The 115,343-nt window shown below is 50.8% G+C and carries 93 protein-coding genes (1 of these 93 cut by a window edge); 65 read left to right on the top strand and 28 right to left on the bottom strand.

All coding sequences use genetic code 11. The features are described 5' to 3' along the window. From KJS65_RS18080 to KJS65_RS18070, 3 genes are all read right to left on the bottom strand, one after another. Positions 1 to 411, bottom strand: the beginning of a protein-coding gene (locus tag KJS65_RS18080; protein ID WP_213651256.1) for a hypothetical protein. Its footprint begins 459 nt before the window's first position; the window shows 411 of its 870 coding nt (coding positions 1–411); it begins with the start codon at positions 409 to 411; its stop codon lies off the left edge, out of view. Between the two features lie 119 nt (positions 412 to 530). Continuing rightward, a complete protein-coding gene (locus KJS65_RS18075; protein WP_168929011.1) occupies positions 531 to 2,336 on the bottom strand; it encodes a cache domain-containing sensor histidine kinase in 1,806 nt (601 codons plus the stop codon). Beyond that, positions 2,333 to 3,979, bottom strand: a complete 1,647-nt coding sequence (locus KJS65_RS18070; RefSeq protein ID WP_213651255.1) for a response regulator — start codon at positions 3,977 to 3,979, stop codon at positions 2,333 to 2,335. The genes KJS65_RS18075 and KJS65_RS18070 overlap by 4 nt, the downstream gene beginning before the upstream one ends. A 312-nt stretch (positions 3,980 to 4,291) precedes the next feature. On the opposite strand from KJS65_RS18070, the gene KJS65_RS18065 reads away from it, so the two are divergent. From KJS65_RS18065 to KJS65_RS18010, 12 genes are all read left to right on the top strand, one after another. Next, on the top strand, positions 4,292 to 5,689 hold the full coding sequence (locus KJS65_RS18065; RefSeq protein WP_213651254.1) for an ABC transporter substrate-binding protein: 1,398 nt from the start codon (positions 4,292 to 4,294) through the stop codon (positions 5,687 to 5,689). 91 nt (positions 5,690 to 5,780) lie between these two features. Beyond that, positions 5,781 to 6,677, top strand: coding sequence for a carbohydrate ABC transporter permease (locus KJS65_RS18060; RefSeq protein ID WP_136607759.1), 897 nt, complete (start codon positions 5,781 to 5,783; stop codon positions 6,675 to 6,677). A 12-nt stretch (positions 6,678 to 6,689) separates the two neighbouring features. Then, entirely contained in the window at positions 6,690 to 7,571 is an 882-nt protein-coding gene (locus KJS65_RS18055) for a carbohydrate ABC transporter permease (protein ID WP_244864615.1), read from the top strand. Between the two features lie 70 nt (positions 7,572 to 7,641). Beyond that, positions 7,642 to 8,565: a dihydrodipicolinate synthase family protein gene (locus KJS65_RS18050; protein ID WP_213651253.1), complete on the top strand. Its 924-nt coding sequence runs from the start codon at positions 7,642 to 7,644 to the stop codon at positions 8,563 to 8,565. A gap of 24 nt (positions 8,566 to 8,589) precedes the next feature. Then, a complete protein-coding gene (locus KJS65_RS18045) occupies positions 8,590 to 9,270 on the top strand; it encodes an N-acetylmannosamine-6-phosphate 2-epimerase (RefSeq protein WP_213651252.1) in 681 nt (226 codons plus the stop codon). 11 nt (positions 9,271 to 9,281) lie between these two features. Continuing rightward, on the top strand, positions 9,282 to 10,286 hold the full coding sequence (locus tag KJS65_RS18040) for an ROK family protein (RefSeq protein ID WP_213651251.1): 1,005 nt from the start codon (positions 9,282 to 9,284) through the stop codon (positions 10,284 to 10,286). Further along, the gene (locus tag KJS65_RS18035; protein ID WP_213651250.1) at positions 10,283 to 10,849 is read left to right on the top strand and encodes a NanQ anomerase/TabA/YiaL family protein; all 567 of its coding nucleotides are present in this window, start codon (positions 10,283 to 10,285) and stop codon (positions 10,847 to 10,849) included. The genes KJS65_RS18040 and KJS65_RS18035 overlap by 4 nt, the downstream gene beginning before the upstream one ends. Continuing rightward, positions 10,782 to 11,744 carry an acetylxylan esterase gene (locus tag KJS65_RS18030; RefSeq protein WP_213651383.1) on the top strand — a complete coding sequence of 321 codons (963 nt, stop codon included), beginning with the start codon at positions 10,782 to 10,784 and terminating at the stop codon, positions 11,742 to 11,744. The genes KJS65_RS18035 and KJS65_RS18030 overlap by 68 nt, the downstream gene beginning before the upstream one ends. A gap of 51 nt (positions 11,745 to 11,795) precedes the next feature. Continuing rightward, complete coding sequence (locus KJS65_RS18025; protein WP_136607765.1) at positions 11,796 to 12,173, top strand: CidA/LrgA family protein; 378 nt, start codon at positions 11,796 to 11,798, stop codon at positions 12,171 to 12,173. Continuing rightward, positions 12,157 to 12,840 (top strand): LrgB family protein, encoded by a 684-nt coding sequence (locus KJS65_RS18020; RefSeq protein ID WP_213651249.1) that lies wholly within the window; start codon positions 12,157 to 12,159, stop codon positions 12,838 to 12,840. The genes KJS65_RS18025 and KJS65_RS18020 overlap by 17 nt, the downstream gene beginning before the upstream one ends. A 229-nt stretch (positions 12,841 to 13,069) precedes the next feature. Next, the gene (locus KJS65_RS18015; RefSeq protein WP_213651248.1) at positions 13,070 to 14,392 is read left to right on the top strand and encodes an MFS transporter; all 1,323 of its coding nucleotides are present in this window, start codon (positions 13,070 to 13,072) and stop codon (positions 14,390 to 14,392) included. Continuing rightward, positions 14,364 to 15,275 carry a polysaccharide deacetylase family protein gene (locus KJS65_RS18010; RefSeq protein WP_213651247.1) on the top strand — a complete coding sequence of 304 codons (912 nt, stop codon included), beginning with the start codon at positions 14,364 to 14,366 and terminating at the stop codon, positions 15,273 to 15,275. The genes KJS65_RS18015 and KJS65_RS18010 overlap by 29 nt, the downstream gene beginning before the upstream one ends. A gap of 93 nt (positions 15,276 to 15,368) precedes the next feature. On the opposite strand, the gene KJS65_RS18005 is transcribed toward KJS65_RS18010, so the two are convergent. Together KJS65_RS18005 and KJS65_RS18000 are read right to left on the bottom strand one after the other, a co-directional pair. Continuing rightward, positions 15,369 to 16,760: a sensor histidine kinase gene (locus KJS65_RS18005; protein WP_244864614.1), complete on the bottom strand. Its 1,392-nt coding sequence runs from the start codon at positions 16,758 to 16,760 to the stop codon at positions 15,369 to 15,371. Further along, entirely contained in the window at positions 16,720 to 17,454 is a 735-nt protein-coding gene (locus tag KJS65_RS18000; RefSeq protein WP_213651246.1) for a response regulator transcription factor, read from the bottom strand. The genes KJS65_RS18005 and KJS65_RS18000 overlap by 41 nt, the downstream gene beginning before the upstream one ends. A 63-nt stretch (positions 17,455 to 17,517) precedes the next feature. On the opposite strand from KJS65_RS18000, the gene KJS65_RS17995 reads away from it, so the two are divergent. Both KJS65_RS17995 and KJS65_RS17990 read left to right on the top strand, forming a co-directional pair. After that, complete coding sequence (locus KJS65_RS17995; protein WP_213651245.1) at positions 17,518 to 17,811, top strand: hypothetical protein; 294 nt, start codon at positions 17,518 to 17,520, stop codon at positions 17,809 to 17,811. A gap of 96 nt (positions 17,812 to 17,907) precedes the next feature. Beyond that, the gene (locus KJS65_RS17990) at positions 17,908 to 18,708 is read left to right on the top strand and encodes a hypothetical protein (protein WP_213651244.1); all 801 of its coding nucleotides are present in this window, start codon (positions 17,908 to 17,910) and stop codon (positions 18,706 to 18,708) included. A gap of 131 nt (positions 18,709 to 18,839) precedes the next feature. On the opposite strand, the gene KJS65_RS17985 is transcribed toward KJS65_RS17990, so the two are convergent. Together KJS65_RS17985 and KJS65_RS17980 are read right to left on the bottom strand one after the other, a co-directional pair. Beyond that, positions 18,840 to 19,130 (bottom strand): transporter, encoded by a 291-nt coding sequence (locus tag KJS65_RS17985; protein ID WP_136607772.1) that lies wholly within the window; start codon positions 19,128 to 19,130, stop codon positions 18,840 to 18,842. A gap of 52 nt (positions 19,131 to 19,182) precedes the next feature. After that, complete coding sequence (locus KJS65_RS17980) at positions 19,183 to 19,500, bottom strand: hypothetical protein (protein WP_136607773.1); 318 nt, start codon at positions 19,498 to 19,500, stop codon at positions 19,183 to 19,185. Positions 19,501 to 19,699: 199 nt separating this feature from the next. On the opposite strand from KJS65_RS17980, the gene KJS65_RS17975 reads away from it, so the two are divergent. The 4 genes from KJS65_RS17975 to KJS65_RS17960 all read left to right on the top strand — a co-directional run bounded on the left by KJS65_RS17975 (position 19,700) and on the right by KJS65_RS17960 (position 28,257). Next, positions 19,700 to 20,809 carry a threonine aldolase family protein gene (locus KJS65_RS17975; protein ID WP_213651243.1) on the top strand — a complete coding sequence of 370 codons (1,110 nt, stop codon included), beginning with the start codon at positions 19,700 to 19,702 and terminating at the stop codon, positions 20,807 to 20,809. Next, the gene (locus KJS65_RS17970) at positions 20,802 to 21,437 is read left to right on the top strand and encodes a peptide-methionine (S)-S-oxide reductase MsrA (RefSeq protein WP_213651242.1); all 636 of its coding nucleotides are present in this window, start codon (positions 20,802 to 20,804) and stop codon (positions 21,435 to 21,437) included. Before KJS65_RS17975 ends, KJS65_RS17970 begins: the two co-directional genes overlap by 8 nt. A gap of 508 nt (positions 21,438 to 21,945) precedes the next feature. Beyond that, positions 21,946 to 23,697, top strand: a complete 1,752-nt coding sequence (locus KJS65_RS17965; RefSeq protein ID WP_213651241.1) for a fibronectin type III domain-containing protein — start codon at positions 21,946 to 21,948, stop codon at positions 23,695 to 23,697. A gap of 411 nt (positions 23,698 to 24,108) precedes the next feature. Next, positions 24,109 to 28,257 carry a glycosyl hydrolase family 18 protein gene (locus KJS65_RS17960; protein ID WP_213651240.1) on the top strand — a complete coding sequence of 1,383 codons (4,149 nt, stop codon included), beginning with the start codon at positions 24,109 to 24,111 and terminating at the stop codon, positions 28,255 to 28,257. A 91-nt stretch (positions 28,258 to 28,348) separates the two neighbouring features. Here KJS65_RS17960 and KJS65_RS17955 read toward each other — a convergent pair whose 3' ends face one another. Next, a complete protein-coding gene (locus tag KJS65_RS17955) occupies positions 28,349 to 28,648 on the bottom strand; it encodes an MGMT family protein (protein ID WP_136607777.1) in 300 nt (99 codons plus the stop codon). A gap of 242 nt (positions 28,649 to 28,890) precedes the next feature. Here KJS65_RS17955 and KJS65_RS17950 point away from each other — a divergent pair, with 242 nt between their 5' ends. The 3 genes from KJS65_RS17950 (at position 28,891) to KJS65_RS30100 (ending at position 31,299) form a co-directional block, all read left to right on the top strand. Continuing rightward, complete coding sequence (locus KJS65_RS17950; protein WP_213651239.1) at positions 28,891 to 30,483, top strand: ATP-binding protein; 1,593 nt, start codon at positions 28,891 to 28,893, stop codon at positions 30,481 to 30,483. A 128-nt stretch (positions 30,484 to 30,611) separates the two neighbouring features. Next, on the top strand, positions 30,612 to 31,055 hold the full coding sequence (locus tag KJS65_RS17945; protein WP_213651238.1) for a hypothetical protein: 444 nt from the start codon (positions 30,612 to 30,614) through the stop codon (positions 31,053 to 31,055). Positions 31,056 to 31,176: 121 nt separating this feature from the next. Then, positions 31,177 to 31,299 (top strand): hypothetical protein, encoded by a 123-nt coding sequence (locus tag KJS65_RS30100; RefSeq protein WP_280531335.1) that lies wholly within the window; start codon positions 31,177 to 31,179, stop codon positions 31,297 to 31,299. A 195-nt stretch (positions 31,300 to 31,494) separates the two neighbouring features. Here KJS65_RS30100 and KJS65_RS17940 read toward each other — a convergent pair whose 3' ends face one another. Next, a complete protein-coding gene (locus KJS65_RS17940; RefSeq protein WP_213651237.1) occupies positions 31,495 to 32,304 on the bottom strand; it encodes an AraC family transcriptional regulator in 810 nt (269 codons plus the stop codon). Between the two features lie 193 nt (positions 32,305 to 32,497). On the opposite strand from KJS65_RS17940, the gene KJS65_RS17935 reads away from it, so the two are divergent. From KJS65_RS17935 to KJS65_RS17925, 3 genes are all read left to right on the top strand, one after another. Next, positions 32,498 to 32,947: an SRPBCC domain-containing protein gene (locus tag KJS65_RS17935; RefSeq protein WP_213651236.1), complete on the top strand. Its 450-nt coding sequence runs from the start codon at positions 32,498 to 32,500 to the stop codon at positions 32,945 to 32,947. A gap of 244 nt (positions 32,948 to 33,191) precedes the next feature. Further along, entirely contained in the window at positions 33,192 to 33,620 is a 429-nt protein-coding gene (locus tag KJS65_RS17930) for a hypothetical protein (protein WP_213651235.1), read from the top strand. Next, a complete protein-coding gene (locus KJS65_RS17925) occupies positions 33,617 to 33,949 on the top strand; it encodes a hypothetical protein (protein ID WP_213651234.1) in 333 nt (110 codons plus the stop codon). The genes KJS65_RS17930 and KJS65_RS17925 overlap by 4 nt, the downstream gene beginning before the upstream one ends. A 45-nt stretch (positions 33,950 to 33,994) precedes the next feature. On the opposite strand, the gene KJS65_RS17920 is transcribed toward KJS65_RS17925, so the two are convergent. Further along, positions 33,995 to 34,828: an AraC family transcriptional regulator gene (locus KJS65_RS17920; protein WP_213651233.1), complete on the bottom strand. Its 834-nt coding sequence runs from the start codon at positions 34,826 to 34,828 to the stop codon at positions 33,995 to 33,997. 196 nt (positions 34,829 to 35,024) lie between these two features. Between KJS65_RS17920 and melA the strand changes: the two genes are divergently transcribed. Continuing rightward, complete coding sequence (gene melA / locus KJS65_RS17915; RefSeq protein ID WP_213651232.1) at positions 35,025 to 36,323, top strand: alpha-glucosidase/alpha-galactosidase; 1,299 nt, start codon at positions 35,025 to 35,027, stop codon at positions 36,321 to 36,323. A gap of 127 nt (positions 36,324 to 36,450) precedes the next feature. Here the strand turns inward: melA and KJS65_RS17910 are convergent, their stop codons facing one another. After that, complete coding sequence (locus KJS65_RS17910) at positions 36,451 to 37,941, bottom strand: response regulator transcription factor (protein ID WP_213651231.1); 1,491 nt, start codon at positions 37,939 to 37,941, stop codon at positions 36,451 to 36,453. After that, positions 37,922 to 39,688: a cache domain-containing sensor histidine kinase gene (locus KJS65_RS17905; RefSeq protein WP_213651230.1), complete on the bottom strand. Its 1,767-nt coding sequence runs from the start codon at positions 39,686 to 39,688 to the stop codon at positions 37,922 to 37,924. The genes KJS65_RS17910 and KJS65_RS17905 overlap by 20 nt, the downstream gene beginning before the upstream one ends. A 206-nt stretch (positions 39,689 to 39,894) precedes the next feature. Here KJS65_RS17905 and KJS65_RS17900 point away from each other — a divergent pair, with 206 nt between their 5' ends. The 20 genes from KJS65_RS17900 to KJS65_RS17805 all read left to right on the top strand — a co-directional run bounded on the left by KJS65_RS17900 (position 39,895) and on the right by KJS65_RS17805 (position 72,106). Next, on the top strand, positions 39,895 to 41,196 hold the full coding sequence (locus KJS65_RS17900) for an ABC transporter substrate-binding protein (protein ID WP_213651229.1): 1,302 nt from the start codon (positions 39,895 to 39,897) through the stop codon (positions 41,194 to 41,196). A gap of 67 nt (positions 41,197 to 41,263) precedes the next feature. Beyond that, positions 41,264 to 42,190, top strand: coding sequence for a carbohydrate ABC transporter permease (locus KJS65_RS17895; RefSeq protein ID WP_374706195.1), 927 nt, complete (start codon positions 41,264 to 41,266; stop codon positions 42,188 to 42,190). Further along, positions 42,187 to 43,008: a carbohydrate ABC transporter permease gene (locus tag KJS65_RS17890; protein WP_213651228.1), complete on the top strand. Its 822-nt coding sequence runs from the start codon at positions 42,187 to 42,189 to the stop codon at positions 43,006 to 43,008. The genes KJS65_RS17895 and KJS65_RS17890 overlap by 4 nt, the downstream gene beginning before the upstream one ends. Positions 43,009 to 43,203: 195 nt before the next feature. Further along, positions 43,204 to 44,493, top strand: a complete 1,290-nt coding sequence (locus KJS65_RS17885) for a cupin domain-containing protein (protein ID WP_213651227.1) — start codon at positions 43,204 to 43,206, stop codon at positions 44,491 to 44,493. A 40-nt stretch (positions 44,494 to 44,533) separates the two neighbouring features. Continuing rightward, positions 44,534 to 47,008 carry a glycoside hydrolase family 95 protein gene (locus KJS65_RS17880; protein WP_244864613.1) on the top strand — a complete coding sequence of 825 codons (2,475 nt, stop codon included), beginning with the start codon at positions 44,534 to 44,536 and terminating at the stop codon, positions 47,006 to 47,008. Between the two features lie 260 nt (positions 47,009 to 47,268). Further along, positions 47,269 to 48,192 (top strand): ABC transporter permease, encoded by a 924-nt coding sequence (locus KJS65_RS17875; protein ID WP_244864638.1) that lies wholly within the window; start codon positions 47,269 to 47,271, stop codon positions 48,190 to 48,192. Between the two features lie 18 nt (positions 48,193 to 48,210). After that, on the top strand, positions 48,211 to 49,074 hold the full coding sequence (locus KJS65_RS17870) for a carbohydrate ABC transporter permease (RefSeq protein WP_136607791.1): 864 nt from the start codon (positions 48,211 to 48,213) through the stop codon (positions 49,072 to 49,074). Positions 49,075 to 49,218: 144 nt separating this feature from the next. After that, on the top strand, positions 49,219 to 50,799 hold the full coding sequence (locus KJS65_RS17865; RefSeq protein WP_213651226.1) for an extracellular solute-binding protein: 1,581 nt from the start codon (positions 49,219 to 49,221) through the stop codon (positions 50,797 to 50,799). A 74-nt stretch (positions 50,800 to 50,873) separates the two neighbouring features. Further along, complete coding sequence (locus KJS65_RS17860) at positions 50,874 to 51,896, top strand: response regulator transcription factor (RefSeq protein ID WP_213651225.1); 1,023 nt, start codon at positions 50,874 to 50,876, stop codon at positions 51,894 to 51,896. A gap of 8 nt (positions 51,897 to 51,904) precedes the next feature. Then, a complete protein-coding gene (locus KJS65_RS17855; RefSeq protein WP_213651224.1) occupies positions 51,905 to 53,803 on the top strand; it encodes a cache domain-containing sensor histidine kinase in 1,899 nt (632 codons plus the stop codon). Between the two features lie 233 nt (positions 53,804 to 54,036). Next, the gene (locus KJS65_RS17850; protein ID WP_213651223.1) at positions 54,037 to 55,599 is read left to right on the top strand and encodes an extracellular solute-binding protein; all 1,563 of its coding nucleotides are present in this window, start codon (positions 54,037 to 54,039) and stop codon (positions 55,597 to 55,599) included. A 45-nt stretch (positions 55,600 to 55,644) separates the two neighbouring features. Beyond that, positions 55,645 to 58,059 (top strand): glycosyl hydrolase family 95 catalytic domain-containing protein, encoded by a 2,415-nt coding sequence (locus KJS65_RS17845; RefSeq protein WP_213651222.1) that lies wholly within the window; start codon positions 55,645 to 55,647, stop codon positions 58,057 to 58,059. A 60-nt stretch (positions 58,060 to 58,119) separates the two neighbouring features. After that, a complete protein-coding gene (locus KJS65_RS17840; protein WP_213651221.1) occupies positions 58,120 to 59,316 on the top strand; it encodes a glucuronate isomerase in 1,197 nt (398 codons plus the stop codon). Beyond that, the gene (locus tag KJS65_RS17835) at positions 59,316 to 60,368 is read left to right on the top strand and encodes a glycoside hydrolase family protein (RefSeq protein WP_213651220.1); all 1,053 of its coding nucleotides are present in this window, start codon (positions 59,316 to 59,318) and stop codon (positions 60,366 to 60,368) included. The genes KJS65_RS17840 and KJS65_RS17835 overlap by 1 nt, the downstream gene beginning before the upstream one ends. A 4-nt stretch (positions 60,369 to 60,372) precedes the next feature. After that, the gene (locus KJS65_RS17830) at positions 60,373 to 62,505 is read left to right on the top strand and encodes a glycoside hydrolase family 31 protein (protein ID WP_213651219.1); all 2,133 of its coding nucleotides are present in this window, start codon (positions 60,373 to 60,375) and stop codon (positions 62,503 to 62,505) included. 31 nt (positions 62,506 to 62,536) lie between these two features. Then, on the top strand, positions 62,537 to 63,715 hold the full coding sequence (locus KJS65_RS17825; protein WP_213651218.1) for a glycoside hydrolase family 88 protein: 1,179 nt from the start codon (positions 62,537 to 62,539) through the stop codon (positions 63,713 to 63,715). Between the two features lie 55 nt (positions 63,716 to 63,770). Next, positions 63,771 to 65,609 carry an alpha-L-fucosidase gene (locus KJS65_RS17820; protein WP_213651217.1) on the top strand — a complete coding sequence of 613 codons (1,839 nt, stop codon included), beginning with the start codon at positions 63,771 to 63,773 and terminating at the stop codon, positions 65,607 to 65,609. Between the two features lie 207 nt (positions 65,610 to 65,816). Then, positions 65,817 to 66,053: a DUF6953 family protein gene (locus KJS65_RS17815; RefSeq protein ID WP_213651379.1), complete on the top strand. Its 237-nt coding sequence runs from the start codon at positions 65,817 to 65,819 to the stop codon at positions 66,051 to 66,053. Positions 66,054 to 66,677: 624 nt separating this feature from the next. Then, complete coding sequence (locus KJS65_RS17810; RefSeq protein ID WP_213651216.1) at positions 66,678 to 70,475, top strand: discoidin domain-containing protein; 3,798 nt, start codon at positions 66,678 to 66,680, stop codon at positions 70,473 to 70,475. A gap of 401 nt (positions 70,476 to 70,876) precedes the next feature. Beyond that, positions 70,877 to 72,106 (top strand): family 8 glycosyl hydrolase, encoded by a 1,230-nt coding sequence (locus tag KJS65_RS17805; RefSeq protein WP_213651215.1) that lies wholly within the window; start codon positions 70,877 to 70,879, stop codon positions 72,104 to 72,106. A 166-nt stretch (positions 72,107 to 72,272) separates the two neighbouring features. Here KJS65_RS17805 and mraY read toward each other — a convergent pair whose 3' ends face one another. From mraY to KJS65_RS17785, 4 genes are all read right to left on the bottom strand, one after another. Then, complete coding sequence (mraY, locus tag KJS65_RS17800) at positions 72,273 to 73,223, bottom strand: phospho-N-acetylmuramoyl-pentapeptide-transferase (RefSeq protein ID WP_213651214.1); 951 nt, start codon at positions 73,221 to 73,223, stop codon at positions 72,273 to 72,275. A gap of 169 nt (positions 73,224 to 73,392) precedes the next feature. Beyond that, positions 73,393 to 73,962, bottom strand: coding sequence for a DUF4825 domain-containing protein (locus KJS65_RS17795; RefSeq protein ID WP_213651213.1), 570 nt, complete (start codon positions 73,960 to 73,962; stop codon positions 73,393 to 73,395). Further along, positions 73,952 to 74,635 carry a permease prefix domain 1-containing protein gene (locus KJS65_RS17790; RefSeq protein WP_213651212.1) on the bottom strand — a complete coding sequence of 228 codons (684 nt, stop codon included), beginning with the start codon at positions 74,633 to 74,635 and terminating at the stop codon, positions 73,952 to 73,954. The genes KJS65_RS17795 and KJS65_RS17790 overlap by 11 nt, the downstream gene beginning before the upstream one ends. After that, positions 74,632 to 74,982: a PadR family transcriptional regulator gene (locus KJS65_RS17785; protein WP_213651211.1), complete on the bottom strand. Its 351-nt coding sequence runs from the start codon at positions 74,980 to 74,982 to the stop codon at positions 74,632 to 74,634. Before KJS65_RS17785 ends, KJS65_RS17790 begins: the two co-directional genes overlap by 4 nt. A 174-nt stretch (positions 74,983 to 75,156) precedes the next feature. On the opposite strand from KJS65_RS17785, the gene KJS65_RS17780 reads away from it, so the two are divergent. From KJS65_RS17780 to KJS65_RS17750, 7 genes are all read left to right on the top strand, one after another. Further along, positions 75,157 to 75,825, top strand: a complete 669-nt coding sequence (locus tag KJS65_RS17780; protein ID WP_213651210.1) for a response regulator transcription factor — start codon at positions 75,157 to 75,159, stop codon at positions 75,823 to 75,825. A gap of 2 nt (positions 75,826 to 75,827) precedes the next feature. Continuing rightward, the gene (locus tag KJS65_RS17775; RefSeq protein WP_213651209.1) at positions 75,828 to 77,261 is read left to right on the top strand and encodes a HAMP domain-containing sensor histidine kinase; all 1,434 of its coding nucleotides are present in this window, start codon (positions 75,828 to 75,830) and stop codon (positions 77,259 to 77,261) included. 43 nt (positions 77,262 to 77,304) lie between these two features. Beyond that, complete coding sequence (locus KJS65_RS17770) at positions 77,305 to 78,090, top strand: DUF3919 family protein (RefSeq protein ID WP_213651208.1); 786 nt, start codon at positions 77,305 to 77,307, stop codon at positions 78,088 to 78,090. 25 nt (positions 78,091 to 78,115) lie between these two features. Beyond that, positions 78,116 to 79,153, top strand: a complete 1,038-nt coding sequence (locus KJS65_RS17765; RefSeq protein ID WP_213651207.1) for an ABC transporter substrate-binding protein — start codon at positions 78,116 to 78,118, stop codon at positions 79,151 to 79,153. Positions 79,154 to 79,244: 91 nt separating this feature from the next. Then, complete coding sequence (locus tag KJS65_RS17760; protein WP_213651206.1) at positions 79,245 to 80,900, top strand: ABC transporter permease; 1,656 nt, start codon at positions 79,245 to 79,247, stop codon at positions 80,898 to 80,900. Between the two features lie 42 nt (positions 80,901 to 80,942). After that, on the top strand, positions 80,943 to 82,022 hold the full coding sequence (locus tag KJS65_RS17755; protein WP_213651205.1) for an ABC transporter ATP-binding protein: 1,080 nt from the start codon (positions 80,943 to 80,945) through the stop codon (positions 82,020 to 82,022). 123 nt (positions 82,023 to 82,145) lie between these two features. Beyond that, on the top strand, positions 82,146 to 83,168 hold the full coding sequence (locus KJS65_RS17750; protein ID WP_213651204.1) for an extracellular solute-binding protein: 1,023 nt from the start codon (positions 82,146 to 82,148) through the stop codon (positions 83,166 to 83,168). Between the two features lie 52 nt (positions 83,169 to 83,220). Here the strand turns inward: KJS65_RS17750 and KJS65_RS17745 are convergent, their stop codons facing one another. From KJS65_RS17745 to KJS65_RS17740, 3 genes are read right to left on the bottom strand one after another with little or no spacing between them, the layout of a single operon-like run. Next, positions 83,221 to 85,011: an ABC transporter ATP-binding protein gene (locus KJS65_RS17745; protein ID WP_213651203.1), complete on the bottom strand. Its 1,791-nt coding sequence runs from the start codon at positions 85,009 to 85,011 to the stop codon at positions 83,221 to 83,223. After that, complete coding sequence (locus KJS65_RS29880; RefSeq protein WP_244864637.1) at positions 85,008 to 85,643, bottom strand: ATP-binding cassette domain-containing protein; 636 nt, start codon at positions 85,641 to 85,643, stop codon at positions 85,008 to 85,010. Before KJS65_RS29880 ends, KJS65_RS17745 begins: the two co-directional genes overlap by 4 nt. Next, entirely contained in the window at positions 85,535 to 86,752 is a 1,218-nt protein-coding gene (locus KJS65_RS17740; protein ID WP_244864612.1) for an ABC transporter transmembrane domain-containing protein, read from the bottom strand. The genes KJS65_RS29880 and KJS65_RS17740 overlap by 109 nt, the downstream gene beginning before the upstream one ends. 361 nt (positions 86,753 to 87,113) lie before the next feature. On the opposite strand from KJS65_RS17740, the gene KJS65_RS17735 reads away from it, so the two are divergent. Together KJS65_RS17735 and KJS65_RS17730 are read left to right on the top strand one after the other, a co-directional pair. Next, positions 87,114 to 87,791, top strand: a complete 678-nt coding sequence (locus tag KJS65_RS17735; RefSeq protein ID WP_213651202.1) for a response regulator transcription factor — start codon at positions 87,114 to 87,116, stop codon at positions 87,789 to 87,791. After that, on the top strand, positions 87,788 to 88,921 hold the full coding sequence (locus tag KJS65_RS17730) for a sensor histidine kinase (protein ID WP_213651201.1): 1,134 nt from the start codon (positions 87,788 to 87,790) through the stop codon (positions 88,919 to 88,921). Before KJS65_RS17735 ends, KJS65_RS17730 begins: the two co-directional genes overlap by 4 nt. Here the strand turns inward: KJS65_RS17730 and KJS65_RS17725 are convergent. The 3 genes from KJS65_RS17725 to KJS65_RS17715 form a co-directional block, all read right to left on the bottom strand. Next, positions 88,827 to 91,436, bottom strand: a complete 2,610-nt coding sequence (locus tag KJS65_RS17725) for a winged helix-turn-helix domain-containing protein (protein ID WP_213651200.1) — start codon at positions 91,434 to 91,436, stop codon at positions 88,827 to 88,829. The genes KJS65_RS17730 and KJS65_RS17725 overlap by 95 nt on opposite strands. A 194-nt stretch (positions 91,437 to 91,630) precedes the next feature. Beyond that, positions 91,631 to 92,293 (bottom strand): DUF2642 domain-containing protein, encoded by a 663-nt coding sequence (locus KJS65_RS17720; RefSeq protein ID WP_213651199.1) that lies wholly within the window; start codon positions 92,291 to 92,293, stop codon positions 91,631 to 91,633. Positions 92,294 to 92,567: 274 nt separating this feature from the next. Further along, entirely contained in the window at positions 92,568 to 93,293 is a 726-nt protein-coding gene (locus tag KJS65_RS17715) for a hypothetical protein (protein ID WP_213651198.1), read from the bottom strand. Between the two features lie 290 nt (positions 93,294 to 93,583). Here KJS65_RS17715 and KJS65_RS17710 point away from each other — a divergent pair, with 290 nt between their 5' ends. Next, entirely contained in the window at positions 93,584 to 94,639 is a 1,056-nt protein-coding gene (locus KJS65_RS17710) for a CotH kinase family protein (RefSeq protein WP_213651197.1), read from the top strand. Positions 94,640 to 94,718: 79 nt separating this feature from the next. Here KJS65_RS17710 and KJS65_RS17705 read toward each other — a convergent pair whose 3' ends face one another. The 4 genes from KJS65_RS17705 to KJS65_RS17690 form a co-directional block, all read right to left on the bottom strand. After that, positions 94,719 to 96,662, bottom strand: a complete 1,944-nt coding sequence (locus tag KJS65_RS17705) for an ABC transporter permease (protein WP_213651196.1) — start codon at positions 96,660 to 96,662, stop codon at positions 94,719 to 94,721. Further along, on the bottom strand, positions 96,637 to 97,407 hold the full coding sequence (locus KJS65_RS17700) for an ABC transporter ATP-binding protein (RefSeq protein ID WP_213651195.1): 771 nt from the start codon (positions 97,405 to 97,407) through the stop codon (positions 96,637 to 96,639). The genes KJS65_RS17705 and KJS65_RS17700 overlap by 26 nt, the downstream gene beginning before the upstream one ends. Before the next feature lie 135 nt (positions 97,408 to 97,542). Next, positions 97,543 to 98,526 carry a sensor histidine kinase gene (locus KJS65_RS17695; RefSeq protein WP_213651194.1) on the bottom strand — a complete coding sequence of 328 codons (984 nt, stop codon included), beginning with the start codon at positions 98,524 to 98,526 and terminating at the stop codon, positions 97,543 to 97,545. After that, a complete protein-coding gene (locus KJS65_RS17690) occupies positions 98,523 to 99,227 on the bottom strand; it encodes a response regulator transcription factor (RefSeq protein WP_213651193.1) in 705 nt (234 codons plus the stop codon). Before KJS65_RS17690 ends, KJS65_RS17695 begins: the two co-directional genes overlap by 4 nt. 274 nt (positions 99,228 to 99,501) lie before the next feature. On the opposite strand from KJS65_RS17690, the gene KJS65_RS17685 reads away from it, so the two are divergent. After that, positions 99,502 to 100,956, top strand: a complete 1,455-nt coding sequence (locus KJS65_RS17685; protein WP_280531334.1) for a catalase — start codon at positions 99,502 to 99,504, stop codon at positions 100,954 to 100,956. A 110-nt stretch (positions 100,957 to 101,066) separates the two neighbouring features. On the opposite strand, the gene KJS65_RS17680 is transcribed toward KJS65_RS17685, so the two are convergent. Beyond that, positions 101,067 to 102,176, bottom strand: coding sequence for a tetratricopeptide repeat-containing glycosyltransferase family 2 protein (locus tag KJS65_RS17680; RefSeq protein ID WP_213651191.1), 1,110 nt, complete (start codon positions 102,174 to 102,176; stop codon positions 101,067 to 101,069). A gap of 261 nt (positions 102,177 to 102,437) precedes the next feature. On the opposite strand from KJS65_RS17680, the gene KJS65_RS17675 reads away from it, so the two are divergent. The 6 genes from KJS65_RS17675 to KJS65_RS17650 all read left to right on the top strand — a co-directional run bounded on the left by KJS65_RS17675 (position 102,438) and on the right by KJS65_RS17650 (position 111,105). Continuing rightward, on the top strand, positions 102,438 to 104,708 hold the full coding sequence (locus KJS65_RS17675) for an exosporium glycoprotein BclB-related protein (protein ID WP_213651190.1): 2,271 nt from the start codon (positions 102,438 to 102,440) through the stop codon (positions 104,706 to 104,708). 257 nt (positions 104,709 to 104,965) lie between these two features. Then, the gene (locus KJS65_RS17670) at positions 104,966 to 105,664 is read left to right on the top strand and encodes a class I SAM-dependent methyltransferase (protein WP_213651189.1); all 699 of its coding nucleotides are present in this window, start codon (positions 104,966 to 104,968) and stop codon (positions 105,662 to 105,664) included. Positions 105,665 to 105,705: 41 nt separating this feature from the next. Beyond that, a complete protein-coding gene (locus KJS65_RS17665) occupies positions 105,706 to 106,560 on the top strand; it encodes a glycosyltransferase family 2 protein (protein WP_213651188.1) in 855 nt (284 codons plus the stop codon). A gap of 188 nt (positions 106,561 to 106,748) precedes the next feature. Then, positions 106,749 to 106,973 carry a hypothetical protein gene (locus KJS65_RS17660; protein ID WP_136607830.1) on the top strand — a complete coding sequence of 75 codons (225 nt, stop codon included), beginning with the start codon at positions 106,749 to 106,751 and terminating at the stop codon, positions 106,971 to 106,973. Positions 106,974 to 107,171: 198 nt separating this feature from the next. Further along, on the top strand, positions 107,172 to 110,540 hold the full coding sequence (locus KJS65_RS17655; protein WP_213651187.1) for a copper amine oxidase N-terminal domain-containing protein: 3,369 nt from the start codon (positions 107,172 to 107,174) through the stop codon (positions 110,538 to 110,540). Between the two features lie 151 nt (positions 110,541 to 110,691). Continuing rightward, positions 110,692 to 111,105, top strand: a complete 414-nt coding sequence (locus tag KJS65_RS17650) for a YugN family protein (RefSeq protein WP_213651186.1) — start codon at positions 110,692 to 110,694, stop codon at positions 111,103 to 111,105. A 68-nt stretch (positions 111,106 to 111,173) separates the two neighbouring features. Here the strand turns inward: KJS65_RS17650 and KJS65_RS17645 are convergent, their stop codons facing one another. Continuing rightward, on the bottom strand, positions 111,174 to 111,728 hold the full coding sequence (locus KJS65_RS17645) for a GNAT family N-acetyltransferase (protein WP_213651185.1): 555 nt from the start codon (positions 111,726 to 111,728) through the stop codon (positions 111,174 to 111,176). A gap of 216 nt (positions 111,729 to 111,944) precedes the next feature. Between KJS65_RS17645 and KJS65_RS17640 the strand changes: the two genes are divergently transcribed. From KJS65_RS17640 to KJS65_RS17630, 3 genes are all read left to right on the top strand, one after another. Further along, a complete protein-coding gene (locus KJS65_RS17640) occupies positions 111,945 to 112,415 on the top strand; it encodes a pyridoxamine 5'-phosphate oxidase family protein (protein WP_213651184.1) in 471 nt (156 codons plus the stop codon). Positions 112,416 to 112,527: 112 nt separating this feature from the next. Then, a complete protein-coding gene (locus KJS65_RS17635; protein WP_244864636.1) occupies positions 112,528 to 113,733 on the top strand; it encodes a multidrug effflux MFS transporter in 1,206 nt (401 codons plus the stop codon). Positions 113,734 to 113,893: 160 nt separating this feature from the next. Then, the gene (locus tag KJS65_RS17630; protein WP_213651182.1) at positions 113,894 to 115,279 is read left to right on the top strand and encodes an FAD-dependent oxidoreductase; all 1,386 of its coding nucleotides are present in this window, start codon (positions 113,894 to 113,896) and stop codon (positions 115,277 to 115,279) included. The last annotated feature ends 64 nt before the right edge of the window (positions 115,280 to 115,343 follow it).

The raw sequence follows: 115,343 nt of genomic DNA, 5'->3' as shown, positions 1-115,343 counted from the left end.
TTGGAAACCGGCGCCATGCTTACCCCCAACTTCAATGCCGGTGTTCATTTTCATTCCCGGATGGTTCTCTACTTGAACATTCTCCACATGGGTATGTTCAACCATTTGCTCCGGCTTAGGTTCAAGCTTTACCTGAAACCCTTTGGGAGTAGGCTCTACCCGGCTTGGATCCAGCGGCGGATATGGTGCGGTATACGAGATGCCGGGATAGGGAGATGGGTATGCTGGATATGCCGGATAAGGAGAATATCCCGGATAGGCTCCGGTGTAAGGATAAGCTCTGCCTGGCATAGGCCAGTAGTAGAAGGATGGCGGAAACGGACTGCGGAATGTATAAGCATACGGATCATACGCTAAAGTAAGCGGATGGTTATGCTGGAAGCCGGGCCCGAAGGGATAGTTTATCGTCATGTCAAATGAACCTCCAGATCAATTGTGATGATAATAGCCTATTCACCGGAACGTGAAATGACACATATTATTATGCTTTGCTTCAATTGATCATGGAGGAGGATCAAACCAAGAATACGTTATGGACTACTCTGTACCGCCGGCAGCCGGATTGTGATCGTCGTACCGATGCCGAGGTGACTGTCGATGGTCATACCGTAATGCGTGCCAAAATAGAGGTGAATGCGTTCCTGCACGTTAACCAGACCGATATGGTTATCATCACCTGATTCGGACTGCTCGGCCAGACGCCGCTGCAGTGCCACAAGCTGATCCGCACTCATGCCGGCGCCGTTGTCGCGAACGGTAATCAGAAGCTGATTCTCATTTTGCACCGCGCACACCTCCAGCAGTCCGGGGCCGACTCTTCTTTCCAGGCCGTGAATAATGGCATTTTCGATCAGCGGCTGCAAAGAGAAGTGTACGACCTGCAAAGATTCCGTATGCGGTTCGAGCTGCTCAGAATATTGGATCTTATCCCCGAAACGCATCTGCTGCACCTTGATATACAGCCGGATATGCTGGAGTTCCTGTTCCAGGGAGACGATATCCTTGCTCATTTTGGTATGGATGCGGAACAACTGCCCCAGCGTGCCGATCATTTCCCCGATTTCACGCTGGTCGTTCAGGATTGCCTTCATTTGCACCGATTCCAGGGCATTGGCGAGAAAATGCGGATTAATCTGGCTCTTCAGCGCTCCCAGCCTTGCAATCTTCTGCTGCACCTTGGCTTTGGAGGAGCGTTCGATATAATCCTGCAGCTCTTGGGTCATTTTGCGCAGACCCTGATACAGCACGCCAAATTCATCCTGCCGTTTGCTTCCCAAGTCCACGTCGAAATTACCCATACCGACCCGTTCCACCTGACGTTTCAGGAATATAATCGGCCTCGTTACGCGTGCCCGCATGATGAGGAGGAAAATGATGGCCATACCGATTGAGCCGACCGCAAGGAAGAGAATGATCCGGCCGAGCATTGCGGAATCCTTGGTCATTTCCTTCTCATTCGTATATTGAATGACCTTCCAGCCGGAATAAGGGGAGGTGACGAAGTTGAAGTAGGAATCATGACCCTCAAAATAGCTGTAAAAGCTGCCTGTCTGCTGACCCAGCACCTGCTCGAACTTTTGGCTGTCAATTTGCATCGGCTTCGAAAAATCCGGGTTTTTTGATGCGTAAATAATGGCTCCGGAAGGGTCCGTAATGGCAAAATTCCGCTTGGTATTCTCGGACAGGCTCAGAATTTCGCGCAGGGAATCCAGACGGATATCCACCAGCATAACGCCAAGCGGCTGCTTGCCGCCGGTTTTGTTAATGACCCTTGCGATCGAGATCACCTTTTCTTTCGTATCGATCTTGTGGAAGGGGGTATGCGTGCCGAAGATGACAATGCCACCCTTTTTTGCGAGCGTTTTGAGGTACCAGTCCTCCTGCTCGAAATTTTCGTAATGAAGGTCCGCACGGTTGAAATTGGCCGAGTAAAAAAGCTGATGACCGGCGTAAATTTGCACGCTGTCGACGTTTTTGATGGTCATTTCGAGCGTGCTGATAAAATGCTGGATGATGTACTGGGAGGAGAGCTTCTGGTCATCGTCCGGGTTGTTGATCCATTTTTCCAGCGCGTTCTGCAGCTGTCCGTCCATATGCGCATAAAGTGTTCCCTTTTCAATACTCTGCAGATACTGGTCGATATTGAAGGATAAATTGTTCAGGATGAGGTCGGAGCTGCTGGTGTATTCCGATTTGACCGTTTGCAAGGAGGCGGAATAAATAATGGCCGAGATGATCAGAAGCGGGATGGTGACCGTCAGGATCATCAGCACGAAAATTTGGGTGTTGAGATGCCTCATATGAAAAATTCTGCGCAGCCACAATGAGCTTTTCAATCCATCATCCCCATTTGCTTCCGGTAATCGGAGGGTGTCATATCCGTTAATTTGCGAAAGGTTTTAACAAAATGCTTATAGCTGGCATAGCCGCACATCTGGGCCACATCCGTCATCGGAACCTTGGACTGCAGGAGGCAGCGCTTGGAAAATGCAATACGTATTTCTGTCACAAAGGCCATATAATTTTTATTCAGCTTGGTCTTGAACAGGCGGCTGAGATAGGATGGATTGTAGAAAAAGCGGTCCGCAACCATCTGCAGGGTAATCTCCTGATCGATATGCTGAAGAATATAGGCCTCAATCTGCTCAAATATGGCGATATCGGCACCACCCTTTGCGGCTTGCCCGGCATCCGCACGCAGCTGCAGCATCCAGCCGGCAAGCCACTCAAACAAGGCCGGCATGGAGTCAAAATCATCCACAAACCGTAAATAAAGCAGCCTCTGATGATACATCTCCTCGATATTGATGCCATGCTTGCCTGCGTACCGTATGCCCGTCGCAATCACTTCCTGGATGAAACCGAGACTTTGCTCCATAGAGATCTGACCGGTTTTGGCTTGCAGATCATGCGCCAGCCGGTCCATAAGTTGTTTCAGCAGCTCCATTTCGCCCTGCTCCAGGCAGGAAATCAGCTGCATTTTGTCCTTGTCCCCTAGATGAATGTTGCTTGTCTTTAAAGGTTCAGCTGATGCAGACCGAAGCTCATACACATGCCGGCCCTCCTGGGCAAACCGCATAAACAACGCCTGGTTGGCTTGCTGCATCAGGGCAGAAAGGACTTTGAGATCAGAAGCTGCCTGCCCCTGCGCCAAGAATAGCCGGATACGCTGCTTTGCCGATGCGCTCCGGAGGAAAGCTTCTGCGTCCCTGTGCAGCGCAGGGCTCAGAAGGAGTGGGGTATTTTCCTCATCCATTATTGTAAACGCATACATTTTATTGAGGGACATGTAGCTGAATAGGACCTGACGTTCCATGGAAGGTAGGATATTCTGCAGCATGGATACAAGCAGCTGTTCGGCATTTTGCCGCCACCAGGATTTGGACTGCGGTGAAGGCACAGAGTCTGGCACATAGGAGAGCACAAAGGGCTGCATGCGCAGATTTGCCTCGTCCATTCCGCACAAGGCAGCCAGCTGTCTCGGGTCCGCCGGAGCTTCTCCATCCTCAAGCAGCTGTTTGACGAAATGACTCCGCTTCAGCTGGATATTTTCGGCCAGATTATGCTGCATGGCGGCAGCCAGCCGCTCTTGCTCGCGTTTCGTTTCCAACTGACGGACACAATCCTGAATGGTCTTAAGGCTCTCCTCATATTGCAGCGGCTTTAACAGGTATGCGGACACATTACCGAGGCGGATGGCCTCCTGGGCATATTCGAATTCATTGTAGCCGGTCCAGATGACAAAAAGCGTCTCGGGCAGCCTATGGCGCAGGGAGCCGATCATTTCCAGCCCGTCCATAAGCGGCATCCGGATGTCTGTAATGATAAGGTCGGGCTTTTCCTTCAGTGCGGTTTCCACGCCCTCAGCCCCGTTCTCGGCTTCCACGATGTCATGAAAGCCAAGCTCCTTCCAGTCCAGATACTTTTGAAGTCCCATGCGAATTAACGGCTCGTCCTCAACAATCATCAATTTATACATCGCCTTAGCCCCCGGTAATTCGTTGTTATAGTTATATTTTTCTGTTGCAAATATATCATCGCGGTTGGTCGACAATCTCGTATAAGGATTCTATAGAATCCTTGAGGTTATTTACGATTGTATAGGAAGCGAATCGAAGATAAAAAACAATATATGGAAAATGGGAACCCGAGTGAAGGAGTTTGTCATAAGGGTCAATTTTGAGGGATGAAAGTAAAAATTAGGGTATTCAAGAAAATAGACGAGTGCCCCTATAATTACACTTGTAAGCGCTATACCAAAACAATTTCAAACCATTCAGGGGGGTAAGAAATGAGAACAGTAAAAAAAGGGCTGATGACGCTCCTAGGCATTACATTGATCGGTACCCAGCTCGTTGCTTGCGGATCGACAAGTGATTCGGCGAAAACAACCGAGCCGGCAGGCAATGACAAGAAAGAAACAACCGCAGAAACACCGAAGGATACGGCCAAGCCCGTAGAAATCACGTGGTGGAACTTCCCGAGCTTTCAGGCGCTTGACGGGGAAGTCGGCAAGTATGAGAAGCAGATTATCGAGGCCTTCAACAAGAAATACCCTGAGATTAAGGTCAATCTGGAGATGATCACGTTCGAAGCCGGACCGGAAAAGCTGAATGTTGCCATTGCTTCGAATACCGCTCCGGATGTTATCTATGACGCGCCAGGCCGGATCCTCGACTGGGCCAAGAAGGACCTGCTCGCTCCGCTGGATGACATGGTGACGGATGAAGTCAGAAAAGACGTTCCGGAAGCGCTCTGGAAGCAGTCCATGGTCGGCGACAAAACGTATATGTATCCAATTAATACCGCTCCATTCATGATGGGCGTCAACAAAACCGTATTCGAAAAAATCGGCGCGCTTGATCTGCTGCCGCTGGACCGTCCAGACCGTACCTGGACGTTTGATGAATATAAAAAAGCACTGCAGGCTGTGAAAGAAAAAGCTCCTGATATCATTCCTTCCGGATTTTTTGCGAAAAGCCAGGCCGGAGACCAAGGCACGCGTGCTTATATCGCCAACCTGGGCAACGCAAGCTTCCTGAACGACGATTATTCCAAAATCGCGATCAACACGGACAAAGCCGGAGCGGCTTTGGACTGGATCAGACAAGGCGTGAAGGATAAGCTGGTTGTTTCGGGCTCCGAATCCCTCACCGGCGGTGACGTCAACGACTTGTTCCTGCAAGGCAAGCTGGCGATTACGCTGAACTACTCACCGGTTCTCAGAGCACAAAACAAAACGCTGAAAAAAGCAGAATTTGAAGATGTTCTGGTGCCGTTCCCTACCATTGACGGCGCGAAGCCGAAGCTGGAGCCTTACCTTGGCGGCATGGCCATTTTCAACAATGGGGATGATGCCAAAATTGCCGCTTCCAAGAAGCTGATCGACTTTATTGCCAATGATCCGGAATGGGGCAAGAAGGATCTGATCCAAACCGGCGGTTTGTCTGCACGCAGCTCTATTACTGGTCTATACGACGACCCGGAGTACACGTACGCTGAACAAGCCCGTGATTTCTACTCCAATCCGCCAACCATCGTAGACGGTTATGCCGAAGTACGTACGTTCTGGTTCCCAGAACTGCAGAGAGTGCTGCTTGGCAAGGCTACAGGCAAGGAAGCACTGGATGAATTCGCGAAAAAGGCGGATGAAGCCATCACCAAAGCCAAGGCTGAAGCAGGTAAATAAACCATATTGTCGCCCGAAAAAGCTTGGAGTAGCGCGCCTGATGGTGCGCTACTCCTTTCAACAAAGAGATGGGAAAGTAGGGGAGAGAGCCATGGAAACAAGGGTACGAAAAATAAATCCTAATGTTTTGCGTGACTGGTTCATGAGTTATTTGTTTTTGCTCCCGGCATTCGGATTCTTCCTCGTGTTCGTTGCATATCCGATGCTGAGAGGGATTTACATCAGCTTTTTTAACTACAGTCTGCGGAAATTTGAGTACGTGGGCCTTAGCAACTACATTGATCTGTTCCACAACGAAATTTTTATCAAATCGCTATGGAATACATCACTGCTCGTGATCATCACGGTTCCGGTCGTGATTGTGTTTTCCATTTTTGTCGCGATGAGTATTTACCGTAAAAAAGAATTCGCAAGATCGTTCTTCAGAGGTGTATTCTACCTGCCGGCCGTTTCCTCCGTGGTCAGTATCACGGTTGTATGGGGCTGGATCTACCACCCGAACTACGGCGTGCTTAATTACCTGACCGGACTGTTCGGAGCAGAACCGATCTCCTGGCTGGGAAATGAAAAGACGGCTCTGCTGTCGATCATCGCGGTGCTCATTACCACATCCGTGGGGCAGCCGATCATCCTCTATGTCGCTTCACTGGGCAATATTCCAACCTCTTATATCGAAGCGGCCCAAATCGACCGGGCTTCGTCCTGGCAAATATTCCGGAAAATCATTTGGCCGATGCTGATGCCGACCAATCTCTATATTATCGTCATAACGACGATTAACACATTTCAGTGCTTTGCGATTATCCAGCTGCTCACATCCGGAGGTCCTTACTACAGCACTTCGACTGTCATGTACGGCGTATACGAGCAGGCATTCAAGCTAGGCAACTTCGGTATGGCTTCCGCCATGGGCGTCATTCTGGCCGTTATCATCGGCATTATTTCCACCATTCAGTTCAAATACTTTGGCAGCGATGTTGAGTACTAGGAGGGGCATGCGATGAGTTCATCAATACAGGCCGGAATGAAGGCGGGAATCCCCCGTACCAAAGCATCCGGCAAAAAACAATGGAGCATCGGCGGTATCATATCCAATGTGATTCTGACCCTGTCCACGCTATTTTTCATCTTTCCGTTTTACTGGATTATTACGGGCGCGTTCAAAAAGCAGACGACAGCGACCGCTATTCCACCGGAATGGTTTCCGCTTCATCCTACGTTTCAAAATTGGTCTGATCTCTTTAAAAATGCAGTCTGGCGTTGGACGTTTAACAGCTTTTTTATATCGTTCTGCGAGATGGCCGCAGTTTGTCTGGTGGCAGCCCTGGCGGGCTATGTTCTGGCGAAGAAGTCCTTCCCGGGCCGGAAAATCATCTTTACTCTCTTTGTGGCTGCGATGGCGCTGCCCAAACAGGTTATCCTTGTTCCGCTGTTTACGATGCTGGCTGATTTCGGCTGGGTCAATACATACCGGGGTCTGATCGTACCGGCCATTGGTTGGCCGTTTGGCGTATTTCTGATGAAGCAGTTTTCCCAGACGATTCCAACGGAGGTTATCGAGGCTTCCAAAATCGATGGCTGCTCGGAGGTCCGCATGTTCTCGACCATTATCCTGCCGCTGCTGACACCGGCGCTCGGAGCACTGGCCATTTTCACCTTTATCGGTTCCTGGAATGACTACTTCAGCCAGCTGATTATGACGCGTTCGACCTCCATGATGACGCTGCCGATGGGCATTGCGACCCTGCAGGGCGAGTACACCACAAACTACGGCGTAATGATGGCCGGCGCTGCGCTTGCATCTGTTCCGATGATCGCGATCTTCCTCGCATTCCAAAAGGCATTTACACAGGGGATTACGATGGGTGCGGTCAAGGGCTAGGCCTTCATTGCAGGCCTCATATCGATTGGATGATAAAAGAAACAATGAAAATGAAGGGATGGGAAGAGAGATGTCTGATATCGAAAAATTCAAGGGAATCATTGTCGCATTCTATGCCTGCTATAACGAAGAGGGGGACGTAGACCCTGTAAGAGTACGCAAGCTTGCCCGCCACTACGCGGATAAGGGCGTCAGAGGCCTGTATGTCGGTGGAAGCAGCGGAGAAGGCATGCTGCAAACGGCAGCCGAACGCAAGGTTGTCCTGGAGGCTGTGATGGAGGAAGTCGGAAGCGAGCTGACGATCATCGCCCACATCGGTGCGGCATCAACCCGTGAAAGCGTGGAGCTGGCCAGGCATGCCGAAGCGGTAGGAGCAGACGCCATATCTGCAGTTCCAGCCATTTACTATCGTCTGTCACCCGCAAGCGTCGAACGGCATTGGCAGGAGATGATCGACAGCACATCGCTGCCTTTTATCATCTATCATATCCCGCAAACAACCGGATTCAATCTTTCCACGGATCTATTGGCGAAAATGGCTGCGCAGGATAAAGTTATCGGCGTGAAAATATCCTCGGAAAGCACATATGAGCTGCAGCAGTTCAAAGCCGTTGGCGGCCCGGATTTTCTGGTGCTGAACGGTCCTGACGAGCAGTATCTGGCAGGCCGCAGTATCGGCGCTGATGGTGGTATCGGCGGCACGTACGGCGTGATGCCGGAGCTGTTTCTGAAGGTGGAGAGCTGTTACCGGGAAGGCAAAGTGGAGGAAGCTCGTGAGTGGCAGTTTAGAATCAATGAGATCATTAAGAACCTGCTCAGCTTTCCATCCCTGTACGGCGCCTGCAAAGCCGTATTGAAGCTTCAGGGTGTAGAATGCGGTGAGCCAAGGCTGCCGCTGCTTCCGGTGCCTCCGGCAGACAAGGGACGTATTGTACTGCTGCAAAAGCAAATCCATGAGTATACAGAAGAAGCCATGTCTTCAGTTAAAGCCTGATTGGGTAAGAGGGGGAGCTGCTATATGAATTGTATATTTAAAAACCGGGGTTTGATCGTGTCCTGCCAGGCACTGGAGAATGAGCCGCTGCATGGCGGAGATACGATGGTAAAAATGGCTTTGGCTGCGCAGCAATCCGGCGCCGTTGGCATTCGCGCGAACGGAGCCCCCGATATTTGGGGCATCAAGCAGGCCGTGGAACTGCCGGTAATCGGCATCATTAAAAGGATGATGCCGGGCTCGGATGTATTCATTACGCCTACGTTGACAGAAGTGAAGCAAATCATTGAAGCAGGCGCGGATATCGTTGCACTGGATGTGACAGACCGTGAAAACCGCCTCGAAATGGTCAAGGAACTGATTGATGCGGCACATGAAGCTGGAGTGGCTGTCATGGCTGATGTATCGACATTTGAAGAAGGCATGGCTGCGGAGAAGCTTGGGGTAGATTACGTCGGCACCACGCTGTCGGGATATACATCGCATAGCGCCCAAATCGCCGGACCTGATATCCGTCTCCTGTCACAGCTCGCCAAGTCACTGACCCAAGCGGTATTGATTGCCGAAGGTAAAATCTCCACACCGGCAGACGCGGCTTTGGCATTGGCGGTCGGCGCAGAATACGTCGTAGTCGGCAGCGCCATCACCAGGCCGCAGCTGATCACCGAGCAGTACGTGCATGCCATGTCCGTGGTTTTGGGATAGGCGGGCGCAAAATGGGGATGACACGACTTGTTTATGCACCCGATTCTACGTATGCCATAGGTATTGATCTTGGCGGCACGAAAATCAATGCAGGCATCGTTGACGAGAGGGGGCAAGTGCTTAGCGCTTGCTCTCTGCCTACATTGCCGGGTCAAGGAAGTATTCCGGACCGGATCATGGAGATACTTGGCAAGATATTCCAGAATGAAGGGGGCCCAGACCTCTTCCGCATACGCGGTATTGGCGTGGCCAGCGCTGGCCAGATCAACTGGGAGCAGGGTTCGGTGCATTTTTCTACGGAGCTGATTCCCGGCTATACGGGCACACCGCTCCGGCGGATTCTGGAGGAGCGTTTCCAGATGCCTGTGTTCGTGGACAATGATGTGAACGTCCTGACGCTGACGGAGAAAAGACTCGGTGCCGCCCAAGGTCTCCGTCATTTTCTATGTCTGGCTCTGGGAACAGGCGTTGGCGGAGGGATTATGGTGGACGGGCAAATTGTGCGCGGCAGCTGGGGAGGAGCTGGAGAAATCGGACATATGTCGGTGGATTTCGACGGACTGCCCTGTATCTGCGGCGGTGTGGGCTGCTTGGAGCAGTATGCTTCCGGCACCGGAATCGGCGCGCGCATGCGGAAGGAGCTTGAGAACATGGGTCAAAATGCAGCCGGCGTAGACGCCCGGGAAGTCATGGCCCTCTGGCAGGCGGGTGACCCCGCGGCAAGTAAGATCATGGATGAGACCTTCCGCGCGCTGGGCTCGGCGCTGGCTTCGCTCATCCACATGTTTAACCCGGAGATGATCGTGCTTGGCGGGGGTGTGGCTGAGAGCGGAGAGGCCTTCATAGATCGGGTGCGGGAAGAAACGATGAGGCGCGCAATGCCTTCTTTTACCGGTAGTCTCCGGATTGTCTCAGCTTACCGTGGTAATTACAGCGGCATGATCGGGGCAGGGCTTCAGCTATGGGAGTATCCGCTGCGTATGCCAGCCTCGGGCAGAGAGGGGAAGGCTTTATGATGCTCGGCAAAATGGATCAATGGGAACAAGACCGGCAGCATATTCACCCATTGCTCCGGCAAGTGATTGATGTGCTGGATCAAACGGATTTTGATTCATTGGAGGAAGGCAGATATGAACTGAATGGCTCCGATATCTATCTGACCCTTTCGGGGCTGGAGTCTCTCGATCCTATCGGATCAAGGGCAGAGAAGCATGAGTTGTTCATTGATATCCACTATCTGGTGGGGGGGAGCGAATGCATAGGCTGGAAAGCTCATTCCGATGAGGATGTCGCCCGTGAAATCCGTCCTGGACAGGACATCAGTTTGTATGAAAGTACAGGTGCAGAGCAGCTTCTGGAGCTTGAGCCGGGTATGTATGCTGTGTTCTTTCCCACAGATGTTCACCGGCCCGGATTAAGGGGCAAACATGGTATAATGGGCGAGCCGATAAAAAAAGTAGTTGTCAAAGTCAACTCGAGTTTGTTTAAATCAGAAGAAAAAGGTGATGACGATGCCGCTAGTCGATATGCCCCTATCAGAGCTGAAAACGTACCAAGGAATCAATCCAAGACCCCATGATTTTGATGCTTATTGGGAAAAGGCGCTTGAGGAGATGCATGCCGTAGATCCCCAGGTAGAGATGATCCCTGCTGAATTCCAGCTTCCGTTCGCGGAATGCTTCCATTTGTATTTCACGGGTGTAAGCGGTGCCAGAGTGCATGCGAAGTACATCAGGCCCAAAGGAATTGCAGAGCCGCATCCGGCTGTGCTTCAGTTCCATGGCTACACCGGGAATAGCGGCGACTGGATGGACAAGATGGTGTATCCGTCGCTTGGGTTTTCCGTCGCTTCCCTGGATGTACGGGGACAGGGAGGCTTATCTGAAGATACCGGCGGGGTACGCGGAAATACGCATCGCGGCCATATAATCCGCGGTCTGGAGAATGAGGACCCGCATCGCCTGCTGTTCCGGGACGTATTCCTGGATACTGCGCAACTAGCCTCTATTGTCATGAATCTGCCGGAAGTGGATGCAGAACGTGTAGGTGCAACAGGCTGGTCGCAGGGTGGTGCACTGACGATCGCATGTGCAGCTTTGGAGCCACGGATCAAGAAGGCGGCGCCGGTCTATCCGTTCCTGAGCGATTACCGCAGAACATGGGAAATGGATCTCTTCAAGCATGCTTATGAAGAGCTCAGCACGTACTTCCGCTATTTTGATCCGCAGCATCAGCGCGAGGAAGAGATTTTCACGAAGCTAGGATATATCGATATCCAGAACCTAGCACCACGCATCAAGGCCGACGTGCTTGTCGGGGTTGGCCTGATGGATGTCGTGTGTCCGCCGTCCACGCAGTTTGCGGCCATCAACAAGATCACCGCTCCGGTGCAGCTCGAGGTTTTCCCTGATTTCGGCCATGAAGGCCTGCCGGGACTCCATGATAAAATCATACAATTCCTGAAGGATCTATAAGAATCTATAAGACTAAACAAGACATCGAGCCGTTCACAAGGAGGGATTAAGATGATTGGATTTGCTATACTTGCCTTTTTTCAGCTGGCTGGTTGGCTCATTCAGCGTCTAACGGGCTTGCCGCTCCCCGCCAATGTGATCGGCTTGCTTTTATTTATTGTGGCTTTGTTTTTGAAGTGGGTGCCGCTCCATAAGGTGGAGGAAACGGCGTCGTTCTTGCTCAAATATATGAGTCTTTTTTTTGTGCCGGTGATCGTAGGCAGCCTTGCTTTCTTTCCTTATCTCCGCGAGCATTGGGCCGTAATCACGGGCAGTGGAGTTGTGAGCCTGCTTTTGCCTTTGCTTGTAACCGGCTGGATGGTGCAAAACCGCCTGCAAGCCCGAAAGGCCCGGCAGCAGAAGGAGGATGCTCATGTCCATCGCGGCTGATCCCTTATTCGGCATTGCTGTTACCGTCATTGTGTACGCACTGTTTTTATGGCTGCAATCCCGCCGTTCTTGGGTTCAGCCGCTGCTCATGACCAGCGCCATGATTATGATCATGCTTGTGGTGCTCAGGATTCCGGTATCCGATTACCAGAAGGGCGGCTCCTGGCTGAGCTTCCTGCTCGGTCCGGCGACGATCGCGCTAGGCGTGCCCATCTATAAAAATGCCGAGCGAATCCGCCGCAGCTGGCGTCCAATCCTGGGCGGCATTACCATTGGGGCTTTAAGCGGCCTGCTGAGCTCAGGGCTGATCGTGCTGTGGATGGGCGGAACGAGTGACATGGCCTGGACGCTTATGCCCAAGTCTGCGACAACGCCGATCTCGATGGAGGTATCGCGGCTTTATGGCGGCTATCCGGAGCTGACGGCGGTACTCACCGTCTTGACGGGTCTTGCGGGCAGCATTATGGGTCCGCCGCTGCTGCGGCTATGCGGCATCCGGGATGAGACGGCCATCGGCGTTGCCATCGGTACGACCTCTCATGGCATCGGCACGGCCCGCGTGCTCAAGGACTCGGAGTGGATGGGCGCTGTCAGCGGCTTTAGCATGGGGCTGACCGGCATCTGGGTGTCGGTGCTGGCCCTTCCGCTGCATTTACTGGGGTTTTGAGGAAAGTGGTAGATTACGAGAATAAGAAAGGGGCGGGGCCTACGGGCCACGTCCCTTTTTGTTAAAATCTTTTATATGTATTCTTAGAGAGATTTATAGTCACTTCTGTTCCGGTTACATGTTTTTCTAGTATATAAGTATTTCTATGACGGCTCCCACTTAAAGGTAAAATAACCCATGCGTTGAATATAATAGAACAAATGATATTCACGGTATGGGAGGAATGCGCATGCAGCGCAAATGGGTCAATTCACCGTACACCTTCGCTCTCGGTATGTTTGCCATGATGGTTCCGAGCCAGGCATTCAGCACGTTTTACAGCTTCTTTTACGTGGAAAAGTTGGGGCTTGGCATCGGGCTGGCAACACTGGCCCGCACGATCTTTCTTATCTGGGATGCCGTTAATAATCCGCTGTTTGGCCACTGGTCTGACCGCACCAATACCCGGCTCGGTCGGAGGAGACCGTGGATTTTCGGTGCTATGCCGCTGTTCATGCTGACATTTATTATGGTGTTCTCGCCTCCCGGAGGGTTATCACAGAACGGACTATTCGCCTGGTTTCTGACGGCTTTGATTTTGTTTGAGGCGGTATCTACGGTATTGTGGGTTAACTATGGAGCCTTGTTTCCTGAGCTGTATCAGGGTGATCGTCTCCGAGCCAAGGCATCGGCTATCCAGCAAAGCTATCAGGTGGTGGCGCTGCTAATCGGATCGGCGCTTACGCCGATTATTTTCAAGGCACTGAATTTCTCCAACATGTCCATCATTTACGCATTTGTTTTCGGGATTGCCATGCTCATCTGCATGCTTGGAGTTCGTGAGCGCAAGGAGCACAGCGTGGGAGAGCCATTAAAGCTGGGCGCCGCATTCAAGGAAACGCTGAAGAATAAAAAATTCTGGCTGTTTAATATCTCGAACTCATTCGCTCAGACGGTGAATGGGCTCGTCAGCTCCATAATCCCTTTTTATGCGAAGTATGTGCTGAAAATTGGCGAAGCGCAGGTCACGATTCTTATGGCGGCTGTGTTCGTATCGGTCATTCCGCTCGTTTTTGTCTGGTACTGGATCTGCCGCCGGATGGACGGGGTGAAGGTATGGCGGTTGTCGCTGGCTGTCTATGCGGTATCCGTTCTTCCGCTCTGGTTCGGCTTTAACCTGGTCAGCGGGGTGGCAGCCGGAATCGCTGTCGGTTTCGGACTTGCGGGCTTCCTGGTGACACCGGCGATGGTCAGCGGCAGAATCATTGATGAAGATGCAGAGAAAACGGGCCTGCGCAGAGAGGGTATATATACGGCCGTGGCCGGATTCATTACCCGTTCCAGCGGACTGATCTCGGCTCTCGCATTTCTGATTGTGGGTTTAATCTTTGGCTATGAAAGCGGTGAGAAGCCGGGAGCGAATCCCGAAATGACGTTCCGGGTGTTGATCAGTGTCGTGCCGTTCTGTCTGCTTCTCGTATCCATTGTGATTTCGCTGCTTACCCGATTTGAATTTACGACGCACCGTAGGGGGGACTTAACGCATGGGGAAGAAACTCATCATCAACTGTGACGATTTCGGACAAAGCCCTGCCTTGAACCAGGCGATCATGGCTCTTTTGGAAGAGGGAAAGGTATCTTCAGCCACAATTATGGCGGTTGCCCCCGGCTTTGAGGAGGCGGCAGCATGGACGGCCCGCCGGAAGCAGCCCAACATTGGGCTGCATCTGACGATGACCAGCGAATTTGAAGCGCTTCGTTGGCGCAGCCTGACGGGTGATCCGTCGCTGCATGACGACAGCGGCTATCAATACCGTACCGTGAGGGAATTTGAACAGAGTGCAGAGACGAAGGCTGCGATGAGAGAGATCGATGCCCAGTATGAGCGGGCACGGAAGGCAGGCATCGCCATTAGCCATGTCGACAATCATATGGGAAGCCTGTACGGGATGGAAACCGGACGGAGCCTGCTTCCACAGACGCTTTGGAAGGTATCGCGCTGGAAGCTGCCGATGCGCTTTTTCCGGCATATCTACAAGGAAGACCCGCTGCTGGGTTCACTGAGCGATATCGAGCGTCCGGTTGCCCGTGTGGTAGCCTTGGCGGATGCGCTTGGCGTGCCGATTCCCGATTATCTGCTGTCCCATCCCTTCGGCATAGAGGAAGGGGAGACTTATGACAGCTTTAAGCAGTCGATGATCGCCAAGCTGTACCATCTGCCGGACGGTGTCTGCGAGACTTACATCCATCCCGGTGTCGAGGATCCGTGGATGGAGGAGAACATTCCGAATTACGCCAAGCGGGTATGGGAATTCCGGCTCCCTTTTGACGAAGATTTCAGCTATGCTCTTCGCGATGCCGGTGTTGAATTGACGAACTACCGGTATGTACAGGAGCATTTAAAGCAGCCGCGTCTGCGTTCGGTGCTGCGACTTGTACAGGAGCTGCTGAAATAGGGGCTTACAGAATAAACAAAAAAAAGACCCTTCGAGGGTCTTTTTTTATCGGGAATTACTATACAGATTGTTTCTTCGGGAGGGGCAGTGCTGCTAAGTCCCCGGCACCGCAGGAAAATCCAGCGAAATCACCGCTCCACCTCCGCGTTTGTTGCCAGCCTGAATTAAGCCGCCGCTGCGCTCGACAATGGCGCGGGATATGGCGAGTCCGAGGCCGGATTCGCCGTCTTTTCCTTTGACAAAACGGTGGAAGAGATACGGGAGCAGAGTCTCTGATATGCCCGGCCCGTCATCACTTATCCGAATGACTATATGCTTGTTCTGGATCTCCGCATGGATATAAATATGATGCTTGGCGTAACGTACCGCATTGGAGACGACGTTCAGCAGCGCCTGCAGCAGCTTGTCGCGATCCGCGCGCAGCTTCACCAGCTCGATGTCCTCGTACATCGTATGCAGCGTGATTCCTTTTTTAACGAGAAGGGGATTCATGCGTTCCACCGTTTCCGTCAGCAGATCCTGGAGGCAAATTTCCTCGGCCTTGAACACATCCTCTTCACTGTCCAGCTTGGCGAGCAGCGTCATTTCGGTGACAAGCTTTTTGAGGCGTGCGCTTTCGCTCATGATGACATCTAGCCCCTTGCGGACGTTTTCCCCTTCAAAGACACCGTCGCGAATGCCTTCCGCATAACCGGAGATGGACATCAGCGGCGTTTTTAATTCATGCGATGCGTTTTGGAAAAATTGTTTTTGCACATGATTGAAGCGGTTCAACTCGCCGGCCATGTCAAATAGCGATTTGGCCACCGAGCCGATCTCGCCGCCGGCCTTCACGAAACTAACGTCAGCGAAGCGGCGTTCCTTCACTTTGTTCAGCTCATCCCGCAGCTGGATTAAAGGCTCAATGAACTTTTTTGTAATAAACAGGCTGAGGATAAGCATGACGAGCCCCGCTGTGCTGAAAATAATAAGCAGCCGTTTCAGCAGCGCCTGTTCAATAGTTTTGATTTTGCTTAAGGGCGTGTACAATGTTAATTTTCCCTGAGGCGTCACATTGTCGACTGTAATAAAGTCCTTGGCGGTGCCGTTCTGGATGCTTTGGAAAGTGGCCGTTTGCAGTTTAGCCATTTTGCCCGTGTCAACAGACGGGGACGATTCTATAGAATAAGGCGTTGACGGAGATACCGAGAGAATGCTGCCTGTTGAATCGGTCAGAATGGCGTTCACACTGAGATTCGAAGGTGTAATGGGTACTGCCAAAGCATAATCTTTGACCGCTACACTGTTCATCGCCGTGTATCCCTGCTGCATAGTGGCCGTCATTTCCGCGCTCATGGCTTTCAGGTCGTTTCTCTGCGCGCCGATTAGGTGATCGAGCAGCACGTAGTGAATGATGATCCCGGTAACGGAAAGCACCAATACCAGAGCAATGCCAAAGGCCAAATTAATCTGATGAACGAGCTTCATCGCTTCTGCCACCTCCATTATTTCTCATCCTGTAACCATGTCCCCACACCGCTTCAAGCGGCAGATGCCCGATTTTTTTGCGCATCCGCTTAATCAAGTGGTCCACCGCACGGTCACTGCCAAAATAATCATCTCCCCAGACATAGGTGAGCAGTTCGTCTCTCGTAAAAGCGCGGTTAGGATTTTCGGCAAAAACCTGCAGCATCGTGAACTCCTTACTGGTGAGATCCACTTCTTCGCCCTGCCAGAACACGCGGCGTTCCTCCGGCAGCAGCTGCAGCCGGCCGATCTCGATTGACACAGGCGATGCTGCGACTGCATGTCCTTCCGTGCCGTTCATTTTATACCAGCGCTGAAGCTGTCTTTTAATGCGGGCCACAAGCTCGCGCGGGCTGAACGGCTTCACCAGATAGTCGTCGCTCCCGAGTTCCAGCCCAAGGATTTTATCCACCTCATTGTCTCTGGCAGAAATCATGATGATCGGTACTTCCGCCTCGCTCCGGATTCGCCGGCAAAGTTCGTATCCATCCATGCCGGGCAGCATAATATCCAGCACCCACATGTCGGGGGGACTGTTCCTCCACAGTTCCCAGGCTTCTTCTGCGCTGCCAAGTCCAACCGTGCGGTAATTTTCTTTTTGCAAAAAGGCTTCCACCAGATTGCGTATATTCAAATCATCGTCCACGACGGCAATGAGATAATTGTTATTCATTGATATATCCTCCAAGCGGAATTTCTCTTATAAGTATACCAATGGGAAGGCGGCGGAGGGAAAATGCCATCGTTTTTCCACAAATCCACCAATAGCCTGCCACATCCGCTCACTACACTGGAACTTGCAAGCACCCTTGTACATGAAGAATGCCGGCAGGGTGATCGGTCCGCCGACGCAAAGGAGTGGAAGAAGATGGCCAAGGAAACAACATGTTCAGATAAGAAGCCGCATACCGTCCTCAAGAAAGTCTTCCGGATCACAGGGTTGATGGTACTGTGCTGGTGTGTTTTATTCGCCTGCTCCGAGGCCGCTGTTCTGGCATATGACGCGATTGTGAAACGGTTAGTCGAGTAGGTCTTTGCCATCCATTTTCCACAAATTGACCCATGTTATGCCACATCTAATTCGTACACTGGGACTTGCTAGACCAATCCAAAGGAGTGTTGAACCATGAACGTACAAAACATACTTAAAAGAACCGCTTTATCCGCATTGATGTTTTCCGCTGTTGCAGCTCCGGCTGTAACTAACGCGGACAGCAGCTCGAAGGCCGAGACATCTGCTGTAAATACACTGGCAGCGATCGTCGTCCCCGCCAAGGATAGCAATAACGTGCAGGGAATTATGATCACGAAGATTTCCGATCCGCTGGCTCTTGCCCAAAAGTATGCGCCGGAAACGGCGGAGGATTGGAAGAAGACGCTGGAACAATTCAGAAAAACCTTCGCTTCGGAAATGACAAAGGATATCGTTGTCAGTAAAGCGGAAAGCCTGAAGGATGCCTCTGGAGAACAAACAGGCCAACTGTCCTTCTCTACCGCAGCTGTGAAGACCATTCCAGCAGAAAAGCTTACCTTTAATGCGGAAAAGATAAAGGATATCACTGGAGAAAAAACAGGCGAATATGCAGTGGCTGTTCCTACCACAGGAGAGAAAACGACTCCTGCCGAGAAGCTGACCATTAGCATGGCTACGGTAAAGGATATTGCGGGAGTGAAGACAGACCGCTATGAGATGGCTATTCCGGCAGCAAGTCTGACGGATTCGAAAAATAAGACAGAACAGGCTTCGATCGCTGTATCCATCTCCTCCACGGAGGCAAAAGAAGCTGATACACCATTCGCAAAAGCTTGGGCTGCTTTGTCTGATGCCGAAGAATCCAACAATGCAGACGCCATTAAGAAAGCACTGGCTGAGCTGCTGGAGCAGTACAAGCAGCAAATCGCTGAGAAGGAAGCAGCTGCCAAGTAAGCTTCCCGCCTTTTAGACTAGATAGAAACGTATGCCGTAACGAGACATGATCAAGGAGATCGTAAAAGCCCCTGCCGCTGTTTAAACAGCGGAGCAGGGGCTTTTGTGTACGTATTTCAGAATCGCCTTGGCTAGAAGCATGTAAACGACTGGATTTGTCTTAAATCTACTCCGGAATACATCCAGAAGAAGCCGTTCCACCTGAATCCTGCGACGGAAGTCCGTCCAACAAAGACCGGATAGAACCAGAAGCCGCTGCCGCCAACCAGCCAAACGTAGGTATTGCGGAACAAGCAGCCGGAAATCGCTCCGGGATCAACAGCGAATGTAGAGGCGGCAGGCATCGGGGGTGTGAATTGCGGTGGTGGGGAAGCGGGTGCCTGCTGCTGTCCTTGTGGACCAAAAGGGGGCATAAAAGCCATTTTATAACACTCCTTATTCATGGCATATGAAAATGTTCAGTCATTTAATGGATTAGGCCAGCAGGGTAATGACAAGCAATTCATACAGAACCAAAGGCAATATGACATTGTTGAAAAACGGGGGACGACCAAAGCTGCGCTGTCCGTTCTGCTGCGGCATTTGCATTTGGATGTAAAGAATTCCTTTGTTGCAGTTAACGATCGTTCCTTCAAAAACATCGCCATCCAACGTTTCAACTCGGACATGCTGATTGACATGTTTCTTGCACATATGGCTGAAATGGTCGCGGACTGATGTAAGGGTATGGTGCATAGTCGGCTCAGCTTGATACAAGGTTTGCTGTTGATAGCCAGGATATTGCAGACTCATATTTAAGACCTCCGTTTAGGGTTATAGCATGATCCATCGTATGCGGCTGCCTATATGGAGGTGCCTATATGAGTGCCTGCAGCTTTAACATAATCAAGGTTTGCGTACAGGCAAGGAGCTGACATAAATATGATTTTTCTTCATGATGCGAATTTAGTATGCTAGAGGTGTAGAGTTTACCAAAGGGGGACAAGCGGTCATGAGCGGCAAAACATTAATTGAGGCATTTGAGCAGACGGCTTACCCGCTGGGAGGCAATGGTCCGCGGGATATTCAGGTTCTGAAGGAGGCTTTTGAAGCGGTTCAGGGAAGCCTGAGCAGCGATATGTACGGAAACGGCAAGGTCATTGAAGATTTTCAGAACAAAATGGCATCGGTTTTGGGCAAAGAATCGGCGGTATTCTTTCCAAGCGGTACGATGGCGCAGCAGATTGCGCTAAGAATCTGGTGCGACGAGAAGGGATTGAAGCGTGTCGCCTATCACCCGCTATGTCATCTGGAGATTCACGAGCAGGACGGCATGAAGGAGCTTCATCACATCGAGCCGATTTTGCTGGCGGACAAAGACCGGCTGATCAGCCTTACGGATGTGCAGCAGCTTGGCAAGGAAATTTCCTGCCTGCTTCTGGAGCTTCCACAACGAGAGATCGGCGGCCAACTGCCGGAGTTTGAGGAACTTGAATCGATTTCCGCCTATTGCCGGGAAAAAGGGATCAAGCTGCATTTGGACGGAGCCAGATTATTCGAGATCACGCCGTATTACGGGAAATCCGCTGCGGAAATATGCGCGTTGTTTGACAGCGTGTATGTATCCTTTTACAAGGGGATCGGTGGGATCGCAGGAGCTATTCTGGCCGGAGCCGCCGATTTTACGGAGCAGTCGAAGGTATGGAAAAGACGCCACGGCGGCGATCTGATCAGCTTGTATCCGTATATTATCAGCTCGGAATATTACTTCGACCAGCGGATCGGCAAAATGGCGCAGTATTATGAGGATGCAAAGGAACTTGCGGCTTTCTATAATGAGTGCGCGGGTATTTTCACCAGACCCGAGGTACCGGTGTCGAATATGTTCCATGTTTACTTCGAGCTTCCGGAAGAGAAAATGGTTCCGATTCTCACCTCTGTGTTCGAAACGACCGGAGTCGGATTAACGGCTTGGCTGCGCAATACCGATGAAGGCACTTGCCTTTTCGAGATCAGCATCGGTGACCGCTACGCGAACGTGCCGAAGGACAAAGTCCGGGAAGCGTTCCGCTTGCTGGGGGAGAAGATGGAGGAAGCTGCTAAATCATACGACAATGAATAAAATTCAGATGCAGACGGCAGTACTCGGAATGGGCTGTTTTTGGAGTCCGGAGGCACTATTTGGCTCTATGCCTGGGGTCATCCGCACGCGAACGGGGTATGCGGGAGGGACTCTCGCCGAACCGACCTATCGTCATATGGGCGATCATACAGAAACGGTGGAGCTTGATTTTGACCCTGAGCTTCTGTCATACGGGGAGATTTTGCGTGTATTCTGGGATAATCATAGCCCGCTAAATATCAATGACTATAAAGGGCGGCAGTACCAATCCATGCTGCTTTACCGCAGCCCGGAGCAGAAGAATGCTATTGACCGGGTACTGGAAGAACGGCGTGAATCCGGCCAGGGTGAACCGGCGACGGAAATCCATCCTTTTACCGTATTTTATCCCGCAGAAGAGAAGCACCAAAAGTATTATCTTAAGCGCCATCCGGATGCGGTGGAAAAGCTGCCTTCATGGTACTCCTCCATCCCGGACATGGACGGGTCTACTCTGGGGGCGCGGCTCAACGGACTTGCGAAGGGATTTACCAATAGGTCGTCGATTATAGAGGAAGTGGAAGACTGGCAATTGCCAGAGTCTGAGCGGAAGCGCATCATTGAATTGTTAAAAGTGATTCGCTGGTAATGTCCATGCTTCCACGAACATATCCGACTTTTTGAAAAGCAGTGCCAATATAGAAAAAAAGGCCCCGATTCCTAAACAGGAAGGGGCTTCTTTTTTTGTTTTTTCAAAATCGTTGATTTTTATTATTAAAATTGCAACTATCGGTCTATATCCCGACAAATAACATTTAATTACAATTAGTATAAGTTATGGTTATTCATGACATGAGCAGATGGAAAGTTAATATTAAACCTCCCATGAAGTAAGGAAGGACAAGCTGGTTACGCATAAACTGCAAGCGTTTTCAAAGTTTGAATTCTCCCGGAGTGTAACTGTATCGTTACGCGATCTGTCCTTGCAAATGAGACTATTGTTTCTTCTTATGCCATTGCATAGTTGCCATATGATGCACCGCGGGCGTTGACATGACCAAGGCGTGAAACAGCGCGAAGGGGGTGGATGCAGAAGCAAAGCGGAAGGCATGAAAAGCTGGATTGAATCATGATTTCATTTATGAGGAGGAGATTTCATGAGAAAAGCTTCATTATCAAAAGGCAGATCATTTACCCGTTTTCTGCCACTGGTCATTATAATGGCTTTGTTCATCGGGCTGCTGCCGTCGATAGCATCTGCTGCGGACCGCGGAGCCTGGGCTCCGAATGTCGCATACGCGGCGAATGACACCGTGACCTATGGAGGCAGCACTTATAAGGTGGTTCAGCCACATACCTCTTTGACCGGCTGGGAACCGCCAAATGTACCCGCGCTGTGGCAGCTCGTTCCTGGAGGCGGAGGCGACCAGCAGGCTCCATCAGCTCCGGCTAACCTGAGATCGACCGCTGTTACTTCTTCCACTATTTCACTGGCCTGGAATGCTTCAACGGATAATGTTGGTGTGACGGGCTATGACGTATACCAGGGCAGCTCGCTTGTAGGCAGCGTGTCTGGAAATACGCTGGCATTTATCCATACCAGCTTAACGGCGGATACGACTTACTCCTATACCGTAAAGGCTAAAGATGCAGCTGGCAATGTATCTGCAGCGAGCGGCGTCCTCAGCGTAAAAACCAGCGCGAGCGGCGGCGGAACGGATACACAGGCACCAACGATGCCAACGAATCTGGCTGTAACCAGCGTTACGACCTCGAGCGTTTCCCTCTCGTGGGCAGCCTCCACTGATAATGTTGGTGTAACTGGCTATAATGTCTACCAAGGGACAACGCAGGTCATGACCGTTACGGGAACAACAGCTACGGTTACGGGACTTGCAGCGGGAACGGCTTATACCTTCAAGGTAGCTGCCAAGGATGCTGCCGGCAACATGTCTCCTCAAAGCGCTTCTGTTACAGGCACAACCCAAAGTACAGGCGGCGGGGGAGGCCAGCTTCCGAAGCATGTTCTTACCGGTTATTGGCATAACTTCATCAATGGCTCCTCCAATCTGAAACTAAGTGATGTACCAAGTCAATATGATTTCATCGTACTGGCTTTTGCCGACATGGATCCTGCCAAGCCGGGGGGCGTAACGTTTAACGTGGATTCCTCACTCTCGAGTGCGCTTGGCGGCTATACGAACGCTAATCTGATCAGCGATATTCAGGCCAAGCATGCTCAAGGCAAGAAGGTCATCATTTCCGTAGGCGGTGAAAAAGGCAATGTCAACCTAGGCAGTGCTTCACCAAACGTAGCGAACTTCGTGGACAGTATGTACAGCATCATCACGACATATGGTCTCGATGGTATTGATATCGATCTGGAGAACGGAATGAATGTGGCTAACCTCACCAATGCCGTCAAGCAGCTGCAGCAGCGAGTGGGCTCCGGCTTTATTCTGACTATGGCTCCGCAAACCATCGATATGCAGAGTTCAAGCACATCCTATATGCAGCTATATAATAACCTCAAGGATATTACGACGGTTATTAACGTTCAGTACTATAATTCCGGCTGCATGCTGGGACGTGACGGCAAATGTTACTCCCAGGGAACAGTCGATTTCTTGACTGCGCTGTCCGACCTGTCACTGCAGTGGGTTGCACCTTCACAGCTGGGCATCGGCGTGCCTGCAGTATCCGGCGCAGCTGGGGGTGGCTATGTATCTCCATCCGTCGTCAATAATGCCCTTAGCTGTCTCGCGAATGGAACGAGCTGCGGCAGCTACAAGCCTGTTGCCAAATACCCGGATATCCGCGGTGCCATGACATGGTCGATTAACTGGGATAAGACCAGCAATTACAGCTTTGCTAATACCGTCAAACCATTCCTCGTAAGCCTGCCTTAAAGACAATAACCCGCAGCCTTCGGACTTTTTGTCTGAGGGCTTTTTCATGTTTTCTTCGAAAAGATACAAATCAATGAAATAAGATACTTATCCTGAAAGCGATTTTCGTGAGCGGAAAGGGATGCTATGCTGATATTGCTGGACCGACAGATGGTTGACCCCTTTCATTCCCCTTGGTTATTACTCTTCCTTGTTTTTATATACACAAAATGGCTTGCCCTGCAGGAGCTTATCTTCAAATTCATATTCGTCCTTCCTGATCAGTCAGAATCACAAAGGTCATTAAGTCTGGTCCTTCAAGGCCGGGTTTAATAGCAATGCATACGCCAATAAGCATCAGAAAATTGGAGGTGTACAGTCGTTTCCTGTAGGTTGGCGCATTGCATCAAATCTGATAGATTGGGGTGTGTTATGAAAGCGCTTCATAAAAAGATGAAATGGAAGTGGTTTATTTACTTCGTTTGCGCAGCCATCATAGCATCTTCATATGCTTTTGCCGGACAGGTTTCAGCTCGTTCCTCCGATATTCGGGGACACTGGGCGGAGCAGCTTCTCACGGGCTGGCAGGATCAAGGGCTTCTTAAGGGATATCCTGACGGCTCGATGAAGCCGGATCAGGCACTGACCAGGGCTGAGCTGATGGCACTGATCAACAGGTACTTTCATTTTACTGCCGAAAAGGCGGTAACATTCCCGGATCTGAAGACCGGACAATGGCAATATGCAGAAGCTGCAAGGGCCCTGCAGGCAGGTTATATTGCAGGTGATCAGGATGGTATGATCCATCCTGATCAGATTGTCTCCAGAGAAGAGGCCGCTGTGATGCTGGCCAAGGTTCTGAAAGCAGGAGCGGTTAATGATTCTGAACTGCTTAAGCCGTTCAAGGATTCCGCTAATGTCTCGGCTTGGAGCCGGCAAGCTCTTGCCTATTTGATACAGCAGGGCAAGCTTGGCGGTTACGAGGATAGCACACTCCGTCCGAAGTCTCCTCTTACGCGGGCTGAGGGCGCGGCATTGATCAGCCGCCTGCCGGTAACACCGGCGGGAGTTTCCTACGATAAGGCGGGCACCTATGGACCGGCCTCAGGTACAGAAACGATCAGCGGAAACGTTGTTGTTTCTGCTTCGGGGATTATCCTTCAAAATCTGGTGATCCAAGGGAACCTTATTCTGGAGAAGGGAATTAGCTCCGGAAAAGTGATTTTGAAAAATGTAAAGGTGGAAGGAATGCTCACCGTTAGATCTTCGGGAGTAGAGCTCGAAATCAGCGGCAGCTCACTCGGTTCTGTCGTGTTCGATGGCCAGGGCAATACCCTGCAGCTTAGCAGCGATGCAAGCATATCTAACCTGGTACTGAATACGCTGACAAAGGTCTTGGGAAGCGGTAAAATCCAAAAAGCTACCATCAATGAAGGAGCAAAAGGCTCCTCATTCCAGACGGCTCCGCTTAGCGTGGATGGACCTCAGGCCGGTTCGGTCACACCAGGCACTCCTGGCAGCAGTGCAGGATCGGGCAGCAGCTCCGGTGGAAGCAGCTCGGGTGGCGGTTCGGGCTCCGGCGGAGGCAATGATAGCACCGTGCCGCAGGCTCCCATCGTAACGGGCGTGGCAAACGGCGCGACATATCACTCAGGCGTGCTTCCGAATTGGAGCGATGCCGCGGGAACGACCAGCAGTGCGACACTGAATGGAGCCGCTTATGTAAAGGGCACAGGCATTATTGAGGCTGGTAAGTACACACTGATTGTCACGGCCGTCCACAAGACGAGCGGCAAGAAGGCGAGCACAACCGTCAACTTTACGATGGACCCACAGAAGAAGTTGATCGGCTATGTAGCGGGCTGGAGCAATTGGTCGGACGCTCGCCCGGTGGATGCTTCCAAGCTGACCCATATCAACTATGCGTTCACCCACATCAAGGACAACAAGATCATTCCGATCGCAGGTCAGAATGATGATGATAACTACGCGTATCTCAGCAGCTTGAAATCCCAAAACCCGAATTTGAAAATATTGAACTCGGTCGGCGGCTGGGCTGCAGACGGATTTTCGGACGCGGCGTTCACGGAAGAATCACGCCTCGTGTTTGCGGACAGCATCATCGATTATGTGAAGAAATACAATCTGGATGGGATTGACCTGGATTGGGAGTACCCTACCCAGCCGGCAGGCGAAACAAAAGCAAGACCTGAAGACAAAGAAAACTTTACCTTGGTGCTGAAGCTGATCCGCGAGAAGCTGAATACGCTAGGCCTGGAAAACAACAAATACTATGAGCTGACGATCGCGGCCGGAGCCGGATGGAGCTATCTGGATGGCGTGGAGATCGACAAAATTACCCCGCTGCTCGATAACATCAACGTGATGACCTATGACTTTGCAGGCGGCTGGGTAACGAATACGGCGCATCATACCCATCTGTACGGAAAGAACATCAGCACCGATTTATGCGTGCAGGTATTGCTGCAAAGCAAGGTTCCCGCACATAAAATCGTCATCGGTGCGGCCTTCTATAGCCATAAATGGACGGATGTGGAGGCTGGTGAGGGGACAGCTGTTGGAAGGAAAGCGACGGGAAGCGGCGACACGCCAACCTATACGGACATTTTGGCGAACTACAACGCAGATAGCTCATTTGTCCGTACTTGGGATGAGGATGCGAAGGCGCCTTACCTCTTCGACGGCAGCACGTTCATTTCCTATGACGATCCGGAATCCTTGGCAGCAAAGGCCAAATACGTATTGGATAAGAAGCTGGGCGGGGCCATGTTCTGGGAGTACAGCCAGGATGCATCGGGAAGCCTGCTTACCGCTCTGGCAGACGGACTCAAGGGCCTGCCTTATAACGAGGAACTGGACGCTGTTCCGGCCTTGCCTCAGATTTCGGTGCAGGAAGACGAGGAATACGAAATTGGCTTTATACCGGATTGGAGTGATGTCCCGGGAACGGCCAGCACGGCCCAGCTAAACGGCAGGCCATATGTGAAGGGAAAGGCGATTAAGGGACCGGGAAAATATGTGCTTACTTTAACTACGGTTCATGGCAAGAGCTTGAAAACGGCAACGACCCATATTCCGTTTGGCATTAAAGGACCGAAAACCATCGCCTACGTTCCGGGCTGGGTCGATTGGTCGGATGCCAAACCGATTGACGCATCCAAGCTGACCCATATCAATTATGCGTTTACCCATGTCAAAGACAACAAAATCATTCCAATGGACCAGAATGATGATGCCAACTATGCCTACCTGCAAAACCTCAGATCGCAAAATCCGCACCTGAAAATTTTGAACTCGGTTGGCGGCTGGGGAGCGGACGGCTTCTCCGATGCCGCATTTACGGAGGAAAGCCGCGAGGTATTCACGAACAGCATCATCGATTACGTGAAAAAGCATGATTTGGACGGCATCGACTTGGATTGGGAGTATCCTTCCCAAAGCGCAGACGGCGTCATGAAGGCGAGACCGGAGGACAAACAGAACTTCTCGCTTCTGCTGAAGCTGATGCGGGAAAAGCTGAATCAGCTGGGCGCCGAACAGCATCGCTATTACGAGCTGACGATTGCCGCCGGCGCGACGCAGACGTATTTGAACGGGGTCGAAATCGAAGAAGTAATCAAATACGTCGACAACATCAATTTAATGACCTACGATTTCGCCGGAGGATGGAGCGCGAAGACGGAGCATCATACGAACCTGTACGGCGGAAGCATCAGCGTCGATTCCTCGGTGCAGCTGTATTTGAATCATCACGTTCCTGCCGATCAAATCGTGATCGGAGCGGCCTTCTATGGCCATAAATGGACGGATGTAAAAGCCTCCAACCCGGATGGGCTTGGACAGGAGGCGAAAGGCACTCCGGAAACGCCGACCTATAATGACATCATTGCGCAATACGGACCGGAGCAAGGCTTTACCCGGTATTGGGATGATACCGCCAAAGCCCCATACCTGTTCGGTGGCAGTGTCTTTATTTCCTATGACGACGAGCAGTCCGTAGCGGAAAAGGCGAAGTACGTGCTGGATCAGAGGCTGGGGGGCGCCATGTTCTGGGAATACAGCCAGGACGCGTCGGGCGATCTGCTTGCGGCTATGGCGAACGGGTTGAAGGGAATCGCTTTTATGGCTCCCAAGCATGAAGAGTCGCAAGCCATACCGGCTGCGCCGGTAATCAGCGGCGTAAAGGACGGGGAAGAGTACGCTCCAGGCCTTGTATTGGACTGGGAAGATACAGCTGATACGATAAGCAGTGCTCAATTAAATGGAGCGGAATACATGAAGGGAACGCCGATCACGGCGCCGGGCGAATACACATTGGCTGTCACTGCGGTTCATGCCAAGAGCAAAAAATCTGCCACCACAACGATTCATTTTACGATCAAGGAAGCCGGGCAAACGGTGAATTCGCCGGAGCCTACCAATGATCCGGCGAATTCACCGAATGAAGAGTCTCCACCTCAAGAGGAGAACGTTCCACCTGCAGAAACCGCACCAGGGGAAGGAGCGCCTGAAGGAGCAGATCCATATGGGGATGCTCCGCGAGAAACAGAATCAAACTGATGGCGTAAAGTAAAGAAGACGTGCAGATACGATATGTATCTGCACGTCTATTCTGTTTCTATGCAGGACTCCTGGCCAATGTCCTGCCGAACTACATTCCATATACCGACAGGTCGATCCGGCCGTCGCGGATGAATTCCACACCCTCGTCCTCCAGGAGGGATTGCTGCATAAAACGTGACTCATCGTCCGTGAGGGCAATTTCTCCTTTGGCATTCACCACCCGGTGCCAGGGCAGCTGGTATTTGCCGCTCATGGAATGAAGGATTCTGACGACCTGTCTTGCGGCGCGCGGGCTTCCGGCGGCGGCAGCAATGCCGCCGTAGGTCATGACTTTTCCGGCAGGAATGGCCTTGATTTGTTCAATGACTAACATGGTAAATGGCTGCATTGCTTCTCCTTTATACCAGGGCACTAGGGCCCTGCAAAGTCTCTGTTTTTTGTTATCGACAGTGTATCATAGAAATGCTTTCTGAGCGTTATTTTATCCCGGCAAAACGTTATAGTGAAGGATTGGCAATAGGGTGGTATTATAAGGGGGACTCCATAAACTTTAACCGCTTGTATTTTTGGAAACTTTTATAATAAATATCTATGAATGATTAAGTATAGTAGAAAAACGAGGTATTTAGCATGGGAGGACCATTATCTAAAATAGATACTGCAGATGCCATTGCGGTGTCCAAACAGTATTGCAGGCAGATGGGGATTAAACCGGACGAGCTTCCCGCGTTTACACGGCGGTACAGTCATGCGGAGCTGGCGGCGAAGTTGGTGAAATACCAGGAGTATACTGAAGTCATCCACTTTTTTATCAGCAAATTTCTATCCTCCATTTCGGGCAGTCCGATTATGATTGCCATTACCGATGACCGGGGGTATATGTTGGAGTTCGCGGGCGATCCGACCATCATCGAGACAGTCAGGCATTTAGGAATCGAGGAAGGCATTCAGTTCAATAAAGATGCGGGTACGAATTCCATTGACCTGTGCCTGTCACATCAACGGCCTTTCCAGCTTATAGGAGAGGATCATTACCATGTTATTCATCACGGCCTTGCCTGCTATACGGCTGGATTTCACAACGATAAAGGCACCGTGCTGGGGACTATCTCGCTGATGACGGATATCCATTTTGCCCATCCCCATTTGCTTGCCTTGCTGTGTACAATGGCCGATTCCGTGGAACGGGAACTGCTCCTGCGTAGACAAAACACCCAGCTGCAGATTCTGAACCAGTTCCTGCTGGATACGAATTTTTACGGGGTCGTGATTACAGACGGCACAGGCAGTATTCTGGAGATGAACGAACGGTGCCGCTCCATGCTGCAGCTTGGTAATCCGGATGTATTTAAGGATAAATCTGTGTTTGATATCGGCTTGATCAGCAGCTATTTTCATCGGGTCATGAAACGGTTTGAGGATTGCACCGGCGTGGAGCTGAGCGTCAATTTACAAGACGGGGAACATCATTATATGCTCGATGTGCTGCCGGTCTATGATAACGCGCATTCCATTGTCCGTGTGGTAGGAAGCCTTCGTGACATAACCGAGATGAAGATAACGGAGGAAATCCTGCGCAATACCGAGAAGCTGGTTTTCGCCGGGCAGATTGCAGTCGGTATTGCTCATGAAATCCGTAATCCGCTTACAACCGTTAAAGGAATGCTGCAATTATCAGGCAAAAATACATGTCTAAGGCATTATGATTTGATTATGTCGGAGCTGGATCGGATGAACCTGATTGTCAGCGAATTTTTGATCCTGGGCAAGCCGCAGGCTGTTCATTTCCGGCAAGAGCGCTGTATGCCAGTTATGCAAGAAGTGCTGCATTTGTTTGAAATCCAGGCAGCATTGAACAGCATTACGCTGAGCTGCACGACTGACGCGGATCATCTTATCCGCTGTGACCGGAATCAGATAAAACAGGTATTCATGAATATTTTGAAAAATGCTGTGGAGGCTTTGCCTTTTGGCGGTTCCGTCCATATTTTGCTCGATACCGAGGGGACTTACCAGCGCATCCGAATTTCTGATAACGGAGTGGGAATGACCGACGAGGTGCTGCAGCGGATCGGAGAGCCATTCCATACAACCAAAGCCGAAGGCAACGGCCTTGGCATGATGATAGTGAAAAGAATCATTGAAGCTCACAAAGGACGGCTGCTCATCACAAGCAAAATGAACGAAGGCACAACGGTGGACATTTACCTGCCCATCAGATAAGCCCGATCTGTGAATAGAATTTCAAAAAAAGGGGCAATCCAAAAGGTCCAATGAACCTTCGGTAGCCCCTTTTTCTTTTGAAAATCTGGGTTACACACAACTTTGACTGTCAAAAAAGGAGGCATTTCATGAGGAAAAGTAGTATCTATATTATAGCTGCTGTAATTATCATCGTTATTGTTGGGTTAGTAATATTTAATTCTTATAGTAAGAACACTACATTTAATGATGTTGTACTTGAAAAGATAAATACTGATCAAATTAGCTCCCTGGAGATATTAAAGAGTTCAAACGATGAGAAGAAAACAATAACAGATAAAAGTGAAATTAATAAGATAATGAACTCATTATCAGTAATAAAATTGAGAGAAGGATCGTACTCAATTGATTCAACAGAGCCATATTATATTACCATAAAAACCAATAATCTAAGAAGATTCGGAATGACACTTTACGATAAAAACTATCTGAAAATTTTCGATTATGATCCAGAGATTCCAAAGAACTCGACTAAGTCTTATAAAATATCTAATGAGTTTGATCCAGCCATTATTCGGAGTTTATTTATGTAGGAATTTATATGATTATGGCTTGGGGTTTCGCTCGTGTTATTGCTATCGCTGCCTCTTTTTTGGACATTCATATTAGCTGGATTGATTTCCGTTAGCTCCATGAGCCGGAAGGGGATAAGTTATGCTGAAACGAAACAGCAAGCTCGACGTTCCTCTAAGCTGTTTTGCTTTTATTGCGGGTATGCTCTGTTTTCTGTTCGTCTTTGTAATTCCGCTTCAGATTCCGCCGGAGCGCTTTCCATAAAGTGATTTTGTGCTCGTGCTGCTGACGGTGGCCTCATTTTCTATTGCGCTCTCGGGTTTGATCAGAAGGCCGGAAAAGACATGGATGCTGCGAGTCGCGCTGGTATTATCCCTGTCGCGGCCCCTTTTTTGGCTTTTGGTGGTAATGTGGCTGCTAGGAGTGGCTTTTGGGTTTTTATCTTGACTGCATAGCCGCTCAGCTCTCCTGGACCCACCTCCGGTATTCTTCCGGCGTGCTGCCGACCACAGCTTTAAAGTCTTTAATAAAATGGGGCTGATCGTGGTAGCCGAGCTCCATGGATAGACGGGCCAAATCAACCGGCAGGCGGCAGTCCATCGTCTCAGCTGCATTTTGCAGACGATATAGTCGAATCACCCATTTTGGACTGATGCCAACATATTGGTCGAACAGACGCTGAAGCTTTCGGATATGGATGTCAAAATGCTCGCACACCCGATCAACCTTCGAAATTTCGCGTTCACTGGCAATGTAATCAATAATCCGATTTACAGACAGGACCTGTTCATCCCGTGGCGGCAGCCTGGACTCTAAAAGCTTGTCCATGGCGGCGACCATATCCTCTTCGGCTGGCATCGAGAGTATAGCTTCCTCAAGTCCCGGACCGTCGAGATCAAGTATGCTTTGCACTTCCAGCGGATGATCCAGCAATGTGGAGATGGGTTGATTCAGGAATGGATAGAAGCCGCCGGGCTTGAATTTCACGCCAAACACGATTCCCTTTCCATGGATCGGATAAGAGAACTTCCGGGTGGAGGGGCCGAAAATAAAAGTTTTATGCGGCTCGACAACCAGATTGACGCAAGGATTGGGAACAACATGTTGAAGATAGGGCTCTTCATCGGTACAATCCCAGCTGACAATCCAATAGTGCTTAACGAAGAAGCTTAACGCTTCCGAGGCGGCATGACGGGACAGCTTGAATTTCTTCTCACCGCCCTGCAGGTTCATGACGCCCATGTTGGGTCGTGGTAATCCGGCAGGCATGTATCTCAACCCCTTTTACACTTTTTAATAGCTCCATTGAAAGTTTTTTTATGGAACGGGTGTTCCTGTCGTGTTTTTACAATACATATATTATCACCGAAGGTATCATTAGTTTAGCATAAAATTCCAAGGCATAAGACAAGCGCGAAAAGTAAAAATCCAACAATAATACACAAAGGGAGCGTGCAAAACCATGAGCTTGAAATATGAGTTTTATATCGGTGCTGAACCACAGAAGGTATGGGAACTGCTGGTAGCACCGGAAGGTACGAAGAAGACCTTTTTCAATTGCGTGCTTCAATCGAGCTTTAAGGCAGGGGAGCCTTTTGCCTATGTAGGACCGGGAAATGATGGGGATGAAACGGTGCATGTATACGGTGACATCCTGGCGTATGAGCCACGCAAAGTGCTGAGCTACCTCGAGCACCCGGGGCCATCCTACCACACCAATCATCAGGAGTTGACTTCGCGGGTTACGTTTACGCTGGATACGGTTGGAAAATGTACGAAACTAACACTCGTGAATGATGAGTGGTCGGACAACCATCCTTCATTTCAAAATGCCGAGGGGCATTGGTGGATGATCCTGAGCAACATCAAGACGGTGGCGGAAACAGGAAATACGCTGGATTTCGGCTGGTAAAAATCAATTTCTGAAGCTTCGACAAGAGTGGCTGCGTCTGCAGCCGCTCTTTTTGCCATGCATTTCTTTTTTTTGCGATGTATTTCTTTTCGGCGTGAACATCAAATAATTCGCAAGTTGCAGCGAATCCATGCATAAAATAGCAGAACTAAGAATCCTGCTGAATTGCCATCATATTTTCACTTTTTGAATTCACCATTCCACTTGGCATTACATATTAGAAAGTATATGGGGGAATCGAATTATGCATTGGACTGATTTCCTGGTGATCATCGCGTCAGGTTCGTTCGGCGGCCTCCTGTCTAGTTTGTATATCCATGACGGATCTCTTATACTGCCTAAAATTATTGAATTGGAACTAAGTGACGGATCCAGAAGGAAAAACTATCATATCGGTTTTCTTTCGGATATCATTCTCGGGGCTGGCGCGGGACTCATTTCGGTACTACCAATTGGACTAGAGTTCCCAAAATATATTTATGTAGCGATTATCGCAGGCTTTGGAGGCGGCAGCTTCATAGCCAAACAAGCCAAGCTCACTGCGGAAGAGAAAGTATCGTCGCAGGATAAGCTGCCGACAATCATTGCCTCCAGCGTACCAGACTCGGATGATCCCGAAGAGGTGACATTTGAACTCGCAATTTCAGACCGTAAAGGAGAGAAGCAGACATGACCCTTGGAAAGATTACGCTAACGAATGACGAAATCAATGAATATAACAGGCTGAAGCAAATGATCAGAGAAGCAAGAACAAGACTGGAAATATCGTTGTACACGAAACGGGCGGAGGAAATCCTGGATAAAGGCCGTCTGCGTTATGTTAACAAATTGGAGAGTAGCAATAAGCCGCAAATCAAAGGTATACAGGAAAAGAGCAAACCAAAGGAAAAGAAACTGAAGCTGTCAGCCTATGCGGTGGCAAGCCATAGTCACACGCTCCCGCAGCATACCAAACGTTCCCCGATCGTCACCAAATTAGCGAAATCAAATTCGGGCCGGTAACGTCGTCGATACACATTTTCTGTTTTGAAAAAAGGCCGGGCTTGTCTAAATCTGTGTTTCTCTATACTTTCGTGGAGACGAGCCAATCACTTTTTTGAACATTTTGGAGAACAGAAACGGATCATTATATCCTACCGAACGGGAGATATCACTGACAGAAAGCTCGGGATTTCTCAGCAAATCTGTAGCACGGTTCATCCGGTATTCCAGCAGAAAGGTTTGCAGCGAAACCCCGAATTTGTCCTTGAACAGGCCGGACAGGTAGGTGCGGTCGAGGCCGACCGAACGGGCAATATCGAGCACGGTAACCTTTTGGCTGTAGCTGCTTTCCATATATTCAATAGCCTTGCGGATGTAGCCTTCCCGGGAGTACTGCGGCTTGTGGCCGGTTTCCGGTTCGGGAGAACAGCGGATCAGATCGGCAAGAATGCGGTACAGGATGCTCTGGCTGAGCACGTCGCTGCCGCGGTCGTGGCTGGCTGACTTCAGTTCTTCATAAAAGCTGTCGAAGCTGCTTGCGGGCAGTCCTGTGAACACCGGCCGTTCGGCGCTAATCTGTGCCCGCTGCAGCAGCGACTTTGCATTGAGGCCTTTAAAGCCGATCCAAGAATACGTCCAAGGGTCGGATTCATCGGCACTGTAATGGACAAGCGTATCCGGAAGAATGACAAAACCCTGTCCCGCCTCCAGCTCATACACCGTCTCACTTGTGTGGAATACGCCCCGGCCGCTGTGGATGTAGTGCAAAATATACGCATCACGAAGACCCGGCCCCCAGGTATGCCTCGGCAGACATTCCTCCAAACCGAAAAACAGCAAATTCAGATCCATCTGACCCTGCATAGCGGGAGTGCTGTAGTTGACATTGATACGAACCATGGAAATGGCATCTCCTTTGTTCTCAGCAAGCTTTACTACATATTATAACAGGCAAAATGGCATATTTCCCGTCTGAAAGCGGATACGTAAATGGGATTATGACATGTAATGCTGGGTTTGCTCCATGTTCGCCTCGCGGCATGAGGGGTATAGTTAGAATCAAATTCAAGCCAATCCGAAAGGAAGGTTATCATTCATGTCCAAAATTACGTTTATCGGTGCGGGAAGCACTGTGTTTGTTAAAAATGTGCTTGGTGATGTGATGTCGACACCAGCTTTGCAGGGCTTTGAGCTTGCCTTGTTCGATATTGATCCGGAGCGTCTGCAGGATTCCGAGCGGCTTCTGAGCAGCATTAAGAACACACTGGGCAGCACATGTGTCATTAAGGCTTATAGCGACCGTAAGGAAGCTTTAAGAGGTGCCAAGTACGTCATCAATGCCATTCAGGTGGGCGGCTATGATCCATGTACTATTACTGATTTTGAGATTCCGAAAAAATACGGCCTGCGCCAAACGATTGCCGACACGCTCGGAATCGGCGGCATTTTCCGGAACCTGCGGACGATTCCGGTGATGCTCGATTTTGCCAGAGACATGCAGGAGGTATGCCCTGATGCGCAGTTCCTCAACTACACCAATCCGATGGCAGTTCTCACCAATGTGATGAACACTGTGGGCGGCATCAAGACCGTCGGTCTCTGCCACAGCGTGCAGCACTGCGTATCCGAACTGTTCAAGGCGCTGGACATGGATCAAACAGGCGTGGAATCGAAAATCGCCGGTATCAACCATATGGCTTGGCTGCTTGAGGTGAAGAAGGACGGGGTGGATCTCTATCCGGAAATCAAGCGCCGTGCTGTCGAGAAGCAGAAGGAGAAGCATCACGATATGGTTCGCTTCGAGCTGATGCTCCGCTTTGGCTATTATGTAACGGAATCGTCCGAGCATAACGCTGAATATCATCCTTATTTTATTAAGAAAAACTATCCTGAGCTGATCGAAAAATACAATATTCCGCTTGATGAATATCCGCGCCGCTGCGTTAACCAGATTAACGGTTGGAAGGAAATGCGCGAAAAGATTTTTGCCAGCGAGAATATCGAACATGCGCGTTCTAAGGAATATGCATCTTATATCATGGAAGCCATGGAAACGAATGTACCGTTCAAAATCGGCGGCAACGTCATGAACACCGGTCTTATCACGAACCTGCCGAAGGAAGCCTGCGTTGAGGTTCCGTGTCTCGTGGACCGCTCGGGTATCTCCCCGACCTTTGTGGGTGATCTGCCGCCGCAGCTGGCCGCGCTCAACCGCACGAATATCAATACACAGCTGCTTACCATTGAAGCGGCTATAACAGGCAAAAAAGAGCATATCTACCATGCCGCCATGCTCGATCCGCATACAGCTGCAGAGCTGTCGCTGGATGACATCGTGGCGCTGTGCGATGATCTGATCGAAGCTCACGGCAGCTGGTTGCCGGAGTTTAAATAAAGGTTGTCTGCTGGGTTACGCTGCTGTAGCCTACCAGGTCATTGAAGTTAATTAGCCCCTGCCTTCGCATTCTGAAGAAGGCAGGGGCTTTTCATGCTGCATAAAAATAAGGCCATCACACATGGGTTTATCGCTGATGTTTTTTACTGAATTCGGAAGGGTAGCAGCCCACGTTTTCCTTGAACAGATTCGTGAAATGGCGCGTGCTATAGTAACCGACATGCTCCGCGGCTTCATTGACCTTCATTCCGGGTCTGGACAGCAGCTCCTGCGCTTTCAGCATCCGCAGGCGGGTAACGTATTGAATGAAGGTCACACCCATTTTTTTATGAAAGTGGGTGCTCAGATGGTTGGGGGATACCTGAAATCGTTCCGCGATCCCCGCAACGGTAATATCACCGCAGAAATTCACTTCCAAGTAGCGGATGACCGCATCCAGCCAATCCTGCCTGCCCGGTTCTTCGGCGGATTTTCTCTTCAGGAGGAAGGAGCCTGCAGCTTGCGGCAGCTGCTCCAGCCAGCCGGTATCCGGATGCAGTTCAATGGTCGAATCCGGCCCAAGGATACAGCGGAGATAGGCGACAAGCCGCTCTTCCATATTTGGAGGGAGAAAAGGCTCGCTTGAATACCGGGTCTGAAGCTTTTCACAGCTGCTGATGAACGTAACATAGTCCCCATCCTGGTAAGCCTGTGCCAGGCTGGCTGCGATCTTACCGGTTTTGGTGTAATTGGGATCGGCCCCAAGCAGCTCCAGGTCGCTCAGGCTTAAGAGAACGGAGCTGTCTGCGACACTACGCAGGAAGGATAACGATCTCAGCAAGGCTACCTCGTCCCGCAGTGGAGCCAGCGCGGCATGTTCCTTCGTTTGCATCCAAGTCAGGAGACGGAAGGCGGTGGATTGCTGCCGGGTACATTCCATGATTCGTTCCGGCAGGCGAAGAAGGCTGCGGCGCTCCTTTTCCGTGGATGTTTTGCCGATGAAGATATGCCCCTTCTTCCCAAGAGTAACCAGAGCGAGCATCAGTTCTTTCGAGCAATGTTCGTTGATTAGCTCACGCAGGATTTGCGGCACAGAGGCTTGCGCCACGCAATTCTCCCCGGCCTGTGCCGCCGTATCCTCATAGATGATGACAGCGAGCCAACGCTCTCCGGCGAGGCCTGGACTAGGCAGCGTTTGCTCCGGCTGGCTCTGATTATGAAAGATGGACACCATCTGCGATTCGAATTCCCGGCAGTGCGAGAGGCAGTCCTGGCCTGCTTTGGCTTTTGCCTGTCTCAGAATATTCTGTACCAGCTCCGGATCAGCAGGTTTGAGCAGATAATTGACGGCACCCAGCTGTATGGCTTCCCGGGCATATTCAAATTCTGCATAGCCGGTGAGCATAACCCACTGAGTCGACGGCGCTAAGGGCAAGGCTTCCTTGATCGCTTCAAGCCCGCTTTTGCCTGGCATGCGGATATCGACGAAGGCAACATCCGGCTGTTTCTGCCGAACCAACTCGATCAGTTCCTGCCCATTTCCAGCCTCACGGATTTCAAGATCCGCATGGATATCCTCAAGAATACCAACGAGCGTTTCCCGTGCCAGCATTTCATCGTCAGCCACTATGATGTTCATATCCCAATCCCTCCTCCTGCAGATCAATGGTAATGGTAATCAGGGTCCCGAGATTTGGAGTGCTTCGAACCTTGAAGCTGGATACCCCGCGGTATGAAAGGGAAAGACGCTCCTCAACATTCCGCATACCGACGCGATCCCGGCTCCGCAGCGCCGCAGGCTCAAACCCGGCACCGTTATCCGTCACACGGATGACGGCTCGCGGCTGTCCGTTCTCCCACTGAAGCGCCGCGTTCACTTCAATGAGGCAGGGATGCTCGCACGGCTCACAGCCATGGACGACTGAATTCTCCACGAGGGGCTGCAGCAGCAGTTTGGGAATTTTCAGACCCTCCAGCCTTTCGTCCAGCGCAAAATGGAAGGTGAGGCGATCCTGAAAGCGCATGGATTGCAGATCCGCATACTTACGGATAATTTCGAATTCTTCCGCGAGGGTGATCGTCGTATCGGAAGATAAAATATATCGGAGCAGTCCGCTCAGTGAACGGATTGCCCGGTCTAGCGTATCGTGGTCACGCCTGCGGTTCAGCCCGATGAAGCCATTCAGCGTGTTGTACAGAAAATGCGGCTTGATTTGCGATTGCAACGCCTGCATTTCGGCATCCTGCTGCTTCAGCTTGGCGCGGTATTCACTGATCACCATATCATCCAGCTGCCGGATCATCCGGTTCAGCGCGCTCCCAAGCTCCGCAATCTCATCCTTGCCGTGGATATCCACCCGCCTTGTCATATCGCCGCGCTGCACATGCCGCATGACCAGTATCATTTCGCGGAACGGGGTCAGCAGCTTGCGTGAGTATGCCAGGAACACGAATAAGGTCAGGATCAATCCGCCTGAAGCAAAAATAAGCCCTGTCGTATGCATCCACCGGACCTTATCGGTGAAACGGCTTTGCGGTATGAGGGAGGTCACCTTCCAGGAGCTCGAGGGAACCGTTTTGGACACCTGGACATAGGGTTCTCCATAATAATCTATGGTGGCAGAGGGTTTCGATAGTTCCTTCAATGTTTCGGCCGGAACGTCACTGCTTGCGTATACAAGCTGCCCGTTCTTATCTGTGATGACCACGACAGAATCATTGCTGATCAGCTGGCGCACAATCCGGTCAATCACAACCGTGTCTGCGTCGGCCATGATGACGGCAATCGGCTTCCGGGAATCCATATCCCGAATGAGCCGGGCCACTGAGAATACGCTCTGCACCTGGTCGAGCTTCAAATAATCCTGGGGATGGACCCGGACAAAGGTAGCTTTACCCTCGGCCTTGACCGCCTCTTTGTACCAATCCTGTTCGGTATACGGATAATCACTGCGGGCTGCATATAGCGTCGAACGGCTGTCTTTATAAAAGATCGACCCGTCCAGCGGCAGCAGCAGCGTACCCAGAATCTCCTTATGCATGTTTTCGAGCACACTAGGCAGTGTGTTGTAAAGTGCGTAATCGGCTTTGTATTTTGTATAACTATCGGATGTTTTGTAAATGCCTGCTGAACGGATTTTCAGGGCATACATTACTTCATTGTAGTTGTACGGAATGGTCGTCACGCGCTCGAGTTCATCCAGATAGTATTGGATATTACTGGTCAAGCCCACAAGCGTCGACTCGGTCAGCTTTTCGGTCTCTGTCGTTAGCAGCTTCGTATAATAGGCAGGCATCACATAAGCAATAATCAGGACGGGGAACAAGATGGTGACGGAGAAGAGAATCATCAGCTTGGAACGGATGGACAAGGCTCTGTTTTTCAACGCGAACTACCTCCGTTTGCTCGGTCTGGGCAAAGTTAATGGTTCTCATTGTACTTGAAGGAAAGGGCTTAGGCAATAGATAGAAAATAGCGCTTTCATCGTAGGAATGGGTCATTTGTAAGCGCTTTTACGTGTGATAAGCTAAATCTGTAAAAAGGAGTGGCGTACACGTTAATTTTCAAATCAGAAAATGAAGAGGTGGGTATATGAGAACACGCGCATTTTGGTTCATGACTCTGGCAATTCTCATCATCATGGCAAGCGGCTGCTCATCACGTCCCGACAGCGGGAGTACCGGCAGTGGGAACACCGAAACGGGCTCCGGCAAAATCGGCTCGGGCAAGGCGAAAACCACGTTGTCGATGATGGTGAACATTTCGGATGAATCACTGACCCAGGCTTACCGTGAAATCGTGGATGGCTTTACGAAAGAAAATCCCGATATAAGCGTGAACCTGCAGTTTGACAGCACGGGCTACGAGAACACCATGAAGGTCAAAATGGCTGCGAACGACCTGCCCGATATATTCGATACCCATGGCTGGGCGAAGCTCCGTTACGGTGATTACCTCGCTGATCTGCGGGATGAGCCTTGGGCTTCCCAGCTGACCGATACGATCCGCGATGTTGTGACTGACAAGGATGGGAAGGTCTACGCATTAGTGCTCACTGAAGCGAAGGATGGCCTGCTGTATAACGTGGATATGCTCGAGCAGTATGGCATTCAGGTGCCAAACACGTTTGATGAGCTGATAGCTGCCGGGGAGAAGATCAAGAAGGAAAGCGGCGGCAAAACGAATCCGTTCTATATGTCCGGCATAGATGATAGCATGATCGGCCAGTATCTGGACAATTTTGCGAATCCACTCCTGATTACAGCCAAGAATAACGATGCGGATGCGCTCCTAAACGGCAATTTCGATTGGACTCATATTACGCCGCTGGCACAAAGCCTGGTGGATCTCCAGAAAAAAGGACTAATTAATGAAGATGTGCTGACCGCCAAGCGCAGCGATCTTCCGGCCGCTTTTGCTGCAGGCAAGGTAACCTTTGCACTTGTCGGTCCGGCATTTATGGATTCCGTACATGCGATCGCACCGGATATGAAAATCGGTATTATGCCGGTGCCGTCGATGGTGGCTGGTGATGAACCGACCTTTGCGGGCGGGGAGCGTAATACACTGGCGGTATGGAAGGACACGAAGCATCTGGATGAGGCGAAGAAGCTGCTGCAGTATTTTGCCAAACCGGACAATATGGCGAAGCTGTCGAACGTATCGAAGAATCCTCCGGGACTGAAGGATATTAAGACAGACCATGAGCTGACCCCTTATTATGAAAAATACGCGAATATCCGGGTATTCCCATACTTTGACCGCGTGTATCTGCCAAACGGCATGTGGGATGTTCTCTGCAAAAATGGTACCGAACTGCTTGCCGGACGCATGACGCCGGAGCAGTTCAGCGAATCGATGAAGACCGAGGTCGAGCGGCTGTCCAAAAAATAATCGTCAGGGGCAGCGGGGCATGAGGTCATGCCCCGCACCTTGCCCGTTTTGCGAGGAGCGTGAAGAGATGAAACCAAGCGTTGTTGTCACCAAAGCAAGGCCGCGCAGAACGACCGGCATGCGTCTGGCAAAATCGCCGGTGATGCTGAACTGGATGTACCTGCCTGCTCTGCTGCTGTTTGCTGTATTTATCTACTATCCCTTTTTCCGGGGGCTGCTGATTTCCTTTACGGATTGGGATGGCTACTCCCAGGCACTGCACTATATTGGGATCGACAATTATAAAAGAATGCTGACCGACAGCCGTGTCCACACGGTCATTATCAACACGCTGATCTACGGCCTCGGCAGTACGCTTTTTCAAAATATGTTCGGGCTTTTGTACGCGCTGCTGCTGAATAAACATGGCAAGGCCAAAACCTTCGTCCGTGTCATCGTATATATTCCCGCGATTGTCAGTCCGATCATCATGGGATATATCTGGTATTTCCTGCTTCAATATAATGGCGGGGCAATCAACGATATCATTATGGCTTTTACCGGCAAGCCGGTTAATCTGCTGGCAGACCCGAAGGTAAACGTTTGGATTATTATGATTGTTAATACGTATCAATTCCTGGGGATTGCGATGATGATTTTTCTCTCAGGCCTGCAGGGCATTTCCAAGGATTATTATGAAGCGGCTGAAATAGACGGGGCCTCACCGTTGAAGCGCTTTGCGAACATTACCTTTCCGCTGCTTGCCCCGGCACTGACAACCAGCATTATCCTTAATCTGATCGGCGGCCTGAAGCTGTTCGACGTCATTGCAGCACTGACCAACGGCGGACCGGGATACGCCTCCGCGTCGCTGTCCACGATGATGTATCAGCTGTATTTTGCCCGCCAGGATGCCGGACTCGCGGCTTCGCTGGGCAATCTGATGTTTCTGCTCATCACCGTCATCAGCCTGACATCTCTGTACTTTCTGCGCAGAAAGGAGCTGTCGCAATGAAGCAGCGAAAACGCACGGTTGTTTATACGGTTATCGGCCTTTTGGTGGCCCTGGTGCATATCATCCCGTTTTACATCCTGCTGACGGTTTCTTTTAAAGATCTGAGGGATATGAGCTCTAAGTGGCTGTTTCCAGGTTACGGGTTCACAGGTAATTTTATAAGCGCCTGGCAGAACGCCCACCTGGGCAGAGCCTTTTTGAATACCGGTGTGATCACCGTCATGTCGGTCGTGCTGATTCTGATCTTTGGCTCCTTGGCGGCTTTCCCGCTAGCGCGTTACCAGTCAAGGTTGAACAAGTGGGTGTACGGCATCTTCGTCAGCGCACTCATCGTACCGCCGCTTACGATTCTGGTACCGCTGTATAAGCTGTTTGTCGATATTGGCTTTATGAACACTTATTTCGGGATCGTGCTGCTGCATGTGACCTTTCAGCTGTCGATGGCCATTTTCCTCTATACAAGCTTCATCGGGACGATTCCGCGGGAGCTGGACGAGGCGGCAATGATCGACGGTGCGACCAAGACAGGCATGTTTTTCCGCATCATTTTACCGCTCTTAAAGCCGGTTACGGCCACGATTGTCATCATGAATGCCAACTCAATCTGGAATGACTATCAGTTTTCGCTCTTTTTCCTGCAAAAGCCGGATTCGCGTACCATTACGGTGGCCCTGTCCAGTTTTTTCGGAGAAAACAGCGCGCAGATCGGCTGGATCGCCGCCGGTTCGCTCATGGCCGCGATTCCGAGCATTTTGGTTTACATTTTGCTGCAAAAATACTTCGTCGATGGCATTGCCGCCGGTGCGGTCAAGGGGTAGGGAAAGGTGATCATTTAATTTTCCAGCAAGAGTCTGGCCAGCGGGCCAGGCTTTTTTATGGTCACTGCCTTGCAAAGGACGGAGTGCATCGTAAAAAAACACATGCCAGCGCAACCTACTCAATGGAGGCTTTGCCCAGCCGGTAGTAGCATGAAGGAAAGCTTAAAATACGGAAATGGAACAGGAGGGTTTTTTATGAAAGCGCTTTTAGTGGGAATGGGTGAGGCGGGAAGCGGCTGGTACCGGAGACTGCGGAGTTTGAACGGTGATTTGGAGCTGGCTGTTTCAGATACGAATGAGAGCAGACGTGAGCAGCTTCAGGCAGACGGAGTTCCTTTTTATACCGATGCCAGGGAGGCGATCGAGCAGGAGCAGCCGGATTTTGTGATTAACGTTACGCCGCGCCATGCGCATAGCGCGATTAATCACTTGGCCTTTGATTATAAACTGCCGGTGCTCTGCGAGAAGCCGATTGCCGAAAACTACGAGAAGTCCGTGGAGATCGTCAAACGGGCTGAGGAAGAACGCATTCCATTTATGATCGCGGAAAATTACCGTACGTTTGCGCCGCTGCGCAAGCTGAAACAGCTGATCGATGAAGGAGCCGTTGGAGCACTGTACTCCCTGGAATGCGAATTTTTCCGCAAGCGTCAGCGTGTGACTCTGGAGCCGAATGACGAGCTGGAGGAAGTCATCATTCACCATTTCGATCTGCTGCGCCATTTGTCGGGGCGGGAAGTAGGCAAACTGTTTGCCGTGAAGCGCCATGTCTTTCATATCGTGATGGATTTGCAGGCAGGCATTCAGGCCTCCTTCCGCTGTTCGCTGCATAGTGTGGGGCGCGAAACACAGTGGCCGGGCGATTGGAGGATTGAAGGGGAGAAGGGCAGTCTGACCTTTTCAGACGGGGAAATTGAGCTGACGACGCCGGAAGGCGTGCAGCGATGGAGTGATTTCAGTGATGTGGCGGTTCAGACACCGGTTCAGGAGTTCCTGAAGGCCTTGGAGGAGAAACGCCGCGGCGAGACGGACGCGAAGGAATATCTCAAAAATCAGGCACTCGCCCATTATACACGCTTGTCGCTGAAGCAAGGGCAGCAGGTAGATACCTCGGCGAGCTGGGGATACGGGCCGGCAGACATCCGTAATTTTCTGCGGGCAGAGCTAAAACCCTCTTCAAGCCACGGAGGTCAAGGCTTGGTCGAGAGTGTGAGGCTGTATGGCAAAGGGGATTTCGAGACCCCTCTTAAATTCCTGTATTATTCCGTATTGCCTCCGGGCACTTCGATTGGATATCACGGGCATCGTGATGACGAAGAGATCTATATCATCCTGGAGGGCACAGGCTTGATGACGATGAACGGGAGAGACACGAGAGTTGGTCCTGGAGATGTGATCGTTAACAAGCCTTGGTGGAAGCATGGCCTGCTTAATGATGGAAATGAGCCGATCAAGGCGATTGTGTTTGAAATCGATAAAGCCTGATCTTCGCATCCGTGCGGCGGGGCATGAAAAGGAGATAAAGATGATGATGAGGCAGAGCGGACCAGGTGAACGATCGGAGCAAGGGAAGGATAGGGATCAGGAGAGTTATGGCAGCGGCAGCTTCATGAGACGCGGAGCAGGCAGTCATGGCCGTCCTATGCGGCTGTGGTACACCACCCCGGCTGCAGCATGGGAGGAGGCATTGCCTATCGGTAATGGTCGCCTCGGGGCAATGGTCTATGGTTCGACAGGGCTTGAGACCATCCGGCTCAATGAGGACTCACTGTGGTATGGCGGCCCGTCACGGGCGGCGAATCCTGAGTCGCAGCCTTATCTGGAAGAAATCCGGAGCCTGCTGAAGGATGGCAGACAGGCGGAAGCAGAGCATCTTGCCAGAATGGCTCTTACGGCTTCACCGAAGTATGAGCAGCCTTATCAGCCGCTTGGCGACCTGATGCTCAAGCCGATGGAGGATATCCTTCCTGTGGTGGATTATGAACGGGAGCTGGACCTGGAGCGCGCCGTTGTGAACGTCAGCTATCATGCGGGGGGCGTGAACTACCGCAGACAATATTTTGTCAGTGAACCGGACGGTGTCCTGGTGGTCCGTCTGACAGCCGACCGGCCTGGCGCGCTAACCTTTGCCGCCAATCTCATGCGGCGTCCCTTCGACTGCGGCAGCTGGCCGGGATTGGATAACACGATGGTAATGGGCGGTGAATGCGGCGTGGACGGCGTCCGGTTCAGCGCGGCATTCCGGGCGATCCATGAGGGAGGAAGTATGCGGACGATCGGGGATTTCCTGTCCGTGGACGGAGCGGACGCAGTGACGATCCTGCTCGCAGCGCAGACGAGTTTCCGGGAAAAGAACCCGGAAGAGGCATGCTTGATCCAGCTGGAACGGGCTGCGGCCATGACCTTTGATGAGCTGTTCAAACGGCATGTGAAGGAATACCGGCAGAGGTTTGACCGTTTTGAACTGACACTCACACCGGATGGTGATCCATTTGAGGAGCTTCCTACGGATCAGAGGCTGCTCAGGCTGAAGGAAACGTTACAGGATCCAGGCAAGCCGGAGGCCGGTGAACATGTTTTATCCGACGACCCCGGGTTGATGGCAATATATGTGCAATACGGCCGTTATCTGCTGCTTTCCTGTTCACGGCCGGGCACTTTGGCCGCCAACCTGCAGGGGATCTGGAATCACAGCTTCACGCCGCCGTGGGAGTCGAAATATACGATTAATATCAATACGCAGATGAATTATTGGCCAGCGGAAGTATTGGGGCTGGAGGAGTGCCATGAACCGCTCTTTGATCTGATTGAGCGAATGGTACCCAATGGACGGATAACCGCGCAGGAGATGTACGGCTGCCGGGGATTTGTAGCCCATCACAATACGAATCTGTGGGCGGAGACACGTCCGGAGGGCATTCTCATGACCTGCACGGTATGGCCGATGGGAGCCGCCTGGCTTAGTCTGCACCTGTGGGAGCATTACCGTTACGGACTGGACATGGAGTTCCTGAAGAAGCGGGCCTATCCGGCGATGAAGGAGGCGGCCGTGTTCCTGCTTGATTATATGACGATGGATGAGAACGGCATGCTTGTCACCGGACCTTCCGTATCGCCCGAGAATAAATTTCTGCTGCCTGACGGCAGCAGCGGCAGTCTGTGCATGGGACCTTCCATGGATGCACAGATCGCATTGACCTTGTTCGAGGCCTGCCTGGAAGCTGTGAAGACGATGGGGACGGATAGGGAAGCTGTCTTCACCGATAAGCTTGAGCATGCGATCCAGTGCATGCCGAAGCCGCAAATCGGCATGAGTGGACAAATTATGGAATGGCAGATCGATCATGAGGAAGTCGACCCCGGCCACCGCCATATCTCGCAGCTGTTCGCTCTGCATCCGGGCAAGCTCATCGATGCCTTTGAGACCCCGGAGCTGGCGGACGCCGCTAGAACGACGCTTGCGCGCAGACTTTCTTCCGGCGGCGGACATACAGGCTGGAGCCGTGCCTGGATCATCAACTTCTATGCCCGGCTGCTGATGGGGAATGAAGCACACGGCCACCTGGCTAAGCTGCTGTCGCACTCCACATATCCGAATATGCTGGACTGCCACCCGCCTTTTCAAATTGACGGTAACTTTGGCGGTGCTGCCGGTGCAGCGGAAATGCTGCTTCAATCGCATACCGGCGAGATCCGGCTCCTGCCTGCACTTCCGCCGCAGTGGCGTTCGGGCGAGGTACGGGGGCTGCGGGCCAGAGGTGGCTATACGGTAGATATGAGCTGGAAGGAAGGGACGCTTGTTGAAGTCACGATCCATCCACAGGTAAGCGGACAGTGCTGCATATGGTCACCCGTACCGCTGTGCTGCGGAGTTATTAAAGCTCAGCCGCATAGACAAGCAGAGAATGGCGCACCGGCTTTGTTCAGAGGATATCGATATCAAATTCCTGTTATCCAAGGAAAAAGCATCACGATAACCAGCGGGGCAGCCTGTTCATAGCGTTACTCGCAAGCAATCGTAATAAAACACAGGCCAGTCGACAAATCTCCATTCCGGCCTGCTGCCAGGGAGCGGTAAGATAGTTTCGAAGGCATAGTATCTGACGGAGGATCAAAGTATCAACGTTTAAGATAACGCTTTCTTTTACAGAACAAGAAGCTGAATCGGCGGGCTGCGAACGGAAGGTCCGCTCATCCGGTTCAAAAGCAGAAGGAGCGATGATGATGTCAGGACAGGCGCCCACAGCAAACCAGACAAGCATGAAAACAAGCAAGCCTCTCGGCAGGCAAAGAAGCAATTTCCGCAAATACAAAGCGCTCTATTTCATTACGATTCCAGGCATTCTTTATTTTATTATTTTCAAATACTTGCCGCTTATGGGTTCAGTTATGGCATTTCAGGACTACAACATTTTCAAAGGCTTTACCGGCAGCCCCTGGGTGGGACTGGACCAATTCAGACGAATGTTTACCTACACGGAATTCCTGAGAATTCTGGAAAATACCGTACTGATCGGCTTATACGACATCCTTATTGCTTTCCCGGTGCCGATCATCCTGGCGCTGCTGCTCAATGAACTGAGGAAGGTGCTCTTTAAGCGGATTTTGCAAACCATCGTTTATTTGCCCCATTTTCTTTCTTGGGTCATCATCGGCGGTATCATGATCGGCATCCTGTCTCCAACGACAGGTATCGTGAATCAGATGCTGAACGCGATTGGCATCAAGTCCATTTATTTTCTCGGCGAAGATTCCTATATCCGAAGTATTCTGGTCGGTACGGGCATCTGGAAAGACAGCGGCTGGGGAACGATCATATATCTGGCAGCGCTCGCGAGCGTCAATCCGGAGCTGTACGAAGCGGCCCGCATGGATGGCGCCAACCGCTGGAGACAGACTTTATCCATCACCATTCCGGCAATTTTGCCGACGATCACGATCATGTTCCTGCTGCATATCGGCAACTTCCTGGATTTCGGCTTTGAACGGGTATTCGTATTCGTCAATTCGCTGAACGAACATAAAGGCGACATCCTCGATACGTATATTTACCGGGTCGGCCTCATCGACCAGCAGTACAGCTACACCACCGCCATCGGCCTGTTTAAATCGCTCGTCGGCCTGATGCTCATCATGATCGGCAACACCCTGAGCAAGAAGACAAGCGGAGAGGGACTTTACTAGAGAAAGGAGCAAGGCGAAATGAACATCAAAGGACGATGGTTTGACTGGTTCAATACAATTTTTTTGACGCTCGTCGGCTGCATCATGGTATTTCCGCTGCTCCATGTGCTTGCCAAATCGTTCAGCAGCAGTAAAGCGATCAACGCAGGTCTCGTCAAAGTGATTCCGGTGGACTGGACTTTCGTCAACTATAAAGTCATCTTGGCGGATACTTCGATCTGGCGGGCGTTCCTGATCAGCGTCATCATTACCGTCGGCGGCACGGCGATCAACCTGATCATGACGGCATCGCTGGCCTACCCGCTTTCCCGTCCGGAGTATTCCCTGCGGAAGGTCGTCCTGATCTTCATCCTTATCACGATGATTTTTCAGGCTCCGCTGATCCCGAACTATCTGGTCATTAAAAACCTGCACATGCTGGATACGCTATGGGCGCTCGTCATTCCGTCAGCCATCAGCGCATATAATCTGTTCATCATGCGGTCCTTCTTCGTGGCGCTGCCCGCCGAGCTAATCGACAGCGCGAGAATCGACGGTGCCAGCGAGATGCGGACGATGTGGAGCGTAATATTACCGCTGTCCAAACCGGTCATGGCGACCATGGGACTTTTTTACGCCGTATCCCACTGGAACTCGTATTCCACGGCCTTGTATTTTATCAACAGCCGTACCTTGTATCCGCTCCAGCTCCGGCTGCGGGAAATCGTGCTCAGCAACGATCTCGGCCAGGCAGAAAGCCTGTTAGACGGAGTTAATGAAGTGTCTCCTGCGGGCGTGCAGATGGCCGTCATCATCGTCTCGGTCCTGCCGATCATCATCGTGTATCCATTCCTGCAGAAATACTTCATTAAAGGGATGCTGGTAGGCTCAATCAAGACCTAGAAGTTGGAAAATGAATAAGACTTATGAAACGCACATGAATCCGTTTTCATATAGACGAAATATGATAATATAGAGGTGTTCCAAATCGAATAGCGCCCATTACGTCCGAAAATTCAACATCAGGACGAAAAAGAGGGGGAGGCAATGAAAAAGTGGTTCTATCTGATGTTGGCCACGTTGATGACTCTCGCTGGCTGTTCTTTTCCGGAAATCACGTTATCTCCGGGCACCTCTGAACACTCCCCTGGACAAAAAGCCGGCAGCGGCTCTTCCCCGGGGACTTTGTCTTTTTCCATTGTGCTAACCACCGCCTCCAACCCTTATGTGGCCAAGGTGCCCGATATCCAGGAGGATAAATGGGTTAAACAATTGGAAGCGCTGACAAATACAGATATTCGGATTACGATGATCCCGCTGAAGGATGTAGACAAACGCCTGCCGGTGCTCCTGACGGGAGATGATTTTCCGGATGTGATCCAGACCGTGGGCGGAGCAAGCTCGGCAGCGATGTCGGGAACGGTCGAAGCAGGCTTGTTCATGCCCTTGGATGACTTGATCCGTACCTATGCGCCGCATATGCTGGAAAGAATCCCGGAAGAGGCTTGGAAGGAAACCAGTTATCAGGGGGAAATTTATGGAATTCCGGCCTGGCTGGACAATCCTTCACGGCGCGGGACGTATATCCGCACGGATCTTCTCAAGCAGACGGGATTGCCGGTTCCGAGAACGGTGGATGAATTCCTGAACGTGCTGCGCGCCTTCAAGAAGCTGGGCGTGGAGAATCCGTACCAAATGCGCGAGAACTTCAAATATGCGGATGTCATTTTTGGGGCTTATGACGTGCTTGGGTACCAGTTTGAACTCAAAAACGGCGAGGTCGTACCGAAGTTTTTTGAGGAGAAACGCATGAAGGAAGCCATCTCAATTTATAAAAAGATGCTCGAGGAAGGCCTGATCGCGAAGGATTTTGCAACGGTGAGCTCGAGCGAATACACCCAGAACATTTACAGCGGCAAAGCAGGCGTCTGGACGGCGAATGCCGCCGGACTGCTTGATTTTAGGGCCCAGGTGAACGACTCGGTTCCGGAAGCGAAGGTTGACATCGTCCCGTCACCAGCCGGTCCGGACGGCAAAAAGGGCTATGGGCTGTACAGCTCGGTCATCAATTCCTATTACATCAATAAACATGTCTCCAAAGAAAAGGCGATCGGCATTATTCAATTTTTCAACTGGATGCTCAGCGATGAAGCCGAGCGGTTTTTTTCCTTCGGGATTCCCGGCGATACCTATACCGTAACCAGCGGCGCCATAAGCTACCGGTTTCCGCAAACGAAAGAGGAGCAGGACGAACAAGGCTTTCGCGAGCTGCTGTGGCTGAGCCATGATTTGACGATCAACCGCGAAAGAACGAGGCTTCTTCCTGGCGGCAAGGATGTGCTGGGAGCAATTGATTCGACACTTTCCAAGGAAGGCCGCGGCAATATTGTTTTTATTCCGGATCTGGAAGCATTCAACATCTATCCGGAGCTGGCTCCAAACAATCCGAATCAGCCTCCGCCCTTTATCGTGGACCACATTGTGCGGATGATATACGGAAAGGAGCCGATTTCAAATTGGCCGAAGGTGATTCAGGAATACAGAAGCCGCGGAGGGGACGACATCATTCGCGAGGCTACGCAGCGCTATCACGCAAACGAGGGTGTCATGGTGCAAGAGGGACGCTAAAAGATGCTCTTCAGGCAAAACGCAGCATGCTGCCGCTTGCTTCTCAAATCCGATGAGAAAAGAGGTTATGATCCATGCGAGTGCTGATTGTGGAAGATGAACCTGTCATTCAAAAGGGATTAGTGAAAATGGTGCAGCGGTATCCAGCGTCGTTTTCGGCGATCTATACAGCCGATGATGGGGAATCCGCCCTTGAAATGATCCGCAGCGAGGAGCCGCATCTGGTGCTGACCGATCTACGGATGAAGCGGATGGACGGCCTGGAGCTGTGCGAACAGATTCACCGGGAATTCGGTCATGTCCAGGTCGTAGTCATTTCGGGATATAATGATTTTCAGTATGCACAGCGGGCCATTGCTTATGGTGTGAAGCGCTATTTGCTAAAGCCGGTCACCCAGCAGGACATTCATAACGCGCTGCGTGAGATCATTGCGGGAATGAGCGAGAATATCGTATCCCTGCAAAAATACATGGAGTGGTCGGAGAAGCTGGAAGAAAGCATCTGGATGCTGCAAAAGAGCGATATGCACCGGCTGCTTGAAGAAAGCAGGGAAAACTGCCTGTTCAGCGGGCTGCATGTGCTCGGGATGAAATCGGTGCTGGTGGACTGCATGAACATGATTGTGGGAAGGCTCGTACAGCGAGGGTGGCAGCCGCAGATCCGTGCGGACAAAAATGGTACGGATATCAGCAAAAAGGAAGCGCTGGAAGCCTTCGGAGCCGTGCTCGAAGACATCTTTACGCAGCTGCAGCAGACCCGCAAGGGCAAATTCAAGGACCCGATCGAGGAGGCGAAAGCTTTTATCGATCTGCATCTGTCAGAAGAAGTGACACTGGAGGAAGTCGCGAAAAGGGTGGGGCTCACCCGGACCTACTTCAGCGCCTTGTTCAAGAAAATGACGGGCGAAACCTTCGTGCATTACCGCATCAAGAAGCGGATCGAGGAGGCACGCAAGCTGCTTGCGGTTCCCGCCCTTACCATTACGGATATCGCAGTGCAGGTAGGGTATGAGGATTATCCCCATTTTACGAAGACGTTCAAAAATTTCGTAGGCATGTCGCCCTCCGAATATCGCTCGTCTTTTGGCATCGAATAATGAGAAAGATGAGAATCCGCCTGCGGGTCAAGCTGCTGATGAGCTTTCTGGTTGTCATTTTGCTCTCGCTTTCCGCGGTGGGTATAGCCTTCTACACAATATCGGCCAGGCAGCTGGAGCAAAGCACGGAGAATCAGATGACCCAGATCGTGAACAATGCAGTCCATCATACGAATTTGTATCTTTCCTCCTATCAGCGTTCGATGGTGGCCCTGCTTTCCAATCTTAGCGTCAAAAAATACATCGATTTGCCCTCGGACCGTGAGGAATACGAAAACTACCGCTATATGACCGACATCCGCGATTCCATCGTGGATCCGGTCTGGATCCGCAATCCGGAGATCAGCGCGCTGTACATCATCGGGTATAACGGTAATGCGCTTTATTATTTTAATGGCGGAACCGAGCCTTCCTTTTCGCCAAAGGATACGGCGGAGCAGATTGAATATTTCAAGTCGCATACCGATGAATCCGGCCGCTTGACGATTATCAACCATACCATCCAAGGGGAAAATGCGGCTCCGATGCTGACGCTGATCCGCCGTATTCGCGGTCTTAGCTCCTCGGATATGAAAGGCTTTGTCGGCATTGAAGTGAAGTCCGAGGAGCTTTCTACGCTCTGGAAGGGCATCGATCTCGGCGAAGACAGCTATTTTTTCATTGTGGATGATAAAGGCCGGATCCAGTATCACACCAATCCATCGAAGATCGGGAAGATGATATCGGTAAAGCTCGCGGATGAAATGACCCAGGCGGACACGTCGATGTTCCGCAGCTCTGCAGAAGGCTCCAAGCGGGCTTATATCAGCCGCAAGGCCGATTACTCCGGCTGGAATCTGGTCGTGTCCATTCCGAACAGCCAGCTGGTCAAGCCGCTGGAGACGACGCGCATGCTCATATGGATCGTAGCGGCACTCACCTTTTTCTGCGCGCTGTTTCTGGCCAACCGTTTCGGCAAATCGGTCACGAATCCGATTCGTTCGCTGATGAAAGGGATGAGCCAGACGGAAAAGGGGAATTGGGAGTTCATTCCTCTGCCGAAGCGCCATGACGAAATTACCGAGCTGATTGTCAGATATAACCTGATGGTGAACCGGCTGTCGGAGCTGGTGGACATCGTCTACCAGTCCGAGCTGAAGAACAGAGAGATGCAGGCCGAAAGGCAGAAGGCCGAATTTCAGTCGCTGCAGCTGCAGATCAACCCGCATTTTCTATACAACACGCTGGAAACGGTCGTCTGTTATGCCGTCATCCAGGACTCGGATGAAATTTCCGAAATCGTGGGAGCACTTTCCTACATGCTTCATTACTCGGTGCGGACCAATCTTGAAGAAATAACGGTAGCGAACGAGCTGAAACATGTCATGTACTTCATGGTCATTATTAATCACCGGATCGGCCGGACATTTGAAATCGATATGCGTGTCAGCCCGGATCTTTTACTGCGGAAAATGGTTCGCCTTACCCTCCAGCCTCTGGTGGAAAATGTGTTTCAGCATGCTTTCCGCTATGGAGTCGAGGATCACCATACTATTATCATTGATGCCGGTGAAGAAGAGGATGGCTTTTGGGTCAGCGTCGAGGATAACGGCTGCGGCATGACGCATGAGCGGCTCGAGGAGCTGCGCGCCAAGCTCAGTGAAAACCGCCTCGCGGATGATGAAGAAGAGGGGCGACTGAAGGGGGGCATCGGTGTGGCAAATGTGCACCGCCGCATTCAGCTCGTATTTGGCGAGGAATATGGTCTTACGGTGGAGAGCAGCCTGGAACAAGGCACCAAGATGATTATGCGGATGCCCCGCTCTGCGGTGAATAATCATACGAAGGGGGCTGCGGAAGCCTCCTCGAAACCTGAACTCCTACCTCCGGGCTTCGCTGGCAGCGGAGATTCGTGGCAGGCTGGATAACATAACAATAGATGATGGGCGGTAGGGAAACCTGCCGTTTTTTCATTTTTCGGAAGAGGAAAGACCGGTTACCATCTTATAATGGGTGCGGATCCTTTGCTTTTTTGGGCTATAACCTAAAAAAACACATCACCAGCATAATCCGCCCCATGGGTGCTTCCCGGATTTTCGTTTTATCATGAGGTAAGCACAGGTACAGAGTGTCTTTCGATAATGGAAAGGGGAAAGGTCTAATGAAGAAATGGATCAGCCTGATTTTGACATCAACGCTCCTTACAGCAGGACTTGCAGGATGCGGAGGCGGCAGCGAGAAGGAAGCGGCCGATGCCTCGGATGAATCAAAACCGCTTAAATTCTCTATCTCCTCGACAACAAGTGGAAACGCTTACGCGGAAAGCTCAAAGGATGTCAACAACGACAAATGGGTGAAGGAATTCGAAAAGCGCGCCAATGTGGATGTGGACTTGCGCATGATTCCGCTGAAGGATTTTGACTCGAAAATGGCCGTCATGTACGCGGGCGGAGATATCCCGGATGTGGTACAGAATGTCGGCGGCGCAACAGATAAATCGATGTCGGGCTCTATTGAAGCCGGTGTGTTCATGCCGCTCGATGACTTGCTGAACGAATACGCGCCGAACATCATGAAAGCGGTTCCGAAGGAAGCGTGGGCCGAGGTCAGCTATAAAGGAAAAATATACGGCGTACCAACGTGGATAAGCAATCCTTCCCGCCGCGCTACGTATATTCGTACGGACCTGCTCGAAAAAACGGGGCTTCCGGTTCCGAAAACGATGGATGATTACCTGAACGTCATGCGTGCATTCAAGAAACTGGGCGTGCCTGCGCCGTACCAAGCCCGCGAAAACTTCAAATATGCCGATATCGGCTTCGGAGCCTACGACGCGCTCGGTTATCAGTTTACTGAGAAGGATGGCGAGGTCGTTCCGAAGTTCTACAATGCGGAGAACATGGAAAAAGCGCTCACAGTATACAAAACCATGTATGATGAGGGCTTGATTCAGAAGGATTTTGCAACGATCCAGGCACCTCAATATTCCGAGAACATTGAGGCAGGAAATGCAGGGATCTGGACAGCCAATGCTGCAAGCTTGCTTGATTTCCGCACGAAAGTCCAAGCCTCCGTGCCGGACGCGAAAGTGGATATCATCTCGTCTCCTGAAGGAGAAAACGGCTTGAAGGGATACGGATTGTACAGCTCGGTCAATACCTCTTTGTATATCAACAGCAAAGTAAGCAAGGAAAAAGCCATTCGCATCATCAAGCTGTTCGACTGGATGCAGACGCCTGAAGCGACCAAATTCTTCAGCTTTGGCATCGAAGGTGAAAATTATACCGAGAAAGACGGCAAGATCGATTACAAGTTCCCGACAGACAAGGCAGGCAATGACGAACAAGGCTTCCGCTCCCTGCTGAGATGGGTTGGCGACGCAACGATTAACCGCGAGCGTACCGAGCTGCTTCCTGGCGGACAGGATGTGCTGAAAGCGCTGGACGAAACGCTGGCCGACGAAGGTATTGGCGGAATCGGATTCGTGCCTGAGCTGGAATCGTTCAGCAAAAATCCGGATCTGGCATCCAAGCGTCCCGATCAGGCGCCGAAGCTGATCATCGACCACATGGTGAAAATGATTTATGGCAAGGAGCCGATCACGGATTGGCCGAAAGTCATTGAGGAATACAAGCAAAAAGGCGGTAATGATATCGTCAAGGAAGCTACCGAACGTTTTAAAAACAAGGACGGTGTCCTGAACCAATCGAGCCGTAACAAGTAAGATGAACAGCATGATCAGGAAGACGGGAAAAGAGGTGTATGAGGCATGAATACGGAGCATCCCTGGAAGCTGAAGCTGCTAACCCCATCCTCGTGGTGGGGCGCCAAATGGCGTGAAGCTCTTCCGACCGGCAGCGGCATGATTGGCGCTGCCGTGTACGGAGGGGTTCACCGGGAGACCGTGATGCTGACTCATGGCGACTTGTGGTGGCAGAGCCGCACGCCGGACCTGCCGGATGTCAGTGGACGACTGCCTGAATTGCGACGGCTGATGCTTGAAGGTCAGGAAGCGCAGGCCGAGCCGATATTGGTAGATGAGCTTCACAGAACAGGATATGATCCGGTGATGGCTGTTCCGCTTCCGCTGGGAGATCTCACGATCATGTCCGCCGTGGATGAGGGCTTCAAGCACTATTCCCGTGAGCTTGATATGCAGACTGGCGAAGTTACCGTTCGCTGGAAGGACAGGGGGGCCGCTTTCGAGCGGGCCCTGTTCGCATCCCGTCCCGAGGACATGATTGTGATGGAACTCAGAGCGGAAGGCAGCGAAACGCTGCAGGCGCGGCTATCACTTGGACTGCATGACCCAAGCGATGTGAGGCGTCCGCCGGGTCGGCCGGAGGCGCCGCTTCCCACGGAGGTGGAATCCGGATCCGATGGTTCTTTTGTGTGGTACGCCGCTCAAAGTGATAATGGAAGCGATTTTGGCGCCGTGATCCGGTTAATTCCTGAGGGCGGCATGGTGACGGCTGATGGAGCTGAAGCTGTTATCGGTGGCTCGGGAAAGGTGCTTGTACTACTGCGCATGTTCGTTCACGGCAGCCGGGAGCAGGAATGGAAGCGGCTGAAGGCGGAGCTGGCTGCGGAGGAACGCGGATACGCCGAGCTTCTGGAGGCCCATGTGGGCGAACACCGGGAATTGTTCGGGCGGATGTCGCTGGATCTGGGAGCAGAGGGGCGTGGACGTTCCAATGAGGAGCTGCTGCTTGCGGCTTACCAGGGTGAGGCGCCGCTGGCCATGATGGAGAAGATGTGGGCTTATGGACGATATCTGCTGATCTCAAGCTCCCGTGAAGGAGGCAGTCCCTGTCATTTGTACGGCTTGTGGTGCGGAGAGTACCGGGGCTTCTGGGCTTTTAACATGGCTAACGAGAACCTTCAGATGATTTACTGGCAGGCGATGAGCGGCCGGATGCCGGAACTTCTCCTGCCCGTATTTGATTACATGGAACGACTCATGGATGACTTCCGGCTTAATGCCAGGCATCTCTATGGCTGCCGCGGGATCTTCATTCCTGCTCCATCGGCTCCGGATTCGGGTCTGCTAAAGACCATTGCCCCGCATATCATTCATTGGACTGGAGCAGCAGGCTGGATCGCACAGCATTATTACGACTATTACCTGTACACGCAGGATCGAGATTTTTTACGCAGCCGGGCATTGCCTTTTTTAAGAGAGGTTGCGTTGTTTTATGAGGATTTCTTCATTACAGGAGAGGATGGACAGCTTATCAGCTGCCCGTCCAATTCACCGGAGAACAGGCCTGGAAATGGAGCAGGCGGCCCCAAAGGAACAACCGTAAATGCGACCATGGATTTTGCCATTGCCAAGGAGGTGCTGAGCCGTTTGGTGGCTGGTGCCGAAGGCGAAGGTCTGTATCCGGAAGAAATCCCTGTGTGGAAAGAGCTGCTGGGCCGGATTCCGGCTTATCAGATCAATGAAGACGGGGCCGTCCGGGAATGGATGCATCCGGCATATGGGGATGAGTACCATCACCGCCATCAATCGCATCTTTATCCGATGTTTCCCGGAAAAGAAGTTAGAAGAGATAAAGATCCGGCATTGTTTGATGCCTTCCTCACGGCCGTAAAGAAGAGGCTGGTAGTCGGACTTAAGGAACAGACCGGATGGTCGCTTGCCCATATGGCGAATCTGTACGCTCGCTTGGGCGAAGGCAATCTTGCGCTGGAATGTCTGGATTTGCTAAGTCGTTCGGCGGTCATTAACAACTTCTATACGCTTCATAATGACTGGCGGAATATGGGGATTGGGCTTTCGATGGACTGGGCTCCCTTTCAAATTGATGCGAACATGGGCTGGACTGCGGCTGTGCAGGAGATGCTCCTGTACTCGGAGCCAGGGCTGCTGCGAATTCTTCCGGCGTTGCCTGACCGGTGGAGCCGCGGGCGGGCGAATGGCATGCTGGCCTGCGGGAACATCGAGGCAGATGTGGACTGGGACCTGGAGAAGGGCATGCTGAATGTCAGGCTGAAATCGTTGACTACCGATCAGCAGGTTGCCGTTGAGCTGCCGGAGGGCTGCTCACTGCCAGATACGGTCGATCGGGTTATAGTCGATGATGCTTCAGAGGATGCTGTGACCGAGGCACAGTCGGGACGAAGATTGCAGCTGCTGCTGCAAGCCGGTACGCCGATTTTTGTGGAAATGGTATTTCAGTAAAAAGTGATGATATCAACGGAAAATACATGACTACTATGGCGACGAAGGAGAGGATTCCGCATGAAGCATGCATCCTTGCTGGATGACATCATGGCATTGGACGTTATCGATACACATACTCATCTGGTGGGAGACCATCTATGCGCTGAGGATTTCTGGAAGATCGCGGATTACTTCTGGCTGAACCGCGAGCTCCAAACCGCGGGCTACCCGCCAGAGGCGGAGGCTTTGCCGGAGGAGAAGCGGATGGAGGCATTCCTTAAGGCTTACCAGTCTTCACGGAATACGATGATGAATATTGCTTTCACGACAATCCTTAAGGATTTATACAGTATTGAGCTAACAGACCTGGCATCGATTCGGGCAGCAGATGAACGGATTAAGGCTAACAAAGCCGATTTGGGCTGGGCGCAAAGTGTGGCAGACCGGCTGCATGTGCGCAGGTTCGCGGTCAACCACCCTGACCATGCCGCATTCGAAGGCATGACGCATGACGCACTGCTGTTTCCGCGGATTGACGGCTGGCTGCCGAAGCTGGTGCAGGAGGTTGCTCAGGCTGAGAATCGGGAAGAGGCACTGGAACAGGCCAAGGCCCATATCCGGAAGCAGCTTCACGAATACCATAAGCTGGGCTGCCTTGGCATCATGACGACGCTGTCTAATTATGATGCGGCAGCGCATGAGCAGTACGGTATAAACAGGGAAACCCGTTCCGATGAAATCATGTTTATGCTTCTGCATGAGGTATGTGCCGAACTAGAACGCCACGGTATGTTTCTACAGCTGTTTCTGGGCGTGGAGCGCAGATGGGGCAAAGCCTCTGCTGCACCGGTGAATGATTCGCTCCGGGTGGTCAGACTCTACGGATTATTCGAGCACTACAGCATTCCGTTTGAACTGGCCGTTGCCTCGGAGCTGAACAACCTGGATGTCGTTCAGGCCGCATGGAATTTTCCCAATGTGCATGTGGGCGGCATGTGGTGGTACAACTTCCGGGCAAGCACGTATACCCAAAGCATGCAGTACAGACTGGAGGCTTTGGCACCTTTAAAAAGCTCGCTGATCGTGTCCGATGCCCGCTGCATCGAGTGGACTTACGGTAAAATCCATGTTGTGAAACGGCTGCTGTCCGGATTCCTAAATGAACAGGTGTCCAAAGGCTGGATCGATCGGGAGGGAGCGCTATACTGCGCTTCAGAGTGGCTGTACGGAAGTGCTGCCAATCGCTATGGATTGAAGGGGCAGGAGGGATTGTAATGGCCTTGTCGTTGATGGATCGCATGCTGCCTGCTCCGGTAGGCGGTGGTTTCCGGATGGAGGGCTGGTGGATATGGTGCGGGTCGGTCGTGCGCGGAGAAGATGGTCGTTATCACATGTTCGCCTCCCGGTGGCCTAAGTGGCTGCCGATGCATCCGGGCTGGTTAATTCGTTCGGAGATTGTGCGGGCGGTATCGGATACACCGGAAGGTCCGTACACGTACGCGGAAACGGTATTACCTGCCAGAGGAGCGGAGTATTGGGATGGCCGCAGCACACATAACCCGCATATTATCCGCAGTGGCGATAAATTTCTGCTGTACTATATGGGCTCGACCCATCCTTTTGCAGAAGCGGAGCCTGGAGAAGAGGTTGAAATGGAGGATTGCCGTGTCATTGCCGCGAGGGCAAATAAACGGGTTGGCCTAGCGGTGGCAGACAGTGTTCTTGGACCATGGAAGCGGATGGATGACCCGATTTTGCCAGTGCGTCCCGGCAGGTTCGACAGCTATCTGACCTCCAATCCTGCCCCTTGTGTCCGGGACGACGGTTCGATGCTCCTAATCTATAAAGCACGGAGATATGAAGGACATACGTACGGAAAAATGACGCTTGGCGCGGCGGAGGCAGATGAAGCGGAAGGACCGTACCGGGTCGTCAGCGAGCAGCCGTTGTTCCCGCCTGAAGTACATGTCGAGGATCCGTTTATTTGGCGAAGCGGCCATGGATATGCCATGATCGCCAAGGATATGGAAGGGCATCTATGCGGCGAGAAGCATGGCGGTATATTGGCGGTGTCAGATAACGGCAGGAATTGGCGGCTCGCAGATGCTCAAAAGGCTTATTCACGAAAAGTATTGTGGGATGACGGACAAGAGCGAATCATGGGCAGCTTTGAACGGCCGTTTCTGCTGTTTCAGGATGGTCAACCGACACATATGTTTGCGGCCGTAGCCGATGGACCGGGCGGCTTTCGCGAAGCGCAAAATACATGGAATATGGTCATTCCGCTATTAACGGATGACCAAGCTGATTTCAGCGGGGAGGGTTAGCAAAATGCAGCATACAGACTGGGTTCAAGCAGCGCCGGGTGTGTGGAAGATAACGGTCGGCAGCCCGGAAGGGCTGACCCCGCTGACTTGTCTGAACCGGCAGCCAAGAACGGAAGCGATGGCTGCGATGCCAGAGATGCCATTGCCGCTAAATGAGAATGAAACAGAGCTGGTCCCTCTGGCAGCAGGCGGCAACCTGCTGTCGTTTCCGCTGGATATCAGCGAGGAGCTGTACGGCATGGGTCTGCAGTTCATGCGAATGAATCAGCGTGGAAGAACCCGGTATTTGCGGGTGAACAGCGATCCCAAACAGGACACCGGAGAAACGCATGCGCCCGTTCCTTTTCTGGTAAGCGGAAAAGGATATGGCATTTTGGTAGACAGCGCCAGAGCCGTCACTTTTTACTGTGGTTCGGCACTGCGGCAGCAGGAAGGTGCATCTGCACAGGTCCGTGACCGCAATACGGATCGCAGCTGGAAAGCGACCCCGGTATCAGACCGGCTTGAAATCCGTCTGCCGCAGGAAGGTGCAGCTGTATATATGTTTGCCGGACCCGGTATGTTGGATGTGATGCGGCGTTATAATCTTTTCTGCGGCGGAGGTGTACTGCCGCCCCGCTGGGGGCTTGGCTTCTGGCACCGCGTGCCTACGCTGTTCAGGGATGCCGAGGTGGAGCAGGAAGCCATGGAGTTCCGTGCAAGGGATATCCCTTGTGACGTTATCGGGCTGGAGCCGGGCTGGCATTCTGCGAGTTACCCTGTCACTTATGAATGGGATCACGGTCGGTTCCCCGATCCGGCCGGATTTGTCAGCAGAATGAAGGAATCCGGATTTCAGATCAATTTATGGGAACATCCCTATATATCGCCAGATTCCGGATTGTTCGGGCCGATGAAGCCGCTGTCCGGTAATTATTCCGTATGGGGCGGCCTGGCTCCCGACTATGCACTGGAAGAAGCATGTGAGCTGTACACCGCGCAGCATGACCGTGAGCATGTAAGTCTCGGCATTTCCGGCTACAAGCTGGATGAATGCGATGGCAGCGAGTTGACCCGCAATTCCTGGATGTTCCCGCCGCATGCTTCTTTCCCTTCCGGACATGACGGGGAGCAGATGCGGCAGCTTTACGGCCTGCTGCTGCAGGACATGACGGACCGCCTCTATCGCGAGAAAAACCGGCGGACTTACGGGCTTGTCCGGGCTTCTAATGCAGGCGCATCCAATCTTCCGTATGTTCTATACTCGGATCTATACGATCATCGCCAATTTGTCCGGGCGCTGTGCAATGCTTCTTTTAGCGGACTGCTCTGGAGCCCGGAGGTACGCAGAGCTGACAGCGCCGAAGATTGGGTAAGACGCATGCAGACCGTGTGCTTTTCGCCGCTGGCGATGTTAAACGCATGGGGGGATGGGGTTAAGCCGTGGAGCTTCCCTGAGGTTGAGCCGATTATCCGGCATTATATCCGCTTGCGGATGCGACTGCTGCCGTATTTGTACACCGTATTCGCTGAGTATGAAGCGAAGGGAACTCCGCCGATTCAGGCAATGCCGCTCGTTCTGGCTGGTGAAAAGCAGATAAATGGCGGGTCTGAGGAGACTGCCGGGGACACCCAGGATGGCTTTAATACCGCAGAAGGAGCTTACGGACTACAGGCTGGACGAGAATGGGATGATCAATTCTGCATCGGACGAGACTTGCTGGTAGCTCCACTGTTTGCCGGCGAATCCGGAAGAGATGTGCTGCTGCCGAGCGGCGTCTGGTACGAGGCTGAAACCGGCGTTCGCCATGAAGGGAATCAGATCATCCATGTGGCTTGTCCGCTGGAGCGCTTCCCGTTGTTTGTACGGGAAGGAGCCATTATTCCGATGATGCCGGCACTGAATCACGTGCCCGAAAGCCCGCAAGAAATTCCGGTTGAAATGATCCACTTTGGAATGGTGCCTGGTCGAAGCATGCTGTATGACGATGACGGAGAAAGCTTTGATTATGAGAAAAATGGCGGCTGCTGGCGAAAGTTAACCGTCAATCAAGCTGTTGACGGCAAATTTTCAGGAACAGCTGAAGAAGGCGGACCTACCTGCCGGTATCGTATCACGGGCTGGCGCTTTGGGCAGACCCGTCTGCCGCTTGAATAGATACGGCTAAAATACAGAGGAGGATTACAAGATGAGTGAACAGACTTTGAATCAGGCTGGAGCAAAGGCGGCTGAGCACGCGGAACTAACTGCTTCCGTCCATTCCTGGGCGGATGGACTTTGGGAACGGATTGGCCAAAAAATCGAAAGAACCAGCCGCCGGATCGGTGTCAGCTGTCCGCATGCTTCGGTGAACGGCGAGTACGATGATATGAGAATATCCTGGTGGACGGCAGGCTTCTGGCCAGGCATCTTGTGGCAGCTGTCCGCGGATGGGAAATATTCCGAGCTGAAGACCATTGCGGAGCAGTGCGAGGAGCGTCTGGATGAGCCGCTGCATTCGCTGGCTGTGCATCATGACTCGGGCTTTATTTGGCTGCTGTCTGCTGTGGCCAATTACCGGATAACGGGTAATGAGCGCTCTAAGGAGCGGGGGTTGATGGCCGCTTCCCAACTGGCCAGCCGCTTCAACCTGAAGGGCAGATATATTCGTGCCTGGCATGATACGGCAAGCTTGAATCGCGCAGGCTGGTCCATCATTGACACGATGATGAATTTGCCGCTGCTTTACTGGGCTTCGGAGACGACAAAGGATCCACGCTTCCGCCATATCGCTGCCGCGCATGCGGAAACGGTACTTACGCATTTCATGCGTCCGGATGGATCAAGCTATCATATTCTCCATTTTGATGCGGAAACCGGCGAACGGCTGGGCGCGGATGCTGGCCAGGGACATGCGGAGAATTCCGCTTGGGCAAGAGGCAGCGCCTGGACCATTTATGGCATGGTGCTCTCCTATCAATACACCGGTGATGAGGCATTTTTGATTGGTGCGAAACGGGCTGCCCATTTCTTCCTGGCCAACCTGCCTGAGGATTACGTGCCGCACTGGGATTTCAGAGCGCCGAGAAACGCGGATACACCGCGGGATACCTCGGCAGGCGCCTGCGCCGCTTGCGGATTGATCCAATTGGCAGGCTGCCTCCCAGTTGGTGAAGGCCAAATGTATCTGGAGGCCGCAGTACGTCTGGTTCGTTCAATGGATGAGAATTATGGCGCCTGGGACCGTGAGGACGAGGAAGGTCTGATTTTGTCAGGAACCTCCAATCTGCCAGGCGGGGTGCATGTTGATACACCACTCATTTATGGGGACTATTTCTTCGTGGAGGCTGTTTCCAAGCTGCGCGGCTCCGAGCGCCGCTTCTGGTAGGCCGAATCCAACAAGATATAAGTTATAGAGTCATTGAAAGGGGAATGAGCGAATCATGAGAGATCAGATCGATTTTAAAAAATCAGTGCCCGATCGGCAAACTGACAGCCGGGAAGAGAATCTTCTGGATGATCCGCTTCAGTCCCTGAAGGAGGGTGCCGGCGCGGAGCATGATGAGGCTCATGAGCGGCGGATTGCGTGGTGGCGGGAAGCCAGACTCGGTTTATTCATCCATTGGGGGCCTTATGCGCTTCCTGCCGGCGAGTGGGACGGGGAAGAGATACAGGCATCTTACAGCGAGCATATCATGCTGCGTGCCCGCGTCCCGGTGCAGGCTTATGAGGAAATGTCGGAACAGTTTAATCCAACTGCTTTTGATGCAGGAAGATGGGTTCGTACTGCCAAGCAGGCCGGGCTAAAATATATTATTTTTACCGCAAAGCATCATGACGGGTTCGCCATGTATGACTCTCATATTTCCGATTATTCCATCGTCAGGCATACCGCGTTTGGCCGCGATCCGCTCAAGGAGCTGGAGGAAGCCTGCCGCGAAGAAGGAATGGTACTCGGAATTTACTATTCGCATGCAATGGATTGGCATGATCCGGACTCGCAAGGGAACACCTGGGATTATCCGGGGAATATCGGCGCTTATGATGATGTGGAGAGCTGGATTAAGGATGAGGATAAACGCACGCGCTTCGACCATTACCTGCACCGCAAATCGCTGCCGCAGGTGCGGGAGCTGCTGACCGAATACGGCAGGGTTGGATTGATGTGGTTCGATTGCGGCGGCAAGCTGACAAGAGAGCAGGGAGAGCTGTTTCTCACCACCGTTCATGCGCTGCAGCAGGACTGCCTCGTCAACAGCCGCGTCTGGAAAAGCCCACTCGGGGACTATGCCAACACTTCGGATAATCAGCTGGAGACGCGGACCATTCGTCAAGATTGGGAAAACATCATTACGCTGAATGATTCCTGGGGCTATAAAAAGTCGGATACCAACTGGAAGCCGCCAGTCTCGATCATCCGCCAAATTATTGATGTGGTGAGCAAGGGCGGTAATCTGGTCATCAATGTGGGGCCTACGGCCACGGGGGAGTGGGACCCTGTCTCAGAAGAGATTCTGCTGGAGGTAGGGGAATGGCTCCGGGTTCATGGAGACAGTATATATGGCTCAGGTGCTTCCCCTACAGCGAAGCCTTCCTGGGGCAGATGCACCCTGAAGGATCAAACGCTGTATCTGCATGTTTTTGATATCCCTGCAGATGGGCATTTGGTGGTTCCGGGGCTGCTGAGCCAAGTGATGAGGGTTTATCCATTGGCAGGAGGAGCCGAGCTTGCATTCAAGCGGCTGGGGAACCAGGATCTGGTTGTGCTGCTCGATAACCAGCATCTATCTTCGGATGGCAAACCGATCGTGCTGGCTGTTGAATGCTCCGGTCCGGTTAAGGGCAATTCCGAGCGACTGTTGATGAACGGTGAAGGTGCGCCCCAGATTTATGATCTGGGCGTCTTCGAGAGCGAAATCAACGGTTCAGCCCTCCGCTGCGATACGGGCAAAAAGAACCGTGATAACCTGCTGGACTGGACGGATGAACGGGAGTATACGGTTTGGAACGTACGCACAACCGGACCCTGTACCTTTGCGGTCAGACTGGAATACGGCTGTGGTGACGAAGGTGGCGGCAGCTACCTGCTAAAAGCATCGGGCCAAACGTTGTCTGCAGAAGTCCAATTGACCGGAGGCCCGTATGAGTTCCGCGGCTTTGAACTGGGCAAGCTGCATTTTCCGGAAGCAGGCGAATACAGCATTGAGCTGCAAGCGGACCGGATTACGGGTGCATACTTGATGCAGCCGCGCAAATTGCTATTGGAGCAGGTGAACGTCTAAGCTTTCATCCGCATGATGGAGTCGGTCGGATATTGCATCTGCATGGTCATTCGCAATGACGATCGGGGGACTGTCGCGATGTCACGACTGGCTTCTGAACCGTTTTTGCATCGCGACTTTGCCTCATCAGCAGGCGTAGTCATCATCGATTTTCTTGTCCGATCTGTTATAATGGGTGGACGAAAGACGGAAGGGATCGATGCAATGATGGCATTTACGGCACAGCAGGTGGCCGAGTGGATGGTTCAGGAGATCAGGTTCAAGGGCATTTTGTATCAAACCGAGGCCATTTCATACGTACGCGAGCATTTTGGAGAGGAATTTGTATACGTCAATGAAAATGGAAATGCTTCGCTGGAGAAGGAAGTGAAAAAGGCTTTCCGGAAGCTGCACGGCGGTCGGATTGCCTGGGACAGGGATGGTTTTATGTGGGCGTGGACGTGAAATAGCAGCTCATAGCTGCGGAAGCGGCGTCCATGCTCGTAACGGCATTTTAGAATTCGTAATCAGGGCACGCTGAGCACGGATTCTATCGCGAGTATAGAAAAAATGAGCTTCATATCGGCTCCCTGGGCGCATGCCCCGGGGGCTTTTTTAATGGGAAACACACTTGGGCAACCTTCAATATTCATGAATGTATGATTCATTATTTTATTGAGCATATCATCTGACATGAAAATCGTATGAACGCGCATCGTCAAAGTCCATGGTCTGCCTTATAGTATTGTCACATCGTTAATTCTCCACAAAAACGCCCTGATCGACCCTAATGTTACAGGGCGTGTTGCTGTCTATCTCTTGCATGGTAGCATCATCTATCCGCGTTTCAAGGCTCAGGTGGCTTCTCTGACTTTCGCAAAGGTCCTTCTTGTAGACATACTCCCATTCCTTCAACCTCATTTTTCTAAACATTCGCTCAAGCTCCTGCTACGGTTTGAAACGTATCCCAAAAGGAGGCGATATTTGCGCTGGCCGCGGCCAACCCGGATTCATGGATATCTTCGATCACGATCTACGAATAGGTTGAAAACATGTGCATCTCTATATTTGATACCAGGAGGTCCAAGTATGGCTGCAAAAAAAGCTCATGCCTTGAAGAAATCGGTTGCTGTCTATTTGCTCGTTCTTATGCTGATCCTTGTCCCATTTTCCGTCGTTACGGCTGCTGCCGACTCCAACGCACCTGTCGAATCACTTTCAGAAGCTTCCGATCCGGGGCAGACGCCGGAAACGCAAGGGACGCCCACAGATACGGAAAAGGCCTCCGATCCTGGTGCAGCGCCGCAATATGATAGCGCTTCCAACTCAGACGGGTCCAAGCCATCGCCTGCGGATGATGTCGTCGCCGCTGTTGTAGCGGGCAACCTGGCTGCAGGCAAATCGATGACCGCAAGCTCGTATACGCAAACGTATGTGGCTGCCAATGCGGGCGATTCCAACGCGTCCACCTATTGGGAGAGCAATAATAATGCTTTTCCGCAGTGGCTTCAGGTGGATCTTGGCAGCTCTTACGATGTGAATAAGGTTATCCTGAAGCTGCCGCCGAGCGGGTGGGAGACGCGTGCGCAGACCCTCAGCGTGCAAGGAAGCAGCGACGGTTCAACATTCACGAATTTGTTGGCTTCGGCAAGCTATACCTTTGATCCGGCAAACGGGAACCAAACGACGATTAGTTTCACGGCGGCTTCCGCCAGATATGTACGGCTGGTATTTACCGCCAACACAGGCTGGTCTGCGGGTCAGATATCCGAATTCGAGGTTTACGGTCAAGCGCCGGCAGGGGATACGACTCCGCCGACGGCTCCGGGGAATCTCGCATACACCGAGCCGTCATCCGGCCAGATCAAGCTGACGTGGACGGCTTCCACGGATAATGTGGGTGTTACAGGCTATGACATTTATGCAAACGGTGCGCTTCGTGCGAGCGTGGCGGGCAATGTCCTGACTTACACGGACAGCCAGCCGGCAACCGCGACGGTAGCTTATTACGTGAAAGCCAAGGATGCGGCAGGCAACGTGTCCCAAGCTAGCAGCACGGTCACGCGAACCGGAAGCGGCGGCGGGGGAACAGGAACGAATCTGGCGCTGAATAAGCCCATTACCGCTTCCTCGAACGAGTATATTTATTATGCTTCCAACGCCAATGACGGCAGCCTGACGACGTATTGGGAAGGGGCGGGCGGCAGCTATCCCAATACGCTGACCGTTGATCTGGGAGCGAATGCGGATCTTTCGTCCATCGTGCTGAAGCTGAACCCGGACAGCGCATGGGCCACGCGTTCGCAAACGATTCAAGTGCTCGGGCATGACCAGAACTCGTCCAATTTCGTCAATCTGGTATCTTCCGCATCGTACACATTTAATCCGGCCTCGGGCAATACGTTAACCATTCCCGTCAGCGCGACGGCCAGCGCGGTGCAGCTGAAAATAACGGCCAACACCGGCTCCTCCGGCGGCCAAATCGCCGAACTTCAGGTGATCGGCACGCCAGCGGCCAATCCGGATCTGACGATCACCGGCATGTCCTGGACGCCGGCATCGCCTGTGGAAACGGATTCCATCGTGCTTACCTCCACGGTCAAAAACATAGGAACACTGGCATCCTCCGCCACGAGCGTGAATTTCTACCTCGGCACCACGAAGGTTGGTACGGCGGCCGTTGGCGCACTCGCCGCAGGCGCATCCGCGAACGTAACCTACACGCTCGGAACCAAGGATGCAGGGTCTTATGCACTTAGCGCGAAGGTAGATGAGGACAACAAGGTAATCGAGCAGAACGAGAACAATAACAGCTATACGAATCCTTCTCCGCTGGTCGTCGGCGCGGTCCAGAGCTCGGACTTGATCGCTTCTTCGGTGAGCTGGTCGCCAAGCAACCCATCGGCCGGGAATGCCGTGAATTTCTCCGTCACGGTCAAAAACCAGGGAACGATCGCATCCGCAAGCGGCGCGCATTCCATTAAATTAACGCTCAGCGACGCTACGACCGGGGCCATGATCACGATGATGACCGGTTCGGTCAATGGCGTCATCGCGAGCGGCGCGTCGGCGGCTCCGGTCAATTTGGGCAGCTGGACGGCTGCGAACGGCAAATATACGCTGAAGACGGAAATCGGCGCGGATGCGAATGAGCTGCCCGCGAAGCAGGCGAATAATGTATCAACCCAATCCTTCTTCGTGGGGCGCGGGGCCAACATGCCTTACGACATGTATGAAGCAGAAGACGGAACGATCGGCGGCGGGGCAGCCATTGTCGGTCCGAACCGGAACATCGGCGATATTGCGGGCGAAGCCTCGGGCCGCAAGGCGGTTACGCTGAATACGACCGGCAGCTATGTCCAATTTACGACCAAAGCTAGCACGAATACGCTCGTGGTTCGCTACTCCATCCCGGATGCACCCGGTGGAGACGGCATTAACTCGACGCTGAACGTTTACGTGAACGGGGTCTTCACCAAAACGATCGATCTAACCTCGAAGTATGCATGGCTGTACGGCAGTGAAACGAATCCGGGCAACAGCCCGTCGGCAGGTTTGCCAAGACATATCTATGACGAGGCCAATTTGATGTTCGACTCGACGATTCCGAAGGGCAGCACCATCAAACTGCAGAAAGACGCCTCGAACACAAGCCAATATGCCATCGATTTCATTAATCTGGAGCAGGTTGCACCAATTGCGAATCCGGATCCGGCCAAGTATGCGGTACCGGCCGGATTCACTCACCAGGACGTGCAGAATGCCCTCGATAAAGTACGGATGGATACCACGGGCAATCTGGTGGGGGTCTATCTGCCGGCAGGCACATACCAGACATCGAATAAGTTCCAGGTGTATGGCAAGGCGATCAAAATCATCGGAGCTGGACCATGGTACACCCGATTCGTTGCTCCGTCCAACCAGACCAACACCGATATCGGATTTTCGGCGAGTTCGTCGGCCAACGGCTCGACCTTTGCGAACTTTGCTTATTTCGGCAACTATACATCCCGTATTGACGGTCCTGGCAAAGTCTTCGATTTCTCGAATGTCGCCAATATGACCATCGACAACATTTGGGTCGAGCATCAGGTATGCATGTACTGGGGAGCCAATACCGACTATATGACGATCAAAAACTCCCGCATCCGCGACCTGTTCGCGGACGGCATCAATATGACGAATGGCAGCACCAACAACCTCGTCAGCAACAATGAGGCCCGGGCAACCGGTGACGACAGCTTCGCCTTGTTCTCCGCCATCGATGCGGGTGGGGCCGACGAGAAGGATAATGTCTTCGAGAACCTGACGTCCATGTTGACCTGGCGAGCCGCAGGGCTGGCGGTATACGGCGGATATGGCAACACGTTCCGCAATATCTACATCGCCGATACGCTGTGCTACTCCGGCGTGACCATCAGTTCGCTGGACTTCGGCTATCCGATGAACGGCTTCGGCGCATCGCCGACGACCAACCTGGAGAACATCTCGATCGTGCGCGCTGGTGGCCACTTCTGGGATAAGCAGACTTTTCCGGCCATGTGGCTGTTCTCGGCTTCCAAGGTGTTCCAAGGCATACGTGTCAGCGATGTCGATATCATTGATCCGACCTACCATGGCATCATGTTCCAGACGAACTACGTCGGAAACTCACCGCAGAATCCGGTCAAGGATACCATTTTCACCAACATTACGATCTCCGGCGCGCAGAAGAGCGGGGATGCGTTCGATGCCAAATCCGGCGTCGGCATTTGGGCCAACGAGCTGCCAGAACCAGGCCAAGGCCCGGCGGTTGGCTCTGTCACTTTCAATAATCTGAAAATAACGAACACGGTCACTTCGATTAAAAATAACACGTCGACGTTTACGATCAATGTGAACCCGTAAGAGTTAACATTCATCAAACGTAAGCAGAATCTCAACCCCCGGGGTACGCAGTCCCGGGGGTTTTTAACATTATATAATTTATAAATTACCGGGGTCCCGGCAAAGTACCTGAATAGACCTCGGAGTGAGGCTCCGCTTTGTGGGGTTATTTTATGGAAAACATGTCGATTCAGGACTTTGGAATCAGCTTTCCCAAGTCCTATTTACAATAATTAACATAAATACTAAACTATATATAAGCGCTAAAGTTAAAGCGCTTTAATTTTAATGGAGGGGTGATGCTTGACCAAAGTAGCCATGAATCGGTTCATGCTTCTATTGTCGTCTGAGCGCTGCATTTCATCCTGCTTAAAGGTTATGTCATGGAATCAAACATTTGAACCTAAAAGGAGCGTAAGTTTATGAGAAAAAACAGGAAATTTTCGTTTAGCAGCAAGGCTGTTACGATGTGTTGTCTCGCTTTTCTTCTGATTCCGGCAGGATTCGCTTTCGCCTCTCCTAACAAGCCATTTCCGCAGCACACGACATATACCGGCGGTACGATCTTACCAAGCAATGTTACGCAAAGCGCAATGGACAGTGCGGTCCAGTCAAAATGGGACAGCTGGAAATCGGCTTATCTGAAGCCAGCCGGTACAGGAAAGTATTATGTGAAGTATGAGTCCAATGGTGATACTGTGTCTGAGGCCCATGGCTACGGTATGCTGGCAACCGTTCTGATGGCCGGTTATGACAGCAATGCACAGACCTACTTTGACGGACTTTATAAATATTACAAGGCTCATCCAAGCGATAACAACTCGTATTTGATGGCCTGGAAACAGAACAGCAGCTTCCAAAATATTGAGGGCACTGACTCGGCGACCGATGGAGACATGGATATTGCTTACTCTCTCCTCCTTGCGGACAAGCAGTGGGGAAGCAGCGGCAGTATCAATTATCTTCAAGCCGGCAAGGACATGATTAATGCGATCATGCAGAGTGATGTGAACCAGACGCAATGGACTCTCCGTCTTGGCGACTGGGCGACGGACAGCGCGAATAAGAATGCCACCCGTCCTTCTGATTTTATGCTGAACCATATGAAGGCCTTCCAGGCGGCGACGGGTGATACCAAATGGACGAACGTGATCGACAAAACCTATACCATTATCAATTCGCTCTACAGCGGCTACAGCCCGACTACCGGTCTGCTTCCTGATTTCGTGGTTCTGTCGGGCTCCACATACAAGCCTGCCGCAGCCAACTTCCTGGAAGGAGCGAATGATGGTAACTATGACTACAACTCCTGCCGTACGCCCTGGCGGATTACGACCGATTACCTCATATCCGGCGATAACCGGGCGCTGAATCAACTGAATCAAATGAACACATGGATCAAAGGCAAAGTGAGCAGCAACCCAAGCAGCGTGAAGGATGGTTATAAGCTGAACGGCACGGTAACGGGCTCCGGTGGCAGCGGCGCATTTTATGCACCGTTCGGCGTAAGCGCCATGACCTCCTCCTCCAACCAAAGCTGGCTGAACTCCGTTTGGACCAAAACAGCTGGCAGCTCCAATGAAGGCTACTATGAAGACAGCATCAAGCTGTTCTCCATGATCGTGATGTCCGGCAATTGGTGGACGTATTAAGAGTCTGTATTGACGCGTTTCTGCATAGCAAAGAAGGCCGGGAGATATGCTCCCGGCCTTCCTTTTTTATAAACATGAGACAATGCAAAATTTGAGGAGTCTGATTTTTAATACCGCAAGCTAAAGCAGGAATTACATCGATTTATGTATGTCCGCGGGTGAGATGCTACATGAGATACTTCCAGATCAGCCAGCAGATAAGTACGGATAGCCAAGAAATAAAGCCAAATACCATGACGATTTTGTTCTCGTTCCAGCCGTATTTCAGACTGAAATGAAAATGGATCGGGGCCATCCGGAACAGCCGCAGCTTGGTCCTCTTGTAATACCACACCTGCAAGATGACCGACAGCTGTTCTGCGAGATACACGAAAAAGAGGATTGGAATCAGGATTTCAACCTTCTCAATTACAGCCAAAAAGGAAAGAGAGCCTCCAATGGCCAGCGACCCGGTATCACCCATAAAGGCCCTTGCCGGATAAATATTGTAGAGGAAAAGTCCGAGCAGACAGCCAATCATCACGAGTGAGAAGGTCTGCACTTCCGGTTTGTCCGATATCATGAAAAAGAAAAAATAAGTGGGTATCGCCACGTTGATCAACAGACCATCCAGACCATCCGTAAAATTAATGGCATTCGCAGATCCCACGACGAATAGCAGCATAATTGCTACATACACATAAACAGGCAGATGCAGCTGGAATCCTTGGAACAACGCAATATCACTGGTCAGACCGAAGGAGTGGAGCAGCATGTACAGAATCGCGCCTGTAAAAACGAATTGGAGCACCAGCTTCATGCGACCGGAGATGCCGGAAGGATCCTGCCAAGCGGCCTTTTTGAAATCATCCAGAAAACCAATGGAGCTGAATAAAATAAACGTAGCGCCAAGCAGCACCATCAAAGGAACGGGACGAAACTGTAATGAAGTCGCGACACCAATAATTAGTATAAGTCCTGCCATCAGCGGAGTTCCGCGTTTGGCCTGGTGATCCGCCGGAAGCTCCGCGCGGATAGGCTGTGTTAGCCTCAGTCTTCGCAGCGTCCAGATAAGAACCGGCATGAACACGGCAACGAGCAAAAAGGACAAACCGGACATGGCCATAATTCCAAACATGTGATAAACACCCTTTTTTAGATATTGGAATGAGCGGGGGAATAAAAATATCCTTAATATATTTAATTCGGCATTCTGGACAATCATTCCTTTCATAACCAAAAAAGGGAAATTTAAATCGGGTAAATGCCTTCACACGCGATATTAAACCACAAATAAAAAAACCTGTCTACTCGTCGATGACGGTAAACAGGCTGGCGATTCCTTTTTGCACATAATCATGATTTGCGAGAGGTTCCTGAACATCAGGTTTCCAGATCTTCGGTGAATCGGTCAGGGAAGAAAGCTTCTTGCCGTACCAATCCTCGAACCGGCTACGCTCAGCCGTATATGTCCGATCATCGAACTTAAACCGGATTTGCTTCAGATTGTCGATCAGCGCAAAGGACGCGGTTGCGTTGTAAATGAGCGAGCGCTCAAGCTTTTCCGGGTCCAGACCGGCCGTTTCGGCATGATAAAGAATGTCTGCGGTCAGGCTGTCCGGGTGCAGCTCCATCGTGCTTCGGATCTCATTTAATGGCAGGGTATGCATAAGATTGGACAAGTTCGAGAAGTTGCCCATGTATCGGCTCTGATATTTCATTATACTTTGCAAATCATGCGTCAGCGGACTTTGCTGCTCGGCTGCGTATACCTGCTTGTCACGATCCCACTGGGGCAGTGCAATTCCCTGAACAGCCGTAAAAAGCAGAATGCCAACCGCTGCAAGAAGCAGAATGGTTTTATTTTTAGTCCACATGGCTTCCACCTGCCTCGTATTTCATTTTGAGTCGGAGAGATGCATTGAAGAGCAGTGGGATGACAATCGTGACTAGCGGCCAGACATAGTTCGCTGCAAGAACGCCAAATTGGTAGGGACCCGAAATATGAACCGGTCTGCCAAACCAGATATTGCTGCCCATATGGAGTGCTGTCGTGGACAACGTCACAGCCAGAACGAAAATGCCCCAAATGATCCATACCAGCTTCCGGCTGTGATCCGCTACGGTACTATCGAACCTTACAGTCCGATGGTGGGCTGAAGCTGCGGATCCGCGAACAATCAGGTAGATCATCCCCAGGATGACCGCAATAAGCGGCAGCAGCAGACTAAGATTCTCTGCAACCCGGAAGAGCCGCATCGGAATGGTGGCAATCCAGGCGACCAGGCAGTACATTAAGGCCGTTTGCAGCATGGCGGCCCGGTATTTTACAACGTCATAGGAAGACTGCTGTTCCTCAATTAATCCCTCAACGCTCATCATATTGGCCTGGGCTGCTTCTACAGCCTGAGTGTATGCCATGCCTTCTGCGGTCAGGTCCGCAACCTTGGCCTCCAGATTACTCAGGATTTCATCCTTTAACTCCCGGACCTGGCGAGTAGGCTTATATCCAGCAAATAATCTCTCCACATGCTCCTGTAATGGATTCATTTCAATCCCTCCCCGGATTCAATCAGCTGATCAATCAGCCTTTTTGCTGTTTTCCATGCTTCCACGCTATGGTGGTAGGATGTTGTCCCTTCTGGTGTAACCGTATAATATTTCCGGCGTCCCCCTTGGCTCTCGTCCCCCCAGTAGGATGTGATATACCCCTGGGATTCCAGCCTCTTCAGACTGGTATAGAGTGACGGCTCCTTGAGCTCGTATTGGCCTTGGCTGTATTTGGATATCGATTTGATAATTTCATATCCGTAGTTGTCTCCTTCGCACAGGATGCGGAGAATGATCGTATCAATATTACCGCGGATCAGGTCACTGCTGATGCTGCTTGCTCCCACTTGCATTCACCTCGTGAATGTAATGTAACACATATTACTATGTGTGACAATGTAATATAAAAAATGAACAGCTATGCTGCTGCAGTTCATTTTTTTAATTTACAGACTCCATATTTTAAGCTAAGTTGAACTTTGAACATGCGGCATTAAAACGCGTGGGAGGGGTGTCACGAGATGAACATTTTAATTATCGAAGACGATGCCAGCATACAGATGCTGCTCAAGCTGAGCCTTGAGGTAGAGGGGTTTCATCCCATAACCGTCGGGAGCGTAGCGGCAGGATTAACAAAGCTTGCGGTTGGGCAGACGGATCTGATTCTGCTCGATCTAATGCTTCCGGACCGCTCCGGTTTCGAATTATTGCAGATCCTGCAGCAGGAATACCGAAGCATACCTGTTATTGTGCTAACCGCAAAAAATGAGATGAACGATAAAATTCTCGGCTTCCAGTTGGGTGCTGATGATTATTTGACCAAACCGTTTGAGACCCGGGAGCTTGTCGAGCGGATCAAGGCCGTTATGCGGAGAACCAGGGCTGCAACGGCTTCACCTGAAACCATTCAGATCGGGTGTATCGAAATAGATCACCGGGAGCGGTCCTTCCGCATTGACGGCAAACCGCTGAAGACGACGAGCAAGGAGTTTGATTTCTTGTGGCTGCTCTGCACAAATCCGAAGAAAGTATTCACGAGAGAGCAGCTTCTGGATCAAGTGTGGGGTTATGAATATTACGGTCATACCCGTTCCGTCGACATGATGGTCAACCGGCTAAGAGAGAAAATGAAACCTTACGATCATCTGGTTGCCACCGTTCACGGCACAGGCTACAAGTTGGAGGTATAAGGATGGGGTTGCGCAATAAGATGTTTATTCAGCATGCCGTGACGATTATTATGCTGCTGGCAGCGATGTACTTCATTGTCAATTATACGCTTAACAAGAGTATGATCGAGCGGGATACGCAGACGCTCAGCCAATATTTTGCTCTACATCGCATCGAGGCTCTAAAGATTGTCAGCGACAAAAAAATCAGCATGAACCAGCTGTTCTCGGGAACCTACGCACCTTTTATCGCTTCGCATTTATCTGCCAACAGCAACTTTCAGGTGCAGCTCTTTGCTCCGGATGAAACGATCGTCGGAAGCAGCAGCGATAAGGAGAATCTTCTGAAGCGGGATGACATCAAGGCTGCGCTCCAAGGCCAAAGCGCCACCGTCATTACGGAAAAAGATGGAACCCAGTTCCTGACATATTCCGCTCCTTTTTGGTACGAAGGCAAGATTGCTGGGGGATTCCGATACCTGCTGGATTTGAGCCCCAACATGGAGACCCTAAGACAGATGCGCACATGGTTTGTTGGGGCTGCGGCAGGATGCCTGGTGCTGTCCTTGCTTGCGAGTTACTCCTTCGCCTCATTTCTGATGAAGCCCCTGCATGCGCTGCAGCGTGCGCTAAAGCGCGTCTCAATCGGGGATTTCAGCAGTAAAATCGAGGTGAATACCAAGGATGAGATCGGCGAACTGGCCAAGGATTTCAACCATATGTCGAATGCGCTTCAGCATCATATTGAGCTGCTGCATTACGAGCAGGGCAAGCAGAAGGCTTTCTATGACAATATCACACATGAATTCAAAACACCGCTGACGTCGGTCATCGGTTTTTCCGAACTTATATCCAAAATGCAGCGGATAGAAGATGTTCAGGAATGCAATCATTATATCCGCAAAGAAAGCACGAGGTTGCTGAACATGGTCGAGGAGCTACTGCAAACTTCGCTTAAGGGTGATGAGGCTTGGCGCATCCGGCCGGAGAAAGTGGATCTGGGCGCCCTTATCACGGACACCCTGAGGATTCTGAAGCCTACGCTTGCGAAATCCATGATTTCGACGACGGTAAAAGGATCGCATTTCGAGGTATATCTGGATCCGAAACGGACGCAGCAGGTATTGTTCAATATTATCGATAATGCAATTCGGCATAGCGAGTGCACGCATCTGCATATTGAGCTGAAGGAGAAGGAGGGACGGGGAACTCTCAAAATTGCCGATAACGGCAAGGGAATTCCGGAGCAGGACCAGTCCAGAATATTTCTTCCTCCGGAAGACAAGCAGGATCGCGTGATCACCCAGGAATCGCATGGCCTCGGATTGCCGCTGTGCAAGCAGCTGATGGAGCTTCAGGGCGGCGAGGTTTCGCTTGTCAGCCGCCCGGGCAAGGGAACGGAAGTACAACTTATTTTCAATAAGGAAATGCCGATGAAAGCGCTGTTACAAAACTGATACAAAGTTTCTATTTTTTTGAGATAAAAGGAGGTTAAAGTGAATGCCAGAGGAAAAGAAAGGGCTTTCATGGTTTCGCCTCATTTTGTTACAAGTCATCATTGGCTGTGTGCTGATCGGCATTTGCTCTTATACCTTCAGGATTCCGATGGATAAAGTCCGTACGGCTTCGCCCCAGCAGGATCAATCGGAGCGATTCGTAGGTATTCCGATGCGGATCGATCTCACCTATCCCGGTCTGGGCAAGGTGATTCTGGATGATCCGAAGGAGCTGCTGAATCTGAAATCATCCTTTTCCAGTCTGTTGACCACAGGCAAAGAGGAACAGATCACGAAGGAGCCGCGTCTGCTGCTTACGGGAAGTATTACCTATCTGGATCAGGAGGATGTTCCGTTTCAGGTACAGACAAATGCTTTTCAATTCGGGCAGGTATCGGTCAATTCACTGAATGTGAGTGCAAATATCCGCAAGCTGCAAAGTACGCTGATTGATAAGGTGTTTACGGCATCCACCATTGGTATGGCGGTCCAAAAGCCGGAGAACGAAGTATATTCCCTGCAGCAGGGTGTGATTACAGCTCTGTCCCAGACAGATCGCAAAGCGCTGACGGTGCAGATTCTGACGGCGGCCCGCGTAATCGATTTCAGCCATTTCGAGGATTTGGCAGGGCAGCCGGATCGACATTTTGTCATTTCGCTGACTGCATCCGAAGAGGGGAAGAAGCACTGGCTTCATATCGATCGGTTTAACAGCGCTTACATGGTAGTGTATGACTTGCTGGATGAGACGAACCAAAGAGCCTATTTCAAACTTAACGTTGCCTCATGATCATAATGAAGGGATGGTTTGAAGTATGGCGGCTAGAAAGAAAAACAACGGATCGATCATTATTTTGGCAGTGGTTATCGTTGTGTTGGTTGGAGGATTTTTCTTATATAAATCAGGGGTATTCGGCGGTAAAGACAAAGAAAAAGTTACCGTGTATTCCATCTTCCAAGAGGAAGAGGCACGTAAGATTCTGGATAAATTCAAAGAAGAAACAGGCATCGACTATGATATTCTCCGGTTGCCAAGCGGCGAGGCTGTTTCCCGTGTGCAAAACGAAATGTTGAATCCCCAAGCGGACTTTTTGATGGGCGGCCCTGCCGATTCCCATGAAGTGCTGAAAAAAGCAGGTGCCCTTGAGGCGTATAGTTCACCTAATGCATCCGATATTCCAGAGAACATGAAAGACAAGGAAGGCTTTTGGACCGGGTTTTATTTGAATCCAATCGCTATCGGTGTCAATGAAGAACGCTGGAAAGAGAAATACGGCAGCGATCCGTATCCTGAAACATTCAAGGATCTGCTTGATCCGAAATTCAAGGGCGAGATCGGCATGTCCGACCCTGCAACCTCAGGGACGGCATACACGGCTGTCGCTTCCCTTGCTCAGGTATGGGGTGAGGATGAAATGCTGAACTATATGAAGCAGCTCCTGCCTAACCTGAAAGAAAGACCAAAATCCGGCATCGAGCCGATCCAAAAGGCTGCTAAAGGCGAATACACCATCGGTGTGACATTCCTCGGCGACCAGCTCAAAATTAAAAACCAAGGCAATCCAATTCACAGCATCGTTCCGGAAGCAGCCGGCTATGAAATCGGCGGCCTGTCCATTGTAAAAGGCGGACCAAACACGAAAGCAGCGAAAAAGCTGATGGATTACATGCTGACGAACACACCTGGCGAAATCTATACGCAATCCGCGTATGCGGTTTCCGTGAAGCCTTCTGTACCTATTCCACAAGGCGGCATCGATATCAAATCGACCAAGTATAATTCTTCATATGATCTGTGGAAAGCAGCGGATCAGCGGAAAGAATTGCAAGGCGCTTTGAAAGGTTTGAGATAATCGATAGCCGGAAAGGGGCATTGCGGGCAGCCTTAGCGCTAACCGTACTGCCCTTTCATGGATAGACAGAAGAAAGGTGGAGTCGTCCCCTATGAAAGAGAAAAAAGGCACCGGGGAGTCGCTAAAGAGACTCCTTAAAGATCCATCATCCCTTGTTCTCGTTTTGACCAGTTTTATCGTATTGATCCTGTTTGTCATATACCCGCTAATTGTGGTTGTCTTTACCTCGGGTTTTGATAACTGGGGCACGTTCTTCAGCAAAGCCCGCTACGGGAAGGCATTATTGAATACGGTTGTCAGTTCCTCACTGTCGGCATTTACGGCGACGGTCATCGGTTTTATTTATGCATACGCGATTCACTACAGCAATATCGCGGGCAAAAAGTTCTTCCGTTTTATTGCATTTATTCCGCTGCTGGCCCCATCGGTAATGAGCGGTCTGGCTTTTCTCCTCTTGTTCGGACGCGGCGGCATGATTTCGCATTGGATGAACTCCGTATTCCATGTTGAACTGGATTTATATGGCCTGCCGGGCTTGTGGATTGTCCAGACGATCTCGTATTTCCCACTGGCTTATATGACGATTACCGGTGTGCTGCGTTCCATTTCACCGAATCTCGAAATCGCGGCACAAAATTTAGGGGCACGGGGCTTCCGGCTGTTTCGGACGATTACGTTTAAACTCGCGCTTCCAGGTGTTATCAATGCTTTTCTGCTGGTGGCTATCAACTGTTTTGCCGACTTTGGGAATCCGAAGCTGATTGGCGGCAATTATTCGCTGCTGGCCGTGGAAATTTATGGGGAAATCATTAATAACGAGCCAGGGCTGGCATCCGTTATGGGGATCATTCTCGTTATTCCGGCACTGCTGGTTTTCTGGGTTCAAAATAAGGTATTGTCCAAAGGATCTTATTCCACCGTAACAGGCAAGCCGGTATCGGGCCTGAAACGGATTACGACATCCAAAAGAACCGATCTATTGCTCTTTATCTTTAACACAATCATTTCCATATTCATTATTTCGATGTTCGCGATTACCATTCTGTTTGCCTTTACGAAAAACTTCGGACGTGACAATACCTTTACACTCGAACATATGATGAAGGTCGTATTCAGCTCCTCCAGTCCGGCGGTTCTTAACAGTCTCGTGCTTTCACTGGTGAGTGCGATCCTGGCCGTTGCCTTTGCGCTGGTTCTTGCCTATATCGTGGTTCGCAAGCCGTTCCCAGGCAAAAAACTGCTGGATTTCAGTGCGGTTCTACCTATTGCTCTTCCGGGTACCTTCGTCGGCCTGGCTCTCATCGTGACCTTCAGCAAAGGGCCGATTGTTCTTCAGGGTTCGGCGGCATTGATTGTCATTGCCATGCTGCTCAAGCAAATGCCTGTCGGATACCGAGGATTAACCGCTTCCTTCAAGCAGGTGGACAAATCGATAGAAGAAGCTGCCACCAATCTAGGTGCGAACAGCCGTAAGACACTGACGACCATCGTGTTTCCAATGCTGCAAAAAACCGTCGTAGCCAACTTTGTCTATGCGTTTATGAAAAATATGAATACCTTAAGCACGATTATTTTCCTGATTACGCCCAAATGGGTGGTTGCGGCCGTATCGATCTTCAACTACGCGGAGACCGGAACCTATTACTGGGCGGCGGCCGTTGCGGTAGGTCTGATGGGTGCTACACTTGGTACGCTCGGCATCATCAAGCTTATTTTCCGCTCCAAGGTTAAAATATTCGATTTCTAGCAGAGGGCCCAGGCAAAACTGGAGAAACAGGGAGTGGACATTATGGAGTCACAAGTATTGCTTGATTTAAAAGACGTGAATAAAGTGTTTGGGCAGAATCATGTTCTTAAAAATATCAACCTGCAAATCGAGCGGGGGAAATTCATCACATTCCTGGGACCTAGCGGCTGCGGCAAAACAACGCTATTGCGCTCCATTGCAGGTTTTTATACGGTGGATCAGGGTGAGGTGTGGATTGACGGCAAGGTCGTGAACGATCTGCCTCCCTACAAGAGAGGAACACCAATGGTATTCCAGGAGTATGCTCTCTTTCCGCATATGACCGTTTTTGATAATGTGGCTTATGGACTGGACATCAAAAAACGTCCGGAGGCAGAGGTTCAGCAGCGCGTGAAGGCAGCCTTGGCGCAGGTAAAGCTGACAGGTCTGGAGGAACGCTATCCGCATGAAATGTCCGGAGGCCAGCAGCAGCGTGTGGCTATGGCGCGAGCGCTCGTCATGAACTCACCGATCATCCTGCTCGATGAGCCTCTAAGCAACCTTGATGCCAAACTGCGTGAGGAGGTCCGGGTCGAGCTTCGCGGCATTCAGCAGGAGCTTGGACTAACCGTCATTTATGTAACGCATGATCAGCTGGAGGCCTTGTCGATGTCGGACTATATTGTGGTCTTCAATAAGGGGAAGATTGACCAATACGGCACGCCGCATGAAATATATTATAAACCGCGGACCCGTTATGTGGCCGATTTCATCGGGACGACCAATTTCATCGACGGCGTGGTTGAACGCCAGGAGGGAAATATGGCAACGGTTGCTTACGGAAAAGGCCGGAAGGCAACTATCCCGACCGATGGATTATGGTCCACGGGCGAAAAGGTCATCCTTAGCGTCCGTCCGGAGTCGCTGCGTATGAGCCCGCCGGAGGCTTATGACTTCTATATGAAGGGCAAGGTACAGTCTTCCATGTTCCTTGGCGAGAAGGAAAGGTATTTCATTCTGGATGATGAAGGCAAGGAATGGATCGTAGATGCCTATGATATCGGTCATATTTCATATGAGGGCGAGGTCACCTTTGCTGCAACGGCAGATAAAATACACATGATGAAAGCCGAGGACAACTAAACGTAACAACTGGATATGATCAATGGAATACGTTTCACAAAAAGGAAAACAAATTTGTTTTCCTTTTTGACGCTTTACAAATACATTTACTTTAGAGAGTTCAGCTGCAGAAGGGGGGGATTCATGATGATGAGGAAAGGGAGCGTGATTTTGGTGCTGGCCGCTGCCTTCGTATTGGTCTTGGTCTGGATCTATCCGGGTAAGACGGCTAACCCGCCGCTAAAGGTATATGTTATTTTTCAGGAGGATGAAGGCCGCATGCTGCTGGAAAAATTTAAGAAAGAAACAGGCCAGTCGTACGAGGTCATCCGGATGTCCAGCGGAGAGGCAAGCTATCATCTGCTGTCCATGAACAAAACCGGCATCGACGTGGTGCTGGGAGGGACTGCGGATTTGCATGAGTCGCTGAAAAGCAGCGGCAAACTGCTCCGGTATTCGCCGCGAATGAGCGATAAAATCCCTGAGGCTTATAAAGATAAGCAGGGGTACTGGACAGGTATGTACATGGGCGCGCTGGCAATTGGCGTGAATGAGCAGGTATGGAAGCAGGATCCCGAGCTCGCACGGCTCCCTCTTCCGCAGCGCTACGAGGACTTGCTTCGACCTGAACTGAAGGGGAAGATTGAGATTCCCGATCCGGAGACATCCGGGACAGGTTACACGCTCCTGGCCTCACTTGCACAGGAGCGGGGAACGGAAAAGGCCATTGAGCTAATGCATGCGCTAAAGCTGCAGAGCTCATCAACTACCTTTTCCGGCATTTCCTCAGCGCAGCGCCTGGCTGTAGGAGATGTCGCGGCAGTGGTCAGCTTTCTGGGCGACCAGCTGCGGTTTAACAACTCCGGATATGCTATCCGCTCTTCCATTCCGCCGCAGGCGGGATGGGAAATCGGTGCGGTCTCCATTCTCAAGAACGGAGGCAATAAGGCGGCCGCGAAGAAGCTTGCTGATTTTGTACTCTCCAAGAGCGCTCAAACCACATACATGAACACAGCCTTTTCAATGCCGGTCATCCCTAATATCAAGCCTAATCCGCTGCTTGCTTCGGTTAAGACGGATCAGCTGCTGAGCAGCTACCGGTTTGATGTGGCTGCTTCGGCGCGATCAGACCTGCTTATGCGGTGGCGGGCCGTGAACAAACCCTAAATATAAAGAGGGCCAAGCGAGTTTCTCTTGGCCCTGCTCTTTTTGTATGGAATTAATTAGCCGTAATCAGGCTATCATCCGCTTCTTCGACCGCTGAAGCCTCACCCTGCCACAGCAGCTGCATTTCGGTGCTGCTTGCCAGCAGGTCGGATAATGTACCCTCTGATTCGATACGGCCATCTTTCATGACGATGATATGATCGGCCTGCGCAAGAGCTGCCCTACGGTGGGATACGGCAATACAAGTGACATCCCTCTCTTCAAAGAGACGTTCCCAGAGCTGTTTCTCCGTCTCGACGTCCAGTGCGCTCGACAGATCGTCGAAGATGAACAGATCCGACTCCGTCATCATCATCCGCGCTGTAGCGGCGCGCTGGATCTGACCACCCGACAGCATGACTCCTCTTGGACCAACAAAGGTATCCAGACCTTTCTCCAGATCTTCAATATCCTTTTCCATAACGGCCAAATGGATGGCACGCGCAAGCTTATCCTCACTTGGCGGGCTCCCTTGAATGATATTTTCCCGAAGTGAATCACTGAACAGCCGCGGGACTTGAGGCGTATAAGCAGCCCTTGGCGGTATGAGAAATGCAGCTGGATCAACTTCTTTGCCGTTCCAGTGCACGGAACCGCCCGATGTGGGCAGCAGTCCGAGCATTGCGCGTACCAGCGTAGATTTACCGGAGCCGATCCGGCCAGTAATCACTACGAATTTCCCGCGTTCCATCGAGAAGCTCACATCAGAAATGCCGTTCTCGGAGTTCGGGTAGGAATAGGAGAGCCCATTGATCTCCAGCGTTTGCAGCCGCTCTTTCGGATCCTTTTGAATGACGGGCGGCTCAGGCGGTTCTCCGTAAAGATGGGTTTCACTGAATTCCATGATCCGGTCCTGTTCGCCGGGACGGAAGAGTATACTCATCCGGTCCAGGGACACCTTTAAGCGTTTATGCTGGAATACCATATATCCGAACAGTGAAATACTGAAGGCAATATTCGACAGATACGAAGTAAAGAGTGCAAAATCACCTACGGTAAATCGTCCCGCTTCCATTGCGGAGGCGCACATCAGCAGGATAATACCTGTACAAATGCTTAACACATGCTGATTGAGCGAGCGCATCCATTGCTTGAAGAGATTATCCTTAAGCGCTGCCTGGCGGCGGGATTCGTTCAGCTGGGTAAACCGCTGATGGACATGCTCCTCGGCCTGGCCGAGTTTGAGGGCCTGCACCGCGCCGAAGGATTCGGCAATGAAGCTGGTGATGCGCCCCGTAGCTTCACGATTTTGCTGGCCATAACGCCTGGCACGGTTGCCTGAAAGATTATTCAGCAGGGTAACCGCAAGCAGCGGGAGAATAGCGACCAGGGTAATCTGCCAATTGATTCGGGCCATAATGACAAGGGAAATGACCGCAAACGCGAATCGGCCCCAGAAGTCAACCCAGGATTCCACGTATTCGACAACCTCATCCACATCCTCCCGGAACCGGCTCACCGCCTCGCCCGGGGAGGCAGGAAGGTTCCGGCCGGGCCAGCGCATAATGCCCTTGAGCATATTGGTGCGAAGTATCGCCTGAATATCGTAAATGTAAGTCACCCATTTAAAGAAAGCCCAGAAAAAGACACCTACCCTTGATATCCTCACGAGTGCGATAAAGATCAGCGGGACAGCAAGCCACAAATAGTTATGCGATTGGCTTGTCGCCCTGTCAAAAAACCATTGCATACCGAGTCCGAGGAGCAGCGGTATGGAGTGAAACATCCCCCATAGCAGGCCGTTTACGATGAACAGAGGTATGTTATGAGCAAACAGGCGTTGTATAAATCGGGATACGGTCATGCCAAATCCTCCTCTCTGCCTGTAATCAGGAGCTGAGCGTAATGGGAGGAAGGATCTTTAGCCAATGCCTCCCTCTCGCCAAATTCGAGTATCTTTCCGTCTCCAAGCACCATAATGTGATCCACCTGCTCCAGCGTAGAGAGGCGGTGTGCGATTACAATGCCCGTACATTTCATCATGAGCTGATCCACGGCGGATTGCAGCATGGCCTCGGTAGCAGCATCGAGGCGCGATGAAGGCTCATCCAGAATGACCAGACTCGGCTGGGTCAGGAATACCCGTGTCAGGGCGAAGAGCTGGGCCTCGCCGGCAGAAAGGGAGGCACCGCCTGCCTTTAGATGCGTATCCAGGCCTTCAGGCAGCGAATCAATCCACTGCTTCAGTCCGAGTCCGCCCGTCGTTTCCAGGATATAATCATCCGAAATACTGCTGTCAAACAGCGTCAGATTATCGCGGAGAGAGCCGTCAAACAGCTGTACATCCTGCGTTACCATGCCTACCCGGCGATATAATGCCTCAAGCTTCAGCTCCTGAATGTCTGTGCCTCCGACTCGGATGACGCCGCTGTTAATGTTGTATAACCGCAGCAGGACACGGCTGAGGCTGGATTTACCGCTGCCGGTACGCCCGATAATGCCCAGTCTCTCGCCTGGACGAACGGAGAATGTAATATCATGAAGCACGGGCTTATCCGGGTTGAGCTGAAGTTGACATGATCAAATTCCAAACCGAGTGCGCCGTCAGGCAGCGTCGTATCGTTTCCTTCAACGATCTCGCTGCGGTTTGCCAGCAGCTCCTGGGAGCGCATCATGCCGGATTTGGCCTTTTGGAATTCCTGCACCTGATCACCCAGCTGTTCGATAGGGTCGTTCAGCATTTGTGTGTACTGATAGATGAGGAAGAGTGTACCCAACGTTATTTGATTGGTCAGATAATAGTGAACGCCAAGCAGCAGTACGACCGTTACGGCGATGGCAAAAAGGACTACGGTCGTATTCCAGGGAATGACCCGCAGCATCCATGCTTTGCGGCCTTTCAGGAACACGGTACGCATGGCACGGTGGAAACGGTTCATGACATACGGCACATTGCCGTTCGCCTGAACATCCTCAATCCCCGCAATCCGTTCCTCAATAAATCCGAATAGCGCTGCACTTGCTCCGCGCTCGTCTTTGGAGGATTTTACGCCCAGATCCCGGATGAAAACCATGGCGCCAATAGAGGCTAGCGTAAATACGGTCATGACTGTCGCAATCGGCCAGTTAATGGTAAACATAAAGCTAAGGATGCCGGCGAGGAGCACAAAGCTGCCGATGACCTTGATGATAAACATGGCGAAAAAGTTCGACATATTGGTCACGTCACCATCGATACGCTCGATCATTTCACCGGGCGTTTTCATATTGTGAAAGCGCATATCCAGACGTAGACAGTGCTTCAGCAGATCGCCGCGAAGCTGGTTGGTGGCACGCCAGGATACATCATTTCCCAAATAGCTGATGGCTACTGTCAAAACTTGATTGAAAACGGCAAAGATAAGATAGATACCAGCCAATACGAGCAGACTGGAAACCACACCGTTATCCACCGCTGTATCGATAAAACGCTGCACAATCTGCGGATTCACGAGCTGGGCCCCGGTGGAAGCGAGCAGCAGAATAAGCAGAATGAGCAGCCGGCCCTTGACCGGACGCAGATACCTTAGTAACCAGGACATCGATGGCTGTTTAGGCTGTTGCATGTGAAAACCCCCAATTCCAAAACAAGACAAGTATGTATTTTTAAGCTTGGTTTTTACTGCATTCCAGCCGCCGTCATTTCATTGACCAGATGCAAATAATATCCATCATACAATAATTTGGAAGCGATTCAAGATAAAGTTTGATTATAAAAAAGGATTCTTAGTTCATATTCAGTTCATACAAACAAGGTATTCTAAGTCGGTCACAAGGAATGAACCTGTGAGAAGCAGTTCTTTTAACCGAGAACGAAAGATGTATAGTAGAATTGTTCTGTATCTCATCCGTTGGCAGGCCACTCCGTTGCGGCCGGATTGATGAACATGAATCGGACAATACAAATTAAGAAAGGAGCTGAGCTTCATGCCGCTCATTCTTGTCGTTGATGATGACCCGCATATCCGTGAGCTGGTAAGCCATCTGCTCAAAAGCGAAGGGTTCAGCACCGCTGAAGCCGCAAACGGACACGAAGCGCTGAAGGTGCTGGAAACGACGCGGGCCGATCTGGTCGTGCTCGATATCATGATGCCGGGCATGGACGGGTGGGAACTCTGCAAGGAGCTGTCGGGAAATTATGAAGATATGCCCGTCCTGATGCTCACCGCAAAAGGAGAGACCGTGCATAAAGTTAAGGGATTTGAGCTCGGAACCGATGATTATCTGGTCAAGCCCTTCGATCCGCCGGAGCTCATCGTCAGGGTGAAAGCACTTCTGAAGCGCTACCGTATTTCGGCCTCACAGCAGATTCAGATCGGCTCCTTGCGGCTAAACCGCAAAACCTACGAATGCTATAACGGCGAAGAAGGCATTACGCTTCCCCTGAAAGAATTCGAGCTGCTGTTTCTGCTTGCAAGCTATCCAGGTAAGACGTTCTCTCGCGACCAGCTGATCGAACAGATCTGGGGATTCGATTACGAAGGCGACGAACGCACGGTCGACGTGCATATCAAACGCCTCCGGGAGCGGTTCCCGCCGGAGGATCATGCGTTTCAGATCCGGACGATCCGCGGTCTCGGATACCGGATGGAGGTGACTTCATGAAGCATAAGGGAATCTGGATGAAGCTAAAGGTCGCATTTTTCATGCTGCTGGTGATTTCAGTACTGAGTCTCTGCTGGACGGCGGCCTATTTCCTCATCCGTTGGCTTGAGTGGCCGCATGTCCCTCTCGCGAGGCAGCTGGCCGTATCCATTGCCGGTTTTTTTATTTTTGGCCTGCTCATTTCGATCATGTCGAGATTTGGCCGGAGAAGGGAGATGGAGTTCTACCAGAGCATTATTGATGCTTTCAGGAAGATTGCCAGAGGCGACTTTAATGTCTCGCTGCCCTTGGAAGGCTTCGATAACGGCCGCTTTACGGATATCATCAAGAGCATCAATGACATGGCGGCCGACCTGAATAAGCTCGAATCCATGCGCCAGGAATTTATTTCGAACGTTTCCCACGAGATTCAATCTCCACTCACGTCCATCAGCGGCTTTGCCAGAGTGCTGAAGAAGAAGGAGCTGACCACGGAGGAACGGGAGCATTACCTGGATATCATTGAGCAGGAAAGCGTGAGGCTCTCCCGCCTATCGGAAAATATGCTGCGTTTGGCCTCGCTGGATTCCGAGAAGCATCCGTTCCATCCCGTTCCGATGCGGCTGGATAAGCAGCTGCAGCAGCTGATCCTGGCCTGCGAGCCGCAATGGCTGGATAAGGATTTGGATATGTCAGCCGAGCTCAGCCCGGTGACGATTGATGCGGACCCGGATCTGCTGAGCCAGGTTTGGGTGAACCTGATCCATAACGCCATCAAGTTTACGCCTCGCGGCGGCGCCATCCAGGTCCGCCTGGAAGCGGAAGGAGGGCAGGTATGCATCATGGTGGAGGATTCGGGCATCGGCATATCGGAAGAAGACCAAGCCCATATCTTTGACCGCTTTTATAAGGCGGATAAATCAAGAACCCGCTCAGGTGGCGGGAGCGGGCTTGGGCTGTCCATTATTCAAAAAATCGTTCAGATGCACCAGGGTAGCGTCACGGCGATCAGCCAGCTGGGCGAAGGAACCACAATGACCGTGCGGCTTCCTGTCGCTATAGCAGCAGACCCAGCTCCTGCGCAGCCAGCAGCGCCTGCGTCCGCGAAGACACGCCGAGCTTTTCGTACAGCCTCGAAAGATAAACCTTGACCGTACCTTCCGATAAAGCCAGCTCTGCGGCGATCTGTTTGTTGCTGGCGCCTTTCCGGATCAGCTGCAGCAGGACAATTTCACTCCGGCTGAACTGCTCAATAAGAGAAGAAGTTGCGGCGGTTTCCGTTTCAACCACTGAAAAATGCTGCAGCAGGCTGTGCACATAATCCGCAGAGACACCCTCTAGCTCACCCAGGCCTTTATCCTCCGTTAGAGAAGACGGTTCGGTGAAGGCTTCAACCGTATAACGGGTGAGCAAAGCATGCATCGGCGCAGCTTCATCGACGAAGCTGCGGATATATCCATTGCGTTCACCTATCAGCAGGGCTTCATGCAGCGTACGGAGTGCGGCTTTCCGCTGGCCAAGCTGCTCCTCCAGCAGTGCCTGAATAATGGATATTTCCGCACTGCTTGAAACCAGCCGCTCTCGGACCGATTGCGGCTTCAACTGCTCCAGCAGTCGCAGTGCCTCTATCTCCTTGCGCTGCCGTCCGAGCAGGCGTACGTAGGATAAATACTCGTATTCTCGCTGAAAGGTAGGTTTGTCCTTGGTGGAGAGTCCAAGCTTAGCCGCGATTTTTTTGGCTGCAGGCAGCTTGCCCTCCTTGATGAGCAGGCGCATTTTTCGGGCAAGCAGCAGGGAAACCCAGGGTTCTTTCCAATGAAGCCCGGCTTTATCGAGACCCTCCTCAAGTAAATCATGGGCCAGCTGAGTATGCCCTTCCAGAAGATGCAGCTTTACACGCATAAGCAGTATAGGAACCAGCAGTCCGGGCAGCTCGACGCGGGAAGCAGTCCGGAGCATTTCTTCCAAGGCTTTGCGGGACTCGGCGATCCGGTTCCATTCATAGTAACCTTCAACCAAGGATTGTTTCACATAATAATATACAAGTGATTCCTGAAGACCATGGGAAGACAGCACGCCGAGGTACAAGCCTCCGATGTTCTCCATATCGGGTGATAAGGCCCCGTTCAAGCCAAGAGGCGTACGACGGATATAAGGTTCTCTGACATTATAATTAAATTTATAAAAAGCCGGGTCTGCTGGGAGGAGTTCATCCAGCATGGTGCCGATGAAGGTATACCAGTTGCCGAAGTCACCGCTTGCGAACATCAGATTTGATCTAACGAACAAGATCCCGCTTTGCAGATGCTTCCATTGTTCGGGATCTGTACCTTGGTGCTTCTTCACGAAGGCTTTGAGCCGCTGCTCGGCTTGTGCGAAACGACCGGTCAGGACCAGTACAAAAGCATAAAACAGATCCATCTCCGGGTGCAAAGCATGCGAGGAGGGAAAGCTTTCAAACCAGCGGAGCAGATTGCCAAGCTCTCCGCTTTCCAGCAAAACCGAAATATGGCCTTGGAGCAGCTCTTCCACCAGTACAAAGTCTCCGGCGGTGATAGCGTACTCCACGGCTTCATCCATATGATCCCGCTGTGCAAATACAAGGCTTGCCAAACGGTTAAGCTTGTCCCATTTTTCAGGCTGCTGCCTTTTGATATATTCACGCACCGAGCCTGAGAACAGATGATGATATCGGAACCATTCATTTTTTTCGTCCAAAGGGATAAGGAAGAGGTTGAGCTTTTTAATGTGTTCAAGCTTCGTTCGGCTTTCCCGATCCTCTGTCACCGCATCGCAGATCCGTGCGTCAAACTGCTCCAGGATGGATGTTTTTAATACAAAATCATAAATTTCCTCCGGCAGATTCGAAATGACCTCATGAAAAATATAATCGGTCACATTCCGATGGCTGCCCTGAAACTGTTCAATAAAACAGTCAATATCCTGCCTGGATTGAAGGGACAGCAGGGCGAGCTGCAAACCGGTGACCCATCCCTCCGTCCGTTCATTCAATCCTCTGATTTGCCGCTCAGTTAATTGCGGACCTTCCGATTCGCGGTAGAAGGTCTCGGTTTCGGTTGGTGTAAACTGCAGCCCCGAGGCGTTCATTTCCCGACTCTCATTTTTCGTGAGCCATTTAACCGTAGCAAAGGGGAGCTCCCGCCGACTCGAGATCAGCAGGGTCAGCTGTTGCGGCATATATTCGATAAAGTAGGAGAGGCTCTCGTGAATGCGCGGATTTGTAATGAAATGGTAGTCATCCATAACCCAGCTCACGGTATCCTCCAGTTCAAAAAGCTCATTCATAAAAGCGTCCAGAAATGCGGTGAGAGACAAGCCGTTCAGGCCCTCAGCCAGCATTACAATTTTGGATTTCATGGATGTGGGAACCGTTTCCGCAAGAGAGTATACCGCATAACGCCAGAAGCGTACCGGATCATTGTCGCGTTCATCCAGTGTCAGCCATGCGCAGGAGGTCTGCCGAGCATAGACCCACTGGGTGAGCAGTGTTGTTTTGCCAAAGCCTGCAGGGGCACATACCAGGCTGATCCGGCCTCGGGTGCCGTTTTGTATCCACTCCAGAAGTCTTGTCCGTCCGACAAGATCCTCCTTTAATAGAGGCGGGGTGATTTTGGTTTTTAAAACGACAGGAGTGGTTATACTCATCCTTAATTCCTCCAAACTTGCGACAAATTCCTATTTTTTCACCCGTTTTACATCATTATATAAAAAAATAAGAGGTACGTTAACTTCAGTTAATAAGTTTAATGAATTTATTTTTATACGCATATCTACATCCATAGAAAATGGCTGTCGTAGAAAGAACGTCTACAGCAGCCATTTCATTCGTTGTATTTAGCTTACGGCAGATGAATCGATTTGATATGGTCACAGTGAAGCAGGATGGTTTTTCCTCCGGCCTCCACCAGTTCAATGATCCGATTGTCCACCTTTTTTAACATGCCGGCTTTTAATGGGGATTCCCCCAAATCAAAAATAACCAGCTCATTTTGAAATTTTTCCAGCTGCTGATCCAAAGTACGCGAGAGGGGGAGAGCAGGCTGCTGCAGCTGAAAAAGATGCTGATTGAGATAGGATGGGGTCATATTGGGCGGAAGAGGGCATATATACTTCACATGATGAAGCGGTATATATACGGAATGATAGATCGGCGAGAAAAATATAAAGTAATCATTCATAATACTGGTTACATAACCATGAAGGAGATTGGGGCCTCCCAAATCGATTTCCATGAAAATCCCTCTGGAGTTCATCAGCATTTTCCGATATGAGATATGGGTATGATCTACCAATGGTTCCCTGTCGGCCGGAGAGGAATCTTCGCTGTCCGCTGAGAGCTTCATATGCTGTAAATGATGCACAGGCGTGTAGACATATCTGCTCTCGGAGAAAATCACGATAATATCGCTGCCAAGATCCACGAGCTCTCCGATGAAAGGAATTTTACAGCCTAATAATTTGAGCTCGACTTTTTTACCGAGGAGAGAACGTATAGACTCCATAAACTACCTCCTTTCGCATAAGAATCAGACGAAGTTAGACAGACGGGATCCCTGTCCAATTCGGGTATCATAATAAATACGGCATGCATATACTGTTCCAAACGGAAGGCACTTGTTAATAGAGCATCGGTTAAGTGACGTCCCCTGCGGCTGTTGGGTCCAGTTTCCTTTAAAATGTGAGGAATAGAATCATAGACTCCGCGGGGGAGCATCATATTTATTCATGGATTCATTGCTTAATCTTAATTAGTCCGAGCTTTATTCAGAAAATCTGTTATTCGCCGACACCCCGGCCTCTGCGATTGCCCGTGCGTTTGCCAATACGTTTGCCAGTACGGTTGCCTGGACGATTGCCAGTAGGGTTACCGATGCGGTTGCCCCGGGTTAAGTTCCCCCGGGTTAGGTTCCCCCAAGTCCGGTTGCCGCCGATTTGGTCCCCACGGGTTTGGTTTCCTTGTGATCTATTTCCTTGTGATTTACTTCCACCAGGGTTGTTTCCACCAGATTGATTGTTTTTATTTCCGCTGCTTTTATTTCCACCGCTGTTATTGGAGCGGCTCACTACTGTAACGGATTTGACATGGAAAATCGGAATACGTACGATCTCCTCCGCTTTTACGGCGAGCACAAGAAAGTTTTGATTCGCATTAGTGATGATACCTTCAAGCTTTTCCGGACCACCGCGATTGATCTGAACGTGACGGTACTGCAGGGATTGAAGGAGTGTTGCGAAATTATAGCTTTGAATTGGACGTGCCATGGCTGATTGAACGCCGCCTGAACGCATTCCTCCTGACCGGGACCCGCCCGATTGACCAGTAGCCGTGACGCTTTTGATGTGTGTTGTGCTGACATACACGATCTTTTTGTCTTTTGCCCTTACAGCCAGATAGTTGCTCTGAACGCTGAGCAGAACACCTTCAATAGAATCCGGACCACCGCGGTTGATCTTTACACTTTGTCCGACCAAGCCCATTAAATCATTACCGGATAAAGACATTGCACATTCCCCTTCCTCAGTATATTAGGTAGACAAGAACGTTAATTCGTCCTTCAAGTCTATCTATGCTCTATTTATATGTGTCCTCGTGCAAGGGGGGACTAGCCGGATATACTAGATTAGCAAAATTGAGCCAATATCTCACTACATGATTGCTAGAATTGACTGATAATGGAACATGCGAAATACCTGAAATCAAGGCGCCCGCCCTGACGGCATCCGCTGATTAAGCATAGGATGGTGAAAAGCCAGCTATAGGCCACTCTTCGTGTTGGAAAGGCGGTTTCTGCATGGGTCTGCCCGTTTATCGGATCGTGATCAAGGAAAAGGACTTGAAACAGATGGAGAGTCAAATATGGTCGGATCAGTTTGTCCCGGCAACGATGTCGAACGGCAGCGGTTCGGAGCCGGTGCGCATCCGTTACCGCGGCGGGCATACCCGGGAATATCCGAAAAAATCCTACGAAATTCGTACATCACGCGCAACATATCATTATAATGCGGAGCATGATGATCCCTCGTTACTCCGAAATGCGCTTTCTTTTCACTTCTTTCATACCATCGGCGTTCCAAGTCCCGCTACCCAGCACTGTGTTCTTCAATTAAATGGAGAGACTCAAGGGGTATATCTGAGGATCGAGGCAGTCAATCAGGCCTTTTTTCGGGTCCGAAAAATACAGGTGCGGAGCATCATCTATGCGGTGAATGACAATGCTACCTTTGACTTGAACAAGGTGGGTACGGATACACCCAAAAGCTCACTGTTCTCCGGGTACAGTCTCATTATGGGAACGGGAGGGGATCGACAGCAATTGATCCGATTCATCCGGGATATTCATGCAAAACGGGGAAGGATGCTTCAGAAATATCTGGGCGGGCGCTTGTACATGGACAATTATTTAAAGTGGCTGAGCGGAGCCGTACTTACAGGCAATTATGATGGGTTTCAACAAAACTACACGATATTCGAGTATAAAAAGCGTAAGGCATATGGCTTTCTTCCATGGGACTATGAAGGGACATGGGGCCGAAATTGCTTTGGCAAGTCGGTTGCTTCCGACCTGGTAAGGATCAAGGGTTACAACAGGCTGACAGGTAAGGTACTGGCGTTCAGCTCCTACCGGCAGCAGTACAAGAAACGCCTGGAGGACATTCTTGCATCCGCCTTTACGGTCCAACAGTTGATGCCTGTGGTCAGAAGAATGTTTAATCAGATCGAGGACGATGTGTATCGGGATCCGAAGTACAAATGGCCTCGTGGCATGTTTATTTCCGAACCTGATGTCATACATGCTTATATTGAAGATCGGCGCAAGGATATCAGGCGCGAGCTGCAAAATCTATGAGGCATCATAAGTATGGAAAAAGAAATAGACACCTGCAGCCTTAGAGAAGGAAGGGCAGATGTCTTTTTTAGTATGAGGGTTACATTACTTTTTGATAGAGATGGTTCAGATAGCGCCAGCGTGTAACGAAAAAGTAGATGATCTGCACCACCAGGAATGAGGAAAAAATGGCCAGCGTATGAGAAACAATAGAGAAATCAACGAGCCGCTGCAATGCGATGAATGCCACACTGCTATGAATGAAGGCCACTAGGAGAGGAAGAAAGAACATAAGGCCAAGCTGCCTCGTAAGAGTTTTGGCCAGCTCCTTGCGGCTGAGGCCGACTTTGGTTATCATCCGGTACTGCTCCTCGTCCCTGGAAAGGTCGGCGTAGAGTCTGAAATAAATGAAGCTGGCGGCAAAGGTGAAAAAGACGATTCCGACCAGTCCGCTGACAATAAGCAGCATGCCGTTCGTCTGCCGGGATTCCACCCACTGGGTAACGAGTGCACTGAATTGAAAAGGAATATATTGCATTGAATGGGTATCCTCATTATATATGGCCGCAGTTAATTCACGTGTGACGGCACGCGTATCATGCCACTTCGGGACGACAAATTCTATATAGTTTACTTTCATAAGATTGCCGGCGTTAAACGTGTCGTAGTCCGAATCGGTAACGATATAAATTTTGAAGGCCTCCGGAATGACGATATGCTTAAGAACCTTTTTGATATGCATGGTCATGTCCCAGTTGCCTTCGAAGTTCACCATCCTAACCGTATCGGCGCCTGCCCCCTTCAGCTTGTATTTGTTGTTCTGGGATATGGTTGAAGGGGCTGCCAGCGTCTCCCCGTTTTGGAGCATTTCCGGGTCATAACCAAGTGCCGATGCCAGACGGTTGTATTCGCTCAGCTTGACCAGTGCGAATCCCTCTTGGGTATAGGTTGGGGAATATGAGGCCATCTGGTAAGTAAAACCTTCCCGCTCGAGCGTCTCTTCGATGAGGCGGATATGTTTTTGTTCGAAATTATTTTTTAGATCGGATTCATTAAAGGAAATGTACGAAAAAGCATATGGGTTTTTCATCTCGGCGAGCCCGGGGTCACCAATGGCCAGGGAAGTGCCGATCCCCGTGAAGGCAGTGGCAGAGATAATGGTCACCATGAAAAACATGACCGCATTGTCCTTCATGCGATAGATCAGCTCGGATATCGTCAGCAGATTCGTCCGGTTAAAGAAGATAGGGTCTCTTTTCTTCAAGGCCCTCATGACATATACGCTCAGTTGGGTGAACAGAAAGTACGTGCCGATAATAACCAGTAGCACACCGCCGAATAGAACAGCAAACGAGAAAATATGACGCTGCACGAATAGAAAAACGCAGGCGTAACCGAGTCCGATCAGCAGCAACGATAGGACGGAAAGCTTTGTGGAAGCCTTCGGCTCCGGTTTCGGCTTATCCTCGGACTTGATCAGCTCTGCTAGCGTTTCTTTTTTGGTCATTAGTGATGTAAAAGCAGCCACAATCACGAACAAAACGAGATACGCGGCAGCCGTCAGCAACATCGCTTTCCACGGCAAGTAAAAGGGCAGCCCATGTTCAACAGCCAGCATCGTGGCACAAATCAGCAGGATCAGCTTGGAAAATATGACTCCTACAAGGATCCCTGTGATGATAGCTGTGATTCCTATGGAAATATTCTCAATAAAAAGCATGCGATTGAGCTGTTTACGGGACATGCCAAGCAGGAGAAGAACGCCGAACTCCTTTTTGCGCAGCTTCATGAAGGCACTGACCGAGTACAACAGGAATAGGAATGAAAATATAAATACGATGTACTGTGATATTTTCATGCCCATGGTACCCAGCATGCTGAGCGTAAGGCTATCGGATACAATAGCTCCCTGAAGATCAGGATGAAACGTTAGAAGGGAATACGTAAAGAAGATCATAACCGAGAAAGAGCTGCTCAGAAAGTGCGCGACATAGGTTCGCGTGTTCCGAAAGACGTTGTTAAATGCGAACTGACGGAAATTCATGTCCATTCCCTCCCAGCAGCGATAAAACATTGATGATTTTCTGATAGAAGGCGGCGCGGTTGTCCCCATAATAGATTTCGTTGTAGAGCTGTCCGTCTTTAATGAAAATCACACGGCTGCAGTAGCTCGCTGCGACCGGATCATGTGTGACCAGCATCATGGTTGCCTGATCCTCCCGGTTGCGTTTTTCGAGAATTTCCATAACGTCGCGCGCCGATTTGGAATCCAGGTTGCCTGTCGGCTCATCCGCGAGCAGCAGCTTGGGCTGATGAATTAATGCCCTGGCAATGGCGGTGCGCTGCGCCTGTCCTCCGGAGATTTCGTAGGTGCGTTTATCGAGAATAGAGGTGATGCCCAGCTTGTCAGCAAGAACGTCTACCCGTGAATTCATGTCCTCGATACCGACGCCGTCAAGCGTAAGCGGCAGCACGATATTTTCCTTGACGGTGAGCGTGTTCAGCAGATTAAAGGATTGGAACACAAACCCCAGCTCCCGGCGGCGGAACAAGGCCAGCTTGTCTTGTGACAGTTGATAGGGATCCTCACCATCTATACGAATTTCACCCGAGGTTGGCTTGTCGATAGTGGAGATCAAGTTAAGCAAAGTCGTTTTTCCGCTCCCTGAAGGTCCCATTATACCTACGAATTCACCCTGGTTGATCGATAGATCGAGATTGGAGAGGGCTTCATAGGAGACCATGCCTTTATATATTTTGCCGAGATTTCGGACGGATAGAATTTCCATTGGCTTATGAATGCCTCCTTCATTTCTTTAAGTCGTTATCCCGATTGTAAGCTTCTGGCATGATTTCTCCTATCGACTCAGCTTTCATCTGTCTTACATGGTTGTAAGATAAGCGAAAAATACGCAGCTCCAAGGTCAGAGAGCATACGGAAAACGGATACGAACCAGCGTGCCTTGTCCCACGGTAGATTCCAGCTCGATCTGGTGGTTCAATCTGCCGATAACCTCCTTAACGAGGTAGAGCCCCATCCCTGTAGACTCTTTGAAGCGCCTTCCATTTTCTCCTGTATAAAAGGGACGGAACACCCGCGGAAGATCTGCTCTGGGAATACCGACGCCGCGGTCTTGTATCTCCAGAATGACTGCACGGCCGTCGGCCTTTGCCGACAGAGTGACCTTCTGCCCGCTGCCGGCCGAGTATTTAATGGCATTTGAAAGCAGCTGCTCGATTATGAACCTCATCCATTTGGCATCTGTCCGCACGGACAGGCTTTCATCGATGAGTACCTCGGGATATACATGGCTGCGGATAAAATACCGTTTGTGTTCATGTACAGCCTCGCTTGTGATCTGCTTCAGATTGACATCTTCCACGCTGAAGTCCTGCTCGAATGTATCGAGCCGGGCCACATACAAAATCATTTCAAGGCCTCTTCTCAAGCGGTCTGCTTCTTCTGAAATGCTGATCATCCGCTCATCTTCTTCATCCTGCGTCACCATCTCGATGACCGAGAGGGGCGTTTTCATCTGATGAACCCACTGGTTCATAAAGGTAAGATAATCCTCGTTTTTACGTTCCCAGTTCTGCAGCATATTCTGATACTGTCTATACTGGGTTTCCATGAGTTCGCTGAGCGCCGCCGGAAGCGGTGAAGCTTCATGTCCATGCACGGATTCGGCCAGAGAGTCGACAGGATGGGAGAGACGCTCATAGAAGCCGCGGTGGGTGAAATAACGGAAAACAAGATACCCGGCAAAGATAAACAACCCCAGCGAAAGGGCGTAAACAGCAGTAAGCGGATGATTGTAACCATCGAACCAGAAGACCATTAATACAGCCAGAAGCTCGAGCAAGGTAAAAATCAACAGAGAGATATGTTCCCGGATGAATAGCCTCATGGCAGCGGCTTGTCCTTCCAGGTCGAATGAAGACGGTATCCCATTCCCCGTACGGTTTCCAGCGCGTTTTCAAGTCCAAGCTCAGCCAACCGTTTCCGCACCCGTGTAATATTGACGCTCAGCGTATTATCATCCACGAAAGCATCGTCCCACAGTTTCTCCAGAATGACCTCCCGGCTCACTACCCGCGGGCTCCGTTTCATCAAGGTTTCTATTAAAATGGTTTCTTTTTTGCTTAACGTTACGGTCTGTTTACCCAGTTTCAGCTCCATGCGTTCCGGATATAAAATCAATCCCTCTTTTTCCACGGTGCGTTCTTCATTCTTCGAAGCATAATCACCATAGACGCGTCGAAGCTGACTGCGAATTTTGGCCATCACAATTTCATAGTAAAAAGGCTTGGTGATAAAGTCGTCGGCACCGTTCTCCAGTGCCATAACCTGATCCATTTTCTCGCTGCGAGCGGAGATGAAAATAATCGGGCAGGTCGAGGTCTGCCGGATCTGGCGGCACCAGTAATACCCGTCAAAGCTCGGGAGATTAATATCCAGAAGAACAATATGAGGCGTATGCTTTTCAAATTGTTCCAACACGTGATCAAAATCATGAATAACAATGCCAATATCTCCGTATTTTTCAATATGAGACTTCAGCAAGTCTGCAATTTTGGGATCGTCTTCAACGATTAATATTTTATACATGCCAATAGCTCCTACATCGTTTTATGGAATGAAAGCCGCTTTCTTCACATTTATTATACATGGTACATCCTTTTTCACTAAATGGAGTGCAGGGCCTTTTCATATGGACGTGATTATTTCGGCATAACATTGCGGTGTTGGACATATAATTTACCAGATTATAATAATTATAATTTAATATTGATTTTCATTATTGCTTACGTTACAATAAACCACATCGGTTAGTTATTTAGAATTGTTCTAATTTAAATATATATGAGGGAGAGACATGATTATGGAAAAACTCACAACAAATCAGGGCGTTCCAATCGGGGATAATCAAAATTCAAGAACGGCAGGACAAAATGGACCCACACTGCTGGAGGACTATCAGCTTCTGGAGAAGCTGGCGCATTTTGACCGTGAACGTGTACCGGAACGTGTTGTTCACGCTCGCGGTGCCGGAGCGCATGGTGTTTTCAAGCTGACAAACAGCATGAAGCGTTATACAAAGGCGGCATTTTTGCAAAACGAAGGGTTGGAAACGCCCGTATTTGCCCGTTTTTCCACGGTTATTCACGGACAGCATTCTCCGGAGACGCTGCGGGATCCACGCGGATTCGCGGTTAAGTTTTATACGGAGGAAGGTAACTATGATTTCGTTGGGAATAACCTTCCGGTATTCTTTATCCGTGACGCGATGAAATTTCCGGATATGGTCCATTCTCTCAAGCCTGATCCACGCACGAATATTCAAGATTCAGACCGTTACTGGGATTTTATGTCGCTAACTCCCGAATCAACGAACATGATGGTGCATCTGTTCACGGATGAAGGCATTCCGGCGAACTACCGCCAGATGCGCGGATCGAGCGTCCATGCTTACAAATGGATCAACCAGTTCGGCAATATGGTGTACGTGAAGCTGCGCTGGGTTCCGAAACAGGGTGTGAAAAATTTGAGCGGGGCCGAAGCTTCGGCCATTCAAGCGAACGACTTCAACCATGCCAGCCGTGATTTGTATGAAGCGATTGAGCGCGGGGATTATCCGGAGTGGGATCTGTATGTGCAGGTGCTGGATCCTGCCGATCTGGACAGCTTCGATTTCAATCCGCTGGATTCAACGAAGGACTGGTTCGAAGAGGATGTTCCTTACCAACTGGTGGGAACGATGACGTTGAACCGGAATCCGGAAAATATTTTTGCGGAAACAGAGTCTGTTGGTTTCAATCCGGGTGTGCTTGTACCAGGCATCGAGCCTTCGGAGGATAAGATGCTGCAGGGACGATTGTTCTCCTACTCTGATACCCAGCGTCACCGCATTGGACCCAACTATCTGCAGCTTCCGATCAATTGCCCGTTTGCGCAGGTAAGCAACAATCAGCGTGATGGAGCTATGCCGTTCAAACAGCAGACGGACCGGATTAACTATGAACCGAACCGCTATCAGCATACGCCGAAAGAAGATCCGGCTTACCAGGATGTGCCGCAGCCTATTCAAGGCATGGTCTCCCGGGAAAAGATCAACAAACCGAATGATTTTGGCCAGGCTGGCCAAGTGTTCCGCCAATATACTCCAGAGGTTCAAGCACAGCTGGTCAGCAATCTGGCTGCCGATCTGGAGCATGTCGCAGAGCAGACCAAACTTCTTGCCATCTGCAACTTTTACCGTGCGGATGAGGAGCTGGGCAAACGTCTGGCAGCTGCTCTTCAAGTAGACCTGGCTCCGTTTCTGTCACGGATGCCGTAATTACACTTAAATCATTAAAGCAAAACAGGGCATCGCTTAAGCGATGCCCTGTTTTTCATATATTGCCTCGATCAACCGCTGTGAATACGTATTTATATCCTTTGAAGAATTTAAACGCCGGAAACGGCTGTTGTGCCGGACTCATGAACAATTCCGAGCTTTTCCTCAAGATATGCCTTGTTGCTTATGACCGCGGAGTGTTCCGGCTGGAAATGCCTTGCAGCTTCATTATGCCGGTAAGCGAGTTCATGAAATCCGAGCCTGTCGTAGCAAACGCAAAGCTGCAGATGAGGCAGCCAGGTGGAGCAGCTTAAGTTTTGCATGCCCCAGCTGGTGTCGGGTGCAGGGTTCTCGACCGCTTGCTTATACCAGAATGCGGCTGTGCTGTAATCACTTTTTTGCATAAAGTAGTACCCCATGCGGCAGCAAAATTCAGGGCGGGGCGGTCCGTATTCAAATGACTTCAGGGTACAGGCAAGCTCCTTGGAACTGTCCCCCAGCTCATGATAGCAATCAGCAAGCTTGCCGCAGGCTGCAATATTGTCTTCGATCCATCCTTTTCCATCATCCAAAAACTTCTGATAATAGACAGCTGCCATTTCGAAATAACGGTGATCCTTTAGTTCATTGGCAAAATAGTAGACATCCCTTGGTGAGAAGATATCCCCTTTGGATTGTCTCTTCATATATATTTTCAGATTCCGGTCGCTGTCGCGGTCATCACCGCAATGAGTCACGGCAATATCACTGTCGATGATTTGTCCTCCGACTTCAAGGTATTCATGAACGGCTCCGATCCAGCGGAACTGATTGCTTCTTTTCACAAGACGGTTGCGCCGCAGACTGGATACCACGTTGGCATGCTCATCAAAAGCCAGATGATATTTCATGGTGACAGAATCGGTATCAGGCTTCAAATCGCTTTTGAGAGCAAGCAGTTTGGAAAGATCCTCTTCCATGAGAACATCATCCGCGTCGAGCCACAGAATATAATCCTGATCTGCTTGGCTGAAAGCATAATTGCGTGCGGCTGCGAAATCATCAATCCACTCGAAATCAAGAACATGGCGGGTGAACTTGCGGGCAATCTGTTTGGTGTTATCCGTGGAGCCGGTATCGACGATGATAATCTGGTCGACAGCTTTATGTACCGAAGAAAGACAGCGCTCCAGAGAGTTTTCTTCGTTTTTGACGATCATGCACAAGCTGATACTTATCATTTTTTTATCACTCCTTGGCAGGATAAATCTTTTAAATGAGAATAATTCCCAGAACCTAGTAAGTGGTACAAATATCATGAATACATTAGGTATTGGGTGCGAATTGGGCGTCTCGAACGATTTCAGTCATTCATTTGTATGACGTTAAATCGGAAAGCAGACCGCAGAAAGAGACCATGGCGTTCGGACAGCCTGATTTCACCGCATTAAAAACAAGGATACGGATCTATGCTGCAATGAATCACGAAGGAGGATAGAAGGATGAGTATTAATGAAAACGAAGATAGGAGAGAATTGGGGCCGGACGGAGACGAAACTGGCGTGATTCCCATTACCGCACAGCAGACGGAACAGTTAATCGGGCTTTTATCACGCTTGCTGCAGACGGTTCCGCCAGCCCTGCTCAGACAGGACACGGCATCGGTATCTGCCTTGAAGGATGTACTCAGGAGATTGCAGATTTTTGTCACTGACTCCGAATTCCCTGTCCGGGATAAGGCGCTCCTTCAGTCGGCACTTGAGCTTGCCATTACGATGTGCGAGGCGGTACCGGCTTCCGGGGTAGGACTGCTTATCAATTTGCAGGAAAATCTCGATGATTTGCTATCTACGGTATTATTGCTCAGAGTGAAGCCGGTTATTAAAGACACGATGGTCGAGCTGATCCGGCAAATCCAGCGTACAATTTCTGACATACTGCCTTCGGTTTCACTGGGAACATCCGGAACGCAGGGCCCTCCCGGATCTCAGGGACCAATCGGTCCGGCAGGACCTCAAGGGCCGCCGGGATTAAATGGTGCTCCAGGAACCGTTGGTAATACCGGTCCTGCCGGACCAGCTGGCGCCGCAGGCCCAACCGGAGCAGCGGGTCCGGCAGGACCGACAGGTGCTACAGGTGCTACAGGAGTGGGATTAAACGGAGTGGTTCCTTTTGATCCGGCTCAAAGTCCGGGTTATCCGCAGGGTCAAGTCGTCACTTATGAGGGCAGCACTTACTTAGCGAATGCAGCTTCTCCAGGAGGAGTCCCTGGAAGTTCGCCGGATTATACTCTGCTGGCAGCGGCCGGTACCGTAGGGGCAACAGGCACAACGGGAGCAGCCGGTCTGGCGGGACCTACAGGTGCAACAGGAGTGGGATTGAACGGAGTGGTTCCTTTTGATCCTGCCCAAATTCCGGGTTATCCGCAGGGTCAAGTCGTTACTTATAATGGCAGCACTTACTTAGCGAACGTAGCATCCCCAGGGGGAGTCCCTGGAAGTTCGCCGGATTATACCCTGCTGGCAGCGTCGGGTTCAACAGGATCTACTGGAGCAACCGGAGCTACCGGAGCAACGGGCACGACGGGTGCCACGGGAGCAACAGGAGCCACGGGAGCGACAGGCGTCACCGGAGCAACAGGTGCGACAGGCGATACGGGAGCTACCGGAGCAACGGGAGCAACAGGCGATACGGGAGCTACCGGAGCAACGGGAGCAACAGGCGATACAGGCGTCACCGGAGCAACAGGTGCGACAGGCGATACGGGAGCCACCGGAGCAACAGGTGCGACAGGCGATACGGGAGCCACCGGAGCAACGGGTGCGACAGGCGATACGGGAGCCACCGGAGCAACAGGTGCGACAGGCGATACGGGAGCAACCGGAGCAACAGGTGCGACAGGCGATACGGGAGCCACCGGAGCAACGGGTGCGACAGGTGATACGGGAGCAACCGGAGCAACGGGTGCGACAGGCGATACGGGAGCCACCGGAGCAACAGGTGCGACAGGCGATACAGGAGCCACCGGAGCAACGGGTGCGACAGGCGATACGGGAGCCACCGGAGCAACAGGTGCGACAGGCGATACGGGAGCCACCGGAGCAACAGGTGCGACAGGTGATACGGGAGCTACCGGAGCAACAGGTGCGACAGGCGATACGGGAGCCACCGGAGCAACGGGTGCGACAGGCGATACGGGAGCCACCGGAGCAACGGGTGCAACAGGCGCAACCGGAAGTACAGGAGCCACGGGGTCAGGGGCAGTCATTCCTTTTGCGTCCGGCCTGCCGGTAGCATTGACGACGATTGCAGGCGGATTGGCCGGTACTGTTGGACTTGTGGGCTTCGGTAACTCGGGTGCTACTGTGCTCGCTCTGGCCAACACCATCGATTTGACCGGCGCTGCAGGAACGCTGCTTAACTTTGCATTTTCCATGCCGCGTGCAGGTACAATTACTTCACTTGCCGCTTACTTCAGCACCACGGCAGCATTGAATCTTGTTGGATCGACCATTACGATTACGGCGCAGCTGTACAGCTCGCCTACGCCTGACAATACATTCACAGCCATACCAGGGGCTACAGTTACGCTAGCACCAGCCTTAACAGGTGTTCTTGCATTAGGCACCGTTGCATCAGGCATAACGACTGGCCTGAGTATTGCCGTTACTCCATCGACCCGTCTTCTGCTGGTATTTTCAGCAACAGCGGCCGGTTTAACGCTGTTGAACACAGCAGCTGGATACGCAAGCGGTGGTTTGACGATTACCTGATGCCTTAGTTTTATAGCGCTTAACTCCATAACACCTCTCCACGACCTGCACAATAAATCTGCAGGGGAGAGGTGTTCTATTATTAAGGAAGAGAACATAATGGCCTTGATTCCGCTTCCTTATAACGCATGAAATACATTCCCTCTGGCTTCAGTAGGCATACGCCAAATCCTATCTAATTCCCCGAGTCGCGTATGAACGATCTGTCAACGACATAAATTGGGGGATAGAGCATATTTAAGGTTAGGAGGATGAATATGCACCGCTTTTGGGAAAAGGCCATTAAACCAATTATGATCGCGGCACAACCGACAAACATCGTTGAAATTGGCTCACTGACAGGCCTGAACACATTTAAGCTTCTGGATTACTGTCAGCATGCCGAAGCCAGGTGCACGGTGATTGATCCGGCTCCGCAGTTCGATGTGGAACTCCTGAAGGATTATTACGGAGAAGCCTTTCATATGCTCCGGGAATTCAGTCTTCAGGCGCTCCCAAAGCTTGAATCCTATGACATGATCCTCATTGACGGGGACCACAACTGGTATACCGTTTACCATGAATTGAAGCAGGTCGAGAATATGGCCAAGTCGGCGGGAGCCTTTCCGGTAGTCCTGCTGCATGATACCGAATGGCCTTATGGACGGCGGGATATGTACTATTTTCCAGACAACATTCCGCCCGATTATCGGCAGCCTTACGCCAAACAGGGATTGGTACCCGGGAATCCCCGGCTCTTGCCTATAGGGGGCTTCAATTATGTGGTCAGCAACGCTGTACTTGAGCATGGTGAGCGCAATGGGGTCTTGACGGCCATCGAGGATTTCCTGCAGGAAACAGAGTTTGATTTAATATGGCACCAACTGCACTCAAGTAATGGTCTTGGAATCATTATGCCTGCAGAATCTCCGGCAGCCCGGGTACTGCCGTATATATTAAGTACGTCGGGTCTGTAAGCTGGCGTTTACGCCTTCCCGGCCAAAAAGGAGATGTACATATGCCATTAACCTCAGTAGTCATGCTTACCCGCAACGGTCTGGATATGACGCGGCGGTGTGTAGAGAGCGTACTTTCCCATACTACGGAGCCTCTGGAATGGATTGTGGTGGATAACGGCTCAACAGACGGCACGCTGGAATACTGGAGATCCATGGCGGGTGTGAAGCTGATTTTGAACGAGGAAAACAAGGGATTCGCCGCAGGCACCAACCAGGGGATGTTAGAAGCAACGGGTGATTATATCCTGCTTCTGAACAATGATACAGTAGTCACGCCGAACTGGCTTTCCGGGCTGTACGCCGCACTTTTACGTGATTCAAACATCGGCATCGTAGGGCCGGTTTCCAATAACGTCGCTCCTATTCAAAGGATCCCTGTGACTGAATGGCCAGCTTCGGAAAATTTGAATGCCTATGCCCTTCAGCGACAGCAGGATTTAGCCGGCTCCGGATTTTACTCGCACAAGCTGATCGGCTTTTGCATGCTTTTTCACCGGAGTCTGCTGGACCGGATCGGCGGTTTCGATGAGAGGTTTTTCCCCGGGAACTATGAGGATGATGACTTTTCCATTCGCACCCGTATTAGCGGCAAACGTCTATGGGTAGCCCAGGATATTTTCATACACCATGAAGGACAGGGCACCTTCACATCCAACCGCATGGATTACAAACGATCCTCCCTGGCCAGCGCAGAGAAATTTAGAGCCAAATGGAGCACCGGCCTTTCAGCATGTGAAATGGACTGCCGAGGGTATAACCCTTCAGATATTGTGGATCGGGAGCCCTTTTTTATACCTGAAAAGCATTTTATACCGCTCAAGAGCAGTCCTGTCCCATCGGGCAGTCATCAATAAATAAGGTATCGGGACCGACAAATCTCCTCTTTACCTGAGCGGATTTGCTTGGTCTTTTTTTGCGTTTTAGGGCGAACTATGCCGTAATTTAGCGTATTTTTCATTTTTGTGAGGCAATAGACAATATATACCATGTAAGTTATATTGGAACATATAACGTGCTGCGCATGGCAGGGAGGCAACAATCATTGGAGAAAAAAATAACGTTACTAATCAGCTTTATCATCGGATTTATGTTAATGCAGCTGTCATCAGAGGAGCCTTTGTCCCTCTTTAAGTCCTTTTTTGGATCCGTTACCAAAATTGAACCTTATCTCATCTACCTTCTGCAATTTATAGGCTTCATCCTGGTGATCTGGTCCATCATTCTAACCTTTAATGAGCTGATCAAGCTGCAAAAAAACAAATCATAAAAGCAAAAAGCACTGCCTACAAGGCGGTGCTTTTTTTTAATTGCACCTCGAAAAAGGTCTAAATCTGAAAAGGTTCGTCGAAGACGCCTTTTTAATGTATAGAACCTATATATTTTTTTAAAAATGGAAAACATTTCTGGCACTTCGCTCGTCAAATAAGTGTAGCTAATTATATAAGAAAGATAGAGGAGGAGAACCGTGAAAAAGCTTTGGGTTATGCTTGTGGCGGTACTGATGGTTGTTTCATTTTCTCTGCAGCCTGCGCAGGTGCAGGGAGCAGCCGCCCAAAAAATTAGTGTGTATGTGGACGGAGTCAAACTGAATCCGCTGCAGGCGCCCACCATGGTCAAAGGCAGAACGATGCTGCCAATGCGGGCGATTTTCGAAGCGTTTGATGCAAAGGTGTCGTGGAACCAGAAGACCAGTACGGTAACCGCAACCCGAGATGATATTACGATCGTACTCAAAATAGGAGCGCAGACGGCAACGGTCAACAATCAAAGGATCGCGCTGGATGTACCTGCTCAAAATCTGTCGGGAACCACGATGGTCCCGGTCCGCTTCGTGAGCGAAACGCTTGGCGCTGAAGTGAACTGGAATCAGGCCGCGCAGACCGTAAGTATCATGACCTCGGATACAACGGTTGGCTCCGTTTCTTACGTATCCGCACGTGTCGTAGGCAAAAACGGCGATGGTCGCGACCTGGAGGTAAGCTTTCCAAAAGTGCAGCGGGAATCGGATATCAGCGAATACCGTGTTATGGTAGTCAAGTCCTCTAATGCATATGGCTTTACACTGTCCCAGGCTCTTTCTACCGGATCTTACACATCGGTGCAGCCGTCCGGATATGATCCGCTCGTAACATTGTCGGCACAGTCGAAGGATGTGAACGGTGATGTGTTGAAGGCTAATCAATCATATAGCGTCTATGTACTCACAGTCGGCAAAAGAGGATCCAGTTCTTTATCCGGCGTATCACCAACGGTCACATTGACAACAGCTTCACCGGTGAGCTCGGTTTCCAGCGTAAAAGCGAGCGATATCAATGATTATGGCGACGGCCGGGATATTTCGGTCAGCTTTAACCAGCCTCAAAATACAAGCAACATTCAGAACTACCGTGTCATGGTCGTGAAGACCAAGGATGCAGGCAGCTTTGGTCTCAATTCTGCCAATGCGGTAGCAAGCTCTAACTATACGACAGTCAGCAAGTCGAGCAGTACGACAGTAACTTCAACATTAAATTCAACAACAAGAGATACTTCCGGTGAATATATTAAAAACGGCGTTTCCTATACCGTCTTTATCCTTTCTGTTGCTAACGGCAGCAATGCAACATCCCAGCTCTCCTCCGCATCATCCGCATTTACGCTGACTGCCAGCGCGATTGCGGCACCGGTTATTACCAAAGTAGAGGATGTCAGCAACTACGGGGACGGACGCGATCTGATGGTGCGGTTCAACAAATCATCCGATGAGTCCCGGATCGGTTCTTACCGTATTTTTGTGGTCAAGGACAGCAGAGCAAACAGCTTCAATCTGTCAGAAGCAAGCAGTGTGTCCAGTTCTTATTACACGGTGGTCAGCAAGACAGGGTACAATATTAATCAAACCTTGTCGAGTGGAGCCAGAGATGTGGATGGATCGCTGATCAACCCGGGTGTGGCCTATCGCGTCTTCGTCATGGCCGTAGGAACCGGAAGTTACTCGGGTAGCTATTCGCTCTCGTCATCTTCCTCTTCCATTGTGTTATACGGAAATACGGATGTATATGCACCGACGAACGTGAACGTTGCCGATGTCTCAGATTATGGGGATGGCCGTGATCTTCGTGTTTCGTTTACACGGGCGGCGGATGAAAGCAATCTGTACGGCTACCGGATTATGGTTGTGAAGGCTGCGGATGCTAATTATTTCGATTTGGCGCAAGCCAATGCCGTATCCAGCTCCAATTACACTTCCGTAAATAAAGCGGGAAATACCATTACCCAAACTCTTTCCTCGGGCGCAAGAGACGTGAATGGTCAATCCATCCGTAATAACGTCAGCTACCGGGTCTTTGTACTCGCTGTAGGTTCATACAGTACGAATGCATTGTCGAGCTACTCTTCAGCCATTACGCTGACCGGCAACACAAGTGTATATCCGGCTGCCAATGTAACGGCCAGAGATATCGACGATAATAATAACGGAAGCGATATGGAAGTTACGTTTACGCGTGCGAAAGAAGATTATAACATTAATGAATACAGAATCATGGTTGTCAAAGAGTCTGATTACCCTTATTTCGATCTGACCTCGGCCAATGCCGTGCCAAGCGGCAGCTATACCCGTATTACGGATGCCGGAAGCAAACAAAGCATCACCAAGACCCTCTCTTCCAGCGCGAAGGATATAAACGGCCAGGCGATCAAAAACAACGTTAAATACCGGGTGTTTGTGCTATCGGTAGGAGCAAACGGCTTCAACAATGCGCTATCATCCCCATCAACTGGCATTACTTTGTCGCAAAGCTATGCAGTGGGAGCAGCGAAGAATGTCAGTGCTCAGGATGTAGGAGACAATAATGATGGCCGCGATCTGCAGGTAACGTTTAACCGTGCTGACAACGATTCGGATATTCAGCATTACCGGGTTATGGTGGTGAAATCCTCGAAAGCAGGAAAATTTAATGAAACAGTTGCAAGCAATATAGGTGGTTCCAATTATACGGTCGTTGGCAAAAACAATAACAACAGCTATACAAGGACGCTGGACGCTGATTCCAGAGATACCGATGGAGATGCAATTACAAGTGATGTTTCCTATAAAGTGTATGTCCTTTCCGTTAGTAACCACGGTACGTATGCTCTCTCGGATGCTTCCGGTGATATTAAATTAGATACAACCGCACCTCTGGTAAGTAATTTGAGTGCAGTTGATGTTGATGATCAACATGATGCTAGAGACATTCAGGTATCTTTTGTAAAGGCAAAGGATGAAAGCAATATTCAAGAGTATAAAATATTTGTTGTAAAGGGAAGTATTGCGGGCAGCTTTGATCTTAAAGCAGCAAACAAGGCGAACAGCGCAGCACGTGCAGACACAGGCAGTAATTTCGATCAGGCGCTCCCCCAAAACGCAACGGATTCAGATGGAAGTAAAATCGTTGAAGATATGGATTATAAGGTATATGTCCTGTCTGTTGCCAAGTCCGGAACGAGCAGCCTGGCAAGTACGAAGACGGTCACTCTGAAAAACAACAGTGCCGGCGCACCTACGGACGTGAAGGCGTCATGGAATAAGGACGGGGCTCTTGAGGTTACTTTTACGAAAGCGGAAGGTCAGTCCTATTCCGTATTTCTCTCATCCAGCAAAATCTCGTTTGACGCCGTGGCCAAAAAAATAAAGACGTTAAGAACGGCTAGTAATGATGAAACTCCGATTACCTTCAACGCAGACGAAAAGGATTTTAATGGAGATAAAATCACACCGTCGAAAAATTACTACATTTACGTACTCGCAAATGGGGATAAAAAACAAGCCTTGTCTGCTTCGGTAGAAGTTAAAGCCGTCGCCGAGAAATAATTATGTGTCAAACCATCTAACTTTGCAGCAGCACAAAGAGCATCGGGCCCTATCGGTCCGGTGCTTTTTTTCTGTTCATGTCACCTTTTCGTATAAAGCGAACCATTCCCGTCCATCCTTAGATTAAAAACAGCAAGGTGGGCGAACTTAAATGATCAATCTGGAGTCAAGACTCGAAAATATCGAAGACCGCTTTGTAAATATCGATGGCTACTTATGCACGCATGATTTTACGCTAGCCGGGAACTGGGACTACAAACACGGCTATCTGGACAAACGGCTCGATCAGGAACGGATGGTATGGCTGCGGATTCCTTTCCACGTGACCAAGGGGAACCTGGATGGAGAATGCGGCGGATGCCATGCAACCGTCAAGCTGGGACGCCCGTTCGTATTCAAATATATCTACAACACGGGTACGGACAAGCATGCCACCCCGCATTTAATGGGTGCCCTATTCGACCAGTTTCAGCCACCGCTTGACGATGATGCGCCCCTGGATGAATTTTGGGTGGAGCATGCCAGAAAAGTGCTGAATGAAGTCGAACGGGGCTATTTGCATTAAGATTTGCCTGAAATACCAGCCTGGCCGGATACTTTCGGTCGGGCTGTTTCTGATGTACCCCTCAGCCGTTATATCAGATTTTTATAGTAGATAAGATTGTCCGTCCAATCGCCAAATTCGTAAATAAATCCTTTGCGGGTACACTCATATTCCAGTCCTGTGCTTTGTGCGAGTCGGATGGAGGCTTCATTATCAACATTAATGTGCGCCTCAATACGGTGGAATTTCAAATCATTGGAGGCAATGTCCAGCGCTTTAAGTACTGCCTCTTTACCATAACCATTGCGCCAATATTGATTATGAATCGTGTATCCAATACATCCCCATTGGAATTCATCTCTTATCAGTGTCATGAAGTCGATCATCCCCACATGTGACCCTTCATCCTTTAAAAATAGCCCGTAAGCATAAACTTTGTCATTCCGTGCTAGCTCTTGATGCTGTTGTATCAAACTCATATACCATTCCATGGAACATTCATTCATATCCCGGTTACCTTCATCATGTCTGTGCTGGGACGTTAGTCTATTGTTGTATCCAGTAAGCCAAGCTAAGTAATCTTCTACTTTTAAGGGTCTTATCCTAAGTCTCTCGGTTTCGTAAGAAGTATCGGAATATTTCAATAATGTTGCACCTCTTTAGAATGGATTTTACATATTTTTCAATAATCTGAGTCTAGCATATGTAGTATTTGAAAGAAAATAAGTTCAGGCGTTGATTGCCATCTGGGGGGAGATCATCCAGCAAACACCGCCATATGAAAAATTTTAGGGTTCTTTTTCAAGCGTGAAATGAGCTACAATAGAATGAAAATACAAGAGGAGGAGGGACTCGATTCTATGGAACAGTCGCCAAGCCAGGAGCTTTCCGCGGAACTATATGAGCTGCTGAACGGTAAGGACCTCGAGACCAAACAGCATGAAGCCTTGATGCTGATGACCGTCACGGAAGAAGAATGGCCACATACGGCCATGATCAGTGCAGGTGAAATAATTGCTTTGGACTCCAAGCGGGTGAGATTGGCCATGTGGTCCGGTACGACAACCACGCGTAACCTGATTCGTACGGAAAAGGCGACTCTGGCGTTTGTTTACGCTGGAGCAGCGCATTATATCAAGCTTTCGCTGAAACGGTTGCCGGTTCTGCCTGCAGCCAAACATCCGCGCGAACGGTTCGAGGCAGATATTGTGGCTGTCAGATCAGATGTGGCGCAATATGCCAATATTACCACCGGGATTCAGATTGATCTGAAGGAAGAGGAGTCCGTCCTCCGGCGGTGGCATGAAACATTGGCAGAACTCATGCTGTAATGGTTATAAGGGGGAACACTTACTCGTTATGAATAAACAAACGCAAGGTATCCAAAGCAGGGACGGGGTTCAGGAAGAGCAGCCTGTACGGCCCAGCACAAGCCGGCTTTGGATGATTATCGTTCTTGGGGCGCTATCTGCCTTCGGTCCATTTTCGCTGGATATGTATTTGCCTGCGCTGCCAAGCCTCGCGGATACGATGCATACGACAACCTCGCTGACACAGCTCAGCCTGACTTCCTGTTTGATTGGACTTTCGGTGGGCCAATTGCTCGCTGGGCCGTTCAGTGATGTTCGCGGACGGCGCATTCCACTGCTGATCGGCATGGTGGTTTACGGCGTTTCATCTTTATTATGCGCATTTAGCACATCGATTGAGATGCTGATACTTTTGCGTTTTATTCAAGGGATTGCAGGGTCCGCTGGGATCGTCATCTCGCGCGCGATTGTCAGAGATATGTATTCCGGCTCGGAGCTGACCAAGTTTTTCTCTATGCTGATGCTGGTAAATGGTGCAGCACCAATTTTGTCTCCGATTGTGGGCGGTCAGCTGCTGCAAGTGACATCCTGGCGCGGCGTCTTTATCGTGCTTGCGGCGATTGGCATCGTAATGCTTTTATCGGTACTTTTTGGATTACCCGAGACGCTTAAACCAGATAAACGCTCCAGCGGCGGCATGAAGAACACGCTCAAGACATTTGGTGTACTGCTGAAAGATCGTAAATTTATGGGCCTTGCATTAAGCTCGGGATTTATTTCTGCAGCGATGTTTGCCTATATTTCGGGATCGCCGTTTGTGCTTCAAAAAATTTACGGGGTGAGCCCGCAAATGTTCAGTCTGATTTTCGCTATGAACGGGCTTGGCATTATTATTGCTGGACAGATCACAGGTCGACTGGCCGGACGGGTCAACGAAAAGAAACTGCTGGTGACAGGTATTACCCTGGCAACGATCGGAGGCCTGTCTCTCCTAATTCTGCTGACAGCCAAAGCGCCGCTTGCAGCAATCCTGCCACCGCTCTTTATTGTTGTCTCCTGCGTTGGTATTGTGGGTACCGCGGGCTCCTCGCTGGCTTTGCAGAATTATGGGCATGCGGCAGGCAGCGCATCGGCACTGCTCGGACTTTTATCATACATTTTCGGCGGCATTGTCAGTCCTCTAGTCGGCATCGGCGGCAGCACATCAGCGCTTCCGATGGGCATCGTGATCGCTGGTGCGGACGTATTTTCCGTGCTTTGCTATCTGCTGCTGGTCCGCAGTGCCAGAAGCAGAGTGCTGACGACAGAAGTTTCTGGCATTCACAACAAGAGCAGTTAACAGGAAAATAGAGAAGTAAACATGGCCGGAAAATATATTTCCTTAAATTAGAAGTGTAACTTTTATAGTTACACTTCTTTTTGTTTGGGTAATTGATATCAATGGACATCCTGATGGGAAAGTGGATTTTTGGAAAAGCTACGGGAAAGGAGAGAATGAGATGAATAACAATTATGACGCCATTATTATTGGCTTTGGCAAGGGTGGAAAAACACTGGCGGTTGAGATGGAGGGACAAGGGTGGAAGGTTGCGATGATCGAGCAGTCCGATAAAATGTACGGAGGAACCTGCATTAACATCGCATGTATTCCATCCAAATCGCTTGCGTATCAGTCCAAGTATGCAGCCTTCATGAATCCAAACTCCTTTGAGGATCAGAATGCTTACTATACACAAGCCATTTCAGAGAAGAACGAACTGGTATCCTTTTTACGATCTAAAAACTATCACAATCTGAGCGATAAAGAAGGAATCACTGTTTTTACAGGCAAAGCAAGCTTTGTCTCCTCACATGAAATAAAGGTGGCAATGAAGGAGGAAACCGTTCTGCTTACCGCGGCGCGGATTTTTATTAATACAGGAGCAACTCCGATGGTTCCGAGTATTCAGGGAATCCATGCAAGCAAATACGTATATAACAGCACGACGTTGATGGATAAAACGGATCTTCCCAAACGTCTTGTCATCATCGGCGGAGGATATATCGGCCTGGAATTTGCATCGATGTATGCTAATTACGGATCAGACGTGACTGTGCTCGATGGGGCAGAGGCATTTTTGAAGCGTGAAGACCGCGATATTGCCAAAGAGGTCCTAAAAACGCTTGAGGGTAAGGGGATACGGTATATATCCGGTGCACAAGTTCAATCTGTCCAAGATAAGCAACCGGATGGCGCACAGGTTATTTACTCACGTAGTGGTGCGGATCAACCTGAATCGTTAGAGGCGGATGCAATTCTGCTGGCGACAGGCAGAAGGCCAAATACGGAAGAATTGAATCTGGCTCATGCAGGCATTGCGGTTAATGAAAAGGGAGCCATTCAAGTGGATGAATATCTGAAGACGAACATTCCTCATATTTGGGCAATTGGTGATGTGAAGGGCGGGCCACAGTTTACTTATGTTTCGTTGGATGATTATCGAATCATAAAGGATCAACTATTTGGCGCTGGGCAACGCTCCACGAAGGACCGGGTGAATATTCCTTACTCGGTATTTATCGATCCTCCATTATCGCGGGTAGGTTTGTCAGAGGATGAGGCAAGGGAACAGGGATATGAGATTAAGATAGCGAAAATGCCTGTCGCAGCCAGTCCCCGAGCCAGATTAATGAAAGAGACACAAGGCGTTTTAAAGGCAGTCATCGATGCCAAGACGGATCAGATTTTGGGATGTACGCTCTTTTGCACAGAATCAAGCGAAATCATTAATATCGTTCAAATATTCATGCAAACCGGGCAAAAATATACATTCCTGAGAGACCAAATCTTCACGCACCCTACGATGAGTGAAGTATTTAATGATTTGTTCGGACAACTGAAGTAGAGATATTCTGCACAATGATTCCGAGGGAAAGCACAAAACAACAACCGCCCTGCTCCGGTTCATC

This window comes from Paenibacillus sp. J23TS9 (assembly GCF_018403225.1).
In the GTDB taxonomy this organism is placed as follows: Bacteria; Bacillota; Bacilli; order Paenibacillales; family Paenibacillaceae; genus Paenibacillus_AQ.
This window is presented reverse-complemented; position numbering and strand designations above follow the sequence as displayed.

Bases quoted from the DNA above. Each gene is read 5' to 3' on its own strand.
- KJS65_RS17965 (WP_213651241.1), top strand. From the start codon at position 21,946: ATGAGAAAAGCTTCATTATCAAAAGGCAGATCATTTACCCGTTTTCTG.
- KJS65_RS17995 (WP_213651245.1), top strand. From the start codon at position 17,518: ATGCCATCGTTTTTCCACAAATCCACCAATAGCCTGCCACATCCGCTC.
- KJS65_RS17830 (WP_213651219.1), top strand. From the start codon at position 60,373: ATGCAGCATACAGACTGGGTTCAAGCAGCGCCGGGTGTGTGGAAGATA.
- KJS65_RS17670 (WP_213651189.1), top strand. From the start codon at position 104,966: ATGCACCGCTTTTGGGAAAAGGCCATTAAACCAATTATGATCGCGGCA.
- KJS65_RS18010 (WP_213651247.1), top strand. From the start codon at position 14,364: ATGGGGAAGAAACTCATCATCAACTGTGACGATTTCGGACAAAGCCCT.
- KJS65_RS17835 (WP_213651220.1), top strand. From the start codon at position 59,316: ATGGCCTTGTCGTTGATGGATCGCATGCTGCCTGCTCCGGTAGGCGGT.
- KJS65_RS17810 (WP_213651216.1), top strand. From the start codon at position 66,678: ATGGCTGCAAAAAAAGCTCATGCCTTGAAGAAATCGGTTGCTGTCTAT.
- KJS65_RS17985 (WP_136607772.1), bottom strand. From the start codon at position 19,130: ATGGCTTTTATGCCCCCTTTTGGTCCACAAGGACAGCAGCAGGCACCC.
- KJS65_RS18030 (WP_213651383.1), top strand. From the start codon at position 10,782: ATGCCGCTAGTCGATATGCCCCTATCAGAGCTGAAAACGTACCAAGGA.
- KJS65_RS17755 (WP_213651205.1), top strand. From the start codon at position 80,943: ATGGAGTCACAAGTATTGCTTGATTTAAAAGACGTGAATAAAGTGTTT.
- KJS65_RS18045 (WP_213651252.1), top strand. From the start codon at position 8,590: ATGAATTGTATATTTAAAAACCGGGGTTTGATCGTGTCCTGCCAGGCA.
- KJS65_RS17815 (WP_213651379.1), top strand. From the start codon at position 65,817: ATGGCATTTACGGCACAGCAGGTGGCCGAGTGGATGGTTCAGGAGATC.
- KJS65_RS17875 (WP_244864638.1), top strand. From the start codon at position 47,269: ATGAAAACAAGCAAGCCTCTCGGCAGGCAAAGAAGCAATTTCCGCAAA.
- KJS65_RS17780 (WP_213651210.1), top strand. From the start codon at position 75,157: ATGAACATTTTAATTATCGAAGACGATGCCAGCATACAGATGCTGCTC.
- KJS65_RS17775 (WP_213651209.1), top strand. From the start codon at position 75,828: ATGGGGTTGCGCAATAAGATGTTTATTCAGCATGCCGTGACGATTATT.
- KJS65_RS18005 (WP_244864614.1), bottom strand. From the start codon at position 16,760: ATGGAGGTGGCAGAAGCGATGAAGCTCGTTCATCAGATTAATTTGGCC.
- KJS65_RS17690 (WP_213651193.1), bottom strand. From the start codon at position 99,227: ATGTATAAAATATTAATCGTTGAAGACGATCCCAAAATTGCAGACTTG.
- KJS65_RS17900 (WP_213651229.1), top strand. From the start codon at position 39,895: ATGAGAACACGCGCATTTTGGTTCATGACTCTGGCAATTCTCATCATC.
- KJS65_RS17735 (WP_213651202.1), top strand. From the start codon at position 87,114: ATGCCGCTCATTCTTGTCGTTGATGATGACCCGCATATCCGTGAGCTG.
- KJS65_RS17955 (WP_136607777.1), bottom strand. From the start codon at position 28,648: ATGCAGCCATTTACCATGTTAGTCATTGAACAAATCAAGGCCATTCCT.
- mraY (WP_213651214.1), bottom strand. From the start codon at position 73,223: ATGTTTGGAATTATGGCCATGTCCGGTTTGTCCTTTTTGCTCGTTGCC.
- KJS65_RS17855 (WP_213651224.1), top strand. From the start codon at position 51,905: ATGAGAATCCGCCTGCGGGTCAAGCTGCTGATGAGCTTTCTGGTTGTC.
- KJS65_RS30100 (WP_280531335.1), top strand. From the start codon at position 31,177: ATGCTGAAACGAAACAGCAAGCTCGACGTTCCTCTAAGCTGTTTTGCT.
- KJS65_RS17970 (WP_213651242.1), top strand. From the start codon at position 20,802: ATGAATAAAATTCAGATGCAGACGGCAGTACTCGGAATGGGCTGTTTT.
- KJS65_RS17770 (WP_213651208.1), top strand. From the start codon at position 77,305: ATGCCAGAGGAAAAGAAAGGGCTTTCATGGTTTCGCCTCATTTTGTTA.
- KJS65_RS17705 (WP_213651196.1), bottom strand. From the start codon at position 96,662: ATGAATTTCCGTCAGTTCGCATTTAACAACGTCTTTCGGAACACGCGA.
- KJS65_RS17710 (WP_213651197.1), top strand. From the start codon at position 93,584: ATGGGTCTGCCCGTTTATCGGATCGTGATCAAGGAAAAGGACTTGAAA.
- melA (WP_213651232.1), top strand. From the start codon at position 35,025: ATGTCCAAAATTACGTTTATCGGTGCGGGAAGCACTGTGTTTGTTAAA.
- KJS65_RS17675 (WP_213651190.1), top strand. From the start codon at position 102,438: ATGAGTATTAATGAAAACGAAGATAGGAGAGAATTGGGGCCGGACGGA.
- KJS65_RS17885 (WP_213651227.1), top strand. From the start codon at position 43,204: ATGAAAGCGCTTTTAGTGGGAATGGGTGAGGCGGGAAGCGGCTGGTAC.
- KJS65_RS17805 (WP_213651215.1), top strand. From the start codon at position 70,877: ATGAGAAAAAACAGGAAATTTTCGTTTAGCAGCAAGGCTGTTACGATG.
- KJS65_RS17765 (WP_213651207.1), top strand. From the start codon at position 78,116: ATGGCGGCTAGAAAGAAAAACAACGGATCGATCATTATTTTGGCAGTG.
- KJS65_RS17940 (WP_213651237.1), bottom strand. From the start codon at position 32,304: ATGCCTGCCGGATTACCACGACCCAACATGGGCGTCATGAACCTGCAG.
- KJS65_RS17840 (WP_213651221.1), top strand. From the start codon at position 58,120: ATGAAGCATGCATCCTTGCTGGATGACATCATGGCATTGGACGTTATC.
- KJS65_RS17715 (WP_213651198.1), bottom strand. From the start codon at position 93,293: ATGTCTTTATCCGGTAATGATTTAATGGGCTTGGTCGGACAAAGTGTA.
- KJS65_RS17795 (WP_213651213.1), bottom strand. From the start codon at position 73,962: ATGTGGACTAAAAATAAAACCATTCTGCTTCTTGCAGCGGTTGGCATT.
- KJS65_RS17720 (WP_213651199.1), bottom strand. From the start codon at position 92,293: ATGGAGTCTATACGTTCTCTCCTCGGTAAAAAAGTCGAGCTCAAATTA.
- KJS65_RS18070 (WP_213651255.1), bottom strand. From the start codon at position 3,979: ATGTATAAATTGATGATTGTTGAGGACGAGCCGTTAATTCGCATGGGA.
- KJS65_RS17750 (WP_213651204.1), top strand. From the start codon at position 82,146: ATGATGATGAGGAAAGGGAGCGTGATTTTGGTGCTGGCCGCTGCCTTC.
- KJS65_RS17890 (WP_213651228.1), top strand. From the start codon at position 42,187: ATGAAGCAGCGAAAACGCACGGTTGTTTATACGGTTATCGGCCTTTTG.
- KJS65_RS17650 (WP_213651186.1), top strand. From the start codon at position 110,692: ATGATCAATCTGGAGTCAAGACTCGAAAATATCGAAGACCGCTTTGTA.
- KJS65_RS17930 (WP_213651235.1), top strand. From the start codon at position 33,192: ATGCATTGGACTGATTTCCTGGTGATCATCGCGTCAGGTTCGTTCGGC.
- KJS65_RS18015 (WP_213651248.1), top strand. From the start codon at position 13,070: ATGCAGCGCAAATGGGTCAATTCACCGTACACCTTCGCTCTCGGTATG.
- KJS65_RS17685 (WP_280531334.1), top strand. From the start codon at position 99,502: ATGGAAAAACTCACAACAAATCAGGGCGTTCCAATCGGGGATAATCAA.
- KJS65_RS17920 (WP_213651233.1), bottom strand. From the start codon at position 34,828: ATGGTTCGTATCAATGTCAACTACAGCACTCCCGCTATGCAGGGTCAG.
- KJS65_RS17990 (WP_213651244.1), top strand. From the start codon at position 17,908: ATGAACGTACAAAACATACTTAAAAGAACCGCTTTATCCGCATTGATG.
- KJS65_RS17860 (WP_213651225.1), top strand. From the start codon at position 50,874: ATGCGAGTGCTGATTGTGGAAGATGAACCTGTCATTCAAAAGGGATTA.
- KJS65_RS18050 (WP_213651253.1), top strand. From the start codon at position 7,642: ATGTCTGATATCGAAAAATTCAAGGGAATCATTGTCGCATTCTATGCC.
- KJS65_RS17865 (WP_213651226.1), top strand. From the start codon at position 49,219: ATGAAAAAGTGGTTCTATCTGATGTTGGCCACGTTGATGACTCTCGCT.
- KJS65_RS17640 (WP_213651184.1), top strand. From the start codon at position 111,945: ATGGAACAGTCGCCAAGCCAGGAGCTTTCCGCGGAACTATATGAGCTG.
- KJS65_RS18020 (WP_213651249.1), top strand. From the start codon at position 12,157: ATGTCCATCGCGGCTGATCCCTTATTCGGCATTGCTGTTACCGTCATT.
- KJS65_RS17790 (WP_213651212.1), bottom strand. From the start codon at position 74,635: ATGAATCCATTACAGGAGCATGTGGAGAGATTATTTGCTGGATATAAG.
- KJS65_RS17740 (WP_244864612.1), bottom strand. From the start codon at position 86,752: ATGCAACAGCCTAAACAGCCATCGATGTCCTGGTTACTAAGGTATCTG.
- KJS65_RS18000 (WP_213651246.1), bottom strand. From the start codon at position 17,454: ATGAATAACAATTATCTCATTGCCGTCGTGGACGATGATTTGAATATA.
- KJS65_RS17695 (WP_213651194.1), bottom strand. From the start codon at position 98,526: ATGAGGCTATTCATCCGGGAACATATCTCTCTGTTGATTTTTACCTTG.
- KJS65_RS17850 (WP_213651223.1), top strand. From the start codon at position 54,037: ATGAAGAAATGGATCAGCCTGATTTTGACATCAACGCTCCTTACAGCA.
- KJS65_RS17730 (WP_213651201.1), top strand. From the start codon at position 87,788: ATGAAGCATAAGGGAATCTGGATGAAGCTAAAGGTCGCATTTTTCATG.
- KJS65_RS17760 (WP_213651206.1), top strand. From the start codon at position 79,245: ATGAAAGAGAAAAAAGGCACCGGGGAGTCGCTAAAGAGACTCCTTAAA.
- KJS65_RS17910 (WP_213651231.1), bottom strand. From the start codon at position 37,941: ATGAACATCATAGTGGCTGACGATGAAATGCTGGCACGGGAAACGCTC.
- KJS65_RS17820 (WP_213651217.1), top strand. From the start codon at position 63,771: ATGAGAGATCAGATCGATTTTAAAAAATCAGTGCCCGATCGGCAAACT.
- KJS65_RS17870 (WP_136607791.1), top strand. From the start codon at position 48,211: ATGAACATCAAAGGACGATGGTTTGACTGGTTCAATACAATTTTTTTG.
- KJS65_RS18025 (WP_136607765.1), top strand. From the start codon at position 11,796: ATGATTGGATTTGCTATACTTGCCTTTTTTCAGCTGGCTGGTTGGCTC.
- KJS65_RS17680 (WP_213651191.1), bottom strand. From the start codon at position 102,176: ATGATAAGTATCAGCTTGTGCATGATCGTCAAAAACGAAGAAAACTCT.
- KJS65_RS17845 (WP_213651222.1), top strand. From the start codon at position 55,645: ATGAATACGGAGCATCCCTGGAAGCTGAAGCTGCTAACCCCATCCTCG.
- KJS65_RS17880 (WP_244864613.1), top strand. From the start codon at position 44,534: ATGATGATGAGGCAGAGCGGACCAGGTGAACGATCGGAGCAAGGGAAG.
- KJS65_RS17700 (WP_213651195.1), bottom strand. From the start codon at position 97,407: ATGGAAATTCTATCCGTCCGAAATCTCGGCAAAATATATAAAGGCATG.
- KJS65_RS17825 (WP_213651218.1), top strand. From the start codon at position 62,537: ATGAGTGAACAGACTTTGAATCAGGCTGGAGCAAAGGCGGCTGAGCAC.
- KJS65_RS18040 (WP_213651251.1), top strand. From the start codon at position 9,282: ATGGGGATGACACGACTTGTTTATGCACCCGATTCTACGTATGCCATA.
- KJS65_RS17895 (WP_374706195.1), top strand. From the start codon at position 41,264: ATGAAACCAAGCGTTGTTGTCACCAAAGCAAGGCCGCGCAGAACGACC.
- KJS65_RS17980 (WP_136607773.1), bottom strand. From the start codon at position 19,500: ATGAGTCTGCAATATCCTGGCTATCAACAGCAAACCTTGTATCAAGCT.
- KJS65_RS17975 (WP_213651243.1), top strand. From the start codon at position 19,700: ATGAGCGGCAAAACATTAATTGAGGCATTTGAGCAGACGGCTTACCCG.
- KJS65_RS17725 (WP_213651200.1), bottom strand. From the start codon at position 91,436: ATGAGTATAACCACTCCTGTCGTTTTAAAAACCAAAATCACCCCGCCT.
- KJS65_RS17925 (WP_213651234.1), top strand. From the start codon at position 33,617: ATGACCCTTGGAAAGATTACGCTAACGAATGACGAAATCAATGAATAT.
- KJS65_RS17630 (WP_213651182.1), top strand. From the start codon at position 113,894: ATGAATAACAATTATGACGCCATTATTATTGGCTTTGGCAAGGGTGGA.
- KJS65_RS17945 (WP_213651238.1), top strand. From the start codon at position 30,612: ATGAGGAAAAGTAGTATCTATATTATAGCTGCTGTAATTATCATCGTT.
- KJS65_RS17665 (WP_213651188.1), top strand. From the start codon at position 105,706: ATGCCATTAACCTCAGTAGTCATGCTTACCCGCAACGGTCTGGATATG.
- KJS65_RS18035 (WP_213651250.1), top strand. From the start codon at position 10,283: ATGATGCTCGGCAAAATGGATCAATGGGAACAAGACCGGCAGCATATT.
- KJS65_RS17950 (WP_213651239.1), top strand. From the start codon at position 28,891: ATGGGAGGACCATTATCTAAAATAGATACTGCAGATGCCATTGCGGTG.
- KJS65_RS17635 (WP_244864636.1), top strand. From the start codon at position 112,528: ATGATTATCGTTCTTGGGGCGCTATCTGCCTTCGGTCCATTTTCGCTG.
- KJS65_RS18065 (WP_213651254.1), top strand. From the start codon at position 4,292: ATGAGAACAGTAAAAAAAGGGCTGATGACGCTCCTAGGCATTACATTG.
- KJS65_RS17960 (WP_213651240.1), top strand. From the start codon at position 24,109: ATGAAAGCGCTTCATAAAAAGATGAAATGGAAGTGGTTTATTTACTTC.
- KJS65_RS18060 (WP_136607759.1), top strand. From the start codon at position 5,781: ATGGAAACAAGGGTACGAAAAATAAATCCTAATGTTTTGCGTGACTGG.
- KJS65_RS17745 (WP_213651203.1), bottom strand. From the start codon at position 85,011: ATGACCGTATCCCGATTTATACAACGCCTGTTTGCTCATAACATACCT.
- KJS65_RS18055 (WP_244864615.1), top strand. From the start codon at position 6,690: ATGAGTTCATCAATACAGGCCGGAATGAAGGCGGGAATCCCCCGTACC.
- KJS65_RS17935 (WP_213651236.1), top strand. From the start codon at position 32,498: ATGAGCTTGAAATATGAGTTTTATATCGGTGCTGAACCACAGAAGGTA.